The following is an 86,525-nucleotide window of genomic DNA, read 5'->3' as shown; positions in this document are numbered from 1 at the left end:
ATGGAGTGTGTAGCGCCGCTCTGGAGTCTCTTGCGATGAAGCGGAATAAGCAACAATGATCCTCCCCGACGGCTATTCCGACGTCCCCGCCGGCAAGATCGCCGCCGTCGTCACGCATCTCGAGATGACCGCACCTCCCGCGCGCCGTGACGACCCGCCCGGCGCGTGGACCCTGCGCAAGGTCGTTGCACCCGCGCTCGATTGGTATCGCGACCTCCACCGCCGCGTCGGCGAGGAGTGGTTGTGGTTTTCACGCGCCCGCATGAACGATGCGGAGCTTGCCGCGGTCATCCACGCACCCGGAATAGAGGTCTACACCCTGGTCGCGGACGGCCACGACGAAGGCCTGCTGGAGCTTGACTTCCGCGAGGCCGGCCAGTGCGAGCTGGTCTATTTCGGCGTCACCGCAGGATTGATCGGGCGAGGCGCCGCCCGCTTCCTGATGAACCGTGCGCTGGAGCTCGCATGGTCGCGCGAGCTGCGCCGCGTCTGGGTGCACACCTGCACCTTCGACCATCCCTCCGCCGTCGCGTTCTATCAGCGCTCCGGCTTCCTCCCGTTCCGCCGCCAGATCGAGATCGCCGATGATCCGCGTCTCGACGGCACCGCGCCGCGCGATGCGGCGAAGCATGTGCCGATTATCGAATAGTGTGTGCACGGTCGTAGCCCGGACGAGCGAAGCGACATCCGGGAACGGTCTGAGCAAGGATCCCCCGCATGTCGCTAACGCTCATGCGGGCTACGTCAGCACTTCCTCAAAACACCTTCTGCTCCGCCCTTGCCAGCGTAAACCCGCGCTGCATCGCATTGAAGCAGGTCAGCCCCGCCTGCTCAGACCGGCAGGTGAAGCCAGCGCGCTGCCAGACCTCGCCATAGGCGAGCACCGGCAGCGATGGGTCCATCACCGTGTCGCCGGCGCAGATGCGGCCGGCGCTGCCTTTCGCGCTCATCTCGAAGGCGTGGCCGTAATCGAGCTCGCAGTCGGCGGGCCGGCGTGGGCGGGCCTCCATGTTCATGATGTCGCAGCGGAGCACGGCTTTGTCGTTCGTTTGGCCGTTATCGGCAAAGAACTGGCAGGCGATGTTTTTCGACGGCGTCAGAAAGCCGATCGGGCGGTCCTGCGCGCTTGCGGCGCCGGCTCCGATCAACGCAAGCAGGGTCGATGCCAGGATGACGGCGCGGGGCCCGATCATGCAATTCCCCTTGAGACTAGCTGTCGAACTTGACCGCCGTGGTGTTGGCGCCGCAGACCAGCACTGCGACGCGTTCGCCGGGTGAGGGACGATAGCGGCCGGACAGTAGCGCGGCAAATGCGGCTGCGCCGCCGGGCTCGGCCACGAGACGCAGGCTCGACCATAAAGCTGCCTGGGCTTGCCGGATCGCCTCGTCGCTGACCAGGACGACCCGCTCGACATGGGCCCGCGCGATCGGGAACATCAATTCACCGACGCGCCGCGGCGCAAGGCTGTCGGCGGCGAGGCCGCCGGCCGGCGCATCGACCGGTGCTCCCGCCGCGATAGCGGCGTGCAGGGTCGGCGATTGCTCGGGCTCGACCGCGACGATGCGCGTCTGGCCTTTGTACCACGCCGCAATGCCGCCGATCAGCCCGCCGCCGCCGACCGCCACCAGGAGCGTATCGATGCCGGGCGCGTCCTGCTCCAGCTCCAGGGCGACGCTGCCCTGGCCGAGCAGGGTCTCGGCCTGGTCGTAGGCATGAACTGCCATTGCACCGGTCCGTGCAACATGCGCTTCGCTCGCGGCGAGTGCATCGGCGTAGCGGCTGCCCGCGATCACGAGTTTCGCGCCATACCCCTTGATCCGCTCGGCCTTGGCTGGCGAGGTGATATCGGGCACGAAGATCGTGGCGGGAATGCCGAGCCGCTGCGCCGCATAGGCGACCGCTGCCCCGTGATTGCCGCCGGATGCGGCGACCACGCCCGCCTCCGGCACCGGTCGCAGCAGCAGATTGGCAAATGCGCCCCGCGCCTTGAACGATCCGGAATGCTGCAGCATCTCGAGCTTGAACGTGATGGGCGCCGCCGGCAGGCCGAAATCGGCGAGATCGGCCATAATGAGGGGCGTGCGCCTTACGTGCGGACGAATGACGGCTTCGGTCGCCGCAATCCGCTCCCGCGTGATGTCCATTGTCGCTGTTATGATGCCGTCCTTGATAGCCTATCCTGGAGTTGACATCAATTAGGTAATTAGCAAAATGGCTAAATGAAATTCACTGTTGCCCTGCGCGCGCTGGCCAACGAACGTCGCCTGCAGATCCTGGACTGGCTGCGGGATCCGCGGAGGCATTTTCGCGAGCAGGCCGATGGCGACCTGGTCGAGGACGGCGTCTGCGGATTGCTGATCGCCGAGAAGCTCGGCGTCAGCGCGCCGACCGTGAGCGAGCACATGCGGGTCCTGACGGCCGCAAAGCTGGTGCGCGCCAAGCGGATCAAGCAGTGGACGATGTACAAGCGCAACGAAACCGCCATCGCCGCCATCAAGCGCTCGATCCAGGACGGCCTTTGACCGCGCAGCGCGCACCTCGCGCGTGATGTTGCAGGTGCCGTTGCAACCGGCGCAATGCTCCATTTCCATATTCTTTCTTGCGCCGCGCCGATCTTGTCGTGGAAACTGATCGGCCCCGCCGCGTCCCATCAACGAGAAGAGCGAGAACCATGTTCCTGATCGGCCAATATGATTCCCCCTTCGTCCGCCGCGTCGCGATCGCGCTGCGGCTTTACGGACTCGTCTTCGAGCACTGGCCGTGGTCCACCTTCGGCGATGCCGACAAGATCGCGCCCTATAATCCGCTGCGCCGCGTCCCGACGCTGGTGCTGGACGACGGCGAGGCGCTGATCGAGAGCACGGTCATCCTCGATTACCTCGACGAGCGTGTCGGCGAGGGGAAGGCGATGCTACCGCGTAGTGGCGCCGAGCGGCGCAAGCACCTGCGCATCTGCGCGCTCGCTTCCGGTCTCGGCGACAAGGCGGTGAGCCTGCTCTATGAGCGCGTGCTGCGGAAGGAGCAGCTCGCATTGTGGGTCGAGCGCTGCCAGGCGCAGATCGGCGACGTGCTCGGCGTGCTCGACGCCGAGCGTGCGAAGGTGGCGACGCCGTACTGGCTGGGTGATCGCATTGGCCATGCCGATATCGCGGTTGCCTGCGTCGTGCGCTTCACCCGCGAAGCGCATCCGCTTCTGTTCGACGCGGCGCGCTATCCGGCGCTTGCGGCGCACGCCGACCGCTGCGAGGCGCTGGCGCCGTTCCAGGAGATCGTGCAGCCGCTGGCGCCGCCGAAGGGGTGAACATGCCTCTGTCCGTCATCCCGGGGCGCGCGGAGCGCGAGCTATGATGCGCAATTGCGCATCTGAGAATCCATCGGGCAGCTTGGGTCGCGGATGAATGGATTCCGGCTCGCGCCAAGTGGCGCGCCCTGGAATGACGGTCTGGAAGCAGGCGCAGTGTCGTAGCCCGGATGAGCGAAGCGAAATCCGGGGCAGCTGGTCCCGCATGTCGCTTCGCTCATGCGGGCTACAAGGTCGTCATCCCAGGCTCGCGCCCCTGCTTCGCAGACGTCGCCAAAGGGGTGAAAATGCGCTCCTATTTCCGCGAACAGGGCTTGATCTCGCCAGCTGCGGTCTTCAGGACGATCGGATTTGGCGACAGTCTTATGCCGAAGAACAATTGAGAGCCGGACACCTTGTCGTTCGCCCCCTGATGGACGTCCAGGTCGAGCTTCGCTGCGATCTCGGATGTCAGCTTGGCCTTCTCCTCCATCGAGATCTTGTTGTGATATTTGATCTCGTAGACGACATCGGCCTCCAGAACGGACCGCGTCTGGCACACCACGCCGCCGCTCGAAACGTTCAGGGTCACCGCGTCCTCGCATTCCGCCTTCAGCAATGCGTTCCGGGTCGAGATCAGCGACTCGTCGGAAATCAGCAGGATGTTGGCGTTCTCGAGCTTGAGGTTGACCGCTTCGACCTGCTGCATCCCGGCGACAGCCGACAGCTTCTCCCTGACCTCTGCCGATACGTCGAGTTTCTTCTCGAGCGATTGCTTCAACTCCCGGTCGACAGTGCGTGATTTCTGGATCTTGCTGGCCAGGAGCGTGGGGTCGACGTCGCAGGTCGGATGCAGTTCCAGCCGGCCGTCGCTCAGATACTCGATCGTGTTGATCGTGCCGGGACCGCCGAACGTGCTCGGCGGCACCACCTCGAAATATCCGGTCTCGGAGAGGATGGCCGTGATCGTCTGCTTCTTGCGCGGGAATCCGACCCAGACTGCAACCATCACCAGGCCGATCGCGACAAATACTCCGCTACCAAGCCAAAGCCATTTGCGGCTGGTTACTTTCCCGGGCAGCACAACTGACTTCGTTCGCCGCATGGCACGTAGCCTTTCGGACAGTCCGCCGCGGCAATCGTGGGCAGTACGACGAGAGCGATCGCGGCGACGAACAGTGCAATGAACTGCTTCATATGTTCGATCCCAAGCAAACCGTCGGTTCGAAGGTAGTAGGCCGATAGAGTAGCGAATCAAGGTTGAGCGGACAAGTGATCGAGTTCACACGAGTCCGGTTCCCGCGAGCAAAGTTGTGTCTGTTGTTTGAAGATGTAAGTGGACGTCGTGACGTCGCCACGTGCTCCGTCATTGCGAGCCAACGGGTCCGCGCAAAGCGCGGCCCCGTTGGCTCGCAATGACGGGATTGGGACATCGCATCCGCCGGAGTGCGAAACCGGAGCGGTGGGGCGATGATGGAATGCTACAGCCGTAGCCCGGATGAGCGAAGCGATATCCGGGGAAGCTGGTCCCGCATGTCGCTTCGCTCATGCGGGCTACGAACCTGCGGAAGGCCCGGCTCGCGTTTCGCGCCCACGGAATGACGGCGATGGGCGAGGCGGACAGTGTTAGACGGGCACGATAGGCGAGGATGGAATATTACTGCTGTTTTGCCCGACGTCGCAAGTCGTTTCGGTAAGACCGAAATATCTCAAGCTGTTCAACCCCATCTCTACTGTGCATGGGGTTGTTTTCTCATTTTTGTTTTAGAGGCGGGTCTACCCCGCACCCGCGCGCTTCTTCTGCCAGACGAGGTGCACCGCGCAGGTGCAGCCCGGCGGATGCGAGGCGAGATCCTTTGACGTCTCGTCGTTCGCCGGCGTCGCCGCGAAGGCCTTGTCGGCCCCCTCTCGCGCCGGGATGTAGTTCAGCACCGGCGCGAGCCAGCGCTCGGCCTCAGTGACCGTCATGCCCTTGCGCGCGGCATAATCCTCGACCTGGTCGCGCTCGATCTTGCCGACGCCGAAATAATAGCTCGCGGGGTTTGCGAAATAGAGCCCGGACACGCTCGAGCCCGGCCACATCGCAAAGTTCTCGGTCAGCTTCACGCCGGCAGTTGCCTCCGCGTCGAGCAGCTCGAACAGCGTCGCCTTCTCGGTGTGATCGGGCTGCGCGGGATAGCCGGGTGCGGGGCGGATGCCCTGGTATTTCTCCAGGATCAGATCGTCGCAGGAGAGTGCTTCGTCCGGCGCGTAGGCCCAGAACTCGCGGCGCACGCGGGCATGCATGCGCTCGGCGAAGGCTTCGGCCAAGCGATCAGCCAAAGCCTTGCACAGGATCGAGGAGTAGTCGTCGTTGGCCATCTTGAAGCGGTCGGCGACGGCATCCTCGCCGATGCCGGCCGTGACGACGAAGCCGCCGACATAATCGGGCACGCCGGTGCCAACAGGCGCGACGAAGTCGGCGAGCGCCGCGTTGAAACGGCCCTCGCGCTTTTCGAGCTGCTGGCGCAGCGTGTGCAGCGTCGCGATGCTCTTGGTCCGGCTCTCGTCGGCGTACAGCACGATATCGTCGCCTACCGCATTCGCCGGCCAGAAGCCGATCGCGGCACGCGCCCGGAACCATTTCTCCTTGACGATCAGGTCGAGCATTTTTCGCGCGTCATCGTAGAGCGAACGCGCGACCTCGCCGACCTTGGCGTCGTCGAGGATCGCGGGGAAGCGCCCGGCGAGCTCCCAGGTCTGGAAGAACGGCGTCCAGTCGATATAGGGCGCGAGCTCGGCGAGGTCGTATTCGTCGAAGGCCCTGGTGCCGAGGAAGGTCGGCTTCACCGGCTTGTTCGCGGCAAAATCGACTGGCACGCGGTTGGCGCGGGCGGCGGCGAGCTTCAGCCGCTTCTTGTCGGCCTGCGCGCGCAGATGCGCGTCGGAGATCTTGGCGTATTCGGCGCGCACCTCGGCGGCATAGGCCACGCGCTTCTCCGGCGAGAGCAGCGCGGAGGCGACGCCGACGGCGCGGCTGGCGTCGTTAACGTGCACGACGGGACCGGCGCGGTAGCTCGGGTCGATCTTGACCGCCGTATGCACGCGGCTCGTGGTGGCGCCGCCGATCAGCAGCGGCAGCTTCAAGCCTTCGCGCTGCAATTCGCCGGCGAAGAACGCCATCTCGTCGAGCGAAGGCGTGATCAGGCCGGACAGGCCGACGATGTCGGCCTTCTCCGCCTTCACGGTCTCGACGATCTTGGCCGCCGGCACCATCACGCCGAGGTCGATGACCTCGAAATTGTTGCACTGGAGCACGATGCCGACGATGTTCTTGCCGATGTCGTGGACGTCGCCCTTGACGGTCGCGAGCACGATCTTGCCGGCGGACGAGGAGCCTTCGGTGCCGATGCCATTGGCAAGGTTGCGCGCCTTCTCCTCCTCCATGAACGGCATCAGCCAGGCGACCGCCTGCTTCATCACGCGGGCGGACTTCACCACCTGCGGCAGGAACATCTTGCCGTCGCCGAAGAGGTCGCCGACGACGTTCATGCCGGCCATCAGCGGGCCCTCGATGACGTCGAGCGGACGCGACGACGCCTTGCGCGCTTCCTCGGTATCCACTTCGATGAACTCGGTGATGCCGTGGACCAGCGAATGCGACAGCCGCTTCGCCACCGGCCATTCGCGCCAGGCGAGGTCGGCTTCCTTGGTCTGGGTCTTGTTGCCGCGGAATTTTTCCGCAAGCGCCAGCAGCCGTTCCGATGCGCCCGGATCGCGATTGAGGATGACGTCCTCGCACACCTGGCGCAATTCAGCATCGATGTCGTCATAGACGATCATCTGCCCGGCATTGACGATGCCCATGTCCATGCCGGCCTTGATGGCGTGATACAGGAACACCGAGTGCATGGCCTCGCGCACCGGCTCGTTGCCGCGGAACGAGAACGAGAGGTTGGAGACGCCGCCCGAGATATGCGCGCCCGGCAGATTCTGGCGGATCCAGCGCGTCGCCTCGATGAAGTCGACGCCGTAATTGTTGTGCTCTTCGATGCCGGTCGCAATCGCGAAGATGTTGGGATCGAAGATGATGTCCTCGGGCGGGAAGCCGACGCGGTTCACCAGGATGTCGTAGGCGCGCTTGCAGATCTCGGTCTTGCGCGCGAACGTATCGGCCTGGCCGACCTCGTCGAAGGCCATGACCACGACAGCCGCACCATGACGGCGGGCGATCTTGGCCTCGTGGATAAACTTCTCCTCGCCCTCCTTCATCGAGATCGAATTGACGACCGGCTTGCCCTGCACGCATTTCAGGCCGGCCTCGATCACCGAGAATTTCGAGCTGTCGACCATCACGGGGACGCGGGCGATGTCGGGCTCGGCGGCGACGAGGTTGAGGAAGGTCACCATCGCCGCTTCGGAGTCGAGCAGGCCCTCGTCCATGTTGACGTCGATGATCTGCGCACCGTTCTCGACCTGGTCGCGCGCGACTTGCAGCGCGGCGGTGTAGTCGCCGGCGGTGATCAGCTTGCGGAAGCGTGCCGATCCGGTGACGTTGGTGCGCTCGCCGACGTTCACGAAGGGGATCGCGTCCGTCAGGATGAACGGCTCGAGGCCGGAGAGCCGCAAGCGCGGTTCGATCTCCGGCACGATGCGCGGCTTGTGCGGGGCAACCGCCGCGGCGATCGCAGCGATGTGTTCCGGTGTGGTGCCGCAGCAGCCGCCGACGATGTTGACCAAACCATCACGCGCGAACTCGCCGACCAGGCGCGCCATGTATTCCGGCGTCTCGTCATACTGGCCGAATTCGTTGGGCAGGCCGGCATTGGGATACGCGCAGACCAGCGTGTCGGCGACGCGGCCGATATCGGCGATATGGGCGCGCAGGTCTTCGGCGCCGAGCGCGCAATTGAAGCCGATGGTGATGGGCTTGGCGTGCCGCACCGAATTCCAGAACGCTTCCGGCATCTGCCCGGAGAGCAGGCGGCCGGACTTGTCGGTGATGGTGCCCGACACCATCACCGGCATGTCGATGCCGCGCTCTTCGGTGATCTCGGCGATCGCGTAAAGCGCCGCCTTGGCGTTCAGCGTGTCGAAGATGGTCTCGACCAGCAGCAGATCGACGCCGCCATCGAGCATGCCGCGCATCTGCTCGCCATAGGATTTGCGCAGATCGTCGAAGGTGACGGCGCGGTAGCCGGGGTTGGAAACGTCGGGCGAGATCGAGGCGGTGCGGTTGGTGGGGCCGATGGCGCCGGCGACGAAGCGCGGCTTGCCGTCTTCGGCGGCGACGCGCCGTGCGGCATTGCCGGCGAGGCGGGCGCCTTCGCGCGCCATCTCGTAGACGATGTCGGTGAGGTCGTAATCGGCCTGCGCGATCGAGGTCGTGGAGAAGGTGTTGGTCGCGACGATGTCGGCGCCGGCGCGCAAGTACGCGGCGTGGATGTCCTCGATCGCCTGCGGCTGGGTCAGGATCAACAGATCGTTGTTGCCGCGCAGGTCGCGATGGAAGTTCTTGAAGCGCTCGCCGCGGAAGGCGGCCTCGTCGAACTGGAGGTTCTGGATCATCGTGCCCATGGCGCCGTCGAGCACCAGGATGCGCTCACGGGCGGCTTTGAGCAGGGCAGTTCGCTTGGCGGAAACGGGTACGGTCATCTTGGGTCAAGCTGCCTTCTGCGCGCTCTTGGCGCGAATGCCGAGCAAATGGCTGATCGCGAACACGAGATCGGCGCGGTTCATGGTGTAGAAATGGAAGGTGTCGACGCCGTGCTTCGCCAGCTTCTGCACCTGGCCGGCGGCGACGGTGGCCGCCACTAGCTTGCGGGTCTCGGCGTCGTCGTCGAGGCCATCGAATTTTTCGGCAAGCCAGTCCGGCACGGAGGTGCCGGCGCGCGTGACGAAGGCTCTCGCCTGCTTGAAATTGTGCATGGGCATGATGCCCGGCACGATCGGGATGTCGATGCCGCGGGCGCGGACGCGGTCGAGATAGCGGAAGTAGAGGTCGTTATCGAAGAACACCTGCGTGATCGCGCGGGTGGCGCCGGCATCGACCTTGGCCTTCAGCATGTCGATGTCGGCATCGAAATCGCGCGCTTCAGGGTGCTTCTCGGGATAGGCGGACACCGATACTTCGATGTCGCCGTGCCGCTTCTTGATGCCCGCGACGAGGTCGGCGGAGCTCTGGTAGCCGTCGGGATGGCTGGAATAGGGCGTGCCGATGCCGCCGGGCGGATCGCCGCGCAGGCCGACGATGTGGCGGACGCCGACCTCGTGGTAGCGGTCGACGATCTCGTCGATCTCGCCGCGCGAGGCGCCGACGCAGGTCAGGTGCGCGGCCGGCAGCAGCGCAGTCTCCTTGAGAATGCGGGCGATGGTCGAATGGGTGCGCTCGCGGGTCGAGCCGCCGGCGCCATAGGTCACCGAGACGAATTTCGGGTCGAGTGGGGCGAGCCGGTTGATGGTCTCCCAGAGATTGCGCTCCATCTCCTCGGTCTTGGGCGGAAAGAACTCGAAGGAGATCGCAGGCCGCTTCAGGTGCCCGTCTTGCCCGTCGGCTGTCGCAGGCTTCGTCAGATCAGTCATGGCACCACTCACTCCAGGTCTTCGCGGCCTGCGGTCAGGTCTAGATTGGGAGTAGCCAAGATAAGCCAAAGCGGCCGCACTCGACAGCCCATCGGAGATGGGAAGTCGCCCACTTGGCCCTAGATGTGTTGAATTTTCTCACCCGTAAGATGGTTTGTGGGAATCGCATCAAGTCGATAAAATATGTAAAATCAATATGTTGTTTCGCGTCCGCGGTAATTGGATGGTTGACATTCGGGTGGGCAGGATAAATTTGCCGTCACGGCAATGTCGCTTGTCCCAACGCCTCGTTTGGCGGGGCGCATCGGCTCGCACACGCCAGACCTGCGCTGTCTGCCCATTGCCGCCGCGCGGCCCTCCACTACGTTAACGCGCCATGATCCCGCTCTCAGTCCTCGACCTCTCCGTCGTCACCACAGGCACAAGACCCGCCGCGGCGCTGCGCAACAGCATCGATCTGGCGCGCCATGTCGATGGGCTCGGCTATGTCCGCTATTGGCTCGCCGAGCATCACAACCTCGCCTCCGTCGCGAGCCCGGCGCCCGACGTGATGATCGGGCAAATCGCGGCGGTGACGAAGCACATCCGCGTCGGCTCCGGCGGGGTGATGCTGCCCAACCACGCCCCGCTGGTGGTGGCCGAACGCTTCAAGATGCTGGAGGCGCTGTTTCCCGGTCGCATCGACCTCGGCCTCGGCCGCGCCCCCGGCACCGACGGCGCCACCGCCTACGCGCTGCGCAGCCGGCTCGACCGCCGCGAGGGCGACGATTTCCTGGAACGGCTGCACGAATTGATCCTGTGGGAGACCCGCGAATTCCCGTCGGGCCATCCCTACAACGACGTCGTCGCGATGCCCGACGACACCAGGCTGCCGCCGATCTGGCTGCTCGGCTCCAGCGATTATTCGTCGGAACTGGCCGCGCAAGTCGGCATGGGCTTCGCCTTCGCGCACCACTTCGCATCCCATGATGCGATCGATGCGATGGTGCATTACCGCAACCGCTTCCAGCCCTCGGCCTGGCGCGCCACGCCGCACGCGATCCTCGCCGTCGCCGTCATCGCGGCGGAGACCGACGAGGAAGCTGAAAAGCTCGCGACATCCTTCGACCTCAATCGCCTCCGCCGCGACCGCGGTCAGTATCTGCCGCTGCCGAGCGTCGAGGAGGCGCTGGCCTATCCCTATTCCGACGCCGAGCGCACCTCGATCACCCGCAACCGCTCGCGCCTGTTCGTCGGCAGCCCTGCGACCGTGCAGCAGAAGCTCCAGCCGCTGATCGATTCCAGCAAGCCGGACGAATTGATGGTGATCACTGCGGTGTACGACCACGAGGCGCGAAAGAAGTCGTATTCGCTGCTGGCGGAGGCGTTCGGGCTGAAAGCGGCCGCGTAGAGCTCTCGTGCCCCGGGCACAGCGCAGCGCCCTTCGGCGGTGCGCTGCAGAGCCGGGGCCCATCGCGCCCCGGGTATCGTGGCCTCTGGGTCCCGGCTCGCGCTTCGCGCGTCCGGGACACGAGATCAATCCTGCTGTGTCTCGCTGAACGTCGCCCGGAACGGGTGGCCGGGATACACGCCGACGATGCGGAATTCGCGCGAGAAGAATTTCAGCTCCTCGATTGCGAAGGCGAGGCCCTTGTCTTCAGGGTGGCCGTCGACGTCGGCGTAAAACTGCGTGGCGAAGAAGTTGCCGTCGACCATGTAGCTCTCGAGCTTGGTCATGTTGACGCCGTTGGTGGCAAAGCCGCCGAGCGCCTTGTAGAGCGCGGCCGGCAAATTGCGCACGCGGAATACAAACGTGGTGACCAGCGGGCCCGAGCCCTGCGCGGCCCATTTCGGCTCGCGCGCCAGCACCACGAAGCGCGTGGTGTTGTGGGCCTCGTCCTCGATGTCCTCGGCGAGGATGTCGAGGCCGTAGATCTTTGCGGCCAGGCGAGAGGCGATCGCGGCGACCGTCTTGTCCTTGCGCTCGGAGATGTCGCGGGCGCTGCCGGCGGTGTCGGCGTGCACGATCGGCTTGATGTCGAGCTTGCGGATGATGCGCCGGCACTGACCGAGCGCATGCACATGGCTCTCGACGGACTTGATGTCGGAGATCCTGGTCCCCTTCACCGCCATCAGCTGATGGCGGACCGGCAGAAACCATTCGCCGACGATGAAGAGGCCGGAAGCCGGCAGGAGGTGATGGATATCGGCGACGCGGCCGGCGACCGAATTCTCGATCGGGATCATGCCGAGATCGGCTTCACCCGACGAGATCGCCGACAGCGCGTCCTCGAAGGTGGCGCAGGGCATCGGCTCGGCGTCGGGATAGGCCTCGACGATGGCGATGTGGGAATTGGCCCCAGGCTCGCCCTGGAATGCGATTTTCAGCTTGCTCATGATCGGCCTTGTAGCAGCGGCTCAGGATTTGGAAAGGATGCTGCGGACGGTTTCGAGATCGGGCGGCGTGTCGACGCCGCGGGGCACGCTGTCGACGATGATGATGTCGATGCGCATGCCGGCTTCCACCGCCCGGAGCTGTTCCAGGCTCTCCTGACGCTCCAGGGGCGAAGGCGGCAGTGACACGAACCGCTCCAGCGCAGCGCGGCGGTAGGCGTAAAGGCCGATGTGATGGTAACGCGGTCCGTTGCCGTAAGGGGCCGTGGCGCGGGTGAAATATAGTGCCCGCAGCCGCCGCGGCCCGATCGGCGAACCAACGGCCTTCACGACGCTCGGCGCGAGGTCCTCTTCCTCGGTGTGGATCTGCGAGGCCAGAGTCACGATGTCGACCGCGGGGTCGGCAAACGGCGGCAACACCTCGCGGATGGTCTGCGGCGTGATCGTCGGGAAATCGCCCTGGAGATTGATCACGATCTCGGCCTTGCCTTCGGGATCGAGCTTCTGCATCGCCTCGTGGATGCGGTCGGAGCCGGAGGGGTGCGTGGCGCGGGTCATCACGGCCTCGCCGCCATGGGCTGATACGACGGACGCGATCTCCGGCGTGTCGGTTGCCACCGCGACCCGGCCGATGCCGGCAGCCTCGGCGCGGCGCAGCACATGCACGATCATCGGCAGGCCCGCGATGTCGGCGAGCGGCTTGCCGGGCAGGCGGGTAGCGGCCATGCGGGCCGGGATCAGTACCAGGATGCGGGGATCGGTCATCGGGTCAAGGGCCTGGAAATGGGGCGTTTTCCGCGCCGAGAAATGGGGTGGGGACGGGTTCAAAGCCGGGTCGCTTATACGGGTTGCCAGACCCCGGGCAAACCGATATCTCAATGGCAAAACTCGGGGGAAAGACAAGGAACGTGTGATTCTCCTGAGGCTCGTCCTGGCGGCCGCCCGGCCGCTCAATCCTTCTCAGCGGTGTGGGGCCTGGCCGGAAATGGACTCTTTCGAACTCAATAAAATTCTCGGTGCCGTGCTCGGCACCTGTCTGATACTGCTGGTGACGAGCTTCACCGCGAGTGCGCTGTTCTCGCCCAAGATGCCGGAAAAGCCGGGCTTTGAGATCGCCGTGAAGGAAGATGCTGGCCATGGCAGGGAAGGCGGCGCCGCCGCTGCGGCCTCCGAGCCGATCGAAAAGCTGCTCCAGACCGCTTCCGTCGAGAAGGGCGCTGCCGCCGCCAAGAAGTGCGGCGCCTGCCACACCTTCGAGAAGGGCGGCCCGAATCGCGTCGGTCCGAACCTCTATGGCGTCGTCGGCGAGGCTCGGGGCGAGGGTCGCAATGGCTTCAACTTCTCGGCGGCCATGAAGGGCAAGGGCGGCACCTGGACGTTCGACGACCTCAACAAGTTCATCGCCAATCCGAAGGGCTTCATCCCGGGCACTGCGATGGGCTTCGCCGGCATTCCCAAGGATTCCGAGCGCGCCGATGTCATCGCCTATCTGAATTCGCTGTCGGAGCATCCCAAGCCGCTGCCGACGGCGTCGAAGTAAGGTCTCAAAAACCCGTCTTGGAAGATGCGGCCAGGCTGAAAAGCCTGGCCGTTTGCTTATCCGGGCCTCGCGAGGTCGTTATCGGGACCTTTGGCCGCAGCGAATGGCGGGGCGGGCTTCCAAGATGAGGAAAAAGCAACATATTCCGTCGAAACCTCGCCTATATTGGGAACTTAAAGGAGTAGCCTCCTTCAAGACAGGAATGTTGATTTGGCCATTACCCGACGCGATCTCCTGCTCACCGGCACTGCGGCCGCAGCGCTCCCCGCCCTCGGTTCCGTAGCGGGCGTTCCCGTCGTCGGCGCGGCCGCGGCGCAATCGGCCGCAGAAGCGGCTTCAAGTGCGCCCCCTTGGCGCCATGCGTTGTCGCTGTTCGGAAAGGTCAAGTACCCCGCTGACTTCAAGCGCTTCGACTACGTCAATCCGGAAGCGCCCAAGGGCGGGGTCGCGCGCCAGATCGCCGTCGGCACGTTCGACAATTTCAACATCGTCGTCTCCGGTGTGAAGGGGCAGGTCGCCGGCGCCGTCGCATTCATCTACGAATCCCTGCTGACGCCGGCGCTCGACGAAGTCTCGACCGAATACGGCGCGCTGGCCGAAGCCGTCAGCCATTCGGACGATTTCTCGTTCGTCACCTATCGTTTGCGGTCGCAAGCCAAATGGCATGACGGCAAGCCGGTCACCCCGGATGACGTGATCTTCTCGCTCGATTCCTTCAAGAAGCACCATCCGATGTACTCGGCGTACTACAGTCATGTGGTGAAGGCCGAGAAGGTCGGCGAGCGCGAGGTGAAATTCGTGTTCGACGCGCCGGGCAACCGCGAGCTGCCGCAGATTGTCGGGCAGCTCACGGTCCTGCCGAAGCATTGGTGGGAGGGAACGGACGCGCAGGGCCGCAAGCGCGATGTTTCCGCCACCACGCTCGAAGTGCCGCTTGGCTCCGGCCCCTACAAGGTCAAGGAATTCGTTGCCGGACGGTCGATCGCGCTGGAGCGCGTCAAGGACTATTGGGGCCGCGACCTGCCCGCCAATGTGGGCCGCAACAATTTCGACGAGCTGCGCTACGAGTATTTCCGCGACGCCACCGTCGCGATCGAGGCTTTCAAGGCCGACCAGGTCGATTGGCGCACCGAGAACAGCGCCAAGAACTGGGCGACCGCCTACGACTTCCCGGCCGTGAGCGAAAAGCGCGTGATCCTCGAAGAGTTCGCCAATCGCAGCTCGGGCGTGATGCAAGCCTTCGTGCCGAACCTGCGCCGCGCCAAGTTCAGCGATCCCCGCGTTCGCCGTGCGCTCAACTACGCGTTCGACTTCGAAGAGATGAACAAGCAGATCTTCTACGGTCAATACAAGCGCATCACCAGCTATTTCGACGGTATCGACGAGCTCATGGCGACCGGCTTGCCGCAGGGGAAGGAGCTCGAAATCCTCGAGACCGTCCGCGCCGAAGTGCCGCCCGAAGTCTTCACGACGGCCTACACCAATCCGGTCGGCGGCAGTCCGGAAGCCGTGCGCGACAATCTGCGTGAGGCGCTGCGCCTGTTCAAGGAGGCCGGCTATGAGGTGCGCGACCGCAAGCTGATCGACATCAAGACCGGTACGCAGTTCTCGCTGGAATTGCTGAATTCCGATCCGAGCTTTGAGCGGATCACGCTGTTCTACAAGCCGTCGCTGGAGCGGCTCGGCATCGCCGTCAGCGTGCGGACGGTCGATCCGACGCAATACGAGAACAGGACGCGCGACTGGGATTTCGACGTCGTCACCAACTCATGGGGCGAGTCGCAGTCGCCGGGCAACGAGCAACGCGAATTCTGGTCGTCCAAGACGGCCGGCATCGCCGGCTCGCGCAACATTGCCGGCATCAAGAATCCGGCGATCGACAAGCTGATCGAGCGGGTGATCTACGCCAGGGATCGCGACGATCTCGTCGCTGCGACCAAGGCGCTCGACCGCGTGCTGCTGTGGAATCACTACGTCGTGCCGCAGTGGACCTATACCAAGGTGCGCACCGCGCGCTGGGACCGCTTCGGCCGGCCGTCGGAATTGCCCAGATACGGTCAGTCCGGCTTCCCCTTCATCTGGTGGTACGACGCAGACAAGGCGGCACGGATCGCAAAGAAGTCGTGAAGGACATTTCCCGCATGACGCAGATGTCACGCCGCCATGTGCTGGCTTTGGGTGCCGGCGGTGCCCTCGGTGCGTCCATTGGCGCACCGCTGTTACGCGGCGCGCGCGCATCGGAGGCGGGGACCGAGGCCCACGGCATCTCGGCCTTCGGCGATCTCAAATATCCCGCCGACTTCCACCATTTCGACTATGTCAATCTGGATGCGCCGAAGGGCGGCACGTTCTCCCTCATCCCGTCGGTGCGCGCCTACAATCAGTCCTACCAGACCTTCAACTCGCTCAACGCCTTCATTCTGAAGGGCGACGGCGCGCAGGGCATGGACATGACGTTTGTGCCGCTGATGGTGCGCGCGAATGACGAGCCGGACGCGATGTACGGGCTTGCCGCCAAATCCGTGCGGATATCGCCGGACAGGCTGGTCTATCGCTTCACGATGCGGCCCGAGGCGAAATTCCACGACGGCACGAAGCTCACCGCCCACGACGCGGCGTTTTCGCTGACGGCGCTGAAATCCAAGGGACATCCGCTGATCATCGTGCAGATGCGTGACATGGTCAGCGCGGAGGCGATCGACGACGCGACGCTGGTCGTCACCTTTGCCAAGGGACGCGCGCGCGACGTGCCGCTCTATGTCGCGAGCCTGCCGATCTTCTCGAAGGCTTACTATGCGTCTCGTCCGTTCGACGAAACGTCGCTGGAGATTCCGCTGGGCTCGGGTCCCTACAAGGTCGGCAGGTTCGAGGTCAATCGTTACATCGAATACGAGCGGGTGAAGGACTGGTGGGCGGCCGATCTGCCGCCCTGCCGCGGCAGCTACAATTTCGACATCGTGCGCTATGAGTTCTATCGCGACCGCGATGTCGCCTTCGAGGGTTTTACCGGCAAGAGTTATCTCTACCGCGAAGAGTTCACCTCCCGCATCTGGGCGACGCGCTACGACTTTCCGGCCGTGAAGGACAAGCGCGTCAAGCTCGAAATCGTACCCGACGACACGCCGTCCGGCGCGCAAGGTTGGTTCATCAACATGCGGCGCGAGAAGTTCAAAGACCCGCGCGTGCGCGAGGCCCTGATCAATGCCTTCGACTTCGAATGGACCAACAAGACCATTATGTACGGCGCCTATGCCCGTACGGTATCGCCATTCCAAAACTCCGATCTCATGGCGGGCGACAGCGCTCCTTCGCCGGAAGAGCTGAAGCTGCTGGAGCCGTTTCGCGGTCAGGTTCCCGATGAAGTGTTCGCCGCACCGTTCACGCCGCCGGTCTCGGACGGCTCCGGGCAGGATCGAAGCCTGTTGCGCAAGGCGCAGCAGTTGCTGAGCGAGGCCGGCGTGCCGATCAAGGACGGCAAACGGGTGCTGCCGAACGGCGAGGTCTTCAGGATCGAGTTCCTGCTGGACGAGCCCTCCTTCCAGCCGCACCATGCGCCCTACATCAAGAACCTGGGCACGCTCGGCATCGAAGCGAGCGTGCGCCTCGTCGATGCCGTGCAGCACAAGGCGCGCCAGGAGGATTTCGACTTCGACATGACGATCCAGCGTTTCAGCATGTCGGCGACGCCGGGCGATGCCATGCGCGCATTCTTTTCTTCGCAGGTCGCCGCGACCAAGGGCTCGTACAATCTCGCGGGCGTCGCCAGCCCGGCCATCGACGCCATGATCGAGAAAATCATGGCGGCCGACAACCGTGAGGACCTCACGATCGCCTGCCGCGCCTTCGACCGCCTGTTCCGCGCCGGCCGCTATTGGGTGCCGCAATGGTATAACAAGACGCACCGGCTTGCTTATTGGGATCAGTTCAGTCATCCGCAGAAGCTGCCGCGTTATGCCAACGGCGTCGGCGCGCCCGACATTTGGTGGCATGAACCCGCCAAGGCCGCCAAGCTCGAGCAGGCGAAATAATCATGAGCGCGTATATCGCCCGCCGCATCCTCCTGATGATCCCGACATTGCTCGGAATCCTCTTCGTCTCCTTCGTCGTCGTGCAGTTCGCGCCTGGCGGTCCGGTCGAGCGCGTGATCGCGCAGCTCTCCGGCGCCGATACCGGCGGCACTTCGCGCATTTCAGGCGGTAGCGATTTTGCGCAGCGGGCCCCGGGACAGGTCGGCGCCGGTGGCGATGCCATCAACTCGAAATATCGCGGCGCGCAGGGGCTCGATCCTGATTTCATCAAGAAGCTGGAGGCGCAATTCGGCTTCGACAAGCCGGCACCGGAACGCTTTGCGCTGATGGTGTGGAATTTCGCCCGCTTCGATTTCGGCAAGAGCTATTTTCGCGACGTCAGCGTGATTCAGCTGATCAAGGAGAAGCTGCCGGTCTCGATCTCGCTCGGCATCTGGCTGACGCTGATCACCTATCTGATCTCGATCCCGCTCGGCATCCGCAAGGCCGTGAAGGACGGCACGCGGTTTGACACCTGGACGTCGAGCATTCTCGTGCTGGGCTATGCCATTCCCGGCTTTCTGTTCGCAATCCTCCTCATCATCCTGTTTGCCGGCGGCTCCTTCTTTAACTGGTTCCCGCTGCGCGGACTGACTTCGGACGGCTGGTCGCAGTTTCCCTGGTACTGGAAGATCCTCGATTATTTCTGGCATCTGACGCTGCCGCTGATCGCCATGGGGCTCGGCGCGTTCACCACCATGACGTTCCTGACCAAGAATTCGTTCCTGGACGAGATTCGCAAGCAATACGTCATGACCGCGCGCGCCAAGGGCTGCAGCGAGGGGCGGGTGCTTTACGGCCACGTTTTCCGCAATGCGATGCTGATCGTGATCGCCGGGTTCCCCGGGACCTTCATCCACGCCTTCTTCTCAGGCTCGCTTCTGATCGAGACCATCTTCTCGCTGGACGGGCTCGGGCTGCTGAGCTTCGAGAGCGTGCTCAACCGCGACTATCCCGTGGTGTTCGGCACGCTCTACATCTTTTCGTTGGTCGGCCTCGTGATCAACCTGATCTCCGACCTGACCTATATGTGGATCGACCCCCGGATCGATTTCGAGGCGCGGGAGGTCTGATGACGGTTATCGCGCCGACGCCGATCGAAACCACGACCCAGTCTCCGCTGGGCGAGGTCGTTCCGATCACGCGCAAGCCGTTCGTCCCTTCGCCGCTGAACAGGCGGCGATGGCAGAATTTCAAGGCCAACCGCCGCGGCTACTGGTCGTTCTGGATATTCATCGCCCTGTTCGTGGTCTCGTTGTTCGCCGAGCTGATCGCCAACGATCGGCCTTTCCTGGTCAAATTCGACGGCCGTCTCTATTGGCCTGCCTTCGTGACCTATTCGGAAACCACCTTCGGCGGCGATTTCGAGACGGCGGCCGACTACCGCGACCCCTACTTGCAGAAGCTCATCAAGGACAAGGGCGGCGCCATCGTCTGGCCCCTGATCCGCTATTCCTACGACACCCACAATCTCGACTTGCCGACGCCGGCGCCATCGCCACCGACCTGGATGCTGACCGAAGCGCAGTGCAAGCTTGTCGTCGAGAAGAAGGGGCTGAAGAGCTGCCGCGACCTCGAATACAACTGGCTGGGTACGGACGATCAGGGGCGCGACGTGGTGGCGCGGCTGATCTATGGCTTCCGCATCTCGGTGCTGTTCGGCCTCTGCCTCACGATCATCTCATCCGTCATCGGCATCGCAGCGGGAGCGGTGCAGGGCTATTTCGGCGGCCGGGTCGATCTCATCTTCCAGCGCTTCATCGAGATATGGACGGCAATTCCCTCGCTCTACCTTCTCTTGATCCTGTCCTCGGTCCTCGTGCCGGGCTTCTTCGTACTTCTCGGCATCCTGCTGCTGTTCTCCTGGGTCTCGCTGGTCGGTCTCGTGCGGGCCGAGTTCCTGCGCGGGCGCAACTTCGAATACATCCAGGCCGCGCGGGCGCTCGGCGTCTCCAACCCGGTCATCATGTTCCGACACCTGCTGCCGAACGCGATGGTCGCTACCATGACGTTCCTGCCGTTCATCGTCTCCTCGTCGGTGATGACGTTGACGGCACTCGACTTCCTTGGCTTCGGCCTGCCGCCCGGCTCCCCCTCGCTCGGCGAGCTGCTGTCGCAGGCCAAGTCCAACGTGCAGGCGCCGTGGCTCGGTTTCTCCGGCTTCTTCTCGGTCGCGATCATGCTGTCGCTGTTGATCTTCATCGGCGAAGCCGTGCGCGACGCCTTCGATCCGCGCAAGACGTTCAGGTAGGCCAATGGACGCGATCAATCAGCCCCTGCTTGCCGTGCGCGACCTTTCGGTGGCCTTCCACCAGGGTGGTGCCACGACACTCGCGGTCGACAAGGTCTCGTTCCAGATCAAGCGCGGCGAATGCCTGGCGCTGGTCGGCGAATCCGGCTCCGGCAAGTCCGTGAGCGCGCTCTCGATCCTGAAGCTGCTGCCCTATCCGAACGCCTCGCACCCCTCGGGAAGCATCCGCTTCAAGGGACAGGAGCTGATCGACCAGTCCGAGCAGCAGATGCGGGAGGTCCGCGGCAGCGACATCTCCATCATCTTCCAGGAGCCGATGACCTCGCTCAACCCGCTGCACACGATCGAGGCGCAGATCGGCGAGATCATCCAGCTGCATAATCCGACCAGCAACGCGGTGGCGCGCAAGCGGACGCTGGAGCTGCTGACCCAGGTCGGCATCCCCGATCCGGAGACGCGCCTCAACAGCTATCCGCACCAGCTCTCCGGAGGCCAGCGTCAGCGCGTGATGATCGCGATGGCGCTCGCCAACGAGCCCGACCTGCTGATCGCGGACGAGCCGACCACGGCGCTCGACGTCACCGTGCAGGCGCAGATCCTGGCGCTGCTCGCCGAGATCCGCGCGCGGCTCGGCATGAGCCTGCTCTTCATCACCCATGATCTCGGCATCGTGCGCCGCATCGCCGACCACGTCTGCGTCATGAAGAGCGGCGAGATCGTCGAGCAGGGGCCGGTCGAGCAGGTGTTCAAGACGCCGAAGCATCCCTACACGCGCGACCTGCTCGCGGCCGAGCCGAAGCCGGATCCCGCGCCGCCGCAGCCGGGTGCGCCGGTGGTGATGTCGGCCGACGACCTGAAAGTGTGGTTTCCGATCAAGCGCGGCTTGATGCGCAAGACGGTTGGCCACATCAAGGCGGTCGACGGCGTCAGCGTCGCCGTGCGCAAGGGCGAGACGCTCGGCGTCGTCGGTGAATCCGGCTCAGGCAAGACCACGCTGGGGCTTGCGCTGCTGCGGCTGATCTCCTCGAACGGGCGCATCGTGTTCCTGGGGAAAGACATCCAGGGCCTGCGCTTCAAGGAGATGCGGCCCTTCCGGCGCGACATGCAGATCGTGTTCCAGGATCCGTTCGGCTCGCTCAGTCCGCGCATGTCGGTCGCCGACATCATCGCCGAAGGCCTCTCCGTGCATCAGCCGAAACTGTCGCGCGAGGAACGCGAGGAGCGCGTCGTCAAGGCGCTCGAGGATGTCGGGCTGAAGCCCGACACCCGCTACCGCTACCCGCATGAGTTCTCCGGCGGCCAGCGCCAGCGCATCAGCATCGCGCGCGCGGTGGTGCTGGAGCCGGATTTCGTGGTGCTGGACGAGCCGACCAGCGCGCTCGACATGCTGTTCCAAGCGCAGATGGTCGATCTGTTGCGCGAGCTCCAGCGCAAGCGCGATCTCACCTACATGTTCATCTCGCACGATTTGCGCGTCGTCGCCTCGCTTGCCAGCCATCTGATCGTGATGCGCGGCGGCAAGGTGGTCGAGGAGGGCCAGGCGGCCGAGCTGTTCAAGAACCCGAAGAGCGATTACACGCGCGCGCTGTTCGCGGCGGCGTTCCGGCTGGAGACGGCCGGGAATGGATCGGTGGCGACGTAGCTTTCGTTACAGCCGCTTGATCGCCACGACTTCGCTGCCGGCCTGCTTGATTCGCGCGATCGCCGGTTCGATCGGCTCGATCACCGTCGCCATATGATGCGCGTTGGCGTGAACCATGGTGCCGGCGTCGCGCACGATGGCGACATGGCCCTTCCAGAAGATCAGATCGCCGCGTTGCAGCTTGCTTCGCTCATGCGGCTCCAGAGCGCGTCCAAGGCCGGCCTGCTGCATGTCGCTGTCGCGCGGGCAGCCGGTGCCGGCCGCCGTCAGCGACACCTGCACGAGGCCCGAGCAGTCGATGCCGAGGCTGCTCTTGCCGCCCCAGAGATAGGGCGTGCCGACGAAGCGTTCGGCCACCACGACGAAGTCCGGCTCGCGATGATCGAGCGGGACGAGATGCGCCTTCGGCAGATAGGCTCCGTCGCGCGTCACCGCGAAGCCGCCGTCCTCGCGGGCCACCGCGAGCTTCGATCCCATCACGAGCGTGCCGGCTGGCGGCAGCTTGATCGAGGGACCGGGAAAGGCAAAGGTCCTGAGCGCGCTGACCTTGTGCGTCGGGGCGGCCGTCGGCTTCATCAGCGCCGCATCGGGAAGCCAGCCGACATAGCCGTCACCGCCAAGCTGGCCCCAGGCCCAGCCCTCGCCATTGCGATCGTAGACCGTGACGCGCTCGCCGCGCAGCGCCTCCGTCATCAGCATCGCGCCCGAGGACGGCTGCTCGCGCACCGCTGCAATCGCCTCCGTCACCTCGAATTCCTCGCCGGTGACGAAGCGCTCCGCCTGCACCTTGCCTTCGAGATATTTGGCGGCGAGGTCGGCCCGCGCCGGCGTTACTCGCGGATCATGCATAGCGCTCGCTCAGCAATGTGTAGATGGCGCGCGCGGCCTGGCATTCGCCGCCTTCGGGGCGCGCAGGCTTCGCTGACGGCGTCCAGCCATAGATGTCGACATGCAGCCAGCTCTTTGCCTGCTCGACGAAGCGTTGCAGGAACAGCGCACAGGTAATCGAGCCGGCAAAGCCGCCCGACGGTGCGTTGGTGATGGTGGCGGTCTTGGAGTCCAGCCAGGAATCGTAAGCCGGCCACAGCGGCATGCGCCACAGCGGATCGTTCTCCTTGACGGCGCAGCGCGCGACGTCGGCGGCAAGCATCTCATCATTGGTGTAAAAGGGTGGTAAATCCGGCCCCAGCGCGACGCGTGCCGCGCCGGTCAGCGTGCCGAGATCGATCAGCAGGTCGGGCTTCTCCTCGTCGGCGAGCGCCAGTGCGTCGGCGAGCACGAGCCGGCCTTCGGCGTCCGTATTGCCGATCTCGACCGTGATGCCCTTGCGCGATGTAAAAATGTCGAGCGGGCGGAAGGCATTGCCAGCGACCGCATTCTCGACCGCCGGAATCAGCACGCGCAGCCGGAGCTTCAGCTTCGCGTCCATCACCATGCGCGCGAGCGCCAGAACGTTGGCCGCGCCACCCATGTCCTTCTTCATGATCAGCATGCCGCTCGACGGCTTCAGGTCGAGCCCGCCGGTGTCGAAGCACACGCCCTTGCCGACCAGCGTCACCTTGGGATGGGCGGGATCGCCCCAGCCGATGTCAATCAGCCGCGGCGCGCGGTCCGAGGCCATGCCGACGGCGTGGATCAGCGGAAAATCTGTCCTCAGATCCTCGCCGATGGTGCAGGCGAAGCTCGCACCGAATTCGCTGGCGAGTTCTTGCGCGGCTGCGGCGAGTTCTTCCGGCCCCATGTCGTTGGACGGCGTGTTGATGAGGTCGCGCGCCAGCATCGCGGCCTCCGCCATGCGGCTGATCTCGATCGCGTCGACGCCGTCAGGCGGCACCAGACGGACATCGGGGCTATCCGCCTTGCGGTAGCGGGCGAAGCGGTAGCTGCCGAGCGCGAAGGCGAGTGCGGCGAGCCGTGCATCGTGCGGTGCATTGGCAAAGCGATAAGTGCCCGGCGGCAGCAGGCCGGGCAGGGCGCCCGGCCGGAACAGGTCGCGGGATCTTGCGCCCTCGTCCTCGAGGCCGAACAGCACCTGCGCGATCGCACCGTCGGGGGCGGGCAGGGCAAGATAGCCGCCCGGCTTGGCGGCGAAGGCGCTCGCCGTGGCGAACTGGCGTTGCGCCGGCGGCAGCGTCTCGGCGACCTGATCCCAGCTCGACTTGGTGACGAAGGTGATCGGGATGGCGGTCGGCGACGTCTCGAAGACAAAAGGCATTGGCGGGTCCGGGTCGTCAGATCAGGCTGGTTATGCGGATGAACGAGACTTCGCAGAGTTTTGCCGTGGCCGCAATCGGCTTTGCCGTCACCCTGGAGCGAGCCGCTACTCGCAGCACGGGGGCCATGCTAGGTTCCGGCAACGGCCGCCAGGTGTAAACGGATCGCCGGCGGCCGAAGGCGAAGCCTGCCGGGAGGAAATGCAATGGACGTCGTGTGGAGCATGGTCACATTCATCGGCCAGGCCGTCGAGGCGATTTTCAGCTATGTCGACCATCATCATTGGATCTTCGCGTTCCTTGCCGGCGGCTACGTCTTCTATCTCCACGACCGCTCCGTACACGCGCGCTTCGATGCGCTCGACAAGCGCGTCGACGAAATCCGCAAGCGGCTTGCCATCGAATATTGATCTGGGGAGCCGAAACCGGCGACGGGCAGATCTCGTATCCATCCATGCTGAGAACTGCCGTTCACGCGCGCGCGGCCGCAGGGCTTTACTAGCGCTGTGGTTGTGGCATTATCGGCGGATATTTTAGATTGTGCCGCTCGGCTCTGCACGCATCGAGTGCAGGAACGCAATGGCACGCGGTTGATACTTGCCCCGGGGTTCGTCCTTGCTCGGGCCGAGACCGGTCTGAACCGTTCGTCGAAGGCATTTCTCTCATCGTATTAGGCGGCGCAGCATTCGCAACGAGCGGCGCAAGATGGATAGATCGTTCGTTATTGCGCAGATTTCCGACCTGCATCTGGACGGGTCAGGGCGGCTGCTTGCGACGATCGAGACCCTGAGCGCCGCTCTGCGCGAGAGGATGGCGGCCTTCGCGGATGTTCCCGATCGCATCCTGCTGATCACAGGCGATCTCGTGGACGACCCGACGCCGCGCGCGCTCGACGAAGCGCTCGCCGTCATCGCGTCCTTCCGGCAGAGTCGTGTGTTCACCGACATCCAGGCGATTGCCGGCAATCACGACGCCAAGCGTCCGAGCCAGCGCGCGGGCCGCCACGACGTCTATGACTACCTGCATCTGCCGCGGACCTCGAAGAGCGTCTATTACCGTCAGGCCGGCCTCGATCTGGTGCTGCTGGATTCCAACCGCGCGAGCCTCACGACGCTTGCGAGCGGCAATATCGACCAAGGCGCCTACAACGCCATGGTTGCGGATTCCGCCCGGCTGAGTGTCGAGCTCGCGGGCAGCCTTGGATCGGCCGGACGCGCCGATTACGCCGAGCCGGCGGACAACCTCGTGCGGGTGCTGGCGCTGCACCATCATCCGCTGCCGCAGGCGACCGGCGAAGGAAAGCGCTTTCTCGGCGCCCCGGACGAGCCGCTGATGTATCTCGCCGCGCCCGCGACCTTCCTCGAAGCCGCCACCTCGCTCAACGTCGATCTGGTCCTGCATGGTCACCGGCATGTCGAGGGGCTGACCCGCTATTCGATTCCGGATCCGCGTGCGACGCGGAGCAAGGGCGATGACGCGTTCTGGCGCACGATCTACGTGCTGTCCTGTCCGTCCTCGACCGGGCAGGGCGGCGACGATGCCGGCTTCAACATCGTCCATTTCGGTCCAATGTCCCCTGCAGGCAACTCCGAACACGGATTTGCGATCGCGCGCTATTCGCGGCCCCGCAACGATGGCGGCTTCCGCCTGCTCGATTCGAATCTGCCCGGCGGCATCATCTGGTTGCCGGCAGGGCGGGATTATTCCCGCGACCCGGCCGTCCAGTCGGCAATCGAGATCGCTTCAATCGCGACGTTGAAGCGGGATCAGGCCGCCGCATTGGCTCGCCGGCTTCTGATGCGTCGCGCATTCTATGCCGACGGCGAGCCGGACTGGGCGAATGCGCTCCACGCCTATCTCGTCACATCCCATGTCTGGGCCGATCTCGACGGCAAGTTCTCGAGGTTCGGGCGCAAGCATGAGGCCGACGCGGTTGCCGCGGTGACCGTGCTGCTGCGCCGGCTGATCGGGCAATCCGCCGGCGTGCTCGGCATCGATCCGCTTCGGCTTGACGAGCTCCGGGCGAAGCGTCTGGTCAATCGCGACGACCTCCGGCGCGAATGGCCCGGGATGCCGTGCACGGACGTCGATGTCGAGGCGCAGGCGCGGCAAAGGCTGCAATTGCTGCGGGACCTGAACGAGCAGGTGAAGGCGCTCGGCCTCGACCTCGGTCTCGGCGGGGAGGTGCCGCCGCAGACGCCGCCGTGAGGAGCGCAGGCATCCCGGCGTTAACCGGCCATTAGGGTTAACAGTCTATTGCTGGCGCGTTCGGCTCGATCCATCCGCTCGAGAGTGAAAGCGTCATGCGTCAACGGTTCAGTCCTGCCCGGCTTCTCGCATCTGCCTCGCTCGTCGCGGTGGTGGCCATGAGCCTCGGCGGCTGCACGGCAATGTCAAAGCTCTCCGACGTCACCGGCTCGATCGGGCCGCGCGCGGAGGCCCCTCCCAGCGATCCCGCGCGCGCCGCCGAAGTCTATGGCGAGCGTTACCGTGCCAATCCCAAGGATGCCGAGGCCGCGCTCGGCTATGGCCAGGCCTTGCGCGCCAACGGCCAGCGCGCCCAGGCCGTCGCCGTCCTCGAGCAGGCGACCATCGCCAATCCCGGCAACAAGGCGCTGCTCGCCCAGTACGGCCGTGCACTCGCCGACAACGGCAATTTCCAGCAGGCCTTCGACGTGCTGTCGAAAGCGCATTCTCCCGACAATCCGGACTGGCGCCTGCTCTCGGTGCAGGGCACGGCGCTCGATCAGATGGGCCGTCACGAGGAGGCGCGCTCCTATTATGCGAGTGCGCTGAAGATCGCGCCGGGCGATCCCGCCGTGCTCTCCAATGTCGGCCTGTCCTACATGCTGTCGAAGGACCTGCCGAAGGCCGAAGAGGCGTTGCGGCAGGCCTACGCCTCGCCGCGCGCGAGCGCGCGGGTGCGGCAAAATCTCGGCCTGGTCGTCGGTCTCCAGGGCCGCTTTGCCGAAGCCGAAACCATCGTGAAGGCGGACCTGCCGCCGGAACAGGCCGCGGCCAATGTCGCCTATCTGAAGGAAATGCTGAGCCGCAGTGAAGCCCCGCGCGGTACGCCGAAGCGGACTCCGGTCGCAGCGCTCAGCCGGCCCGACTGATCCGACCTGATCGTCTCCTCCTGAAGCCGCTCGCGCGAACCGCGCGCGGCCGCGTCTTACGTCATTGCATCTCGGAGATCTTGATGCCGGTCGGCCCGAGAATGACGACGAACAGCACCGGCAGGAAGAACAGGATCATCGGCACCGTCAGCTTCGGCGGCAGCGCGGCGGCCTTCTTCTCGGCCTCGTTCATGCGCATGTCGCGGTTTTCCTGCGCCATGACGCGCAGGGAATGTCCGAGCGGAGTGCCGTAACGTTCCGCCTGCTGAAGCGCCAGACACACCGACTTGACGCCCTCGAGCCCGGTGCGCCGCGCCAGGTTCTCATAGGCGACCTTGCGGTCCTGCAAATAGGACAGCTCGGCGGTGGTCAGCGTGAACTCTTCCGACAGCGCGATCGACTGGCCGACGATCTCGGTGGCGACTTTCCGGAACGCCATTTCGACCGACATGCCGGATTCGATGCAGATCAGCAGCAGGTCGAGCGCGTCGGGAAAGGCGCGCTTGATCGAGAGCTGGCGCTTGGAGATCGCGTTCTTGAGGAACAGCATCGGGGCCTGAAGCCCGAGATAGGCGGCGCCGATGCAGATGCCGATCTTGACCGGCATCGGTTTCTCCATATGCGCGATCAGGAACACGTACAGGACCGAGCCCACGAACAGGGCGAGCGGAGCGACCATGCGCGCAAACAGGAAGGTGATGTACGGCGCCTGACCGCGGTAGCCGGCCATGATGAGCTTGTCGCGGGCAGCTTCCTGCGCGAGCCATTTGGTGAGGTTGAAATCCTCGACGACCTTGGAGACGAGCTGCTTCGGCGTCTGGCGCAGCGAGACCTTCTCGCTCTTGTTGAGGCGCTCGCGCTCGCGCTGCCGGATCCGCTCGCGCTCGCTCGCCACCGCCTTCATGCGCTTGGAGAGGCCCTCGCCGGCGAACAGGGGCATCACCAGCGTATAGACGGTGGCGCTGGCGGCGATGGCCGCCAGCAGCATGGTCATGAAGCGGACGTCATGCAGTTTCGAAACGAGAAATTCGACCATACGCCACCGTCAGAAATCGAAGTTGATCATCTTCTTCATCACCATGATGCCGATCGCCATCCAGACGACGCAAGCGACCAGCATGAGCTGGCCGGTAGGATGGGTCCACAGCAGGGAGATGTAGTGCGGCGTCGTGAGATAGACGAGGAACATCACGATCGGCGGCAGCGAGCCGATGATGCCGGCCGAGGCCTTGGCCTCCATCGACATCGCCTGGATCTTTTCCCTCATCTTCTTGCGGTCGCGCAGCACCTTGGAGAGGTTGCCCAGCGCTTCGGAGAGGTTGCCGCCCGACTTCTGCTGGATCGAGATGACGATGCCGAAGAAATTTGCTTCCGGCAGCGGCATGCGATCGTAGAGGCGCGCGCAGGCTTCGCCGAGCGGCATGCCGATCGCCTGTGTCTCGATGATGGCCAGGAACTCGCTGCGCAGCGGCTCGGGCGAATCGGCGGCGACGACCTTGATCGATTCGAACAGCGGCAGGCCCGCCTTGATGCCGCGGACGATCACGTCGACGGCGTCGGGCAGCGCCGCCAGGAATTTGTTTTCGCGGCGCTTCTTCAGGAAGCCGAGTGCCCAGCGCGGCAGGCCGAAGCCGCCGGCGAAGGCGAGGCCGGCGGCGCCGAGCAGGCCGCCACCGACGAACATGGCAACCGCGAACAGCACGCCCGCCACGACGGCGGACGCGATCCAGAATTTCTGCGGCGTCCAGTCCAGCCCCGCCTGCGACAGGCGGACGCTGAGCGGAACGCTCTTCTCCTGCTGACGTCGGGCCTCGAGATCCTTCAGCGAAGTCTCGACCTGCTCACGGCGCGAGCGCTGGCTCTTTTCGGTCTGCTTGGCCGTGGGCGCGTCGGCGCGCGCGATCGAGGCGCGGCGGTTTTCCGCCTTCCGCTCCCCGGACAGCAACGGATAGAGGAAGACCCAGGCGACGCCGCCGACAGCGGCGGTAGCGAGGAAGGCGAGGGCGAGGACCTGCATGTTCATGGTGGCGCTGACCTGCTCACGTCTTCTCCGCCACTTCCGCCGCGTCGAGCGCGGCGCCAAGGCGCTTCTCTTCGCCGTAATAGCGAGCGCGTTCCCAGAACTTCGGACGGCCGATGCCGGTCGAGCGATGCCGCCCGATGATCTTGCCGTTGGCGTCCTCGCCGACCATGTCGTAGAGGAAGATGTCCTGGGTGATGATGGTGTCGCCTTCCATGCCCATCACCTCGGTGATGTGGGTGATGCGGCGCGAACCGTCGCGCAGGCGCGCGGCCTGGACGATGACGTCGATCGAGGCGCAGATCATCTCGCGGATGGTCCGCGACGGCAGCGAGAAGCCGCCCATCGTGATCATGGATTCGCAGCGCGACAGCGCCTCGCGCGGGTTGTTGGCGTGCAGCGTGCCCATCGAGCCGTCATGGCCGGTGTTCATGGCCTGAAGCAGGTCGAATGCCTCGGGGCCGCGGACTTCGCCGACGATGATGCGTTCGGGGCGCATACGCAGGCAGTTGCGCACCAGCTCGCGCATGGTGACCTGGCCTTCGCCCTCGATGTTGGGCGGACGGGTTTCCAGCCGCACCACATGGGGCTGCTGGAGCTGGAGCTCGGCCGCGTCCTCGCATGTGATGACGCGCTCGTCGTGCTCGATATAATTGGTCAGACAGTTGAGCAGAGTGGTCTTGCCCGAGCCGGTACCGCCGGAGATCAGCACGTTGCAGCGGACGCGGCCGATGATCTGGAGGATTTCCGCACCCTCCGGCGAGATCGCGCCGAACTTGACGAGCTGATCCAGCGTCAGCTTGTCCTTCTTGAATTTGCGGATGGTGAGTGTGGGCCCGTCGATCGACAGCGGCGGCACGATGGCGTTGACACGGGAGCCGTCGGCGAGACGTGCGTCGCAGATCGGCGAGGATTCGTCGACACGCCGGCCGACCTGGCTGACGATGCGCTGACAGATGTTGAGGAGCTGCTGGTTGTCGCGGAAGCGGATGCCCGTGCGCTGAATCTTGCCGGCGACTTCGATGTAGACGGTGTTGGCGCCGTTGACCATGATGTCCGCGATGTCGTCGCGCGACAGCAGCGGCTCGAGCGGACCGTAGCCCAGAACGTCGTTGCAGATGTCGTCGAGCAGCTCTTCCTGCTCGGCGATCGACATCACGATGTTCTTGATCGCGATGATCTCGTTGACGATGTCGCGGATTTCCTCGCGGGCCGATTCCGAATCGAGCTTGGCGAGCTGGGCGAGGTCGATGGCTTCGATCAGCGCGCCGAAGATGGTCGCCTTGACCTCGTAGTAATTGTCCGAGCGGCGGGTTTCCATGGCCGGCGCAGGTCTTGCCGGGGCAAGCGGCGGCGAGGCGACGGCCGGCGGGGGCGGCGCGCGCGACACCGTCGGCGCCGGAGCCGGGGCAGGCTCTGGCGACACGGCGCCGGGCTTCGGGGCCCGAAGGTCGGTGTCTGTTCCGCTACGCTTACCAAACACTTAACGACTCCATGCGGCGGCTTATTTTCCCCGCAACTTCTCAATCAGGGGTGAAAGCAGGGACGACTTTTGTTTCTTCGTTTCGCTGCGACCGGTCAGGCGCTGGGCGATCTGGAGGAACATCTCGATCGACTTGTGGTTGGCGGAGATCTCCGCGATCATCTGGCCGTTGTTGGCCGCCGAGCCGAAGATCTGCGGCTCGAACGGGATCGAGACGACCGGCTGGCTCTCGATCGCCTTGGCGAACTCCGCAGCGGCGATTTCGGGACGTTTCGGCACTCCGACCTGGTTCAGGCAGTAGAGCGGCGGCCGGTCGTTGGGGCGCGCGGCCTTCAACAGGTCGAACAGGTTCTTGGCATTGCGCAGATTGGCGAGGTCGGGCGCCGCCACGATCAGGATGTCGTCGGCCCCGATCAGAGCGCGCTTGGTCCAGCCCGACCATTGGTGCGGGATGTCGAGCACGATGCAGGGCATGGTGGAGCGCAACGTGTCGAACACGGCATCGAAGGCGTCGGTGCCGAAATCATAGACCCGGTCCAGCGTCGCCGGCGCCGCCAGCAGGCTGAGGTGGTCGGTGCATTTGGACAGCAGGCGGTCGATGAAGGCGGTATCGACGCGATCAGGCGAGAACACGGCGTCCGCAATGCCCTGCGGCGGGTCCTGGTTATAGTCGAGCCCGGCGGTGCCGAAGGCGAGGTCGAGATCAGCGACGACCGCGTCCATCGCGAGGTCGCGCGCGATCGCCCAGGCGACGTTATGGGAGATGGTGGAGGCGCCGACGCCGCCCTTGGCGCCGACCACGGCGATGATGCGGCCGACCGCCTTGGCTTCCGGCGCGGAGAACAGGTTGCAGATCGAGCGCACGACGTCGATCGCGCCAACCGGCGCGAGCACGTAGTCGCTGACGCCGCGGCGCACCAGCTCGCGATAGAGCGTGACGTCGTTGATGCGGCCGATCACGACCACACGGGTGCCGGCGTCGCAGACGGTGGCGAGCTGGTCGAGCCCGCCCAGGAGGTCGTTGCGGCCGTCGCTCTCGAGTACGATCACGTTCGGCGTGGGCGCCGAGCGGTAGGCTTCGACCGCAGCCGCCATGCCGCCCATCTGGATCTTCAGGTGGGCCTTGCCGAGACGGCGATCCTCGCCGGCCGACTGTACCGCGGCAGCAGTTTCCACGGTCTCGCAGAACGCCTGGACCGAGACGCGCGGCGCAGGCGCGATATGCTCCTCGACCGGTGGCGAAGCTGCTTCCGGCTGCTCTTCCTGTGTTTGCCTGGCGTAGCTGATCATCGGCCGGTGTCGCTAAGTTTGGCCTTGTCGGCCTCAGGATAGGAGACCGCCGTCGGCACCCCCTTGCGATACTTCTCGAACGCAGCGGTGCGCCGTATCGTATAGGAGGGAGTCTCCGGCCGCGGCTGCTCGAGGTCCGAGGGATTGTCGACCATGGCTGCGAGGTTGCGCTGATAGGCGCACCCGTAATTGTAGTATTCCTTGTTCTCGAACCAGCTCTTGTTCTTCATCGAGGGGCCGATGTCCTCCGGCCACAGCCCGCAGGGGCCCGCGACCGCGGCGATCTTGGAATAGGTCAGCCGGATCGGCGGCAGGAAGCGCTTGTCTTCCGGCTGGTAGGGGCGGGCGATGATGCCACGTGGCGGAACGCCCGCCGCCGCCAGCATCGCCTGGATCTCACGCATCGACTCCGCGACCGGACGCGCGTTGGGCGTACCGGACGGCACGTCGATATGGATGGCGCCGGTGCCTTCATGCAGCCAGGCCGATGCCAGACCCATCACGTCGGCGCGCTGGGCCGCGGTCAACCCGCCGCGGGCGTGGCCGACGAAGACGACGATCGAACGGTTCTGCTCCTCGATCGCGATCGGATGACGCTGCTTGTAGCTGTCGGGAATGGAGGCGGTGACCGCTTCGTCGTGCTGGCAGCCGCCGAGCGCAAGCGCAATGCCGACGAGCGCGCCACCGAAGCCGATGGCGCCTCTGCGAATCTGGGGTGGTCTTGTGGTCATAACGAAGTCCCCGTTCCGCTTTAGTCGGTGATGAAGCCGTAGGTGCCGCGGTAGTTCCGGGCCGGTTCGGTCCGGCCAGGCACGCCGTAGATACGGTTGATGTTGCCGAGCAGCTCGACCTGCGGATCGGCAGGCGCGGAGAAGCCGTCATCCGGCCGCGACAGGTCCTTCTGCGCCACGGCGCGAACGATATAGGGCGTCACGATCACGACCAGCTCGGTCGTGTTGTTGACGAAGTCGCGGCTGCGGAACAGCGCGCCGAGGATCGGCAGCTGCATCATGCCCGGCAGCCCGCTGACCGCCTGCTTGGTCTGCTGCTGGACCAGGCCGGCCATCGCCATCGCACCGCCCGAGGGAATCTCCAGCGACGTCTCCGCCCGGCGCGTCTTGATCGAAGGCACCGTGAGCGAGTTCACCGTCGACGAGGTCACGGCCTGCGATAGCGTGATTGCGTTCTCGTTCGACAGTTCCGAAACCTCGGTCATCACCCGCAGGCTGATCTTGCCCTCGGTCAGCACCACGGGCGTGAAGTTGAGCGAGATGCCGAACTTCTTGAAGCTGATCTGGGTGGTACAGACATGCGTCGTGGGATCGCACGCATAGCCCGCCGGTACCGGGAATTCGCCGCCGGCGATGAAGGTCGCCGACTCGCCGGAGATCGCGGTCAGGTTCGGCTCGGCCAGCGTCCGGATCACGCCGGCGGTCTCCATCGCGCGCAGGGTGGCCTGCACCGACGGCGTCGCGCCGAACCTCGTGGTCAGGCTGTTGCCGTCCACCAGATTCTTGCCGAGAGCGGTGAACGGGTTGGAGTTGGTGAAGCTCACCACAGACGTGCCGTAGTTCAGGTTGGCGGTGAGGTCGATGCCGAGCTGCTTGACGATGTTGCGCGCGACTTCGGCGACCGTCACCTTGAGCATGACCTGGTCGCGGCCGCGGACCACGATCGAGTTCACGACCTTGTCGGCGCCGCCGGCGAGGCGCGCGGCGAGATCGTTGGCCTGCTGCGCTTCCATCGGGTTCGCCGCCGTGCCGGTCAGCACGACGCCTTCGCCGAGGCCGTCGATCTGGATGTCGGAATTGGGCAGGATTTGCTTCAGCGCCGCCCGCACGCCGTTGAGGTCGCGCTTGACCGCGATGTCATAGGCCGCAATCTGCTGACCGGCGGAATCGAAGAACACGATGTTGGTCTGGCCGACCGTGGCGCCGATGATGTAGGCGCGCTGCGACGAGCGGACCACCGCATTGGCGATCTTGGGATCGGCGACCAGCACATCCTTGATGTCGCGCGGAAGGTCGATCACGATGGACTTGCCGACGCCGAGGGAGAGGAAGCGCGCGTTCATCTGGCCGTCGGCCGCGACCGGCGCCACGGGGCGGTAGTCGGCGGCGACCACGGGGGTCAGCGCCGGGTTGAGCACCAGCGCGAGGGCGGCCGAAAACGACAGGGCGCGGACCATTGAGGTTCGCATCGTCGCCAAATCTGCCCTGCATTTCATATCGACTGCCCTCATCGTGCCTTCGCCGTCGAGCTTGGGATACCGTAGCGAATGATCGAAACGCCATCGCGCTTCTGTGCGGAATCATCGAGCGTGATCTCGCTCATCTTGACGTCGACGATGCTGCGCAGCGCCAGCGACAGCGTGCCGCTCTGGCGGGCGGCGGAAAGCGTCGCCGTCTGCGCGGGATTGAGCTCGAGGGTGACGGTCTTGCCGACCACGGTATTCTGGCCGTCCTTTTCCTTCGGCGCCTGGTCGATGGCCAGGACGCGGATGTTGGCCAGGATGATCTCGGACGTGACGACATCAGGGGCGCCGCTGCTTGGGTCCGGGTTCTTGAGGCGGCGCGTCAGAAGCACGTCGACGCGGTCGTTGGGCAGGATGAAGCCGCCTGCGCCGGTCTCGGGCGATATCTCGGTCGAGATCGCGCGCATGCCGGTGGGCAGGATTGCCGCCATGAAGCCGGAGCCTTCGGCCTTGACCAGTTTCTGGTCGCGGATCGGCTCACCCTGGATGAAGGGGGCGCGCGCGATCGAACCGGTCACCTGGGTCACGCCCTCGGGGCGCTCGTTGCGGCGGATGAAGGTGGCGCTGGCGGTCGCGGCCGGCCAGGTCTGCCATTGCACGTCTTCCGGTTTCACGGTCTGGCCGAGGCCGATGTCGTTCTTGGCCACCAGCACGTCGACAGTGGGAAGCTGCGCGACCGGAGCCGCCGGAGGCGGCGCAGAATTGTCCGAGCCGCTCGCCAGGTACGCGGCGACACCGCCGGCGCAGATGGCGACCGTCAGGACGACAATGCGTGCCCTATTCATACGCTTCACTTTCCAACAAAACGCTGCGACGCAGCCGCCGCCGTAATCGGCAGTTGACCAGCTATTCGTCAAAGCATGGTTAATGAGGCGTATCTAAATCGCCTTAACGCCGGGTTTACCCGGAGCGTTCAGCGCAGTGCGAGGTGAGCGAGGTCGATCGCCTTCACCCATTCGGTCTCCGGGTAGACCATCAGCGCGCTCAGTGCGAGCGCGATGCCGTAGGGAATGCCGCTCTCCTTGGCGTGCAGCCGTGCGAGCCAGGCCTGGCCCGCGAGGCCGTAGGGCAGCGGCCATTGCCGGAACTGGAGCAGGAGCAGCGTCAGCGCGCCGCCGAACAGCGAGGCGTAGAGCAGGAAGTTCATCAGCTGTGCGAAGCCGAACCAGAGCGCGACGGAGGCCGCGACCTTGGCATCGCCGCCGCCGACCCAGCCCATCGCAAAGCAGGTGAAGGCTACGACCAGGACAAGCGCGCCGGCGCCGACATGACCGAGCATCTCGTAAGGTGCCATGCCACCGGCGAGTGCGAGCGCGAAGAAGCCCGCGACCAGCGCCAGCGACACGCGGTTCGAGATGGTCATCGTGAAGAGGTCGCTCGCGGCGGCGAACGCCATCAAGGCCGGGAAGAGCAGAAGGCGCGCAAGGTCGAGGATCATGGGCTGCGTCTTGAGGCCGGGGTTCGTCGCGAGATCTGGCGTCGCCCTATGCTAGCCGGCAGTGCTAAACAAACCGACAACGGCGGCCGCGGCCTTGACAGGCGTCCCTGCGAAAGGCGGGCTCACCAGAGGCTGGCAATGCGCGCGGCGAGTGCGAGCGTCGCAAGCAGCAGTGCAAGGCAGACCCAGTAGGCCGGCGAGCCGGTCTGCGCCGCCTCCGCCTCGCTCGCCGCAACCGCGGCATCGGTTCTGTATTTGCGCAACGCCACTGGAACTCGCCGTACTCGGAAAAACAAAGGCCCCGGAGATCCGGGGCTTTTGCCGTCGCTTGTCGGTCGCTTACTTCAGCGACGTGCTGATCGAGGTGAACTTGGTGTTCAGCGTGGTGCCGAGGTTGTTGACGACGGTGATGATGGCCAGCGCGATGCCGGCGGCGATCAGGCCGTATTCGATGGCGGTGGCGCCGGATTCATCCTTGGCGAAACGCGCAATCAGGTTCTTCATGAACAAACTCCATCTGGGGTTGGATCGCCTCGTTCGGCGCTGTCTTTGACGCGATGACCATGAAAGCCGAGCTCTTTCGGTAGAGTTAATCCGATCGTGCAAACCCGATTCCTGCGCGATGCTTTTACCCAGAGTGAATTTCGCCTTAAGACGCCGGCTGGAATTCGCTCAGGTTCCGAACGTACCGCAAGTGCGTCGCCGGCTTCACCCTCCCTTAAATTTCACGGAGTAGGCGTAGGAGGACCAGCAACTCGGAAGAGAGGCGACGATGTCGAGCCTGCCCATGCAAGTCGCCCTGATGCTCGGCGAGACCATCGCGAAGGTGATCCCCATCACCCTCGCGCTCGCGGCGGTCTTCACCGTGCTCGAGCATTTCTGGGCCTGCAATCCCGGCACGCCCTGGTGGCGCAAGCGGGAGATCGTCACCGACATCTGCTACTGGTTCTTCGTTCCGGTGTTCGCCCGCACCATGCGGATCGGGCTCTTGATCGTCGGCGCGAGCCTCCTCTTCAACATCCATGATGCCGACGATCTCATCGCCTTCTACGACAATGGCCACGGCCCGCTGGCGCTGTTGCCGCTCTGGGTCCAGGCTGCTCTATTCCTGATCCTGTCGGATTTCATGCTGTACTGGCTGCACCGGTTGTTCCATGGCGGCGAGTTCTGGAAGTATCACGCGATCCATCACTCCTCGGAGGAGATAAGCTGGATTTCGGCGGCCCGCTTCCATCCCGTCAATCTCATGCTCGGCACGATCGGGGTCGACGTCGTGCTGCTGATGGCCGGCATCTCCCCGAATGTCATGGTCTGGCTTGCCCCGTTCACGACCTTCCACTCGGCCTTCGTGCACGCCAACCTGAACTGGACCTTCGGGCCGTTCAAATACGTGCTGGCAACGCCGGTGTTCCACCGCTGGCACCACACCGCGCTCGAGGAGGGCGGCGATACCAATTTCGCCGGGACCTTCCCGCTCTGGGACGTGCTGTTCGGCACCTTCCGCATGCCGGAGGGGCAGCTGCCGCAGGATTACGGCAAGGACGAAGCGACCATGCCGAAGGAGATCGCGGGCCAGCTCGCCTATCCGTTCCGCCGCTAGAGCATGAGCCGGACAAGCGTGAAGCGATTTTCCGAAAGGATCACGCTCAAACAATAACCTGAAGCGCGATCACGATGAATCCTGACCTCATCGCGCTTTAGGAACCTGCGAGGGCCGTAAAACGCCAGTCCGTTCAAACAATAGTCGGCGAATTTGCGGAACGTTCACGAATTGAGGGCAGGTTAGCGCGGTCGGGCACCGGCTCCGCTGTTATCTGATCGCTTCTGCCGGTTTGTGACGTCCCGGGGGTAAGAGTATGCGTAAAGAACTGCTGCGTCGCCATGCGCGCGTGTGTCTTCTGGTTGCGGCCGCGGTGCTGGTATCGCCGGCTGTCGGTCTTGCCGAATCCACCGCCGACACCATCGCCGTCAATGTCGATCAGGCCAAGCTGGTCCGGCTGCCAGGCAAGGTGGCGACCATCGTGGTCGGCAATCCCCTGATCGCCGACGTCACGCTCCAGCCCGGCGGCATGATCGTCGTGACCGGGAAGGGCTACGGCGCCACCAATTTCATCGCGCTCGACAGGGGCGGCGAGATCCTGGTCGACCGCCAGATCCAGGTCGAAGGTCCGAGCGACCGGCTTGTCACCGTCTATCGCGGGGTCGAGCGCGAGTCCTATAGCTGCATGCCGATTTGCCAGCGTCGTGTGACGCTGGGCGACAGCGACGCCTTCTTCAACACCACGATGAGCCAGGCCGGTTCGCTGAGCAGCAGTGCCAGCGGCAACGCCGGCGCCAAGACCAACTAGCAAGACCGATTGGCGGGATTGCCGGGCAGGATCGTGCGGTCCGGTCCGGACTCTCGCACCGACGAGGGAGAATTCTCTCGGTTCGTCGAACATGAAAAAAGGCCGTGCGTCGCGCACGGCCTTTTCTGTTGCTTTGGTTCGTTCGCTCGAGCCGATCCGGACCGAAGGTCCGTTGGCTCAACCGGCGGAGCGAAGATTGTCGGCGGCCGACTTGCCGGACCGGCGATCGGCCACGATCTCGTAGGAGATCTTCTGGCCTTCGCGCAGCGTGCCGAGGCCGGCGCGCTCGACGGCGCTGATGTGCACGAACACGTCCTTGCCGCCGTCGTCGGGCTGGATGAAGCCAAAGCCCTTGGTCGCGTTAAACCACTTCACGGTTCCCATGCTCACGGGGTAGTTCCTTCTCAGATAACACAATGTAAGAGCCCGCTCGCGCGGGCAGGTTAGATCGAATTTCTGGAAGGGTCGTCAGCGTGTCTGAACCGGCTGTACCGGTGGATGCCAATGTCGTCCGGCCGAAAATCGATTAATTCATTTTATTGGAAATGGGGCTTCAAAACAATCCTGACGCGCACGATTTTTTGATCCGCCGCGATGTGCGCGGCAGATCAGCATACAGGTCAGCATTTTAATTCCGCGCTTGCGCGCGGAATTAACATTCGCCGCTTAGCGGCGACGGAACTGGCCGCCACGCTGCGCGCCACCCCGCGGCGGTCCGCCGGATGTTGCGGGACGTTCGTCCTTGTGGCGGAAAATCAGCCGGCCCTTCTCGAGATCGTAGGGCGACATCTCCACCGTCACGCGGTCGCCCGCGAGCGTCTTGATGCGGTTCTTCTTCATCTTGCCGGCGGTGTAGGCAACGATCTCGTGTCCGGCATCGAGCTGCACGCGGTAGCGGGCGTCGGGGAGGATTTCGGTGACCAGTCCTTCGAACTGGATCAGCTCTTCCTTAGCCATGAATGTCTCCAGGTCGTGGACGGCTAGTGCGAGTAGGGTTTGCGGGTCGATTGGCCGTTCGGCCGACTCTCGCGGCGCAAAAAGGCAACGCCTTGTATCCCATCAGACGTCCCAGCGCTATGCGCGGAACGCTGTTCCGGACGGTCGGTCGGCGAAGAATGCATCTTGCCGCCGGAGCGGCGGCGACGAGACCCCTTTGAGGCCTTCGGGCCGCTGCCGGGCCTTCCTTCAACATGCCTTCCGTCGACATGGCGCGCGTCGCCATGCCGGCCTTCACCGGGCCGTCCATCGCCCTGCTTGCCGGCGCTATGGTGGCGTCCGTCGGCATGCCTTTCGTCGGCACGCCGTCCGTCACCGTGCCGTGCGCCTTGCGGACGCTGGCCCGGGCGGCCCGGCCGGCCCTGTCGTTGCTGCGGCGGGGGAGGACCTGCATCGCGGCGACCGGCATCGGTGCGGAGGTCTTCGCGCGGCAGCGCCACCTTGATCAGTCGCTCGATGTCGCGGAGATAGCTGAGTTCCTCGCCGCCTGCGATCAGCGAGATCGCGGTGCCCTCGGCGCCGGCGCGCGCGGTGCGGCCGATGCGGTGGACATAGGTCTCGGGAACGTTGGGCAGGTCGAAATTGATGACGTGGGTGATGCCGTCGACATCGATGCCACGGGCGGCGATGTCGGTGGCGACCAGCGTGCGGATGTCACCGGAGCGGAACTGGGCGAGCGTGCGCTCGCGATGGTTCTGCGACTTGTTGCCGTGGATGGCGCTGGCGGCAATGCCGGCCTTCTCGAGCGTCTTCACGACCTTGTCGGCGCCGTGCTTGGTGCGGGTGAAGACCAGCGCGCGGTTGATCGGCTCGTCCTTCAGGAGCTTGGTCAGGAAGGCGGGCTTGGCCGAGAAGTCGACCTGGAGGATACGCTGGTTGATCCGCTCGGCGGTCGAGGAGACCGGGGTCACCGCGACACGGGCGGGATCACGCAGCATGGAGTCGGCGAGTTCGGCGATGTCCTTGGGCATGGTGGCCGAGAAGAACAGCGTCTGCCGCTTGATCGGCAGCTTGGCGACGATCTTCCGGATGTCGTTGATGAAGCCCATGTCGAGCATGCGGTCAGCCTCGTCGAGCACGAGGAATTCGACGCTGCCAAGCTTCAGCCCGTTGCTCTGCACGAGGTCGAGCAGGCGGCCGGGGGTGGCGACCAGCACTTCGACGCCCTGCATCAGCGAGCGGACCTGACGGCCCATCGGCACGCCGCCGATGGCGAGCGTCGAGGACAGGCGGATGTGGCGGCCATAGGCGTTGAAGCTGTCGAGGATCTGGCCGGACAGCTCGCGGGTGGGCGACAGAACCAGGACGCGGGTCGTCTTCGGCTGCGGCTTGATGCGGTGCTCCAGCAGGCGGTGCAGGATCGGCAGCGCAAAGGCCGCGGTCTTGCCGGTGCCGGTCTGGGCGATGCCGACGACGTCGCGGCCGGTCAGCGCTGTGGGAATGGTCTGGGCTTGGATGGGGGTGGGGGTGACGTAGTTCTCTTCGGAGAGAGCACGCGCGATCGGTTCGGCGAGGCCGAAGTCCTGAAACGAAGTCAAAAGATGGGTTCTTTCCATGTCAAAAGCGGGCGCCCGGCGCATTCAGCGCGGCGCACGCAAACGGGTGTCGAGAAGACACCTGCGTGTTTAGGGTGTCGGATGGCTTGGGAGATATGGGGCAAGCCAGAGGCCCGTAGAGGGCTTAAGAACACGCGGCTCGCAACGACCCCTTGATTCGCAAGAGGTCTCGACCGCTCATATGGAACATTGAGCGGGCGCTTTCAAGGCAGGCTGGCCCTAAACGGCGATTGCAGCGCAGAAATAATTGTGCCGGAAATTTAGACAGAAGCATCGTTTTGCTCAACAAATGAACTGTCTGCCACATTAGCATACAATTTATTTGCTCAAGTCTTGAGCAATCAGACTGCGGCGAAATTTCGATTTTTGCCAGTTTTTCAAATGAAACCAACGGCTTGGTATGTACCCAGCCCATGGCATGGTTCTTGCGATTCCGTTAATCGCAGGCGGCCGTGGGGCCGTTTCGCAGCGTCTTTTTCACGTCTGCGTCAGGGAGATGATACACTCATGCTTAACAAATCCACTCACGATATAGCGGCGTCATTTAGCCGCCGTGGCGTGCTCGCCGCGACCGCCGGACTGATGCTCGGTCTGGCTTCCATTTCCGGTGCGAAGGCCGCGGACGACACCATCAAGGTCGGCGTGCTTCACTCTCTCTCGGGCACCATGGCCATCAGCGAAACCACGCTGAAGGACACCATCCTCTTCCTGATCGACGAGCAGAACAAGAAGGGCGGCGTGCTCGGCAAGAAGCTCGAAGCCGTCGTCGTCGACCCCGCTTCGAACTGGCCGCTGTTCGCCGAAAAGGCGCGCGAGCTGATCACCAAGGACAAGGTCTCGGTCGTGTTCGGCTGCTGGACCTCGGTGTCGCGCAAGTCGGTGCTGCCGGTGTTCAAGGAGCTGAACAACATCCTGTTCTACCCCGTGCAGTACGAGGGCGAGGAGAGCGAGCGCAACGTGTTCTACACCGGTGCTGCGCCGAACCAGCAGGCGATCCCCGCCGTCGACTACCTGATGAAGGACGAGAAGGTGAAGCGCTGGGTGCTCGCGGGCACCGACTACGTCTATCCGCGCACCACCAACAAGATCCTGGAAGCCTATCTGAAGTCGAAGGGTGTCGCCCAGGAAGACATCATGATCAACTACACGCCGTTCGGTCACTCCGACTGGCAGACGATTGTGGCCGACATCAAGAAGTTCGGTTCGGCCGGCAAGAAGACCGCGGTGGTCTCGACCATCAACGGCGACGCCAACGTTCCCTTCTACAAGGAGCTCGGCAACCAGGGCATCAAGGCGAAGGACATCCCGGTGGTCGCGTTCTCGGTGGGTGAGGAAGAGCTCGCCGGCATCGACACCAAGCCGCTGCTCGGCCATCTCGCCGCCTGGAACTACTTCCAGTCGATCAAGTCGCCGGAGAACGAGAAGTTCATCAAGGCGTGGCAGGCCTACACCAAGAATCCGAAGCGCGTGACCAACGATCCGATGGAAGCGCACGTGATCGGCTTCGACATGTGGGTCAAGGCGGTCGAGAAGGTGAAGTCGACCGATCCGGACAAGGTGATCGACGCTCTCCCGGGCATCGAAGCCAAGAACCTGACCGGCGGCACCTCCAAGATGCTTCCGAACCACCACATCACCAAGCCGGTGTTCATTGGCGAGATCAAGGCGAACGGTCAGTTCGACGTGGTCTGGAAGACCCCGGGTCTTGTCGCTGGCGACGCCTGGTCGAAGGAGCTCGACGGCTCCAAGGACCTGATCGGCGACTGGGTCGGCAAGAAGTGCGGCAACTTCAACACCAAGACCAACAAGTGCCTGGGTTCGGGCTCCTGATCCCGGCCTGACCGATCTTTGCACGCGACCGGAGAAGGCGGCGATCCCGCCGCCTTCTCCACCCATTTCTGCCGGGGTCATTCACAGTGCCAGCCAATTTGTCCGCCCGCCTCTGTTCGCTCCTGCTCTCGTTATTCCTGATCGCGTTCGCACTGCCGGCCTTTGCAGGTCCGTTCGAGGATGCGGTCGCCAAATTCGCCAACGATGATTATTCCGACACGGAAGAAGCGATCGGCGTGGTCGCGAGCAGCGGCAATCCGCTGGCCTTCCCCATCATCAGCGCGCTCCAGGACGGCCGCCTCATGGCCGATCCGGACAGCAAGAAGGTGTACGTCACCGGCGCCGACGGCAAGTCGATCGATGCCGCGACCGGCCAGTCCGTCGCCAGCGTTCCCGACAGTGCGAGCGCGGTCCGCCTCAACAACCGTCTGCGCCGCAGCGTCGATGCCGCGGTCGGCAGCCTGACGCTTCAGTCGCCGGATATCGGAACGCGCCTCCAGGCCGCGCAGTCGGTCTTCAAGTCGCATGAGGAGACCGCGCTCGAAGCCGTCGATGCCGCGCTCGCCAAGGAAACCAACAAATCCGTCAAGGCTGCGCTTGGCGATGCCCGTGCGGCGATCCTGCTGTTCAAGTCCGACGCCACCGAGGTCGAGAAGCTCGAGGCCGTCGTCACCCTCAAGGCGCGCGGCGACCAGGAGGCGATGGCACTGCTCACCGGCATGGGCGACCAGTCGGCCTCGGTGACCAAGGCCGCCGCGAGCGCGATCGGCTCGATCCAGAGCTCGCTCGCGGTCTGGTCCACGGTGCAGAATGCCTGGTACGGCCTCTCGCTCGGCTCGGTGCTGCTGCTCGCGGCGATCGGGCTCGCCATCACCTTCGGCGTGATGGGCGTCATCAACATGGCCCATGGCGAGATGGTGATGATCGGGGCCTACACCACCTTCGTGGTGCAGGAGGTGATCCGCACCCGCTATCCCGGCCTGTTCGACTATTCGCTGCTGATCGCCGTGCCGCTCGCCTTTCTCGTCGCCGGCGCGATCGGCGTTCTGATCGAGCGCAGCATCATCCGCTTCCTCTACGGCCGTCCGCTGGAGACGCTGCTGGCGACCTGGGGCCTGTCGCTGGTGCTCCAGCAGGCGGTTCGCACCATGTTCGGCCCGACCAACCGCGAGGTCGGCAATCCCTCCTGGATGAGCGGCGCCTTCGAGCTCGGCCAGATCACCATCACCTATAACCGGCTGTGGATCCTCTGCTTCACGCTCGCCGTGTTCGCGATCCTGCTCGCGATGCTGCGCTACACCGCGCTGGGCCTGGAGATGCGCGCCGTGACGCAGAACCGCCGCATGGCGGCCTCGATGGGCATCGCCACCTCGCGCGTCGATGCGCTGACCTTCGGCCTCGGTTCGGGCATTGCCGGCATCGCCGGCGTGGCGCTGTCGCAGATCGACAATGTCAGCCCCAATCTCGGCCAGAGCTATATCATCGACAGCTTCATGGTCGTGGTGTTCGGCGGGGTCGGCAATCTCTGGGGCACGCTGGTCGGCGCCTTCACGCTCGGCATCGCCAACAAGTTCCTGGAGCCGGTCGCCGGCGCCGTGCTCGGCAAGATCGCCATCCTGGTCCTCATCATCCTGTTCATTCAAAAGCGGCCGCGCGGCCTGTTCGCGCTCAAGGGCCGTGCGGTGGAAGCATGACCCCTCACATGCTGACGCGATCGCTGGACCGCAGCGCGACGATCTTCCTGCTGGTTGTCGCCGCGCTGGGCGTGCTGATCCCGCTGTCCAACCTGCTGCTGCCCGCGGGCTCGTTCCTGCAAGTGCCGACCTATCTGGTCGCGCTCTGGGGCAAATATGTCTGCTACGCCATCCTGGCGCTCGCGATCGACCTGATCTGGGGCTATTGCGGCATCCTCTCGCTCGGCCACGGCGCTTTCTTCGCGCTCGGCGGCTACGCGATGGGCATGTACCTGATGCGGCAGATCGGCACCCGCGGCGTCTACGGCAATCCGATCCTGCCCGACTTCATGGTGTTCCTGAACTATTCGAAGCTGCCCTGGTACTGGTACGGCTTCGACATGTTCTGGTTCGCCGCGCTGATGGTGCTGGTCGTGCCTGGCCTGCTCGCCTTCTGCTTCGGCTGGCTCGCCTTCCGCTCCCGCGTCACCGGCGTGTATCTGTCGATCATCACGCAGGCGATGACCTATGCGCTGCTGCTCGCCTTCTTCCGCAACGATTTCGGCTTCGGCGGCAACAACGGCCTCACGGACTTCAAGGACATCCTGGGCTTCAACGTGCAGGCCGAAGGCACCCGGGCCGCGCTGTTTGCGTTGAGCTGCCTGGCGCTGATCCTGGGCTTCCTGATCTGCCGCGCCATCGTCTCGTCCAAGCTCGGCAAGGTGCTGATCGCGGTGCGTGATGCCGAATCCCGCACCCGCTTCCTCGGCTACCGTGTCGAATCCTACAAGCTGTTCGTGTTCACGGTGTCGGCCTGCATGGCCGGCGTCGCCGGCGCGCTTTACGTGCCGCAGGTCGGCATCATCAATCCGAGCGAATTTGCACCGGGTAATTCGATCGAGGCGGTGATTTGGGTTGCGGTCGGCGGCCGCGGCACGCTGGTGGGCGCGGCGCTCGGCGCCGTCGTCGTCAACTACGCAAAGACGTTCTTCACCTCGGGCATGCTGGCGCCGTACTGGCTGTTCATGCTCGGCGCGCTGTTTATTCTGGTGACGCTGCTGCTGCCCAAGGGCATCGTCGGCACCTTCAACGCCTGGTGGGACTCGTCGAACGAGAAGCGTCCCGCCGCGACCACGGCGAGCGCCGCGGCCGAGGACGGCGTCACCGAAACCAAGATGGCGGAGGAGGCGCAATGAACGTCATGGATACCCGCTCGACCTCCGCAATGCTCTATCTCGACGGTGTGCACGTCTCCTTCGACGGCTTCCACGCCATCAACAATCTGTCGCTGACGCTCGAACCCGGCGAGATGCGCGCCATCATCGGCCCGAACGGCGCCGGCAAGACCACGATGATGGATATCATCACCGGCAAGACCAAGCCGGACGAGGGCACCGTGCTGTTCGACGGCGTCACCGACCTGACGCGGCTGGACGAGACTCGCATCGCCGAGCTCGGCATCGGCCGCAAATTCCAGAAACCGACCGTGTTCGAGAGTCAGACCGTGCAGGACAATCTGCTGCTGGCGCTCAATGTCGACCACAGCGTCAAGGGCACGCTGTTCTGGCGCGGCAGCAAGGCCGAGTCCGAGCGCATCGACAAGGTGCTGGAGACGATCCGCCTCACCGAGGCGCGCAATCGGCTGGCCGGCAGCCTCAGCCACGGCCAGAAGCAATGGCTCGAGATCGGCATGCTGCTGGCGCAGGATCCGAAGCTGCTGCTGGTCGACGAGCCCGTTGCCGGCATGACCGACGTCGAGACGCATCTCACGGCCGAGCTGCTGAAAGAGATCAACAAGACCCACACCGTCATGGTGGTCGAGCACGACATGACGTTCGTGCGCGAGCTCGGCGTCAAGGTGACCTGCCTGCACGAAGGCACGGTGCTCGCGGAAGGAACCATCGACCAGGTCTCGTCCAACGAGCGGGTGATTGAGGTTTATCTCGGTCGATAGACCGAGAAGGCGAATGGTGAGTGGCGAGTAGCGAATAGGGTAGAAGCATAATGACCGTTGCAATTTTGGCTATTCGCCACTCGCCATTCGCGACGTCGCGACCGGAGGTCGCTAATGCTTGAAGTTAAAGACATCAACCTGTTCTACGGCGCGGCGCAGGCGCTGCGCGGCGTCTCGATCGCGGCCGAGCCCGGCAAGGTGACTTGCGTGCTCGGGCGCAACGGCGTCGGCAAGACTTCGCTGCTGCGGGCCATGGTTGGGCAATATCCGATCTCCTCGGGCGCGATCGTGTTCGACGGCAGCGACATCACGGGCCTCAAGCCTTACGAGCGGGCGCGCAAGGGCATCGGCTTCGTGCCGCAGGGCCGCGAGATCTTTCCGCTGCTGACGGTCGAGGAGAATCTCAAGACCGGCTTCGGTCCGCTCAAGCGCGAGGACAAGCACATCCCGGACGACGTGTTCTCGCTGTTTCCGGTGCTGCAATCCATGCTCGGCCGGCGCGGCGGCGACCTCTCCGGCGGCCAGCAACAGCAGCTCGCGATCGGGCGTGCGCTGGTGATGCGGCCGAAGCTGCTGCTGCTCGACGAGCCAACCGAGGGCATCCAGCCTTCGATCATCAAGGACATCGGCCGCGCCATCTCCTATTTGCGCAACCTCGGCAACATCGCCATCGTGCTGGTCGAACAATATCTCGACTTTGCCTGCGAACTCGGCGACAGTTTCGCCGTGATGGATCGCGGCGCGGTGAAGTTCACCTGCGACCGCACCAATCTCGACGCGAGCGAGATCAGCCGTCAGATGGCTCTGTAAGCCATTTGTGCCGCGACCGGCTGGGGAGGCGGATGCGCAGCGAACTATCAGTCACGTCCACCATATTCGAAGCCAATCGCGCCCGCGGCGCGGTCAGGTTCGACGTGCACGCGCGCGACGGCGGGACGCGGCGCGGAGCGTTGCATGAATCCGGCTCGCTGCGTGTGCGCTTTCCTTCGCCGGAGGATGAGGGGCTCTCCGGCGTGTTCGTCAACACGGCCGGTGGCGTTGCCGGCGGCGATCGCTTCGATGTCGAGGTATCAGCGGCCGATGCTACGCGGCTGACGCTGACCACGGCGGCCGCGGAGAAGGTCTATCGCGCGCCGGGCCCGGCGGCAGAGCTCAATATCGCCCTGAAGGTCGGCGCAGGCGCGCATCTGTCCTGGCTGCCGCAGGAGACCATCCTGTTTGATCGTGCCCGTGTCCATCGCCGCTTCGACATCGCGCTCGATGAGGCGGCCTCGCTCCTGCTTTGTGAAATCGTCGTGTTCGGCCGCACTGCGATGGGTGAGCGGGTGGAGCAGGGCGAGTTCGTTGACCGCTGGCGGCTCTCCCGCGGCGGCCGGCTGGTCTTTGCCGAGACCGTCAGGCTCGACGGCAATATCGGCGCGAAACTCGCGAGGTCCGCGGTGGCCAAGGGGGGCGCGGCGATCGGCACGGCGCTGATCGTTCCCGGCGACGAGGCGCTAGTCGAAAAGATCCGCGAGGCATCGGACGCTTTCGCCGGCGAGGTCGGAATCTCGGCCTGGAATGGCTTTGCAATGGCGCGGTTCTGTGCCCAAGATGCGGCGCGCTTGCGCGCCGACATGATGGCCGTGCTGGCGCGCACCGGTGCGGCGTTGCCGCGGCTGTGGTTGAATTGACGTGTTGAACGGAAGAGATTTCGCATGAACCTGTCTCCCCGCGAAAAGGACAAGCTTCTGATCTCGATGGCAGCCATCGTGGCGCGCCGCAGGCTGGACCGTGGCGTCAAGCTCAACCATCCCGAGGCGATCGCGATCATCTCCGATTTCATCCTCGAAGGCGCCCGCGACGGCCGCACCGTGGCCGAGCTGATGCAATCCGGCGCGCAGGTGCTGACCCGCGACCAGGTGATGCCTGGAATCCCCGAGATGATCCACGACATCCAGGTCGAGGCGACGTTCCCGGACGGCACCAAGCTCGTCACCGTGCACGAGCCGATCAGGTGATTCAAATTCGTCATTCCGGGGCGCCCGCAGGGCGAACCCGGAATCCAGAGATTGTTGATCGAGATTCCGGGTTCTCGCTCCGCGAGCCCCGGAATGACGGAGGAAGACAGACATGATCCCCGGCGAACTCTTCATCCAGGACGGCGAGATCGAGCTCAATGCCGGCCGCAAGACCGTGACGCTCACGGTCGCCAACACCGGCGACCGCCCGATCCAGGTCGGCTCGCACTACCATTTCTTCGAGACCAACCCGGCGCTGAAGTTCGACCGCAAGAAGGCCCGCGGCATGCGCCTCGACATCGCCGCCGGCACCGCCGTCCGCTTCGAGCCCGGCCAGACCCGCGACGTCCAGCTCGTCGCGTTGGCGGGCAAGAAGACCATCTACGGTTTTCGGGGCGATGTGATGGGGAAGCTGTGAGTGTAAACTGGGGCGCGCGGCGTGATCCACAGTGAGGTGAGCACAATGGTCAGGCTCCCTCCCCCCTTGCGGGGGAGGGTTGGGGAGGGGGGTATGCCACACGACGAGGTCTCTCCGTTACAAAGAACCCGCGCCAAACGATTGAGGCGCGAGATGACCCGCGCGGAGACGTTGCTGTGGCGTCACCTCAAAGCTCATCGTCTGGCTCGCCTCGGTTTTCGCCGGCAGGCTCCGATGGGTGCGTATATCGCCGATTTCGTGGCGCATTCGTGCAAGCTGGTGGTTGAGGTTGATGGCGAAAGCCACGATTTCGAGGAGCGTCTCCGTAAGGACGCACAACGCGACGAGTGGTTCGCGTCTCGGGGCTATCGCGTGTTGCGTTTCACCAATGAGGACGTGCTGAGAAATCTGGAAGGTGTGGCTCTCGCCATCCTTCAGGCAGCGGAGCCCGGAGCACCCCCCTCCCTGACCCTCCCCCGCAAGGGGGGAGGGAACGGTGAAAGCGGTGCCTCTGATGGCCCGAAGGAGGCGTGAGCATGCTGCCCGCCGTCCGTCTCATCTCGGAAGCTGCTGAGCTGGCCGCGCGCCGGCACAACGGCATGGCGCGCAAGGGGCGGGGGAACGAGCCTTACATCAATCATCTGGCTGAGGTCGCGAACCTGCTTGCGAGGGCGACCGATGGTGGAGATGCCGAGCTGGTCGCAGCGGGCTGGTTGCATGATGCGATCGAGGACACCGAGACCACGCGCGAAGAGCTTGCACAGAGATTCTCAGATCGCGTTGCGTTTCTCGTCGTCGAATGCACCGACGACATGAGTCTGCCGAAGGCCGAGCGGCGACGACGACAAGTCGTCGATGCGCCGAAGAAGTCGGCTGACGCCAAGCTCATCAAAATTGCCGACAAGATCAGCAATATCGAGGCACGTATTCGTCCCAACCCCAGCAGTGAGGAGCGTGCCGACCTGATCGAATACACCGATTGGGCCGAGCAGGTGGTCGCTGGCTGCCGCGGGGGCAATCCCTACCTCGATGAGAAGTTCGACGATGCGGTGCAACGAGCGAGGGCCTCGCTGTGAGCACTCATACAACATTCAAACGCAAACGGGGCTTGTGATGTCCGTCAAGATAAAGCGTTCCGTCTATGCCGACATGTTCGGCCCGACCACCGGCGACAAGGTGCGGTTGGCCGACACCGATCTCATCATCAAGGTGGAGAAGGATTTCACCGTCTATGGCGAGGAGGTGAAGTTCGGCGGCGGAAAGGTGATCCGCGACGGCATGGGGCAGTCGCAGGTCACCAACAAGCAGGGCGCGGCCGACACGGTCATTACCAACGCGCTGATCGTCGATCACTGGGGCATCGTGAAGGCCGACGTCGCCATCAAGGACGGCATGATCTCCGCGATCGGCAAGGCCGGCAATCCCGACATCCAGCCGGGTGTCACCATCATCATCGGACCCGGCACCGACGTGATCGCGGGCGAGGGCAAGATCCTCACCGCCGGCGGCTTCGACAGCCACATCCATTTCATCTGCCCGCAGCAGATCGAGCATGCGCTGATGAGCGGCGTCACCTCGATGCTCGGGGGCGGCACCGGTCCCTCGCACGGCACCTTTGCGACGACCTGCACGCCGGGCCCGTGGCACATGGGGCGGATGATCCAGTCGTTCGACGCGTTCCCGGTCAATCTCGGCATTTCCGGCAAGGGCAATGCCTCGCGTCCCGCGCCGCTGGTCGAGATGATCAAGGGCGGCGCCTGCGCGCTGAAGCTGCATGAGGATTGGGGCACCACGCCGGCTGCGATCGACAACTGCCTGTCGGTGGCCGATGATTACGACATTCAGGTCATGATCCACACCGACACGCTGAACGAATCCGGCTTCGTCGAGGATACGATCAAGGCGTTCAAGGGGCGGACCATCCACGCCTTCCACACCGAAGGCGCCGGCGGCGGTCACGCCCCTGATATCATCAAGGTCGCAGGGCTGAAGAACGTGCTGCCGTCATCGACCAATCCGACGCGGCCGTTCACCCGCAACACCATCGACGAGCATCTCGACATGCTGATGGTGTGCCACCACCTCGATCCCTCGATCGCGGAAGATCTGGCGTTCGCCGAAAGTCGTATCCGCAAGGAGACGATCGCGGCAGAGGACATCCTGCACGATCTCGGCGCGCTCTCGATGATGTCCTCGGATTCCCAGGCCATGGGCCGCCTCGGCGAGGTGATCATCCGCACCTGGCAGACCGCCGACAAGATGAAGAAGCAGCGCGGGTCGCTGCCGCAGGACAAGGGCAAGGACAACGACAATTTCCGCGTCAAGCGCTACATCGCCAAATACACGATCAACCCTGCGATCGCCCATGGCGTCTCGAAGCTGATCGGATCGGTGGAGAAGGGCAAGCTCGCCGATCTCGTGCTGTGGTCGCCGGCCTTCTTCGGCGTCAAGCCGGACTGCATCGTCAAGGGCGGCACGATCGTCGCCGCGCCCATGGGCGATCCCAACGCCTCGATCCCGACGCCGCAGCCGGTGCACTACCAGCCGATGTTCGGCGCCTTCGGCAAGGCGCGCACGGCGTCTTCCGTGGTGTTCACCTCCAAGGCCGCGATCACCGGCGGGCTGGCGCGCAAGCTCGGCATCGAGAAGAAGCTCTATGCCGTCCAGAACACCCGCGGCAGGCTCTCCAAGAAGAGCATGATCCACAACGACGCCACACCCAAGATCGAGGTCGATCCGGAGACCTATGAGGTCCGCGCCGACGGCGAGCTCCTGACCTGCGCGCCCGCCGAAGTGCTGCCGATGGCGCAGCGATATTTCATGTACTGAAATAGCGCCCCGGTCCCCGGAGCATGTCCGGGGACGGTTTTACGGTTTTGCGTTCGATCCCACCTGGTCTAATGTCCCGCCCGGTATCTTGAACCCAGAAGAAAAGCCGGGAGGATTTCTCGTGATCTACGTCGTTGCCACCTTGACCATCAAGCCCGAGACGCGCGCCGAATTCATTGCAGCCGCCACCGCCTGCATCAGGGAGACGCGGAAAGAGCCCGGCAATATCGCCTATGATCTGCATGAGAGCGTCACCGATCCGACCAGGATGGTGTTCGTCGAGCAGTGGGAGAATGCCGAGGCGCTGGTGCCGCACCGTGGCATGGAGCACATGAAGACGTTCGGCCGCGTTGCGGTGAAATGCTTCACGGCGCCGCCGAAGATCGAAGTGATCACGCCCGAGAAGGTCGAGACACGGTAACAGGGTAGAAGCCAATGATCCGGGCGACGCAGGTTAGGGGACAGCACCGCTTCACCGAAGCACCAGCGGACACGGTCGTGCTCGATTTCGACGATCGGCACCGCCGCCGCATGGCGATGACGGGGACGCGGGGGCTCGAATTCCTGCTCGACCTCGAAAACGCCGTTGCACTGCGCGGCGGCGATGCGCTGGTGCTGGAGGACGGCCGGCTGGTCGAGGTGGTCGCGGCGCCCGAGCCGCTGCTGGAGATTCGCGGCCGCGATCCGCACCACCTCATCCGCGTCGGCTGGCACCTCGGCAACCGTCATCTGCCGACGCAGATCATGGCCAAAGCCTTGCGCATCCGCCGCGACCACGTCATCGAGGCCATGGTGAAGGGTCTCGGCGCGCGTGTCGTCGAGATCGAGGCGCCGTTCGATCCCGAAGGCGGCGCCTACGCCGACGCCGGTCATGCGCACGGGCACGATGACCATGCGCATCTTGATCACGGCCATCACCATCACGATCATGGCGACCATCATCATGATCACCACGGTCATGACCACCACGGCCACGATCACCATGACCATGACCATGATCATGCCGCGCATGACCATGGGCACGATCACCATCATCACGACGAGCATTGCGATCATCCCGATCACCACCACGGCCACAAGCATGCTCATGACCACAAATGAGCCGGTCAATGCCGGTGACCTCGCCGCGCGCGAGGCGGCGGCGCTGTACCGGCTGATGACCTGGCTGTCGCCGGCGTTTCCCGTCGGCGGCTTCTCCTATTCCAGCGGTATCGAATGGGCGGTCGAGGCGGGCGATATCACCGACACGGCGACGCTCGCCGACTGGCTCGATGCGATGCTCGGCGACGGTTCGGGCTTCTGCGATGCGACGTTCCTGGTCCAGGCCTATCGCGCCACTGAAGCGGGCGAGGAGACCGCCTTGCGCGACATCGCTGAGCTCGCGAGCGCCTTCGTGCCGTCGCGCGAGCGGCAGCTCGAAACGAGCTCGCAGGGCCGCGCCTTCATCGACATCGCCCGCGCCGCGTGGGATGCGGAGGGGCTGGATGCCATGGTTGCGGCATGTAGCACGCCATTGGTCTATCCCGTCGCGGTCGGTGTGGTCGCCGCAATGCACGGCGTTCCGCTGGCGCCGACGCTGCACGCCTTCCTGCACGCTGTGGCCTCGAACTGGATTTCCGCGGCCAGTCGCCTCATTCCGCTCGGCCAGACCGACAGCCAGCGCGTGCTGGTGCGGCTGGAAGCTGCGGTTGCCGCGACCGCCAATCGTGCGCTGAGCGCGACGCTGGACGATCTCGGCAGCGCGACGTTTCGCGCCGACCTCGCCAGCCTGCGGCACGAGACGCAGTATACGCGGCTGTTTCGGTCGTGAGCGGGTCGCGCCGCATTCCGTCGTCCCGGCGAAGGCCGGGACCCATAACCACAAGTCTTTGTGGCGATACAGAACTGCGGCCACAGCCTACCGCATCAATTGAATTCGGTGGCTATGGGTCCCGGCCTTCGCCGGGACGACACTAGGAGAGAGCGAGCTACATGTCGAAATCTCACGGCCCCTTGCGTGTCGGCATCGGCGGTCCGGTCGGATCGGGCAAGACCGCGCTGATGGATCTGCTCTGCAAGACCATGCGCGAGCGCTACGACATCGCGGCGATCACCAACGACATCTACACCAAATGGGATGCGGAATTCCTGGTGCGTTCGGGCTCGCTGACGCCGGATCGCATTGCCGGCGTCGAGACCGGCGGCTGCCCGCACACAGCGATCCGCGAAGACGCCTCGATGAACCTCGCAGCGGTCGCGGACATGCGCGCGAAATTCCCCGGCCTCGACCTCGTGCTGATCGAATCCGGCGGCGACAATCTCGCTGCCACTTTTTCCCCGGAGCTTGCCGACCTTACCATCTACGTGATCGACGTGGCGGCCGGCGACAAGATCCCGTCCAAGGGCGGCCCCGGCATCACCCGGTCCGACCTCCTGGTCATCAACAAGATCGATCTTGCGCCCCATGTCGGCGCCTCCCTGGAGAAGATGGAGACGGATGCCAAGCGCATGCGCGGCGCGCGCCCCTTCGTCATGACCAACCTGAAGAAGGGCGAGGGGCTCGACCGCATCGTCGGCTTCATCGAGGCCAAAGGCGGCCTGAAACGGGCGGGCTGACGGACGCGACGACTTGGCACAGGCGTTTTCCGCCGTTAACGCCTGAGGCAGGACCGTATCCGCGGAACAAATTTCGGACACGGCGATTGAATACCTCCGGTACCCGGGGCAAATCCATTCCGGCCGGACGACCGGCCGGGCGGATTAAGCTTTTCAGGCGACCCAAGTTGCGTACTGATGCCTCCTCCTCCATTATCTCCGCCATCGGGGTTCATCCTGTTTCGGCACTTGGCCGTTCGAGCGGCGTTCATATGCTCCGTGTTTATTGCCGACCTCCTGCTTCCGTCTGAGTAGTCGCGTGGTCCGGCTGGGTTTCATCATCGGCTTCATTGCCCTGCTCGGAGCCTTGCTTTCCGGGCTTGCCGCCTATCGCGTCCACGACCAGGAGCTGGCGCTGGACCGGATCGCGCTCGCGCGTGCGATCGACGTCCATGCGAGCCTGGTGCAGGACCGGCTGACCGAGCGCGAGCTGCTCGCGCGTGTCGCCTCCGGCCTGTTCCGCGCGCCATCGGTGCTCAAGCCCAACATGCTGGAGCCGCTGCGCTCGGCGATCTACGCCTTCAAGACCGATTTCGTGGTGGCCGGCTGGGTCGCCCGGCTCCAGCCGAACGAACTCACTGCGGCGCAGGCGGCAATCGCGGCCGCCGGCTTCCCGAAGCCGCAGATCCGTGACTACAGTGACAAGCCCATCGCCCCCGCGAGCCTCACCCATCCGATCGACGTGCTGATGGACCTCGAGCCGCGCAGCGACGAGACCAAGGCGCTGCCCGGCCGCAGCTATGACCAGGATCCGGTGCGCAGCGCGATGCTCGCCCGGGCGAGGATCGAGAAGCGGTCGGTCGCCTCCGACCCGGTGCCGCTCCTGCGCGCGAACGGGCCGGTCGGCGTCATCGTGGCTGCTCCCGTGATTCCCGAGGGGGCAACGGAGCCGGCCGGGTTCGTCACATTCTCCTACGAGCTCGCCTCGCTGATGCTGACCAATGACGACATGTCGTTGTTCGCGGTCGCGCTCAAGGATCCGCGCAAGGACGGCGGCGAGCTCGTCGCCAACGACCAGGGCATTGTCTCCACGCGCATGACGGAGGTGGACGGGCCGGCGCCATCGGCGACGCGCACCGTGAGCTTCGGCGGCCGCGACTGGCAGCTCGGCTATTACGCCAAGACCAACTCGGCGCGGCGCGCCGAGCAGACTGCGATCATCGTGGCGGCGATCGGCTTTGCGATCACCGCGATGGTGTGCGGCCTGTTCGGCTATGTCGCCTACAACAATTTGAGGCTCAGCCGGGAAATCCAGGTGCGGATCGGCTTCGAGCGCCGCCTGACCGCCGTCATCGACGAGCTCAACCACCGGGTCAAGAACATCCTGGCGGTGATCCAGTCGATCGTGACGCGCACGCTGCGCCACGGCTCGGACATCGACGTCGCGCGCGAGCTGCTGATCGGCCGCATCCACGCCATGTCCAACGTGGTCTCGCTGCTCAGCGAGAGCCAGTGGCAGGGCGTCAAGCTGAAGGGCCTGTTCGAGGCGCGCGCCATTCCGCATGCGGACCGCATCGCCGTCACCGGTCCTGACATCGCGGTCAGCGCGCGCGCGGCGCAGAGCCTGTCACTTCTGTTCTTCGAGCTCGCCTCGCATTCGGACGAAGGCTTGTCGCTGGTCGGCAAGCATCCGCACATCACCGCCAACTGGACGGTGACGGGCGAGGAGTCCGAGGAGGTCTTCCATTTCCGCTGGGAGGAGTTCAACACCAGCGAGGCGACGCGCCGCCCCGATTCCGATTTTGGCCTGATCCTGCTCGACCGCGTCGCGCCCGAAGCGCTCGGCGGCACCGCCAAGCGCTACTTCACCGACGTCTCCTACGTCTACGAGCTGACCGCTCCGATGGAGACGGTCGTCGACATGACCGAGCGCGACCGCACGGACAAGATCTCGGCCCCGGTGAGGCCCGTGCGATAAACCTCGCGCACTTCAGCTCGAGGTCGGTCGAGCAGCGATTGCGGTCATCTCGAGCTTGACGCCTGAACCGAGATCGGCCACGCCGACGACGGCGCGTGCCGGCAGATGGGCTTCGGCAAAGTGCGCTTTCCAAGCCGCATTGAACGCAGCCTTCTCGCCAAGATTCGTAACGAAGATGGTCACCTGCAATACGTTGGCCAAGTCGGATCCAAGAGTCTTCAGCAGACGCGACAATTGGCCAAGCACATCGTTTGCCTGACCTGACATGTCAAGGCTCGTGTCCTCGGCGACGATTCCGCCGATGTAAAGCACGCCTCCATGCTCGACTATTTCGTGGAGCAATCCTTCGTATGGCAAGATGCGTTTGATCATGATGAGACTGATGCTCCTCTGGGAAAAGACGTGAGATGTCCGCGCGTTCTTATCACCAAGGCGTGGAACTTGAGTCGGGGACGGACGGCAGGCATTTTCTGCGCCTGATCTAGACCTTCGGCCGCAATACGAGATCGACGAGATTGCGTGCGTAAGCCGGCGTGATCGGCGCGATGCCGAAGACGTAGCGGTAGAACAGGCCGCCATAGATCGCGTCGTAGAGGTCTTCGGGCGCCCCTTCGGCCAGGACGCTGCCGTCCTTCTGGCCCGCGGCGATCATCTCCACCAGCGCGTCGCGGCGGAATTGCAGATAGCGTGCGTAGAACAGCTCTGCCGAGCCGGTCTTCGAAATGCATTCGGAGATGACGGCGAGCTGCACCTTGCCAAACTCGCCCTGGAGCGCCTCGGCATAGGCCGAGGCATGGCGGCGCGCGCGTGCCGCGGGCGTGCCGGAGCTCACCGGGGGCAGCGGCAGCATCTGCGCGGCATGGTGGAGAAAGGCGTCGATCAGCAGCGCCTCGCGCGACGGCCACCATTTGTAGATCGTCATCTTGGAGACGCTGGAGTGGCGCGCGACCGCATCGATGGTGGTGGCGGCAAGGCCGGTGGCGGCCATCAGCGCGTAGGCGCTTTCGAGGATGGCGTTGGTGGTCTCGATCGACCGCGGCCGCCCGCGCCGGGGCGCGTTGTCAGCCTCTTCACCCCCGCCTTTCGCCATCGCCACGCCAAGTCTCCTCACGCAGAGTCCCTCCGCATAGCGCAGCCACAGGTCTCGGCCTAGCAGAATCGCACGATTATGTTGTCAGGTCTGCTGCCGCAGGGCCGCAGGCAGGTCCTGCCGTTTCGACCAGGTGATGTAATAGGCGACCGCGGTCATCGCCGCGAAGCCAACGATGCTCACCGCCACCTGCATCACCACCAGGTTCGGCCCGGTGATCAGGAGGAGATGGCCGGCGAAGGAGAGAAACACCGCGACGCAGAACACCGCGAGCCATTCCTCGCCGCATATGATCACCGCCTGAAGCGGCCGCCATTTCAGGCCGGGATGATCGGCCGGAATGAGATGGGTCGCAATGAGCGCGAGCGCGAGGAAGTGGACCACGCGATAGAGCGCGAGGTTTTCCTTGTCGGTCGGCGCGATGCTGTTGAGAAGGAGGTCCGGCACATGGGCAGACAGCGCCGGCGAATGGCGCATCAGGGTGACGGCCATCGCGAAGACGAGGTAGGCGCCTGCGAGGATCCGCAGCCAGGACATGCCACGCAGCGCACGGCCGGCGGCGCCAGTCACGGCGAACCAGCCGCCCAGCACCATCAGCATCTGCCAGCACAGCGGATTGAAGGTCCATTCCTGGTCCGGATAGACCCGGAAATTCCAGTCGAACCAGCGCGCCGCGACGTACAACCCGACCGATGCCGCCAGCGTCAGGTTCGGCCGTCGCAGCAGCCCCCACAGCACGAACGGAAAGAACGCCATCAGCGGGATCATCAGTTGCAGGAGGTCGAGGTTCAGCGGCTCTTCCTGGAGCACCAGGCCACGGACCAGGATGCGCAGCGGGTGCTCGAGAATGCCTGAGATGTTGTATTCGTGGATGATCTCCGGCGCCATCGATTGCGAGGCGACGTAGGCGATGGCGTCGATATAGATCACGAACAGCACGACATAGGCGGCGTAGAGCCGCCAGACCCGGCGAAAGACGCGCGTTGCCGCGACGACGTAGCCGCGCTCAAGCGCCATCCTGCCGTGGATGATGGCGACGCCGTAGCCCACCACGAACACGAACAGGTCGGCAGCGCCGCTGAAGCCGAAATTGCGCAGCGTCAGCAGGTTGACGACGTTGTTCGGGATGTGGTCGACGAACACCGACCAGTTGGCGATGCCGAGCGTCAAATACAGCCTGGCGTCGTGATGGAATGCGGCGAGGTTCGCCTTGACGGACGGGTTCATCGCGAAAATGACTTTTTGGAATCACGGGCGCTGCTTTTAGCGGCAACTGCCTGCCTATCCGAGTAGCGTTTGCGTGAGTAGGTCAGGTTTGTCCCGACTGACGAAAAATTACGCAAGACGCGCCGGTGCGTTCGCGTGTCCGCCCCTAGCCCGTCTGGGACGCAATTTTTGCAAAGAACGAGGATCTGCCCTGCGGTCGCGGCCCGCGCCTCCGAAGTCGGCGCCCCCTGGCGGTGTGAGGTTCACCGTCCGCGCGCTCGGACCCTCCATGATCGCCCTGCCGGCAACTGGGGATAATTCAAATCGGGCGTGGTGCCCGTACCGTTACTCGGCAGGTTCAGCCGATGCCTCGTCGGATACGCCGGCCCGGCTCGCCATGATTCCGAGTGCGACGCCGCCGATCGCCAGGATCGGCAACAGCCGCTTGATCCCGATGGCGCGAACGATCTGGAGTCCCGTGGCGAGCAGCACGGGATCGGTGAGCATGCTCGAGGCCGCCGACTTCGCGGCGCGCTCGGCCGCGATTTGGGCGCGCTTCTGCACCTCGCGCTTGTAGCCCCAATAGGTGCCCGCCGCGGTGAGCGTCAGCAGGAAGAAGATGCCGGCGCCGGCAAGGCAGGCCTGTACCGGGCCGTATTTTTCCAGCACCGAGATGAACGCGGCCGCGCAAAGAAAGCACGTCGTGATGAAGAGCGCGAATGCGGCGCCTGCGGCGAGCGACGTCAGACGGACCGTCGTCCCCGTCGATGCGCTGATGCCGTCGATAATGCGCTGAAACATGCCCTTGCTCCTCAATCACCCACAAGCCTGAGGCGACGGCGGCCGCGCCGCCGCGATCTCAGGGACCGTCCCGCGCTTTACCGGCGCCAGGCGAGGCCGATCAGGAAGCCGATGCCGAGCGCGATACCGACGGTCGCGAGCGGCCGCGCGGTGATGGCGTCTTCCAGCGTCTCCTCGATCGAGCCATAGGCATCCTGCGCCGCGCCCATCATCGCGCTGCCGCGCTCGGACATGTCGTCGAGCGTCGAATCCACGTTCTCGCGCGCTTGCTTGTAGCCGCGCCGGGCCTGCTTTCCCGCCGAATTGGCAAAGGTATTGAGCGCGTCGGTTATCTGGTCGGTGAGGGCGGCGATATCGTTTTTCACGGCTGCTACATCCTTCTCGAGGCGTTCTGCGGTGGCTTTGTCGATCCAGTCTCTCATCCTGGTGTCGCCGTCGGCTATTGACATCGCAAACTCCGAATTGTTGGCGGTGAGATGGGCGGAAAACGTTTCGTCGTGACGGAAGTTCCGTTCGCGGGAGCCCGTCACGCCTGCGGGAGCTGCGGCGAATTCTCCGGCAGCAGATGCTCCTTCAGGATAAGCCCCACGATCAGGAGCGGCGACGACAGAAACGCACCCATCGGTCCCCACAGCCAGGTCCAGAAGGCCAGCGCGATGAAGACGGCGAGTGCGTTCAGCGACAGCCTGCGGCCGATGATGGTCGGCGTGACGAAGTGTCCTTCCAGGAAGGTGATGCCGCCGAAGGCGAGCCCCGCCATCAGTCCGCCGCCCAGCGTCGGGAAGGCGACGAGCCCCACCACGATCAGGACGATGAACATCGCGACCGGTCCTATGATCGGGATGAAGTTGAGCGCAGCCGCGAGTGCGCCGAGCCCGGCCGGATTTGGCATGCCGGTGATGGCGCAGATGATGCCGGTCGCGACGCCGACGCCGATGTTGATGACGGTGACGGTCAACAGGTAGTTGCCGAGGTGAACCTCGATCTCGTTGAGAATCCGCAGCGTGCGCAGCCGCGCGTCGCGGTCGCCGAAATTCATGATCAGCGCCCGCCGCAGGTCGCGCCAGCTCGCGATGAACAGGATCAGGGTGGCGAAGAACAGCAGGAATTCGGCGAAGGTGGGCGACAGGAATTCCAGCGTCGGCTGCACCCATTCGAATTTCGGCAGCGGGAAGCTTGGCAGCCCCTCGGAGCCGCCGACCATGGTCTGCAGCTCCCGCCACAGGGCCAGCGGTCGGTCGAAGACGTGCAGCTTGTCCTTCAACTGTGCGCCCAGCTCCGGCAGGCGCGAGCTCCACTCCATCGCGGGCGCGGCGATCAGCGCGATGACGAAGGCGACCACGGTGGTCACCGCGGTCACGATCAGCACGGCACCGAGGGCGCGCGGTACGTGCTGCCGCTCCAAAAGGGATGCGGCCGGCGACAGCATGGTGCCGGCGACCATGGCCATCACGACCGGGAGGAAGAACGCCTTGGCGATGTAAAGCACCGCGACAATGGCGATCAGGAGCAGACCGGCGAGCGCAAAGGCGACGAACTCGGTGCGGCGGATCACCGGCGGCAGCTCGCTATGGCTGTCGGGGAGTGGGGCGCCTTCGCCGTTGCCGGAAATCAGACGTTCACTGGGAAGGACGCGCACAATCTCTCTCCCGCACGGAGGTCTCCGGCGCCCATTGGTCATCAGAAAACGCCGGAGGGGCGCCGCTGTTCCATCGCGGCTTCGTGAAGTTGCGCTCGCTTGACTGTGACGCCGCTGCCGCAGAGGGCGGCGGAACTTGAGCTGGCCCGGCTGCGTTTGTCCGAAAGCCGCATCACTCGAGATGCATCCATCCAACGGGGCAGCACATGACAAAGGTCTCTCCAGTCCGTCGCCGCTTCTCGCCGCGCGCCGCCACCGCGTTTGCCTTCGCGGCCGCTCTGCTCGCTGTGCCCTTCGCTAGCGCAAGCGCGCAGACGCTGGGCTATGTGCCGATGCTACCGCAGCCGTATCCGCTGCAGCCGCAGGCGTATCAACAGGGGCCGAGCTATTCGCACGGCTATGTCGGCGAGCCGGCGCAGACGGCTGACGAGGATGCCCAATTGCCCGATCGGCTGCGCAAGCAGGTCGTCAGCTTCGACCGCGGCGAGCCGGCCGGCACGATCGTGATCGATACCGGCAATACCTACCTGTACTACGTGCTCGGCAACGGCCGGGCGATCCGCTACGGCGTCGGCGTCGGCCGCGAGGGCTTCACCTGGTCGGGCGTGCAGAGCGTGAGCCGCAAGGCGGAATGGCCTGACTGGCATCCGCCGGCCGAGATGATCGCGCGCCAGCCCTATCTGCCGCGCTTCGTCGCCGGCGGGCCCGGCAATCCGCTCGGCGCGCGCGCGATGTATCTGGGCTCGAGCGAATACCGCATCCACGGCACCAACGATCCCACCACCATCGGCAAGTTCGTGTCCTCCGGCTGCATCCGCATGACCAACGAAGACGTCTCCGACCTGTTCAGCCGCGTCAATATCGGCGCCAGGGTCGTGGTGCTGCCGAAGAGCGTGCCGCTGATGGCGAGAGGCGGCGACCCCATGCGCAAGCGCCCCGCGGCGGCGACGCTACCCTCGGGCCGGCAGGCCCTGAACATCTCGACGTCGGCCGTGAACTGAGAGTTGGGTGAGAGCACATGAAGAGACGTTCGATCAGTAAACTGGCCGGTGGCGCGGCGGCGTTCTTGGCCACCGCATCCCTCGGCCTCGCGCTGATGCCGCCGGCGCATGCGGAGGATTTCTTCTCGACGCTGTTCGGGGGCTTCCGGATGCGCCCGCCGCCGGAGATCCGGATGCCGTTCCCTGACGACATGCCGCGCTACGACACGCCGCGGCAGCGGACTTCCTATGGCGGCGGCGCCGCCTATTGCGTGCGCGGCTGCGATGGCCGTTACTTCCCCGCGCAAGGAAACGACGCCGAGAGCAAGGCACGATCCTGCAAGAGCTTCTGCCCGACCTCGGAAACCTCGTTGGTCTATGGCAGCAACATCGAAGACGCCACGACCGAGGGCGGAAAGTCCTATTCCGACCTGCCGAACGCCTTCCGCTACCGCAACGAGATCGTGTCGGGCTGCACCTGCAACGGCAAGGATCCGGTCGGCCTTGCCCAGATCAAGGTCGAGGACGACCCCACCTTGCGCAAGGGTGACATCGTCGCGGGCGCCGATGGCCTGGTGGTCGCCGGCCGCAACGCTGGCGATCGCCGCGGCGTCGCGATGAACTTCTCCCCGCTGCCGGACTCGATCCGCGCCAAGTTCCGCCAGGTGCCGGTGGTGGCGAAGGAGTAGTGGGCGTTGGCTGAGTTGCCAAGCTAGTAGCCCAATGAAGATTGTCGTCTCGGCCTTCGCCGGGACGACACCGAGAGTGTGGCGCCGCCGTACCTTACGCCGCGCGGATCTTGCCGAGGAAGCCGGTGACGTCCTCGCCGAGCTGGCGGCTCTGGCTCTCCAGCATCTCGGAGGCGTGTTTGACGTTGTCCGCGGCCGCCGCGGCGGCGTCCGCATCGGCCTTCACGCCGGTGATGTTGTCCGAGACGTTCTTGGTGCCCTGTGCCGCAAATTGCGTGCTGCGGGTGATCTCCTGCGTCGCCGCGCCCTGCTCCTGCACGGCGGCTGCGATCGCGGTTGCGACCTCGTTCACTTCGCCGATGATGCCGCCGATGGTCTGGATCGCGTTGATGGCGTCGCCGGCCACCCGCTGGATGTCGGCGATCTGCTCGGAGATCTCCTCGGTGGCCTTGGCCGTCTGGCTTGCCAGCGACTTCACCTCGGAGGCGACCACGGCAAAGCCGCGGCCGGCTTCGCCGGCGCGCGCCGCCTCGATCGTGGCGTTGAGCGCGAGCAGATTGGTCTGCGCCGCAATGGTGTTGATGAGGCCGACGACCTCGCCGATGCGTCCGGCGGATTTTGCCAGGCCCTGCACGGTGCCGTCGGTTTCGCGCGCCTGGGTGACGGCGCGGCCGGCGATACCTGCGGCATGGGCGGCCTGCTGGCTGATGTCGTTGATGGAGGCAGAGAGCTCTTCGGCGGCGGCTGCCACGCTGTCGACGCTCATGGAGGCGTCATTGGAGGCCTTGCCGGCGACCTGCACGCGGTCGTTGGTCTGGCGTGACACCGCGGACAGATCGCCCGAGGTCTTGCGCATCTCGCCGGAGGCCTCGCTCAATTCGCCGAGCGTCTTGCGCACCGCGCCCTCGAACTCGCCGACATAGACCTCGATCGCGCGCTGGCGTGCCGAAGCGCCCGCATTGCGCGCGCGCTCCTGCTCCTCGATCTTGAGCTTGTCGGTCGCCTGCTGCTTGAAGGCTTCCAGCGCGCCGGCGAGCGCGCCGATCTCGTCCTTGCGGTCGAGATAGCCGCTGTCCACGGCAAGGTCGCCGCCGGCGACCTTCAGCATGGCGTCGCGGATGGTGTTGAGCGGATGGATGACGCGGCGGTTGACCAGCATGATGGCGCCCACGGCGAGGGCGATGGCGAGCGTCAGAAGCGCGAGCTGCATGATGAGTGCGCGTTGAGCTGCGGAGCGCTGTTCCAGCGTATGGCTCTTGGCGGCGTCGAGTGCCGTCTCGGCGACGGCAACCGCGCTGGCCAGACGGCCCACCGTAACCGGTGTCCATTGGTTCGCAGTCATCTCGGCCTTTTCGCCATTGGCAAGCGTATTTACCAGGCGGTCGCGAAGGGCCAGATATTGCGGATCGAAATAGGCGGTCTTGGCCGTCGCCACGGCGGACGACAGTGCGGGCGGGAGCTGCATGCCCGACGTCGACAATTCCAGCGCCTTCCACATCGCGCTCGTTCCGCCGACAAATTGGGTATAGGCGAGGCGGGCCTCCGGCGCGATGCGGCCGGTGTTGAGTCCGATCGAGACGATCAGCGAGGCTTCGCCCGCGGTGTTGCGCAGCAGCCAGGCGCTCTGCTTGATCGACAGCAGCTGGTCGATCACGGCGTCCTGGTGGTTGACGGTGGCGGCCAGGACGTTCGTGAGCTTGTCGAGCATCTCGAGCAGGCCCTGCGTCGTCTCCATATATTCCTTCGGCAGGCCCGCGCGGCGCTGGTTCTTGGGCTTGGCCACGTCCTCCCAGAACTGCTTCTGCTCCTCGCTCAGCAATTTGTAGAGACGCGCGAGCTCCGGCACCAGCGTGCCGGACTGCGGAAAGTCCATGGCCGGCAACAGCTCCAGCGCGCGTGCCATCGCCGGCATCTGGGCGTCCCGGATCGCACGCAGATATTTCTCGATCTCGGGGTCCATCGGGTCGGTCGAGTTGAGGAGCCGGTTGGTGGTCGAGCGGTCGGTGCGCAGATTGTGCATCGCCTTGAACAGATCGGCGGAGGCGTCGGCGGTCTGCGAAATGCGGTTGGCGGTCTTCAGCCGATCCCAGGATTCATAGGCGGTGAGCGAGAGCGCGATCACCACGCAGACCGACGTGATCGCGATCACCGCCTTCAGCAGCGCGGATACGGTCAGACGATTGAGCATCGAGGTCCCCCCAAATTCCCATTGCAAAGTTCGTGAAGACGCCCGGCAACATCGGCAAACGGGGGGCGCGGCAGATCGGCAATCGCATGCCGTTTGCGCCACAGGGGCCAAACGGTTTCTGCATCTGAAAGGAAAAGGGTAAAGTTTTAGGCAGCCGGCCTGCCGGTAGAAGTACGCATTTACTAGAAGTTGCAATGGGTTGCCCGGATGGAACCGGCGCGCGAGACAGACGTTAGGATATCGTTAGCAATCTGCCTGAAGGGGGCCTCGCGATGCTGGTCGGCGTACTCGTCACCTTTCTCGTCGTCATTCTCGTGCTCTATCTCATCAACATGTTGCCGATGGACGGCCGCGCCAAGCAGATCGCGCGCGTGGTCGTTATCATCATCGGTGTGGTGTCGCTGTTGAAATATCTCACGGTATTCTAGCGAGACGTCGTTGCAGCCCGGATGAGCGAAGCGACAGCCGGGATGCCACAATCAAGGACCCGGAGGTCCCCTCGCTCATCCGGGCGACGGATCGTCCAACGAAAAGCCCCGGCGTAAGCCGGGGCTTCATTTGCCGCGTCTAGTGCAGCGTCTTGAGCCAGTCGTCGACGTCCTGACGAACCTGGTCCTTGGCCTTGCCGTAGCGCTCCTGGAGCCGGCCTTCGAGCTGTTCGCGGCGTCCCTCGATCATTTTGAGGTCGTCGTCGGTGAGCTTGGCCCACTTCTCCTTGGCCGAACCCTTGAACTGCTTCCAGTTTCCTTCGATGCGGTTCCAGTCCATGACCATCTCCCGTTGGTTGATGGCCCGACAACGCGAGCGGTGCGCACCCGTTCCTCCTCGCGCCGCGACGTTTCGCCCAACAAAAAAGCCCCGGCTCGCGCCGGGGCTTTTGACATTTCGGTGACCGGGCTTAGCCCGCCGCCTTCGCCTCGCGGCGGCGCGCGGTGAGGATGTACTCGGTGTAGCCGTTCGGCTGCTCGCGGCCCTTGAAGATGAGGTCGCAGGCGGCCTTGAAGGCGACGCCGTCGAAGGCGGGCGCCATCGGCTTGTAGATGGCATCGCCCGCGTTCTGCTTGTCGACGACGACGGCCATGCGCTTCAGCGACTCCATCACCTGCGCCTCGGTGATGACGCCCTGGTGCAGCCAGTTGGCGAGATGCTGGCTGGAGATGCGCAAGGTGGCGCGGTCTTCCATCAGGCCGACATCGTGGATGTCGGGCACCTTGGAGCAGCCGACGCCCTGGTCGATCCAGCGCACGACATAGCCGAGGATGCCCTGGCAGTTGTTGTCGATCTCCTGCTTGACGTCGTCGGGCGCCCAGTTCGACTTCGACACCGGAATGGTGAGGATGTCGGACAGCTTCGCGCGCGGTCCGCCCTTGGTCAGCTCCTCCTGGCGCGCGATGACGTTGACCTGGTGGTAGTGCAGCGCGTGCAGCGTCGCGGCGGTCGGCGAGGGGACCCAGGCGGTGGTGGCGCCGGCCTGCGGATGGGCGAGCTTCTGTTGAAGCATGTCGGCCATCTTGTCGGGCGCGGCCCACATGCCCTTGCCGATCTGGGCATGACCGGGCAGCCCGTCGATCAGGCCCATGTCGACGTTCCAGTCCTCGTAGGCCTTGATCCAGGCCTGCGCCTTCATCTCGTTCTTGCGGATCATCGGGCCCGCTTCCATCGAGGTGTGGATCTCGTCGCCGGTGCGGTCGAGGAAGCCGGTGTTGATGAACATGATGCGCTTGGAGGCGCGCTGGATGCAGGCCTTGAGGTTGACGGTGGTGCGTCGCTCCTCGTCCATGATGCCGACCTTGAGCGTATTCTCCGGCAGTCCGAGCATCTTCTCGACGCGGTCGAAGATCTCGCAGGTGAACGATACCTCGTCCGGGCCGTGCATCTTCGGCTTGACGATATAGGCCGAGCCGGTGCGGCTGTTCTTGATCGTGGAGTTGCCCTTGAGGTCGTGGATGGCGAGCAGGCCGGAGACGGCGGCGTCTAACAGGCCCTCCGGGACCTCCTCGCCCTTGTCGTCCAGCACCGCATCGGTGAACATGTGGTGACCGCAATTGCGCATCAGCAGCAGGCTGCGGCCGTGCAGCTTGACCTCGCCCTTGTCGTCCGGCGTCTTGTAGCTGCGGTCGGCATTGAGCGAGCGGGTCAGCGTTTTGCCGCCCTTCTCGAAGTCGGCCGAGAGCGTGCCGTTCATCAGGCCGAGCGTGTTGCGGTAGACCAGCACCTTGTCCTCGGCGTCGACCGCGGCGACCGAGTCCTCCATGTCGAGAATGGTCGAGACCGCGGCCTCCATGACCATGTCGGCGACGCCGGCGGGATCGTCCTTGCCGATCGCGCTGCTGCGGTTGATCGTCACCTCGACATGCAGGCCGTTGTTGACGAGCAGTACCGCGCTCGGGGCGGCCGCATCGCCCAGGAAGCCTGCGAATTGCGCCGCGTTCTTCAGCGCGGTCGCATTGCCGCTCTTCAGCTTCACCGCGAGCTGGCCCGCGACGACGCTGTAGGCGGTGACGTCGGTGTGGCTGCCGGTCGCGAGCGGCACGGCGGCGTCGAGGAAGGCCTTGGCCTTCGCGATCACCTTGTCGCCGCGCGCCTTGTTGTAGCCCTTGCCGCTCTCGGAGGGATCGTGCGGAATGGCGTCGGTGCCGTAGAAGGCGTCATAGAGCGAGCCCCAGCGCGCATTCGCCGCGTTCAGCGCATAGCGCGCATTGGTGAGGGGCACGACGAGCTGCGGGCCGCAGATCTTGCCGATCTCCTCGTCCACATTGGCGGTCTCGACCTTCTGCGTCGCCGGCTCCGGGACGAGATAGCCGATCTCCTTCAGGAAGGCGGTATAGGCATTGAGGTCGAACGCCTTGCCCTTGTTGGCGCGGTGCCAGTCGTCGATCTTGGCTTGCAGCGTGTCGCGCACCGCGAGCAGCGCCCGGTTCTTCGGCCCAAGGTCCTTGATGATGGCGGCAACCCCGGCCCAGAACGCATCCGGCGCGATCCCGGTTTTCGGGGCCGCTTCCTTGGCGATGAAGTCAAACAGGACGGGAGCGATCTTCAATCCGTGGGCGTCGACGCGTTTCATGATGGTCTTTCTTGTTGGAAATGGCTGTTTTTGGCTGCTTTTGACCCGACAGCAGCAAAATGCGCTCCAAGGGAGCGGCTTTCGGGGTCCTATTAGCCCCAAAATCGAGGCCATGAGAAGACCCCCAGGGGTTTGTCAAAATGTCAAGAAGAGGTGCGGGCCGGCAGCATTGCACGATCGAGCCCGACTGCCTGCCACACGCACAAATGCGCTCCCTCCCCCCTTGCGGGGGAGCGCGGGGGAGAGGGGTAGCCCAGGAAAAGGTGTGTCAGTCGGCCAGAAGAATTTTTGCCGACTGGAGAGAGTCCCCGTGTGGACCCCTCTCTCCCTAGCCCTCCCCCGCAAGGGGGGAGGGAACGCGGCAGTGCAAGCGGATGAGGCGAGCCTCAAATATTCGCGGCGAGATCCACGACTTCGTCGAACAGCACGCCGGTGGTCTTCAGCATCTGTTCGATCTCGTCCGCGGCCTCGGCGACCGTCCGTGTCGAGGTGTCGATCACGAGCTCGGCCGCTTGCGGAGCCTCGTAGTCGTTGCCGATGCCGGTGAACGACGCCAGCGCGCCGGCGCGGGCCTTCTTGTAATGGCCCTTGGGGTCGCGCTCCTCGCAGACGCCGGCCGGTGTCGCGACATGGATCTCGCGGAACGCGGTGTCGGCGATGCGGCGCGCGGTGGCGCGGTCCTCGCGGGCGGGCGAGACGGCGGCGACGATGGCGATGTGGCCGTTGCGGGCGAGATGGGTCGCGACTTCGGCCAGGCGGCGGATGTTCTCGCTGCGGTCGGCGGCGGAGAAGCCGAGATCGCTGTTGAGGCCGGCGCGCAGCGTGTCGCCGTCGAGCAGGATCGGCGAGCCACCATTGGTGAACAGCCGCCGTTCCAGCGCCTTCGCCAGCGTCGACTTGCCGGAGGCCGGCAGGCCGGTGAGCCAGACCACGGCACCGTTGTGGCGGTAGCGCGCGGAGCGCTCATCCAGCCGCAGCGCCGATTCCACCGGCACGATGTCCACGGGCACGGCGCGCTGGCCGGCATCGACCGACAGCACGAGGCCGCCGCCGGCGATGCGCCCGGAGACCTCGATCACGAGACGTCCGGTGCGCGGATTCTCGGTGTAGGGATCGGTGGCAATCGGATTCGAAAGAGAGATGTCGATCTCGCCGACATGGTTGCGGCCGATCGCCTTGTTCTCGACGCTCGACAATTCGCCCGGGTCGACCGCCTTCTCGATGGCGACGACGGTGGCGCGGCTTTCCTTCGGTCCGCAGCGGACCAGGAGCTGGTCGCCCTTGGCCAGCGGCTTGTCGTGCAGCCAGAAGATGCGCGCGCGCAGACGGCGCGTCTCGCGCGGGGCACTGCCTGCATGCGCGACGATGTCGCCGCGCTCGATGAACAATTCGCGGTCGAGCGTGATGCCGACCGAGCGTCCCGCACCCTGACGTCCGGCAATCGGCGTCGCCGGCCAGCTCTCGACCGTCTTGATCCTGGCGATCTTGCCGGCCGGCATGATCACGATCTCGTCGCCGGCAATCAGGCTGCCGGATTCGATGCGGCCCGCCACGATGCGGCGGTCGTCGAACTTGTAGATCGCCTGCACCGGCAGCCGCAGCGCCAGCGCTTCCAGCGGCCGCGCCGGCTCGAGCTGGTCCAGCGCCTCGACCACGGTCGGTCCCTTGTACCAGCCGATGCGGTCGGTGCGCATCGCGACACCATCGCCGTCGCGGGCGGAAATCGGGATCACGGCCGTCGGCGTCACACCGAGGCTTTGCAGATGCGCCGAAATCTCGTCGCTGATCTCCTTGAAACGCTCGGCGCTGAAGTCCACGCGGTCCATCTTGTTGACGACGATCGCGACCTGCTTCACGCCGAGCAGATGCAGGAGATAGCCGTGCCGCCTTGTCTGGTCGCGCACGCCCTCGAGCGCGTCGATGATCAGCACCGCGCCGTCGGCCTGCGAGGCGCCGGTGATCATGTTGCGCAGGAATTCGGCATGGCCGGGCGCGTCGATCAGCACGATGTCGCGCGAATTGGTGCGGAAGCGGATCTGCGTGGTGTCGATGGTGATGCCCTGGTCGCGCTCGGTCTGGAGCGCGTCGAGCAGGAACGACCATTCGAACGGCATGCCGCGCCGGGCGCTGACGGCTTTCAGCATCTCCAGCTTGCCGTCGGGCAGGCTGCCGGTCTCGTGCAGCAGGCGGCCGACCAGCGTCGACTTGCCGTGGTCGACATGGCCCACGATGACGATGCGGACCTGCGGACGGGTGGTGCCGTTCGGGGTCGCGGGCGAAGCGGGGGTGACGATCATGTTCATGGCCGCGTTGCGTCCTGAGGTCAGAGATAGCCGGCGACACGCAGACGCTCGAAGGCGTCCTCGGTCTCGTGGTCGAGCGCGCGTCCCGCGCGCTCCGGCACCTTGGTCTGCTCGAGCTCGACCAGGATCTCGTCGATGGTCGATGCGGCCGAAACGACCGGATTGGTGATGTCCTGATCGCCCAGCGAGCGGTAGCGCTTGCCGTCCTGCGAGAGATAGAGCGGGATGATCGGGATGTTCTCGCGCTTGGTATAGGCCCAGATGTCGGCCTCGGTCCAATGCAGGATCGGATGGATGCGCAAATGCGCGCCTTGCGGCGGCGAGGCGTTGAAATGATCCCAGAACTCCGGCGGCTGGTCGCGCACGTCCCAATTGCCTTCGAGACCGCGCGGCGAGAACACGCGCTCCTTGGCGCGGGTGGCCTCCTCGTCGCGGCGGATGCCGGCGATCAGGCCGTCGAAGCCGTATTTGCCGAGCGCCATCTTGAGGCCTTCGGTCTTGCGCGCGGCGGAACGGGCGGCCGGCGGCAGCGTTGGGTCGACGGCATCGATGGGCGGGCAGGGCTCGACGCGCAGGTCGAGATCCCACTCCTTGCCGTAATGATCGCGGAAGCGATACATCTCCGGAAACTTCTTGCCGGTGTCGACATGGAGGGCCGGAAACGGCATGCGGCCGAAGAACGCCTTGCGCGCCAGCCAGATCATGACGTTGGAGTCCTTGCCGAGCGACCACAGCAGGGCGATCTTCTTCAGGCGGGCGAAGGCCTCGCGGAAAATGTAGATGCTCTGCGCCTCGAGCTGGTCCAGATGGTCCATGCTGGGCGCAACATCTGCAGAAAATTCTTGCGAGCCCGAGCGCCTGACGTGGGCGGGGCTGCTCACTCCGACAGCTGCGGAATCGTCCTTGAGAAGATGCATCTCTGCCACTTTGCGTTTGGAGGCGAAAATTCTATAGTTGCAGCGCAGAAGAGAAGAAAAAATTTTCTCTTTGCGCGCTCGAAACGACACATATATAGAAAATAATTCCAGTCAACCCCGGATGTGGGGGAAGCGAGTATCGTATGCGGTTCTTGCCCGTGTTCCTCGATCTCAAGGCCGGTCCGGTGGTTCTCATCGGCGCGGGTGAGCTTTTGCGCGCCAAGCTGCGCGTGCTCACTGCAGCCGGCGCGCGCATCCGCGTGCATGCGATCGATGGCAATCAGGATCTGAGCCTCAGCTCCGAGGACGCAGCGCGCGTTGAGATCGCGACCGGCGATCCGCTCACTGCCGATCTCTCAGGCGTCATCGCCATCGTCTGCGCGGGTGCGGGCGATGTCGGCGTTGCGATGTCGGCGCGGGCGAAGGCGCTCGGCCTGCCCGTCAACGTCATGGACGACCTCGAGCATTCCAGCTTCATCTTCCCGGCCATCGTCGATCGCGGCGATGTCGTGGTCGCGGTCGGCACTGGTGGCACGTCACCGGTGGTGGCGCGGCGCGTGCGCGAGAAGATCGAGGCGCTGCTGCCGGCCCGCATCGGCGAACTCGCCGAGTTCATCGGCGGTTTCCGCAAATCCATCAACGAGCGCATTGCCGAGTTTCCGTTGCGCCGCCGCTTCTGGGAACGCGTCATCGACGGCCCGATCGGCGCCTCCGTGCTCGACGGCCGCAAGGGCGAGGCGGATGCGGCGCTCAACGCTATCTCAAATCCCTCCGAATTCGCGCGTGCCGACAAGCCGGAAGGCTCGGTTGCGCTGGTCGGCGCCGGCCCCGGCGATCCCGACCTTCTCACCATCAAGGCGCTGCGCGCATTGCAGGACGCCGACATCGTCTTCCATGACGAACTGGTCTCGCCTGAAATTCTCGACCGCATCCGCCGCGATACCACGCGCGTTGCGGTCGGTCGCCGCGTCGGCAAGCCCGGTATCGGCCAGGACGCCATCAACAAGCGCATGATCGAGGCCGCGCAATCCGGCCAGCGCGTGGTGCGGCTGAAGGGCGGTGATCCCTTCGTGTTCGGCCGCGGCGGCGAAGAGGTCGAAGCGCTCCGCATAGCGGGCGTTGCCTATTCGATCATTCCCGGCATCACCGCCGGGCTCGGCGGTGCCGCCGATTTCGAGGTGCCGCTCACCTATCGTCATGAAGCGACCCGCATCACCTTCCTCACCGCGCACAAGGCGCGCGATGCGGAAGCCGTGGACTGGTCGACGCTCACCGACACCAAGATGACCGTCGTCGTCTACATGGGCATGACCGCTGCGCCCGCCGTCCGCGCCGGCCTGTTCGCCGCCGGCCGCTCGCCGGAAACGCCGGTCGGCGTGTTCGCCCGCGTCACGCGGCCCGATGCGCAAGGCGCGATCGGCACGCTGCGCGACCTGCCCGAGCTGGTGCGTCGGACCAATGGCGGTCCCGCCATTCTCATCATCGGCGACGTGGTCCGGCATGCCGGCTCGCTTCGCCGTCAAACCCCCAATCAAATCATCTCTGACCTCCTGGATGCAGCCGAATGACCTCCCCGCTTGAACAGAAGAAGATCAAAATCGCCGGCCCCTCCGTCGTGACCGCCAACCGTACCTGGGACGGCATCGTGGTCTATCGCACCGCCGCCAAGGGGTGGTCGGCGGACTTGTCGGAAGCCGCAATCGTGCGCAACTCCGACGAGGCCAAAGCGTTGCTTGCGGAGTCCGTGGCCGATGACGTCGGCGCGATCGGTCCCTATATCGCGCCGGTGCAGATCGGCGCGGACGGCAAGATCGAGCCCGGCAATCTGCGCGAACAGATCCGCCGCACCGGCGTGACCATCGGGCAGCCGGCCCAGGTTTAAGGCGCTTTCTTATGTATGCTTACGATGAAATCGACCGCACGCTCGTCAACGAGCGCGTCTCGGAGTTCCGCGACCAGGTGAAGCGGCGCCTCTCCGGCGAGCTCACCGAGGACGAGTTCAAGATCCTGCGCTTGCAGAACGGCGTCTATCTGCAACTGCACGCCTACATGTTCCGCGTCGCGATCCCCTATGGCACGCTGGCGTCGAACCAGTTGCGGGCGCTCGCGCATGTCGCGCGCAAGTACGACCGCGGCTACGGCCATTTCACCACGCGGCAGAACATCCAGTTCAACTGGATCAAGCTCGCCGAATTGCCGGATGCGCTGGCGGATCTGGCCGAAGTCGGCATCCATGCGATGCAGACCTCCGGCAACAACATGCGCAACGTCACCTCGGACCAGTGGGCCGGCGTCGCGCCCGGCGAGATCGAGGATCCCCGCATCTGGTCGGAGCTGATCCGCCAGCACACCACGCTGCATCCGGAATTCTCGTTCCTGCCGCGCAAGTTCAAGATCGCGATCACCGCATCGGACCATGACCGCGCCGCGATCAAGATCCACGATATCGGGCTGAAGCTGATCAAGAACGAGAAGGGCGAGACCGGCTTCGAGGTGCTGGTCGGCGGCGGTCTCGGCCGCACGCCGTTCATCGGCAAGACCATCAAGCACTTCGTCCATGGCCGCGATATCCTCAGCTATATCGAGGCGATCCTGCGGGTCTACAACCAGTACGGCCGCCGCGACAACATCTACAAGGCGCGCATCAAGATCCTGGTGCACGAGCTCGGTATCGAGAAGTTCTCGCGCGAGGTCGAGGACGAGTGGCAGCACATCCGCAACTCCTCGCTCCAGATCGACGACGAGGTGATCGAGGACATCCGCTCGCGCTTCACCTATCCGGCCTACGAGAAGCTGCCGCACAGTCCGGACGAGCTGCGGCAGGCCGCGGCCGATCCCGACTTCGAGGCGTGGCGCAAGAACTCGGTGGCCCCGCACAAGAACCAGGGTTACTCCATCGTCACGATCTCGCTGAAGCCGATCGGCGCGCCTCCGGGTGATGCCACCGCCGAGCAGATGGATGCGCTCGCCGATCTCGCCGACAAATATTCCTTCGGCGAAATCCGCGTCGGCCACGAGCAGAATCTGGCGCTGCCGCACGTCGCCAAACGCGACCTGCCGGCGCTGTGGAAGGCGCTGGACAAGCTCGGGCTGGCGACGCCGAACGTCAATCTGATCACCGACATCATCGCCTGCCCGGGGCTCGACTATTGCTCGCTGGCGAATGCGCGCTCGATCCCGATCGCGCAGGAGCTGACGCGGCGCTTCGCCAATCACGAGCTCGCCAACCTGATCGGCCGGCTGCACATCAACATCTCAGGCTGCATCAATGCCTGCGGCCATCACCATGTCGGCCATATCGGCATTCTCGGCGTCGAGAAGAACGGCGAGGAGGTCTACCAGATCACGATCGGCGGCCGCGCCGACGAGGGCGCCGCGCTCGGCAATCTGATCGGCCCCGGCGTCAAGTTCGACGAGGTCGCCGACGTCGTCGAGGACATCGTGGAAGCCTATCTCGCGCTGCGCGCGCGCCCGGAGGAGCTGTTCATCGACACGGTGAAGCGCCTCGGCGTCGAACCCTTCAAGGAGCGTGTCTATGCCACTCGTTAACGGCGGAAAAATCGTCGACGACGGCTTCGTCAAGCTGGCCGTCGACACGCCGCTGCCGGAGGGCGGCGACATCCTGGTGCCGGCCGAGCGCTTCGTCGGTGAAGCGGATGCGTTGCTCAAGCGTGCCGGCAAGGTCGGCGTGATCTGGCCGAACAATCGCGACATCGACGAGCTCGTGCCGTATCTCGGCAAGGTCGCCGCCGTTGCGCTGGTGTTCCCGACCTTCCGCGACGGACGTGCCTACAGTCAGGCGCGGCTGCTGCGCGAGCGCTACAACTATCGCGGCGAGCTGCGTGCGACGGGGCAGGTGCTGCGCGACCAGTTCGTGTTCATGCTGCGCGCAGGCTTCGATTCCTTCGAGGTCAAGAAGCAGGCCGATGCGGAAGCCTTCATGCAGACCGCAAAGCGCTATTCGGTGTTCTACCAGCCGACCGGCGACGGCCGCATCACGGCGCTGCACCGGCGCATGCAGTTGCGTCACTCGGAAGGTGTCGGCACGTGAACGCCATTGCGCCTCAGTTATCTCCGGTGTCCGTTTCCGCGCTGCCCTCGGCCGAGGAGCTCGATCGCGCGTTGCGTGACGCTTCGCCCGCGGAAATCATCGCCGCGGCCCTGAAGACAGTCGGCCGCGACAAGCTTGCGGTGGTGTCGTCCTTCGGTACGGAATCGGCGACGCTTCTGAAGGTGATGGCGGACGTCGATCCTGCGATCCCCGTGATCTTCCTCGACACCGGCTGGTTGTTCGAGGAGACGCTCGCCTATCGCGACACGCTGGTCGCGACGCTGGGTCTCAGGGACGTCCGCTCGATCAAGCCGGCGGAGGAGACGCTGTCGCGCGAGGATCCTGACCGCGACCTCTGGTTCTCCGATCCCGACGCCTGCTGCCGCATCCGCAAGGTGGAGCCGCTGGCGCGCGCGCTGAAGCCGTTCGATGCCTGGATCAACGGCCGCAAGCGCTTCCAGGGCAATGCACGCGCCGACATTGCGGTGGTCGAGGACGACGGTGCGCGGCTGAAGTTCAACCCCTTCGCCAACGTCTCGCGCCAGGAACTGGATGCGATTTTCGTCCGCGCCAAATTGCCGCGTCATCCACTGGCCGCCTCCGGTTTCCTGTCGGTTGGGTGTATGCCTTGCACCAGCAGAACGGCCGAAGGCGAGGATGCGCGCGCCGGTCGCTGGCGCGGCCGGGCCAAGACAGAATGCGGCATTCACACGATGAAGACTTCGTAGCACAGTCAGGCTGTCACGCTGCGAACAAGAAAATCCGGTTCCGTTGACTTAAACGCGTTTCGCCCCGAGTTATGCCTGCCATCGATGACGCTGATGTCGTCGAGGTGAACGGAGATGGACATGCTGCGCCGTATCGTTCCGCTCGTGGCAGGACTGCTTTGGGCAAGCTCGGCTCTCGCCGCCGACATCAATCTTTTGAACGTGTCGTACGATCCGACGCGGGAGCTTTATGCCGAGTTCAACAAGGCGTTTGCGGGTGCCTATCAGAAGGAGACCGGCAAGAGCGTCGAGATCAAGCAGTCGCATGGCGGCAGCGGATCGCAGGCGCGCGCGGTGATCGACGGATTGCAGGCCGATGTGGTGACGCTCGCGCTCGCCTATGACATCGATGCGATCGCGAGCAAGGGCCTCACGACGGCCGACTGGCAGAAGCGTCTGCCGCAGAATTCGTCACCCTACACGTCGACCATCGTGTTCCTGGTGCGCAAGGGCAATCCGAAGGGCATCAAGGACTGGGACGACCTGCTCAAGCCGGGCGTTGCCGTGATCACGCCGAACCCGAAGACATCGGGCGGCGCGCGCTGGAACTATCTGGCGGCCTGGGGCTTCGCGCTGAAGAAATACGGATCAGCCGACAAGGCCAAGGATTTCATCGGCAAACTCTACCAGCAGGTGCCGGTGCTCGATACCGGCGCGCGCGGCGCCACCGTGACCTTCGTCGAGCGCGGCGTCGGCGACGTGCTGCTCGCCTGGGAGAACGAGGCCTATCTCGCGCTCAAGGAATTCGGCCCGGAAAAATTCCAGATCGTGGCGCCGCCGCAATCGATCCTCGCCGAGCCGCCGGTTGCGATCGTCGACAAGGTTGCCGATAAAAAAGGCACCCGCAACGCCGCCGACGCCTACCTCCAGTACTGGTACACCAAGGAAGGCCAGGAGATCGCCGCGCGCAATTTCTACCGTCCGCGCGATGCCGAGATCGCCAAGAAATATGAAAACTCCTTCGCAAAGGTCGAGCTGTTCACGATCGACGACGTTTTCGGCGGCTGGACCAAGGCGCAGAAGGAACATTTTGCCGACGGCGGCATTTTCGATCAGATTTACAAGAACTGATCGGGCGCCGTCTTAGGAGGCTTTAGCAGGGGGCCTGGTGAGCGCAGTTGCAGCAGCACGACGCCGGACATTGCCGGGCTTCGGTCTCACCATGGGACTGACGCTTTCCTGGCTGTCGATCATCATCCTGATTCCGCTCGCCGGCCTGTTCCTGAAATCGCTGGAGCTGAGCCCCGAGCAGTTCTGGAACATCCTCTCCAGCCGCCGCACCCTGAACGCCCTGCGGGTCTCGTTCGGCCTCGCCTTCGCGGCGGCCTGCGTCAATCTGGTGATGGGCAGCATCATCGTCTGGGCGCTCGTGCGCTACCGGTTTCCCGGCCGGCGCATCTTCGATGCCATCGTCGACGTGCCGTTCGCGCTGCCGACGGCGGTTGCCGGCGTGGCGCTGACCGCGCTGTTCGCCGAGAAGGGCTGGCTGGGCGCGCCGCTCGCAGCGCTCGGCATCAAGGTGGCGTTCACGCCGGTGGGCATCTTCGTCGCCATGATCTTCATCGGCATCCCTTTCGTGGTGCGCACCGTCCAGCCGGTGCTCCAGGATCTCGATCCCGAGATCGAGGAGGCCGCTGGCAGCCTGGGGGCGAGCCGCTGGCAGACCATCAGCCGCGTGATCCTGCCCTCGCTCGGACCGGCGCTGCTCACCGGCCTCGCCCTCGCCTTCGCGCGCGCGGTCGGCGAATACGGCTCGGTGATCTTCATCGCCGGCAATCTGCCGAACGTCTCAGAGATCGCGCCATTGCTGATCGTGATCCGCCTCTCCGAATTCCGCTACGCCGATGCGACCGCGATCGCGGTGGTCATGCTCGTCGTCTCCTTCGTCATCATCTTCGCCGTCAACCGGCTCCAGCGCTGGGCGCAGAGCCGGATCCCGGCGCGTTGAGGAGGATGCGATGACGATGCAGATCGCAGATTCCGTTTCGCTCTCCCAGCCCGATGCGAAGGCGCGTGCGCACGCGGCGGCGGCGCGTGACAACCTTCGCACCGAGCCGAGGGCGGTGCGCATCGTCATCATCACGCTGGCGGTGCTGTTCCTCTCGGTCTTCGTCGTGCTGCCATTGGTGGTCGTGTTCGCGCAGGCGTTCTCGAGAGGTATCCTCGCCTATCTCGCCGCGCTCGCCGAGCCGGAGGCGCTGGCCGCGATCAAGCTGACCCTGCTGGTGGCGGCGATCTCGGTCGGCCTCAATCTCTTGTTCGGCCTTGTCGCCGCCTGGGCCATTGCCAAGTTCGAATTCAACGGCAAGACCTTCCTGATCACGCTGATCGATCTGCCGTTCTCGGTGAGCCCGGTGATCTCGGGCCTCGTCTTCGTGCTGCTGTTCGGCGCGCAGGGCTATTTCGGCGGCTGGCTTCGGGATCACGACATCCAGATCCTGTTCGCGGTGCCCGGCATTGCGCTCGCAACCACCTTCGTGACCTTCCCCTTCGTGGCGCGCGCGCTGATTCCCCTGATGCAGGAGCAGGGCACGCAGGAAGAGGAAGCCGCGATCTCGCTCGGCGCGTCCGGCCTGCAGACCTTCTTCCGCGTCACGCTGCCGAACATCAAATGGGGCGTGCTCTACGGCGTCCTGCTCTGCAACGCGCGCGCGATGGGCGAGTTCGGTGCCGTATCGGTCGTGTCGGGCCACATTCGCGGCGAGACCAACACCATGCCGCTGCTGGTCGAGATTCTCTACAACGAGTACCAGTTCGTCGCCGCCTTTGCGATCGCCTCGCTGCTGGCGATGCTGGCGCTGATCACGCTGATCGCAAAAACCGTTCTCGAACGTCATCTGCACGAAGGACAGGACGCAAGTGACCATTGAAGTCAGGAATCTCGTCAAGAAGTTCGGCAGTTTTGCCGCCCTCGACGGCGTCGACCTCAAAGTCGAAAATGGCGAATTGCTGGCGCTGCTCGGACCCTCGGGCTCCGGCAAGACCACGCTGCTGCGGATCATCGCCGGCCTCGACTGGCCGGATTCGGGCGAAGTCTCCTTCAACGGCGAGGACGCACTGGCGCAAGGCGCGCGCGAACGCCACGTCGGCTTCGTGTTCCAGCACTACGCGCTGTTCCGCCACATGACGGTGTTCGAGAACGTCGCCTTCGGCCTGCGCGTGCAGCCGCGCGCGGTCCGGAAAGAGGAGGCCAAGATCCGTGCCCGGGTGAAAGAGCTGCTCGACCTCGTGCAGCTCGACTGGCTCGCCGACCGCTATCCGAGCCAGCTCTCCGGCGGCCAGCGCCAGCGCATTGCGCTTGCCCGTGCGCTCGCGATCGAGCCGCGCATCCTGCTGCTCGACGAGCCGTTCGGTGCGCTCGATGCCAAGGTGCGCAAGGAGCTGCGCAAATGGCTGCGCTCGCTGCACCACGAGATCAACGTCACCTCGATCTTCGTCACCCACGACCAGGAAGAGGCACTGGAAGTCGCCAACCGCGTCGTGGTGATGGACAAGGGCAGGATCGAGCAGATCGGCTCGCCCGATGACGTCTACGAGAGCCCCGCGACCGCCTTCGTCCACGGCTTCATCGGCGAATCCATCGAGCTTCCGGTCCAGATTGCCAACGGCGTGGTCCAGCTCGGCGACCGGCCGCTCCAGCTTGCGGCAGACGGCCTTGCGCCTGGCGCGTCAAGACTGTTCGTGCGGCGACATGACATGCTGGTCGGCCCGCCCGGCAGCGGCGCCTTCGAGGGCGCCGTGCAGCACGTCCGGAATTTCGGGCCGGTGCAGCGGGCGGAGGTGGCGCTATCAGGCGGCGAGACCATCGAGATCGATGCCCCCCGCAACAGGGAACTGCGTGTCGGCGACAGGATTGGCCTCGAGCCTCGCCGCTACCGGATATTTGCGGGCTAAGAGCGCAGTCGTTCCGGGATGGTCCGAAGGACCACGCGCTGGCGCGCGCCCCGAACGACTAGCGTCGATTTTCTTCAAAATTCACCTTTCAGCCACGGTTGGTATGCAACAACGGCGCTTCATTTGGGGGCCCCGATTCATGCGCGCTGCGGCCGCAATATCAATCACTTTGCTGCTCGCCGGCTGCGCCGGCAACGAAGCACCGGTCCAGCAGCCGTCGATGTATGCCGACATGGCGGTCCCGGGCGCCAAGCTCGACGCGCAGGCGGCCGCGGTGATGATCTCGCAATACCGCCAGAACAACGCCCTCGGCACCGTCGTGATCGACCCCGACCTGATGCTGCTCGCCGAATCCCAGTCCCAGGCGATGGCTGCGGCCAACAAGATGGACCATGACGTCCGCGCGCCCCTGGCCAAGCGGCTCAGTGCCGGCGGCTATCCCGCGACCGTGGCGGTCGAAAACGTCTCGGCGGGCTATCATACGCTGGCGGAAGCGTTTTCCGGCTGGCGCGACTCGCCCCCGCACCGGGCCAACATGCTCAAGAGCGGTGTCACAAAATTGGGCATAGCGGCCGGCTATGCTCCGAACACCAAGTACAAGGTGTTCTGGACCATGATCCTGGCCTCGACGGATCCCCGATAAGCCAGACTTGATCCCGGGATGCATTGACGCCGCGGCGGACTGTCGCCACGGTGGCTCGCCATTTGCTATTGTTCCCCCATGACAGATCATAGTCCGGAATCCGCCAGCGTCCCCGCGAATGCGCAACGCGTCCTGGTCTTGCAGGGCGGTGGCGCGCTTGGCTCGTACCAGGCCGGCGCCTATCAGGCGCTGTGCGGCTATGGCTTCGAGCCCGAATGGGTCGCCGGCATCTCCATCGGCGCGGTCAACGCCGCCATCATCGCCGGCAATGAGGGCCACACCCGCGTCAAGCGGCTGAAGGAATTCTGGGAGATGGTGTCGGCGCCGGTGCCGTGGAAGCCGATCGGCAAGAGCGACCACAGCCGTGAGCTGTTCAACTCCACCAGCGCCGCGCTGATCGCGACCTTCGGCGTACCCGGCTTCTTCGTCCCGCGCGTCCCGCCCGCGCCGATGTGGCCGCCGGGCCACCCCGAGGCGGAGAGCTATTACGACACGTCGCCCCTGAAGAAGACGCTGGAGCGGCTGGTCGATTTCGACCGCATCAACGACCTCAAGACGCGCTTCTCCGTCGGCGCTGTCGGCGTCACCTCCGGCAACTTCAAATATTTCGACAATTACGAGTTCAAGAAGCTCGGCAAGAAGATCGGTCCCGAGCACATCATGGCCTCCGGCGCGCTGCCGCCGGGCTTTCCGTCCGTCGTCATCGACGGCGAGCATTACTGGGACGGCGGCATCGCCTCCAACACGCCGCTCGACTACGTGCTCGATGCCGAGGTGGCTCGCGACATGCTGATCTTCCAGGTCGATCTGTTCAGCGCCCGCGGCGACCTGCCGAATTCGCTGTTAGAGGCCACCGAGCGCGAGAAGGACATCCGCTTCTCCAGCCGCACGCGGATGAACACCGACAAGAACAAGCAGATCCACAACGCCCGCAGGGCGGTGCGCGACCTGATTTCCAAATTGCCCGATTATCTCAAGAACGACCCTTCCGTCGAATTCCTTGCGAAGGCATCTCGTGAGAGCACGGTCACCGTGGTGCACCTGATCTACCGCAGCAAGAACTACGAATCCTCGTCCAAGGACTACGATTTCTCGCACGTGGCCATGGTCGAGCATTGGGAAGCCGGCGTGCGCGACGTGCACACGTCGATGCGCCACAAGGACAGGCTCGATCAGCCGCAATCCGGCGAGACCATGGTGACCTACGATCTCACGGGGGACGTCTCCGCGCCCCCGGCAAAAAGGAGCGAATAGAATGGGTAGTCTGTCAGGCAAGAATGCCGTCGTGACCGGATCGACCAGCGGCATCGGGCTCGCTTATGCGCGCGCCTTTGCTGCGGCCGGTGCCAACGTCGTCATCAACGGCTTCGGTTCGCCCGAGGACATCGAGAAGGAACGTGCGAAGATCGAGTCCGACTTCAAGGTGAAGGCGATCTATTCGCCCGCCGACATGACCAAGCCGGCCGAGATCGCCGGGATGGTCGCGCTCGGCGAGAAGACCTTCGGCTCGGTCGACATCCTCGTCAACAATGCCGGCATCCAGTTCGTCTCGCCGATCGAGGAATTCCCGCCGGAGAAATGGGACCAGATCATCGCCATCAACCTGTCCTCGGCCTTCCATGCCATCCGCGCCGCGGTGCCCGGCATGAAGAAGAAGGGCTGGGGCCGCATCATCAATACCGCTTCCGCGCACTCGCTGGTCGCCTCGCCATTCAAGTCGGCCTACGTCTCGGCCAAGCACGGCATCGCCGGTCTCACCAAGACCGTGGCGCTGGAAGTCGCGACCCACAAGATCACCTGCAACTGCATCAGCCCCGGCTATGTCTGGACGCCGCTGGTCGAGAAGCAGATTCCCGACACGATGAAGGCGCGCAATCTCACCCGTGAGCAGGTCATCAACGACGTGCTGCTCGACGCGCAGCCGACCAAGGAGTTCGTCACCTCCGAGCAGGTCGCCGCACTGGCGCTGTTCCTGTGCAGCGACGATGCCGCGCAGATCACCGGCACCAACCTCTCGATCGACGGCGGTTGGACCGCGGAGTAAATCCACTCTTGGTCATGCCCCGGCTTGACCGGGGCATCCAGTACGCCGCGGCCTGTCGGTTCAACCACAGACGCCTCGGAGTACTGGATCGCCCGGTCAAGCCGGGCGATGACAGCGAGAGGGGAGCGGCGCCGTTTTCCGTTCAATGCGTCCAGGCCAGAGCCGTCACGAACGCGGATGACAGGTTCAGCTCGGCAAACATGATCTTGCCGGCGACCACGAACAGCACGCTGGCAAGCGTCAGGCGCAGCACCGTCTCGGGGACGCGCGTCGCGCTGAAGCTGCCGACGATGATGCCGGGCAGCGAGCCCAGCAGCAGCACGCCCATCAGTGCCCAATCGACGTCGCCAAGCGCCCAATGTCCGATGCCCGCGACCAGCGTCAGCGGCACCGCATGGGCAATGTCGGAGCCTACGATGGTCGCCATCGGCAGGCGCGGGTAGAGCAGCAGCAGCACGGTCACGCCGACCGCGCCGGCGCCGACCGATGAAATCGACACCAGCACACCGAGCACGATTCCCGTGACCACGGTCGCAATCGCCGTGGTGCGCTCGTCGACGCGCTCCAGCTTCCTGCGATAGCGTTCCATGATCGCCTTGCGGAAGATCAGGGACGTTGCGGTCAGCAGCAGGGCGAAGCACAGCACGAGATTGACGAGACTGCGCTCGGAATCGCTTTTGAGATCGAGCTTCCACAGCACGAGCAGCGTCAGGGCGCTTGCCGGAAGGCTGCCGCAGGCGAGCCGCAGCACCGCCGGCCAGTGCACGCTGCGCGACCAGCCATGGACGACGCTGCCGCCGGTCTTGGTGGCCGCGGCATAGAGCAGGTCGGTGCCAACAGCGGTGGACGGATGGATGCCGAACAGCAGGATCAGCAGCGGCGTCATCAACGAGCCGCCACCCACCCCGGTCATCCCGACAAGCAGGCCGACGCCGAAGCCGGAGGCGACGTAGAGTGGATCAATCATATCCGGGAATCTTAGGTTTATCTCGTCGGTTGGGCAATATGACGTAGAATAAATTTTCCCTGAGAGGCAACCTCTTGGACCAAATAAGAAAAATCATGCTACCGACCGGCGATCGGCAGTCGTTTCGCCTCGTTCCCGAGCCTGTTACGCAATAGGCGTTCCCCAGGGGCAGGGCAGGCGAGGGGTTATTCGCCGAACGCCAGAACGTGCAGGCCGAGGCGCTGCCGCACGATCCAGAACAAGAGCACCGTCTCGAAGGTGAGTGAGATCGAGGTCGCGGCCGCGGCGCCATGGCCGCCGTAGCGCGGTACCAGCGCGATGCAGAGCACGACGTTCATCACGAAGGCCAGCGCATAGGCCAGCGCGCAGATCTTCTGCTGGCCGAGCATGTTGAGCAGCCGCTCGACCGGCCCGATTGCGGACCGCACCACCAGCCCGATCGCGGCGACGAACATGATGTCGTAGCCGACCACGAATTGCGGCCCGAACAGCCAGAGCAGCGGCTTGCCGAGCGCGAGCAGCACGATGGTCGCCGCCAGCGACGGCCAGAACGTCCAGTTGATGGCATGCGCGACGTAGGCCGACAGCCGCGCCTTGTCGCCGCTAGCGTTGTATTCGGCGAAGCGGTGCGCTGTCGTCGCCGACATCGCGTAGTGGATGAACGAGACCAGCGCCAGCGTCTTCACCACCGCGAAGTAGACGCCGACCTCGTCGGAGGGGCGGAACTGCTGAAGCACCAGCACGTCGGTGTAGGACAGCAGCAGATAGAAGCTCTCCACCAACAGGATCGGCAGCGAGACGGCGAGCCAGCCGCTGACGTCATAGGCCTTCGGTCCGGGCTCGATATGGCCGGCGAGCTTGCGGTTCAGCACCACCATCTGCCCGGTCATCGCGATCCACACCGCGCCGGCACTCGCGACCATCGCGGCGACCGCGCCGAGATGATAGCCGAGCAGGAAGGCACAGGCCGTGATGCCGATGATCAGCGCCTGGCGGATGATGAATTGCGGCATCAGGCCGAGCTGCATCCAGTCGTGCGAGCGCGCGATGCCGTCCTGGGTGTTGGCGACGACGAAGGCGGGCAGCGTCATGCAGCCGATATAGAGCGGCAGCACCTCGGCCGGATCGATCCAGGGCGAGAGCAGCTTGACGATGCCGGCGAGGCCGAGCGAGACCAGCGTGGAGACGGCAAAGGTCAGCCAGCGGCTGCCGGAGAGAAAGCCGCGCAGCAGCGCGTGCTCACCGCTGGTGCGATACTCCGGAATGATCTTCTGCGCGGAGGCCGAGATGCCGAAATCCATCATGCTGCCGAGCAGCAGCACCCAGGTCCAGACGTAGACGTAGATGCCGTAGTCGGACGTGCCCATCCAGCGCGCGAGCAGAACCTGCGAAAAATAGGCAAGGCCCGCGCTGATGACGCGGATGATGAAGACGGTGCCGGCCAGCCGCCGCGTCAGCGACGCTTCGCTCGATCCGCCCGTCAACTTGCCGCGCAGCCGCGCGATCAGCCCGGCCGGTCCGCTCGTTGCGGGTTCTGCATCCATCACGGCCAATTCGAAGAGTCCCCAGGCGTCCCGCATGAAGCGGCAGCCTTGCTGCAGTAACCCCGGGAATTAGCAACCATTCGTTAAGATTCGGTTGGGTTGGGGTCCAATCGCGGTGTCGTCCCGGACAAGCGTAAGCGCAGATCCGGACCCATAACCACAGGGAGAAGTTTGGCGAAGACTCGGAGTTACTTGCCGTGCGTCTAACCCAATCCTGTGGTTATGGATCCCGGATCTGCGCGCGCTTGTGGCGCGCTTGTCCGGGACGACGGCTACTCCAAATTCGTATTGAACTCGTACGACTTATCCGGCCCGACCAGCGTGAACTTCAGTGCCGCGCCGTCGGGCTTGGCGCCCGGCGGCAGCCCGTCGAGTTCGAAGGAGAAGCGTTTCACGCCGGGCGGGCTGGGCTCGACCGGTGCCGGGATCGGCAGCGACCAATCCGGCGTCGGCCCTTCGACGAACAAATTGACCTTGCGCGCATCCGCCGGCGCGACGACGTCGACCACCACGTTCTTAGGCCCGTCGCGCCTGACGTCGCGGATCGTTAGCGGATTGGGATCGCCGATATTTGCCGGCTTCGGCACGGTGTCGAGCGCTGCACGCAGATTGGCGTCCTCGGTCGAGGCGACGCTGTTGAAGCCGAGCTCGGCGCTGGCCTCGACAGGAATGCAGAGCTTTTCGCACACCGCGTAGTTGATCTCGGCGCGCAAGGTCACCGGCTTGTCGGCGGCCTTGGCGACGATGCGCAGGGGCAGCACGACCTGGTCGCGATAGCCGATCGAGTGGCCGCCCGCGCCGTCGTCGAATTTCAGCGGCGCCGGCCACATGATCGTCACCGCTTCGACATTCTCCGATTTCGAGAAGTCGAACCGGGGAGGAACGCCGGAGTCGCCGGGCGCACGCCAGTATGTCTTCCAGCCCGGCTGGAGCTGGAAGGCGATACCGCCGAGCAATACGGCGCCGCTGCGGGATCCCGCCAATAGCCGCACCGCGGAATGCCCGTCGCGCTGCCAGGGCGAGGCGTCGTCGGCGCGAGCTGCGGGGGCCAGCGACGACGCAAGCAGGGTTGTCGCGACGCCGATCACCGCACGCAGGGGAACTTGTGTAAGCATGGCACGTCTTTACAGGGTCACCTTGGCGCAAACCATTGAATTGCTTGTGATGGATGCACTGGAATCAGGCCACCACAAGCCTTGATTTGACAGCGGCCCGGCCCAACATCAGGATAGGAATTGAAACCGGAGTGCTTCACCGATGGCTCCCACAGGCAAGAGGACGGGCGAAAGCACCCGCAGCACGGGTCCCGCGCCCCCCAGCTCGGCCGGCTACCTCGACGGCCGCCTCCTGATAGCAATGCCCGTGATGGGTGATGCGCGCTTCGAGCGCTCGGTGATCTATCTCTGCGCCCATTCGGCCGAAGGCGCGATGGGCATCATCGTGAACCATCCCGCCGGCAGCATCGACTTCCCCGAGTTGTTGCAGCAGCTCGGCATCATCAGGAAGGGCGAGCACATCAAGCTGCCGGAGAATGCCGAAAGCATGAAGGTGCTGCGCGGCGGTCCGGTCGATACCGGGCGCGGCTTCGTGCTGCATTCCAGCGATTTCTACATCGAGAACGCGACGCTCCGGATCGACGACGGCGTCTGCCTCACCGCAACCGTCGATATCCTGCGCGCGATCGCCAACGGTTCCGGCCCCAAGCACGCCATCCTCGCGCTCGGCTATGCCGGCTGGGCGCCGGGCCAGCTCGAGACCGAGATCCAGAGCAATGGCTGGCTGCATTGCGATGCGGATGCGGACCTGATCTTCGGCGACGACGTCGACGAAAAATACGGCCGCGCCTTGCGCAAGATCGGCATCGATCCCGGCATGCTCTCGAACGAGGCGGGACACGCGTAGTGTCGCAACACCTTCTGCTGTCGTCCCGGACAAGCGGAGCTTCTGGCAACGCGTAGCGTTGTCCAGAACGGAGCGCAGATCTACCGTCTTGTCTGTCAAGGGGGCCGATCGGCTGTAAGTGTGCGGCATCGTGCTCGGCAGTCAAGGCGGC

The 86,525-nt window shown here is 64.7% G+C and carries 83 protein-coding genes; 47 read left to right on the top strand and 36 right to left on the bottom strand.

Features of this window, described 5'->3' with window-relative positions; genetic code table 11:
* Positions 1–55 precede the first annotated feature (55 nt).
* Positions 56–649: a GNAT family N-acetyltransferase gene (locus XI09_RS23925; protein WP_271569043.1), complete on the top strand. Its 594-nt coding sequence runs from the start codon at positions 56–58 to the stop codon at positions 647–649.
* 106 nt (positions 650–755) lie between these two features.
* Here the strand turns inward: XI09_RS23925 and XI09_RS23920 are convergent, their stop codons facing one another.
* Positions 756–1,193, bottom strand: a complete 438-nt coding sequence (locus tag XI09_RS23920) for a DUF6636 domain-containing protein (RefSeq protein WP_271569042.1) — start codon at positions 1,191–1,193, stop codon at positions 756–758.
* Between the two features lie 16 nt (positions 1,194–1,209).
* Positions 1,210–2,145, bottom strand: coding sequence for a threonine/serine dehydratase (locus XI09_RS23915; protein WP_271569041.1), 936 nt, complete (start codon positions 2,143–2,145; stop codon positions 1,210–1,212).
* A 75-nt stretch (positions 2,146–2,220) separates the two neighbouring features.
* Here XI09_RS23915 and XI09_RS23910 point away from each other — a divergent pair, with 75 nt between their 5' ends.
* Both XI09_RS23910 and XI09_RS23905 read left to right on the top strand, forming a co-directional pair.
* The gene (locus XI09_RS23910) at positions 2,221–2,523 is read left to right on the top strand and encodes an ArsR/SmtB family transcription factor (protein ID WP_025576453.1); all 303 of its coding nucleotides are present in this window, start codon (positions 2,221–2,223) and stop codon (positions 2,521–2,523) included.
* A 149-nt stretch (positions 2,524–2,672) separates the two neighbouring features.
* Positions 2,673–3,302 (top strand): glutathione S-transferase family protein, encoded by a 630-nt coding sequence (locus XI09_RS23905; RefSeq protein WP_271569040.1) that lies wholly within the window; start codon positions 2,673–2,675, stop codon positions 3,300–3,302.
* Positions 3,303–3,597: 295 nt separating this feature from the next.
* Here the strand turns inward: XI09_RS23905 and XI09_RS23900 are convergent, their stop codons facing one another.
* From XI09_RS23900 to metF, 3 genes are all read right to left on the bottom strand, one after another.
* Complete coding sequence (locus tag XI09_RS23900; RefSeq protein ID WP_271569039.1) at positions 3,598–4,386, bottom strand: hypothetical protein; 789 nt, start codon at positions 4,384–4,386, stop codon at positions 3,598–3,600.
* Between the two features lie 671 nt (positions 4,387–5,057).
* A complete protein-coding gene (gene metH, locus XI09_RS23895; protein ID WP_271569038.1) occupies positions 5,058–8,915 on the bottom strand; it encodes a methionine synthase in 3,858 nt (1,285 codons plus the stop codon).
* A gap of 6 nt (positions 8,916–8,921) precedes the next feature.
* A complete protein-coding gene (metF, locus tag XI09_RS23890; RefSeq protein WP_271569037.1) occupies positions 8,922–9,842 on the bottom strand; it encodes a methylenetetrahydrofolate reductase [NAD(P)H] in 921 nt (306 codons plus the stop codon).
* A gap of 376 nt (positions 9,843–10,218) precedes the next feature.
* Here metF and XI09_RS23885 point away from each other — a divergent pair, with 376 nt between their 5' ends.
* A complete protein-coding gene (locus tag XI09_RS23885; protein ID WP_271569036.1) occupies positions 10,219–11,232 on the top strand; it encodes an LLM class flavin-dependent oxidoreductase in 1,014 nt (337 codons plus the stop codon).
* 125 nt (positions 11,233–11,357) lie between these two features.
* On the opposite strand, the gene XI09_RS23880 is transcribed toward XI09_RS23885, so the two are convergent.
* Both XI09_RS23880 and XI09_RS23875 read right to left on the bottom strand, forming a co-directional pair.
* Complete coding sequence (locus XI09_RS23880; protein ID WP_271569035.1) at positions 11,358–12,218, bottom strand: prephenate dehydratase; 861 nt, start codon at positions 12,216–12,218, stop codon at positions 11,358–11,360.
* A gap of 21 nt (positions 12,219–12,239) precedes the next feature.
* Complete coding sequence (locus tag XI09_RS23875) at positions 12,240–12,980, bottom strand: 3-deoxy-manno-octulosonate cytidylyltransferase (protein WP_271569034.1); 741 nt, start codon at positions 12,978–12,980, stop codon at positions 12,240–12,242.
* Positions 12,981–13,200: 220 nt separating this feature from the next.
* Here XI09_RS23875 and XI09_RS23870 point away from each other — a divergent pair, with 220 nt between their 5' ends.
* From XI09_RS23870 to XI09_RS23845, 6 genes are all read left to right on the top strand, one after another.
* Positions 13,201–13,755, top strand: coding sequence for a c-type cytochrome (locus XI09_RS23870; RefSeq protein ID WP_271569033.1), 555 nt, complete (start codon positions 13,201–13,203; stop codon positions 13,753–13,755).
* Positions 13,756–13,965: 210 nt separating this feature from the next.
* Positions 13,966–15,882 (top strand): extracellular solute-binding protein, encoded by a 1,917-nt coding sequence (locus tag XI09_RS23865; RefSeq protein ID WP_271569032.1) that lies wholly within the window; start codon positions 13,966–13,968, stop codon positions 15,880–15,882.
* A 14-nt stretch (positions 15,883–15,896) separates the two neighbouring features.
* On the top strand, positions 15,897–17,783 hold the full coding sequence (locus XI09_RS23860; protein ID WP_271569031.1) for an extracellular solute-binding protein: 1,887 nt from the start codon (positions 15,897–15,899) through the stop codon (positions 17,781–17,783).
* Positions 17,784–17,785: 2 nt separating this feature from the next.
* The gene (locus XI09_RS23855; protein WP_271569030.1) at positions 17,786–18,895 is read left to right on the top strand and encodes a microcin C ABC transporter permease YejB; all 1,110 of its coding nucleotides are present in this window, start codon (positions 17,786–17,788) and stop codon (positions 18,893–18,895) included.
* Entirely contained in the window at positions 18,895–20,073 is a 1,179-nt protein-coding gene (locus XI09_RS23850) for an ABC transporter permease (protein ID WP_271569029.1), read from the top strand. Before XI09_RS23855 ends, XI09_RS23850 begins: the two co-directional genes overlap by 1 nt.
* 4 nt (positions 20,074–20,077) lie before the next feature.
* On the top strand, positions 20,078–21,715 hold the full coding sequence (locus tag XI09_RS23845) for an ABC transporter ATP-binding protein (protein WP_271569028.1): 1,638 nt from the start codon (positions 20,078–20,080) through the stop codon (positions 21,713–21,715).
* A gap of 6 nt (positions 21,716–21,721) precedes the next feature.
* Here XI09_RS23845 and XI09_RS23840 read toward each other — a convergent pair whose 3' ends face one another.
* Both XI09_RS23840 and XI09_RS23835 read right to left on the bottom strand, forming a co-directional pair.
* Complete coding sequence (locus XI09_RS23840) at positions 21,722–22,564, bottom strand: C40 family peptidase (protein ID WP_271569027.1); 843 nt, start codon at positions 22,562–22,564, stop codon at positions 21,722–21,724.
* Positions 22,557–23,930 (bottom strand): leucyl aminopeptidase family protein, encoded by a 1,374-nt coding sequence (locus tag XI09_RS23835; RefSeq protein ID WP_271569026.1) that lies wholly within the window; start codon positions 23,928–23,930, stop codon positions 22,557–22,559. The genes XI09_RS23840 and XI09_RS23835 overlap by 8 nt, the downstream gene beginning before the upstream one ends.
* Before the next feature lie 204 nt (positions 23,931–24,134).
* Between XI09_RS23835 and XI09_RS23830 the strand changes: the two genes are divergently transcribed.
* The 3 genes from XI09_RS23830 (at position 24,135) to XI09_RS23820 (ending at position 27,044) form a co-directional block, all read left to right on the top strand.
* The gene (locus XI09_RS23830) at positions 24,135–24,338 is read left to right on the top strand and encodes a hypothetical protein (RefSeq protein ID WP_092186689.1); all 204 of its coding nucleotides are present in this window, start codon (positions 24,135–24,137) and stop codon (positions 24,336–24,338) included.
* Between the two features lie 295 nt (positions 24,339–24,633).
* On the top strand, positions 24,634–26,136 hold the full coding sequence (locus tag XI09_RS23825) for a metallophosphoesterase family protein (RefSeq protein WP_271569025.1): 1,503 nt from the start codon (positions 24,634–24,636) through the stop codon (positions 26,134–26,136).
* A 95-nt stretch (positions 26,137–26,231) separates the two neighbouring features.
* Positions 26,232–27,044, top strand: coding sequence for a tetratricopeptide repeat protein (locus XI09_RS23820; protein ID WP_271569024.1), 813 nt, complete (start codon positions 26,232–26,234; stop codon positions 27,042–27,044).
* A gap of 61 nt (positions 27,045–27,105) precedes the next feature.
* Here XI09_RS23820 and XI09_RS23815 read toward each other — a convergent pair whose 3' ends face one another.
* From XI09_RS23815 to XI09_RS23770, 10 genes are all read right to left on the bottom strand, one after another.
* Positions 27,106–28,080 carry a type II secretion system F family protein gene (locus XI09_RS23815; RefSeq protein ID WP_271569023.1) on the bottom strand — a complete coding sequence of 325 codons (975 nt, stop codon included), beginning with the start codon at positions 28,078–28,080 and terminating at the stop codon, positions 27,106–27,108.
* 9 nt (positions 28,081–28,089) lie between these two features.
* The gene (locus tag XI09_RS23810; protein ID WP_271569022.1) at positions 28,090–29,067 is read right to left on the bottom strand and encodes a type II secretion system F family protein; all 978 of its coding nucleotides are present in this window, start codon (positions 29,065–29,067) and stop codon (positions 28,090–28,092) included.
* Positions 29,068–29,083: 16 nt separating this feature from the next.
* The gene (locus XI09_RS23805; protein WP_271569021.1) at positions 29,084–30,547 is read right to left on the bottom strand and encodes a CpaF family protein; all 1,464 of its coding nucleotides are present in this window, start codon (positions 30,545–30,547) and stop codon (positions 29,084–29,086) included.
* A 21-nt stretch (positions 30,548–30,568) separates the two neighbouring features.
* Positions 30,569–31,837: an AAA family ATPase gene (locus XI09_RS23800; protein WP_271569020.1), complete on the bottom strand. Its 1,269-nt coding sequence runs from the start codon at positions 31,835–31,837 to the stop codon at positions 30,569–30,571.
* Positions 31,834–32,568: a CpaD family pilus assembly protein gene (locus tag XI09_RS23795; protein ID WP_271569019.1), complete on the bottom strand. Its 735-nt coding sequence runs from the start codon at positions 32,566–32,568 to the stop codon at positions 31,834–31,836. The genes XI09_RS23800 and XI09_RS23795 overlap by 4 nt, the downstream gene beginning before the upstream one ends.
* Positions 32,569–32,588: 20 nt before the next feature.
* Positions 32,589–34,064, bottom strand: coding sequence for a type II and III secretion system protein family protein (locus tag XI09_RS23790; protein WP_271569018.1), 1,476 nt, complete (start codon positions 34,062–34,064; stop codon positions 32,589–32,591).
* Between the two features lie 11 nt (positions 34,065–34,075).
* Entirely contained in the window at positions 34,076–34,876 is an 801-nt protein-coding gene (gene cpaB / locus XI09_RS23785; RefSeq protein WP_271569017.1) for a Flp pilus assembly protein CpaB, read from the bottom strand.
* Positions 34,877–35,004: 128 nt separating this feature from the next.
* On the bottom strand, positions 35,005–35,529 hold the full coding sequence (locus tag XI09_RS23780; RefSeq protein WP_271569016.1) for an A24 family peptidase: 525 nt from the start codon (positions 35,527–35,529) through the stop codon (positions 35,005–35,007).
* 122 nt (positions 35,530–35,651) lie between these two features.
* A complete protein-coding gene (locus tag XI09_RS23775) occupies positions 35,652–35,798 on the bottom strand; it encodes a hypothetical protein (RefSeq protein ID WP_165448137.1) in 147 nt (48 codons plus the stop codon).
* A gap of 70 nt (positions 35,799–35,868) precedes the next feature.
* Positions 35,869–36,033, bottom strand: a complete 165-nt coding sequence (locus XI09_RS23770) for a Flp family type IVb pilin (RefSeq protein ID WP_027544253.1) — start codon at positions 36,031–36,033, stop codon at positions 35,869–35,871.
* 268 nt (positions 36,034–36,301) lie between these two features.
* On the opposite strand from XI09_RS23770, the gene XI09_RS23765 reads away from it, so the two are divergent.
* Entirely contained in the window at positions 36,302–37,129 is an 828-nt protein-coding gene (locus tag XI09_RS23765) for a sterol desaturase family protein (RefSeq protein ID WP_271569015.1), read from the top strand.
* A 256-nt stretch (positions 37,130–37,385) separates the two neighbouring features.
* Positions 37,386–37,877 carry a pilus assembly protein N-terminal domain-containing protein gene (locus XI09_RS23760; protein ID WP_271569014.1) on the top strand — a complete coding sequence of 164 codons (492 nt, stop codon included), beginning with the start codon at positions 37,386–37,388 and terminating at the stop codon, positions 37,875–37,877.
* Between the two features lie 177 nt (positions 37,878–38,054).
* On the opposite strand, the gene XI09_RS23755 is transcribed toward XI09_RS23760, so the two are convergent.
* From XI09_RS23755 to XI09_RS23745, 3 genes are all read right to left on the bottom strand, one after another.
* Positions 38,055–38,267, bottom strand: coding sequence for a cold-shock protein (locus tag XI09_RS23755; RefSeq protein WP_011084262.1), 213 nt, complete (start codon positions 38,265–38,267; stop codon positions 38,055–38,057).
* 276 nt (positions 38,268–38,543) lie between these two features.
* The gene (infA, locus tag XI09_RS23750; RefSeq protein ID WP_011084263.1) at positions 38,544–38,834 is read right to left on the bottom strand and encodes a translation initiation factor IF-1; all 291 of its coding nucleotides are present in this window, start codon (positions 38,832–38,834) and stop codon (positions 38,544–38,546) included.
* A 23-nt stretch (positions 38,835–38,857) separates the two neighbouring features.
* Positions 38,858–40,453 carry a DEAD/DEAH box helicase gene (locus tag XI09_RS23745; protein WP_271569013.1) on the bottom strand — a complete coding sequence of 532 codons (1,596 nt, stop codon included), beginning with the start codon at positions 40,451–40,453 and terminating at the stop codon, positions 38,858–38,860.
* Positions 40,454–40,936: 483 nt separating this feature from the next.
* Here XI09_RS23745 and urtA point away from each other — a divergent pair, with 483 nt between their 5' ends.
* The 16 genes from urtA to XI09_RS23665 all read left to right on the top strand — a co-directional run bounded on the left by urtA (position 40,937) and on the right by XI09_RS23665 (position 55,685).
* Entirely contained in the window at positions 40,937–42,259 is a 1,323-nt protein-coding gene (gene urtA, locus XI09_RS23740) for an urea ABC transporter substrate-binding protein (RefSeq protein ID WP_271569012.1), read from the top strand.
* An 86-nt stretch (positions 42,260–42,345) separates the two neighbouring features.
* A complete protein-coding gene (urtB, locus tag XI09_RS23735; RefSeq protein ID WP_271569011.1) occupies positions 42,346–43,953 on the top strand; it encodes an urea ABC transporter permease subunit UrtB in 1,608 nt (535 codons plus the stop codon).
* Positions 43,950–45,128, top strand: coding sequence for an urea ABC transporter permease subunit UrtC (gene urtC / locus XI09_RS23730; protein WP_271569010.1), 1,179 nt, complete (start codon positions 43,950–43,952; stop codon positions 45,126–45,128). Before urtB ends, urtC begins: the two co-directional genes overlap by 4 nt.
* On the top strand, positions 45,125–45,886 hold the full coding sequence (urtD, locus tag XI09_RS23725; protein ID WP_092186705.1) for an urea ABC transporter ATP-binding protein UrtD: 762 nt from the start codon (positions 45,125–45,127) through the stop codon (positions 45,884–45,886). Before urtC ends, urtD begins: the two co-directional genes overlap by 4 nt.
* Before the next feature lie 114 nt (positions 45,887–46,000).
* Positions 46,001–46,696 carry an urea ABC transporter ATP-binding subunit UrtE gene (gene urtE, locus XI09_RS23720; protein WP_025576656.1) on the top strand — a complete coding sequence of 232 codons (696 nt, stop codon included), beginning with the start codon at positions 46,001–46,003 and terminating at the stop codon, positions 46,694–46,696.
* A gap of 32 nt (positions 46,697–46,728) precedes the next feature.
* Positions 46,729–47,559: an urease accessory protein UreD gene (locus XI09_RS23715; protein ID WP_271569009.1), complete on the top strand. Its 831-nt coding sequence runs from the start codon at positions 46,729–46,731 to the stop codon at positions 47,557–47,559.
* Positions 47,560–47,583: 24 nt separating this feature from the next.
* Positions 47,584–47,886, top strand: a complete 303-nt coding sequence (locus XI09_RS23710) for an urease subunit gamma (RefSeq protein WP_007605424.1) — start codon at positions 47,584–47,586, stop codon at positions 47,884–47,886.
* 112 nt (positions 47,887–47,998) lie between these two features.
* On the top strand, positions 47,999–48,304 hold the full coding sequence (locus XI09_RS23705; protein ID WP_025576653.1) for an urease subunit beta: 306 nt from the start codon (positions 47,999–48,001) through the stop codon (positions 48,302–48,304).
* Between the two features lie 93 nt (positions 48,305–48,397).
* A complete protein-coding gene (locus XI09_RS23700; protein ID WP_177234390.1) occupies positions 48,398–48,838 on the top strand; it encodes an endonuclease domain-containing protein in 441 nt (146 codons plus the stop codon).
* Positions 48,839–48,840: 2 nt separating this feature from the next.
* Positions 48,841–49,380 (top strand): HD domain-containing protein, encoded by a 540-nt coding sequence (locus tag XI09_RS23695; protein WP_271569008.1) that lies wholly within the window; start codon positions 48,841–48,843, stop codon positions 49,378–49,380.
* A gap of 37 nt (positions 49,381–49,417) precedes the next feature.
* The gene (ureC, locus tag XI09_RS23690; protein ID WP_271569007.1) at positions 49,418–51,133 is read left to right on the top strand and encodes an urease subunit alpha; all 1,716 of its coding nucleotides are present in this window, start codon (positions 49,418–49,420) and stop codon (positions 51,131–51,133) included.
* A 121-nt stretch (positions 51,134–51,254) separates the two neighbouring features.
* Positions 51,255–51,554 (top strand): putative quinol monooxygenase, encoded by a 300-nt coding sequence (locus tag XI09_RS23685; protein WP_271569006.1) that lies wholly within the window; start codon positions 51,255–51,257, stop codon positions 51,552–51,554.
* 14 nt (positions 51,555–51,568) lie between these two features.
* Positions 51,569–52,234, top strand: a complete 666-nt coding sequence (ureE, locus tag XI09_RS23680) for an urease accessory protein UreE (RefSeq protein WP_271569005.1) — start codon at positions 51,569–51,571, stop codon at positions 52,232–52,234.
* Entirely contained in the window at positions 52,215–52,943 is a 729-nt protein-coding gene (locus XI09_RS23675; protein WP_333939130.1) for an urease accessory protein UreF, read from the top strand. Before ureE ends, XI09_RS23675 begins: the two co-directional genes overlap by 20 nt.
* 161 nt (positions 52,944–53,104) lie before the next feature.
* Positions 53,105–53,728: an urease accessory protein UreG gene (gene ureG, locus XI09_RS23670; RefSeq protein ID WP_271569004.1), complete on the top strand. Its 624-nt coding sequence runs from the start codon at positions 53,105–53,107 to the stop codon at positions 53,726–53,728.
* Between the two features lie 298 nt (positions 53,729–54,026).
* Positions 54,027–55,685 (top strand): CHASE domain-containing protein, encoded by a 1,659-nt coding sequence (locus XI09_RS23665; RefSeq protein ID WP_271569003.1) that lies wholly within the window; start codon positions 54,027–54,029, stop codon positions 55,683–55,685.
* Positions 55,686–55,697: 12 nt separating this feature from the next.
* Here the strand turns inward: XI09_RS23665 and XI09_RS23660 are convergent, their stop codons facing one another.
* From XI09_RS23660 to XI09_RS23635, 6 genes are all read right to left on the bottom strand, one after another.
* Positions 55,698–56,057: a RidA family protein gene (locus XI09_RS23660; RefSeq protein WP_271569002.1), complete on the bottom strand. Its 360-nt coding sequence runs from the start codon at positions 56,055–56,057 to the stop codon at positions 55,698–55,700.
* A gap of 109 nt (positions 56,058–56,166) precedes the next feature.
* Positions 56,167–56,775 (bottom strand): TetR/AcrR family transcriptional regulator, encoded by a 609-nt coding sequence (locus XI09_RS23655; protein WP_271569045.1) that lies wholly within the window; start codon positions 56,773–56,775, stop codon positions 56,167–56,169.
* Between the two features lie 84 nt (positions 56,776–56,859).
* Positions 56,860–58,002 (bottom strand): OpgC domain-containing protein, encoded by a 1,143-nt coding sequence (locus tag XI09_RS23650; protein ID WP_271569001.1) that lies wholly within the window; start codon positions 58,000–58,002, stop codon positions 56,860–56,862.
* A gap of 324 nt (positions 58,003–58,326) precedes the next feature.
* Positions 58,327–58,782: a hypothetical protein gene (locus XI09_RS23645; protein WP_271569000.1), complete on the bottom strand. Its 456-nt coding sequence runs from the start codon at positions 58,780–58,782 to the stop codon at positions 58,327–58,329.
* 77 nt (positions 58,783–58,859) lie between these two features.
* Positions 58,860–59,231: a DUF883 family protein gene (locus tag XI09_RS23640; RefSeq protein ID WP_271568999.1), complete on the bottom strand. Its 372-nt coding sequence runs from the start codon at positions 59,229–59,231 to the stop codon at positions 58,860–58,862.
* 77 nt (positions 59,232–59,308) lie between these two features.
* Positions 59,309–60,421 carry an AI-2E family transporter gene (locus XI09_RS23635; protein WP_271568998.1) on the bottom strand — a complete coding sequence of 371 codons (1,113 nt, stop codon included), beginning with the start codon at positions 60,419–60,421 and terminating at the stop codon, positions 59,309–59,311.
* Positions 60,422–60,627: 206 nt separating this feature from the next.
* Here XI09_RS23635 and XI09_RS23630 point away from each other — a divergent pair, with 206 nt between their 5' ends.
* Positions 60,628–61,422 (top strand): L,D-transpeptidase, encoded by a 795-nt coding sequence (locus tag XI09_RS23630; protein ID WP_271568997.1) that lies wholly within the window; start codon positions 60,628–60,630, stop codon positions 61,420–61,422.
* 17 nt (positions 61,423–61,439) lie between these two features.
* Positions 61,440–62,090: a DUF2865 domain-containing protein gene (locus XI09_RS23625; protein WP_271568996.1), complete on the top strand. Its 651-nt coding sequence runs from the start codon at positions 61,440–61,442 to the stop codon at positions 62,088–62,090.
* 94 nt (positions 62,091–62,184) lie between these two features.
* On the opposite strand, the gene XI09_RS23620 is transcribed toward XI09_RS23625, so the two are convergent.
* Positions 62,185–64,278, bottom strand: a complete 2,094-nt coding sequence (locus XI09_RS23620) for a methyl-accepting chemotaxis protein (RefSeq protein ID WP_271568995.1) — start codon at positions 64,276–64,278, stop codon at positions 62,185–62,187.
* Positions 64,279–64,550: 272 nt separating this feature from the next.
* Between XI09_RS23620 and XI09_RS23615 the strand changes: the two genes are divergently transcribed.
* Positions 64,551–64,706 (top strand): Thivi_2564 family membrane protein, encoded by a 156-nt coding sequence (locus tag XI09_RS23615; protein WP_011084288.1) that lies wholly within the window; start codon positions 64,551–64,553, stop codon positions 64,704–64,706.
* A gap of 139 nt (positions 64,707–64,845) precedes the next feature.
* On the opposite strand, the gene XI09_RS23610 is transcribed toward XI09_RS23615, so the two are convergent.
* The 4 genes from XI09_RS23610 to cysD all read right to left on the bottom strand — a co-directional run bounded on the left by XI09_RS23610 (position 64,846) and on the right by cysD (position 70,460).
* Complete coding sequence (locus XI09_RS23610; protein ID WP_271568994.1) at positions 64,846–65,046, bottom strand: CsbD family protein; 201 nt, start codon at positions 65,044–65,046, stop codon at positions 64,846–64,848.
* Between the two features lie 130 nt (positions 65,047–65,176).
* A complete protein-coding gene (locus XI09_RS23605) occupies positions 65,177–67,342 on the bottom strand; it encodes a malate synthase G (RefSeq protein ID WP_271568993.1) in 2,166 nt (721 codons plus the stop codon).
* A 386-nt stretch (positions 67,343–67,728) separates the two neighbouring features.
* The gene (cysC, locus tag XI09_RS23600) at positions 67,729–69,645 is read right to left on the bottom strand and encodes an adenylyl-sulfate kinase (protein WP_271568992.1); all 1,917 of its coding nucleotides are present in this window, start codon (positions 69,643–69,645) and stop codon (positions 67,729–67,731) included.
* A 20-nt stretch (positions 69,646–69,665) separates the two neighbouring features.
* Positions 69,666–70,460, bottom strand: coding sequence for a sulfate adenylyltransferase subunit CysD (gene cysD, locus XI09_RS23595; protein ID WP_271568991.1), 795 nt, complete (start codon positions 70,458–70,460; stop codon positions 69,666–69,668).
* 245 nt (positions 70,461–70,705) lie between these two features.
* On the opposite strand from cysD, the gene cysG reads away from it, so the two are divergent.
* The 12 genes from cysG to XI09_RS23535 all read left to right on the top strand — a co-directional run bounded on the left by cysG (position 70,706) and on the right by XI09_RS23535 (position 81,961).
* On the top strand, positions 70,706–72,130 hold the full coding sequence (gene cysG / locus XI09_RS23590; protein ID WP_271568990.1) for a siroheme synthase CysG: 1,425 nt from the start codon (positions 70,706–70,708) through the stop codon (positions 72,128–72,130).
* Positions 72,127–72,444 (top strand): DUF2849 domain-containing protein, encoded by a 318-nt coding sequence (locus XI09_RS23585; RefSeq protein WP_271568989.1) that lies wholly within the window; start codon positions 72,127–72,129, stop codon positions 72,442–72,444. The genes cysG and XI09_RS23585 overlap by 4 nt, the downstream gene beginning before the upstream one ends.
* 11 nt (positions 72,445–72,455) lie before the next feature.
* The gene (locus tag XI09_RS23580; RefSeq protein WP_271568988.1) at positions 72,456–74,111 is read left to right on the top strand and encodes a nitrite/sulfite reductase; all 1,656 of its coding nucleotides are present in this window, start codon (positions 72,456–72,458) and stop codon (positions 74,109–74,111) included.
* Positions 74,098–74,613 (top strand): DUF934 domain-containing protein, encoded by a 516-nt coding sequence (locus tag XI09_RS23575; protein ID WP_092186730.1) that lies wholly within the window; start codon positions 74,098–74,100, stop codon positions 74,611–74,613. Before XI09_RS23580 ends, XI09_RS23575 begins: the two co-directional genes overlap by 14 nt.
* On the top strand, positions 74,610–75,341 hold the full coding sequence (locus XI09_RS23570; protein WP_271568987.1) for a phosphoadenylyl-sulfate reductase: 732 nt from the start codon (positions 74,610–74,612) through the stop codon (positions 75,339–75,341). The genes XI09_RS23575 and XI09_RS23570 overlap by 4 nt, the downstream gene beginning before the upstream one ends.
* 114 nt (positions 75,342–75,455) lie before the next feature.
* The gene (locus XI09_RS23565; RefSeq protein ID WP_442869616.1) at positions 75,456–76,451 is read left to right on the top strand and encodes a sulfate ABC transporter substrate-binding protein; all 996 of its coding nucleotides are present in this window, start codon (positions 75,456–75,458) and stop codon (positions 76,449–76,451) included.
* A gap of 70 nt (positions 76,452–76,521) precedes the next feature.
* Positions 76,522–77,328 (top strand): sulfate ABC transporter permease subunit CysT, encoded by an 807-nt coding sequence (cysT, locus tag XI09_RS23560; RefSeq protein ID WP_177234444.1) that lies wholly within the window; start codon positions 76,522–76,524, stop codon positions 77,326–77,328.
* A gap of 10 nt (positions 77,329–77,338) precedes the next feature.
* Complete coding sequence (gene cysW, locus XI09_RS23555; protein WP_271568985.1) at positions 77,339–78,250, top strand: sulfate ABC transporter permease subunit CysW; 912 nt, start codon at positions 77,339–77,341, stop codon at positions 78,248–78,250.
* Positions 78,240–79,274, top strand: coding sequence for a sulfate/molybdate ABC transporter ATP-binding protein (locus XI09_RS23550; RefSeq protein WP_271568984.1), 1,035 nt, complete (start codon positions 78,240–78,242; stop codon positions 79,272–79,274). The genes cysW and XI09_RS23550 overlap by 11 nt, the downstream gene beginning before the upstream one ends.
* Positions 79,275–79,413: 139 nt before the next feature.
* Positions 79,414–79,917, top strand: coding sequence for a CAP domain-containing protein (locus XI09_RS23545; RefSeq protein ID WP_027544212.1), 504 nt, complete (start codon positions 79,414–79,416; stop codon positions 79,915–79,917).
* A gap of 78 nt (positions 79,918–79,995) precedes the next feature.
* Complete coding sequence (locus XI09_RS23540) at positions 79,996–81,171, top strand: patatin-like phospholipase family protein (RefSeq protein WP_271568983.1); 1,176 nt, start codon at positions 79,996–79,998, stop codon at positions 81,169–81,171.
* A 1-nt stretch (position 81,172) separates the two neighbouring features.
* Entirely contained in the window at positions 81,173–81,961 is a 789-nt protein-coding gene (locus tag XI09_RS23535; protein ID WP_271568982.1) for a 3-hydroxybutyrate dehydrogenase, read from the top strand.
* A 142-nt stretch (positions 81,962–82,103) separates the two neighbouring features.
* On the opposite strand, the gene XI09_RS23530 is transcribed toward XI09_RS23535, so the two are convergent.
* The 3 genes from XI09_RS23530 to XI09_RS23520 all read right to left on the bottom strand — a co-directional run bounded on the left by XI09_RS23530 (position 82,104) and on the right by XI09_RS23520 (position 85,587).
* A complete protein-coding gene (locus XI09_RS23530; protein ID WP_271568981.1) occupies positions 82,104–82,928 on the bottom strand; it encodes a sulfite exporter TauE/SafE family protein in 825 nt (274 codons plus the stop codon).
* 185 nt (positions 82,929–83,113) lie between these two features.
* Positions 83,114–84,481: a flippase gene (locus XI09_RS23525; protein ID WP_271569044.1), complete on the bottom strand. Its 1,368-nt coding sequence runs from the start codon at positions 84,479–84,481 to the stop codon at positions 83,114–83,116.
* Between the two features lie 263 nt (positions 84,482–84,744).
* A complete protein-coding gene (locus XI09_RS23520; protein ID WP_271568980.1) occupies positions 84,745–85,587 on the bottom strand; it encodes a protein-disulfide reductase DsbD domain-containing protein in 843 nt (280 codons plus the stop codon).
* Between the two features lie 142 nt (positions 85,588–85,729).
* Here XI09_RS23520 and XI09_RS23515 point away from each other — a divergent pair, with 142 nt between their 5' ends.
* Positions 85,730–86,374: a YqgE/AlgH family protein gene (locus tag XI09_RS23515; protein ID WP_027544207.1), complete on the top strand. Its 645-nt coding sequence runs from the start codon at positions 85,730–85,732 to the stop codon at positions 86,372–86,374.
* Positions 86,375–86,525 lie beyond the last annotated feature (151 nt).

Origin of the sequence: Bradyrhizobium sp. CCBAU 11386 (assembly GCF_028128955.1) — a bacterium.
GTDB lineage: Bacteria > Pseudomonadota > Alphaproteobacteria > Rhizobiales > Xanthobacteraceae > Bradyrhizobium.
Note: the sequence above shows the minus strand (reverse complement) of the source record. Positions and strands in the feature narration are given on the sequence as shown.

Coding starts and splice junctions, on each gene's coding strand:
- XI09_RS23925 (WP_271569043.1), top strand. CDS start 56: ATGATCCTCCCCGACGGCTATTCCGACGTCCCCGCCGGCAAGATCGCC.
- XI09_RS23920 (WP_271569042.1), bottom strand. CDS start 1,193: ATGATCGGGCCCCGCGCCGTCATCCTGGCATCGACCCTGCTTGCGTTG.
- XI09_RS23915 (WP_271569041.1), bottom strand. CDS start 2,145: ATGGACATCACGCGGGAGCGGATTGCGGCGACCGAAGCCGTCATTCGT.
- XI09_RS23910 (WP_025576453.1), top strand. CDS start 2,221: ATGAAATTCACTGTTGCCCTGCGCGCGCTGGCCAACGAACGTCGCCTG.
- XI09_RS23905 (WP_271569040.1), top strand. CDS start 2,673: ATGTTCCTGATCGGCCAATATGATTCCCCCTTCGTCCGCCGCGTCGCG.
- XI09_RS23900 (WP_271569039.1), bottom strand. CDS start 4,386: ATGCGGCGAACGAAGTCAGTTGTGCTGCCCGGGAAAGTAACCAGCCGC.
- metH (WP_271569038.1), bottom strand. CDS start 8,915: ATGACCGTACCCGTTTCCGCCAAGCGAACTGCCCTGCTCAAAGCCGCC.
- metF (WP_271569037.1), bottom strand. CDS start 9,842: ATGACTGATCTGACGAAGCCTGCGACAGCCGACGGGCAAGACGGGCAC.
- XI09_RS23885 (WP_271569036.1), top strand. CDS start 10,219: ATGATCCCGCTCTCAGTCCTCGACCTCTCCGTCGTCACCACAGGCACA.
- XI09_RS23880 (WP_271569035.1), bottom strand. CDS start 12,218: ATGAGCAAGCTGAAAATCGCATTCCAGGGCGAGCCTGGGGCCAATTCC.
- XI09_RS23875 (WP_271569034.1), bottom strand. CDS start 12,980: ATGACCGATCCCCGCATCCTGGTACTGATCCCGGCCCGCATGGCCGCT.
- XI09_RS23870 (WP_271569033.1), top strand. CDS start 13,201: ATGGACTCTTTCGAACTCAATAAAATTCTCGGTGCCGTGCTCGGCACC.
- XI09_RS23860 (WP_271569031.1), top strand. CDS start 15,897: ATGACGCAGATGTCACGCCGCCATGTGCTGGCTTTGGGTGCCGGCGGT.
- XI09_RS23855 (WP_271569030.1), top strand. CDS start 17,786: ATGAGCGCGTATATCGCCCGCCGCATCCTCCTGATGATCCCGACATTG.
- XI09_RS23850 (WP_271569029.1), top strand. CDS start 18,895: ATGACGGTTATCGCGCCGACGCCGATCGAAACCACGACCCAGTCTCCG.
- XI09_RS23845 (WP_271569028.1), top strand. CDS start 20,078: ATGGACGCGATCAATCAGCCCCTGCTTGCCGTGCGCGACCTTTCGGTG.
- XI09_RS23840 (WP_271569027.1), bottom strand. CDS start 22,564: ATGCATGATCCGCGAGTAACGCCGGCGCGGGCCGACCTCGCCGCCAAA.
- XI09_RS23835 (WP_271569026.1), bottom strand. CDS start 23,930: ATGCCTTTTGTCTTCGAGACGTCGCCGACCGCCATCCCGATCACCTTC.
- XI09_RS23830 (WP_092186689.1), top strand. CDS start 24,135: ATGGACGTCGTGTGGAGCATGGTCACATTCATCGGCCAGGCCGTCGAG.
- XI09_RS23825 (WP_271569025.1), top strand. CDS start 24,634: ATGGATAGATCGTTCGTTATTGCGCAGATTTCCGACCTGCATCTGGAC.
- XI09_RS23820 (WP_271569024.1), top strand. CDS start 26,232: ATGCGTCAACGGTTCAGTCCTGCCCGGCTTCTCGCATCTGCCTCGCTC.
- XI09_RS23815 (WP_271569023.1), bottom strand. CDS start 28,080: ATGGTCGAATTTCTCGTTTCGAAACTGCATGACGTCCGCTTCATGACC.
- XI09_RS23810 (WP_271569022.1), bottom strand. CDS start 29,067: ATGAACATGCAGGTCCTCGCCCTCGCCTTCCTCGCTACCGCCGCTGTC.
- XI09_RS23800 (WP_271569020.1), bottom strand. CDS start 31,837: ATGATCAGCTACGCCAGGCAAACACAGGAAGAGCAGCCGGAAGCAGCT.
- XI09_RS23795 (WP_271569019.1), bottom strand. CDS start 32,568: ATGACCACAAGACCACCCCAGATTCGCAGAGGCGCCATCGGCTTCGGT.
- XI09_RS23790 (WP_271569018.1), bottom strand. CDS start 34,064: ATGAAATGCAGGGCAGATTTGGCGACGATGCGAACCTCAATGGTCCGC.
- cpaB (WP_271569017.1), bottom strand. CDS start 34,876: ATGAATAGGGCACGCATTGTCGTCCTGACGGTCGCCATCTGCGCCGGC.
- XI09_RS23780 (WP_271569016.1), bottom strand. CDS start 35,529: ATGATCCTCGACCTTGCGCGCCTTCTGCTCTTCCCGGCCTTGATGGCG.
- XI09_RS23770 (WP_027544253.1), bottom strand. CDS start 36,033: ATGAAGAACCTGATTGCGCGTTTCGCCAAGGATGAATCCGGCGCCACC.
- XI09_RS23765 (WP_271569015.1), top strand. CDS start 36,302: ATGTCGAGCCTGCCCATGCAAGTCGCCCTGATGCTCGGCGAGACCATC.
- XI09_RS23760 (WP_271569014.1), top strand. CDS start 37,386: ATGCGTAAAGAACTGCTGCGTCGCCATGCGCGCGTGTGTCTTCTGGTT.
- infA (WP_011084263.1), bottom strand. CDS start 38,834: ATGGCTAAGGAAGAGCTGATCCAGTTCGAAGGACTGGTCACCGAAATC.
- XI09_RS23745 (WP_271569013.1), bottom strand. CDS start 40,453: ATGCGCCGGGCGCCCGCTTTTGACATGGAAAGAACCCATCTTTTGACT.
- urtA (WP_271569012.1), top strand. CDS start 40,937: ATGCTTAACAAATCCACTCACGATATAGCGGCGTCATTTAGCCGCCGT.
- urtC (WP_271569010.1), top strand. CDS start 43,950: ATGACCCCTCACATGCTGACGCGATCGCTGGACCGCAGCGCGACGATC.
- urtD (WP_092186705.1), top strand. CDS start 45,125: ATGAACGTCATGGATACCCGCTCGACCTCCGCAATGCTCTATCTCGAC.
- urtE (WP_025576656.1), top strand. CDS start 46,001: ATGCTTGAAGTTAAAGACATCAACCTGTTCTACGGCGCGGCGCAGGCG.
- XI09_RS23715 (WP_271569009.1), top strand. CDS start 46,729: ATGCGCAGCGAACTATCAGTCACGTCCACCATATTCGAAGCCAATCGC.
- XI09_RS23710 (WP_007605424.1), top strand. CDS start 47,584: ATGAACCTGTCTCCCCGCGAAAAGGACAAGCTTCTGATCTCGATGGCA.
- XI09_RS23705 (WP_025576653.1), top strand. CDS start 47,999: ATGATCCCCGGCGAACTCTTCATCCAGGACGGCGAGATCGAGCTCAAT.
- XI09_RS23700 (WP_177234390.1), top strand. CDS start 48,398: ATGCCACACGACGAGGTCTCTCCGTTACAAAGAACCCGCGCCAAACGA.
- XI09_RS23695 (WP_271569008.1), top strand. CDS start 48,841: ATGCTGCCCGCCGTCCGTCTCATCTCGGAAGCTGCTGAGCTGGCCGCG.
- ureC (WP_271569007.1), top strand. CDS start 49,418: ATGTCCGTCAAGATAAAGCGTTCCGTCTATGCCGACATGTTCGGCCCG.
- ureE (WP_271569005.1), top strand. CDS start 51,569: ATGATCCGGGCGACGCAGGTTAGGGGACAGCACCGCTTCACCGAAGCA.
- XI09_RS23675 (WP_333939130.1), top strand. CDS start 52,215: ATGCTCATGACCACAAATGAGCCGGTCAATGCCGGTGACCTCGCCGCG.
- ureG (WP_271569004.1), top strand. CDS start 53,105: ATGTCGAAATCTCACGGCCCCTTGCGTGTCGGCATCGGCGGTCCGGTC.
- XI09_RS23660 (WP_271569002.1), bottom strand. CDS start 56,057: ATGATCAAACGCATCTTGCCATACGAAGGATTGCTCCACGAAATAGTC.
- XI09_RS23655 (WP_271569045.1), bottom strand. CDS start 56,775: ATGGCGAAAGGCGGGGGTGAAGAGGCTGACAACGCGCCCCGGCGCGGG.
- XI09_RS23650 (WP_271569001.1), bottom strand. CDS start 58,002: ATGAACCCGTCCGTCAAGGCGAACCTCGCCGCATTCCATCACGACGCC.
- XI09_RS23645 (WP_271569000.1), bottom strand. CDS start 58,782: ATGTTTCAGCGCATTATCGACGGCATCAGCGCATCGACGGGGACGACG.
- XI09_RS23640 (WP_271568999.1), bottom strand. CDS start 59,231: ATGTCAATAGCCGACGGCGACACCAGGATGAGAGACTGGATCGACAAA.
- XI09_RS23630 (WP_271568997.1), top strand. CDS start 60,628: ATGACAAAGGTCTCTCCAGTCCGTCGCCGCTTCTCGCCGCGCGCCGCC.
- XI09_RS23625 (WP_271568996.1), top strand. CDS start 61,440: ATGAAGAGACGTTCGATCAGTAAACTGGCCGGTGGCGCGGCGGCGTTC.
- XI09_RS23620 (WP_271568995.1), bottom strand. CDS start 64,278: ATGCTCAATCGTCTGACCGTATCCGCGCTGCTGAAGGCGGTGATCGCG.
- XI09_RS23615 (WP_011084288.1), top strand. CDS start 64,551: ATGCTGGTCGGCGTACTCGTCACCTTTCTCGTCGTCATTCTCGTGCTC.
- XI09_RS23610 (WP_271568994.1), bottom strand. CDS start 65,046: ATGGACTGGAACCGCATCGAAGGAAACTGGAAGCAGTTCAAGGGTTCG.
- XI09_RS23605 (WP_271568993.1), bottom strand. CDS start 67,342: ATGAAACGCGTCGACGCCCACGGATTGAAGATCGCTCCCGTCCTGTTT.
- cysC (WP_271568992.1), bottom strand. CDS start 69,645: ATGAACATGATCGTCACCCCCGCTTCGCCCGCGACCCCGAACGGCACC.
- cysD (WP_271568991.1), bottom strand. CDS start 70,460: ATGGACCATCTGGACCAGCTCGAGGCGCAGAGCATCTACATTTTCCGC.
- cysG (WP_271568990.1), top strand. CDS start 70,706: ATGCGGTTCTTGCCCGTGTTCCTCGATCTCAAGGCCGGTCCGGTGGTT.
- XI09_RS23585 (WP_271568989.1), top strand. CDS start 72,127: ATGACCTCCCCGCTTGAACAGAAGAAGATCAAAATCGCCGGCCCCTCC.
- XI09_RS23580 (WP_271568988.1), top strand. CDS start 72,456: ATGTATGCTTACGATGAAATCGACCGCACGCTCGTCAACGAGCGCGTC.
- XI09_RS23575 (WP_092186730.1), top strand. CDS start 74,098: ATGCCACTCGTTAACGGCGGAAAAATCGTCGACGACGGCTTCGTCAAG.
- XI09_RS23565 (WP_442869616.1), top strand. CDS start 75,456: ATGGACATGCTGCGCCGTATCGTTCCGCTCGTGGCAGGACTGCTTTGG.
- cysW (WP_271568985.1), top strand. CDS start 77,339: ATGACGATGCAGATCGCAGATTCCGTTTCGCTCTCCCAGCCCGATGCG.
- XI09_RS23545 (WP_027544212.1), top strand. CDS start 79,414: ATGCGCGCTGCGGCCGCAATATCAATCACTTTGCTGCTCGCCGGCTGC.
- XI09_RS23540 (WP_271568983.1), top strand. CDS start 79,996: ATGACAGATCATAGTCCGGAATCCGCCAGCGTCCCCGCGAATGCGCAA.
- XI09_RS23535 (WP_271568982.1), top strand. CDS start 81,173: ATGGGTAGTCTGTCAGGCAAGAATGCCGTCGTGACCGGATCGACCAGC.
- XI09_RS23530 (WP_271568981.1), bottom strand. CDS start 82,928: ATGATTGATCCACTCTACGTCGCCTCCGGCTTCGGCGTCGGCCTGCTT.
- XI09_RS23520 (WP_271568980.1), bottom strand. CDS start 85,587: ATGCTTACACAAGTTCCCCTGCGTGCGGTGATCGGCGTCGCGACAACC.
- XI09_RS23515 (WP_027544207.1), top strand. CDS start 85,730: ATGGCTCCCACAGGCAAGAGGACGGGCGAAAGCACCCGCAGCACGGGT.